The sequence below is a fragment of the Chitinophaga dinghuensis genome, from assembly GCF_003259435.1.
In the GTDB taxonomy this organism is placed as follows: Bacteria; Bacteroidota; Bacteroidia; order Chitinophagales; family Chitinophagaceae; genus Chitinophaga; species Chitinophaga dinghuensis.
In genome coordinates, this window is sequence record NZ_QLMA01000001.1 from 115344 (window position 1) to 230686 (window position 115343).

At 45.2% G+C, this 115343-nt stretch carries 89 protein-coding genes and 1 tRNA gene (2 of these 90 cut by a window edge); 52 read left to right on the plus strand and 38 right to left on the minus strand.

What is annotated here, in order from left to right:
* From CLV59_RS00385 to CLV59_RS00400, 4 genes are all read left to right on the plus strand, one after another.
* Nucleotides 1-877, plus strand: partial view of a carbohydrate binding family 9 domain-containing protein gene (locus tag CLV59_RS00385; RefSeq protein WP_111590030.1) — the 3' portion only. The gene continues 1301 nt to the left of window position 1, outside the view; only the last 877 of its 2178 coding nucleotides appear in the window; its start codon lies off the left edge, out of view; its stop codon occupies nucleotides 875-877.
* A 326-nt stretch (nucleotides 878-1203) separates the two neighbouring features.
* Nucleotides 1204-2550, plus strand: a complete 1347-nt coding sequence (locus tag CLV59_RS00390; RefSeq protein ID WP_146616096.1) for a peroxiredoxin family protein — start codon at nucleotides 1204-1206, stop codon at nucleotides 2548-2550.
* Nucleotides 2551-2788: 238 nt separating this feature from the next.
* Entirely contained in the window at nucleotides 2789-3067 is a 279-nt protein-coding gene (locus CLV59_RS00395; RefSeq protein ID WP_111590032.1) for an HTH domain-containing protein, read from the plus strand.
* 471 nt (nucleotides 3068-3538) lie between these two features.
* Entirely contained in the window at nucleotides 3539-4240 is a 702-nt protein-coding gene (locus CLV59_RS00400; protein ID WP_111590033.1) for a LytR/AlgR family response regulator transcription factor, read from the plus strand.
* Nucleotides 4241-4292: 52 nt separating this feature from the next.
* On the opposite strand, the gene CLV59_RS00405 is transcribed toward CLV59_RS00400, so the two are convergent.
* The 7 genes from CLV59_RS00405 to CLV59_RS00435 all read right to left on the minus strand — a co-directional run bounded on the left by CLV59_RS00405 (nucleotide 4293) and on the right by CLV59_RS00435 (nucleotide 13000).
* Nucleotides 4293-5000 (minus strand): AcvB/VirJ family lysyl-phosphatidylglycerol hydrolase, encoded by a 708-nt coding sequence (locus CLV59_RS00405; protein WP_111590034.1) that lies wholly within the window; start codon nucleotides 4998-5000, stop codon nucleotides 4293-4295.
* Between the two features lie 54 nt (nucleotides 5001-5054).
* On the minus strand, nucleotides 5055-7607 hold the full coding sequence (locus CLV59_RS00410) for a phosphatidylglycerol lysyltransferase domain-containing protein (protein ID WP_245950722.1): 2553 nt from the start codon (nucleotides 7605-7607) through the stop codon (nucleotides 5055-5057).
* 134 nt (nucleotides 7608-7741) lie between these two features.
* Nucleotides 7742-9352, minus strand: a complete 1611-nt coding sequence (locus CLV59_RS00415; RefSeq protein WP_146616097.1) for a T9SS type A sorting domain-containing protein — start codon at nucleotides 9350-9352, stop codon at nucleotides 7742-7744.
* A gap of 40 nt (nucleotides 9353-9392) precedes the next feature.
* The gene (locus CLV59_RS00420; protein WP_146616098.1) at nucleotides 9393-10025 is read right to left on the minus strand and encodes a hypothetical protein; all 633 of its coding nucleotides are present in this window, start codon (nucleotides 10023-10025) and stop codon (nucleotides 9393-9395) included.
* Nucleotides 10026-10067: 42 nt separating this feature from the next.
* Nucleotides 10068-11729, minus strand: a complete 1662-nt coding sequence (locus CLV59_RS00425; protein WP_111590038.1) for a hypothetical protein — start codon at nucleotides 11727-11729, stop codon at nucleotides 10068-10070.
* 213 nt (nucleotides 11730-11942) lie between these two features.
* Entirely contained in the window at nucleotides 11943-12368 is a 426-nt protein-coding gene (locus CLV59_RS00430; RefSeq protein ID WP_111590039.1) for a universal stress protein, read from the minus strand.
* A gap of 59 nt (nucleotides 12369-12427) precedes the next feature.
* The gene (locus tag CLV59_RS00435) at nucleotides 12428-13000 is read right to left on the minus strand and encodes a TetR/AcrR family transcriptional regulator (RefSeq protein ID WP_111590040.1); all 573 of its coding nucleotides are present in this window, start codon (nucleotides 12998-13000) and stop codon (nucleotides 12428-12430) included.
* A gap of 713 nt (nucleotides 13001-13713) precedes the next feature.
* Here CLV59_RS00435 and CLV59_RS00440 point away from each other — a divergent pair.
* The 10 genes from CLV59_RS00440 (at nucleotide 13714) to CLV59_RS00485 (ending at nucleotide 30864) form a co-directional block, all read left to right on the plus strand.
* Nucleotides 13714-15510 (plus strand): alpha-L-fucosidase, encoded by a 1797-nt coding sequence (locus CLV59_RS00440; protein ID WP_245950724.1) that lies wholly within the window; start codon nucleotides 13714-13716, stop codon nucleotides 15508-15510.
* A 19-nt stretch (nucleotides 15511-15529) separates the two neighbouring features.
* On the plus strand, nucleotides 15530-17677 hold the full coding sequence (locus CLV59_RS00445; RefSeq protein ID WP_111590041.1) for an alpha-galactosidase: 2148 nt from the start codon (nucleotides 15530-15532) through the stop codon (nucleotides 17675-17677).
* Between the two features lie 32 nt (nucleotides 17678-17709).
* The gene (locus CLV59_RS00450) at nucleotides 17710-19053 is read left to right on the plus strand and encodes an alpha-L-fucosidase (RefSeq protein ID WP_111590042.1); all 1344 of its coding nucleotides are present in this window, start codon (nucleotides 17710-17712) and stop codon (nucleotides 19051-19053) included.
* A 640-nt stretch (nucleotides 19054-19693) separates the two neighbouring features.
* A complete protein-coding gene (locus tag CLV59_RS00455) occupies nucleotides 19694-20305 on the plus strand; it encodes a response regulator transcription factor (RefSeq protein ID WP_111590043.1) in 612 nt (203 codons plus the stop codon).
* A 290-nt stretch (nucleotides 20306-20595) separates the two neighbouring features.
* The gene (locus tag CLV59_RS00460) at nucleotides 20596-23052 is read left to right on the plus strand and encodes a glycoside hydrolase family 2 TIM barrel-domain containing protein (protein WP_111590044.1); all 2457 of its coding nucleotides are present in this window, start codon (nucleotides 20596-20598) and stop codon (nucleotides 23050-23052) included.
* 18 nt (nucleotides 23053-23070) lie between these two features.
* Entirely contained in the window at nucleotides 23071-25611 is a 2541-nt protein-coding gene (locus CLV59_RS00465; protein ID WP_111590045.1) for a glycoside hydrolase family 95 protein, read from the plus strand.
* 14 nt (nucleotides 25612-25625) lie between these two features.
* Nucleotides 25626-27500: an alpha-L-fucosidase gene (locus tag CLV59_RS00470; protein ID WP_111590046.1), complete on the plus strand. Its 1875-nt coding sequence runs from the start codon at nucleotides 25626-25628 to the stop codon at nucleotides 27498-27500.
* A 23-nt stretch (nucleotides 27501-27523) separates the two neighbouring features.
* Nucleotides 27524-29314 carry a glycoside hydrolase family 36 protein gene (locus CLV59_RS00475; RefSeq protein ID WP_111590047.1) on the plus strand — a complete coding sequence of 597 codons (1791 nt, stop codon included), beginning with the start codon at nucleotides 27524-27526 and terminating at the stop codon, nucleotides 29312-29314.
* 6 nt (nucleotides 29315-29320) lie between these two features.
* The gene (locus CLV59_RS00480) at nucleotides 29321-30481 is read left to right on the plus strand and encodes an alginate lyase family protein (RefSeq protein WP_111590048.1); all 1161 of its coding nucleotides are present in this window, start codon (nucleotides 29321-29323) and stop codon (nucleotides 30479-30481) included.
* Nucleotides 30482-30630: 149 nt separating this feature from the next.
* Nucleotides 30631-30864 (plus strand): hypothetical protein, encoded by a 234-nt coding sequence (locus CLV59_RS00485; RefSeq protein WP_111590049.1) that lies wholly within the window; start codon nucleotides 30631-30633, stop codon nucleotides 30862-30864.
* Here the strand turns inward: CLV59_RS00485 and CLV59_RS00490 are convergent.
* Nucleotides 30861-32162, minus strand: a complete 1302-nt coding sequence (locus CLV59_RS00490; protein ID WP_111590050.1) for a tetratricopeptide repeat protein — start codon at nucleotides 32160-32162, stop codon at nucleotides 30861-30863. The genes CLV59_RS00485 and CLV59_RS00490 overlap by 4 nt on opposite strands.
* Nucleotides 32163-32346: 184 nt before the next feature.
* Between CLV59_RS00490 and CLV59_RS00495 the strand changes: the two genes are divergently transcribed.
* The 3 genes from CLV59_RS00495 to CLV59_RS00505 are packed head-to-tail and all read left to right on the plus strand — an operon-like array spanning nucleotide 32347 to nucleotide 36490.
* Nucleotides 32347-33273 carry a FecR family protein gene (locus CLV59_RS00495; RefSeq protein ID WP_111590051.1) on the plus strand — a complete coding sequence of 309 codons (927 nt, stop codon included), beginning with the start codon at nucleotides 32347-32349 and terminating at the stop codon, nucleotides 33271-33273.
* A gap of 29 nt (nucleotides 33274-33302) precedes the next feature.
* On the plus strand, nucleotides 33303-34397 hold the full coding sequence (locus CLV59_RS00500; RefSeq protein ID WP_170137605.1) for an alkaline phosphatase family protein: 1095 nt from the start codon (nucleotides 33303-33305) through the stop codon (nucleotides 34395-34397).
* Between the two features lie 44 nt (nucleotides 34398-34441).
* Complete coding sequence (locus CLV59_RS00505; protein WP_111590053.1) at nucleotides 34442-36490, plus strand: glycoside hydrolase family 2 protein; 2049 nt, start codon at nucleotides 34442-34444, stop codon at nucleotides 36488-36490.
* A 210-nt stretch (nucleotides 36491-36700) separates the two neighbouring features.
* Here the strand turns inward: CLV59_RS00505 and uxuA are convergent, their stop codons facing one another.
* The 3 genes from uxuA to CLV59_RS00520 form a co-directional block, all read right to left on the minus strand.
* On the minus strand, nucleotides 36701-37876 hold the full coding sequence (gene uxuA, locus CLV59_RS00510; protein ID WP_111590054.1) for a mannonate dehydratase: 1176 nt from the start codon (nucleotides 37874-37876) through the stop codon (nucleotides 36701-36703).
* Between the two features lie 178 nt (nucleotides 37877-38054).
* Nucleotides 38055-39389: a glycerate kinase type-2 family protein gene (locus tag CLV59_RS00515; protein WP_111590055.1), complete on the minus strand. Its 1335-nt coding sequence runs from the start codon at nucleotides 39387-39389 to the stop codon at nucleotides 38055-38057.
* Between the two features lie 56 nt (nucleotides 39390-39445).
* A complete protein-coding gene (locus tag CLV59_RS00520; RefSeq protein WP_111590056.1) occupies nucleotides 39446-39883 on the minus strand; it encodes a hypothetical protein in 438 nt (145 codons plus the stop codon).
* Between the two features lie 204 nt (nucleotides 39884-40087).
* On the opposite strand from CLV59_RS00520, the gene CLV59_RS00525 reads away from it, so the two are divergent.
* Nucleotides 40088-43135, plus strand: a complete 3048-nt coding sequence (locus tag CLV59_RS00525) for an amidohydrolase family protein (protein WP_211323694.1) — start codon at nucleotides 40088-40090, stop codon at nucleotides 43133-43135.
* A gap of 25 nt (nucleotides 43136-43160) precedes the next feature.
* A complete protein-coding gene (locus CLV59_RS00530; protein ID WP_111590057.1) occupies nucleotides 43161-44462 on the plus strand; it encodes an amidohydrolase family protein in 1302 nt (433 codons plus the stop codon).
* A 76-nt stretch (nucleotides 44463-44538) separates the two neighbouring features.
* Here the strand turns inward: CLV59_RS00530 and CLV59_RS00535 are convergent, their stop codons facing one another.
* Both CLV59_RS00535 and tyrS read right to left on the minus strand, forming a co-directional pair.
* A complete protein-coding gene (locus CLV59_RS00535; protein ID WP_111590058.1) occupies nucleotides 44539-46923 on the minus strand; it encodes an ABC transporter permease in 2385 nt (794 codons plus the stop codon).
* 207 nt (nucleotides 46924-47130) lie between these two features.
* On the minus strand, nucleotides 47131-48414 hold the full coding sequence (tyrS, locus tag CLV59_RS00540) for a tyrosine--tRNA ligase (protein WP_111590059.1): 1284 nt from the start codon (nucleotides 48412-48414) through the stop codon (nucleotides 47131-47133).
* Between the two features lie 219 nt (nucleotides 48415-48633).
* Between tyrS and CLV59_RS00545 the strand changes: the two genes are divergently transcribed.
* The gene (locus CLV59_RS00545) at nucleotides 48634-49662 is read left to right on the plus strand and encodes a hypothetical protein (protein WP_146616099.1); all 1029 of its coding nucleotides are present in this window, start codon (nucleotides 48634-48636) and stop codon (nucleotides 49660-49662) included.
* A 49-nt stretch (nucleotides 49663-49711) separates the two neighbouring features.
* Here the strand turns inward: CLV59_RS00545 and rfbD are convergent, their stop codons facing one another.
* The 6 genes from rfbD to CLV59_RS00575 are packed head-to-tail and all read right to left on the minus strand — an operon-like array spanning nucleotide 49712 to nucleotide 55638.
* Nucleotides 49712-50578, minus strand: a complete 867-nt coding sequence (gene rfbD / locus CLV59_RS00550) for a dTDP-4-dehydrorhamnose reductase (RefSeq protein WP_111590061.1) — start codon at nucleotides 50576-50578, stop codon at nucleotides 49712-49714.
* Nucleotides 50579-50586: 8 nt separating this feature from the next.
* On the minus strand, nucleotides 50587-51147 hold the full coding sequence (gene rfbC, locus CLV59_RS00555; RefSeq protein ID WP_111590062.1) for a dTDP-4-dehydrorhamnose 3,5-epimerase: 561 nt from the start codon (nucleotides 51145-51147) through the stop codon (nucleotides 50587-50589).
* Between the two features lie 8 nt (nucleotides 51148-51155).
* Complete coding sequence (gene rfbB, locus CLV59_RS00560; protein ID WP_111590063.1) at nucleotides 51156-52211, minus strand: dTDP-glucose 4,6-dehydratase; 1056 nt, start codon at nucleotides 52209-52211, stop codon at nucleotides 51156-51158.
* Nucleotides 52212-52232: 21 nt separating this feature from the next.
* On the minus strand, nucleotides 52233-53177 hold the full coding sequence (locus tag CLV59_RS00565; RefSeq protein ID WP_111590064.1) for a UDP-glucuronic acid decarboxylase family protein: 945 nt from the start codon (nucleotides 53175-53177) through the stop codon (nucleotides 52233-52235).
* Nucleotides 53178-53188: 11 nt separating this feature from the next.
* Nucleotides 53189-54502, minus strand: coding sequence for a UDP-glucose dehydrogenase family protein (locus CLV59_RS00570; protein WP_111590065.1), 1314 nt, complete (start codon nucleotides 54500-54502; stop codon nucleotides 53189-53191).
* Nucleotides 54499-55638, minus strand: coding sequence for a DegT/DnrJ/EryC1/StrS family aminotransferase (locus CLV59_RS00575; protein WP_111590066.1), 1140 nt, complete (start codon nucleotides 55636-55638; stop codon nucleotides 54499-54501). The genes CLV59_RS00570 and CLV59_RS00575 overlap by 4 nt, the downstream gene beginning before the upstream one ends.
* A gap of 113 nt (nucleotides 55639-55751) precedes the next feature.
* On the opposite strand from CLV59_RS00575, the gene CLV59_RS00580 reads away from it, so the two are divergent.
* Nucleotides 55752-57011: a 3-deoxy-D-manno-octulosonic acid transferase gene (locus CLV59_RS00580; RefSeq protein ID WP_111590067.1), complete on the plus strand. Its 1260-nt coding sequence runs from the start codon at nucleotides 55752-55754 to the stop codon at nucleotides 57009-57011.
* Here CLV59_RS00580 and CLV59_RS00585 read toward each other — a convergent pair.
* The gene (locus CLV59_RS00585) at nucleotides 56981-58018 is read right to left on the minus strand and encodes a hypothetical protein (protein WP_111590068.1); all 1038 of its coding nucleotides are present in this window, start codon (nucleotides 58016-58018) and stop codon (nucleotides 56981-56983) included. The two genes, CLV59_RS00580 and CLV59_RS00585, sit on opposite strands and share 31 nt — an antisense overlap.
* Before the next feature lie 85 nt (nucleotides 58019-58103).
* On the opposite strand from CLV59_RS00585, the gene CLV59_RS00590 reads away from it, so the two are divergent.
* The gene (locus tag CLV59_RS00590; RefSeq protein WP_111590069.1) at nucleotides 58104-58673 is read left to right on the plus strand and encodes a thymidine kinase; all 570 of its coding nucleotides are present in this window, start codon (nucleotides 58104-58106) and stop codon (nucleotides 58671-58673) included.
* A gap of 68 nt (nucleotides 58674-58741) precedes the next feature.
* On the opposite strand, the gene CLV59_RS00595 is transcribed toward CLV59_RS00590, so the two are convergent.
* Together CLV59_RS00595 and accC are read right to left on the minus strand one after the other, a co-directional pair.
* A complete protein-coding gene (locus CLV59_RS00595) occupies nucleotides 58742-59233 on the minus strand; it encodes a GtrA family protein (RefSeq protein ID WP_245950726.1) in 492 nt (163 codons plus the stop codon).
* A 76-nt stretch (nucleotides 59234-59309) separates the two neighbouring features.
* Nucleotides 59310-60800, minus strand: coding sequence for an acetyl-CoA carboxylase biotin carboxylase subunit (accC, locus tag CLV59_RS00600; RefSeq protein ID WP_111590070.1), 1491 nt, complete (start codon nucleotides 60798-60800; stop codon nucleotides 59310-59312).
* A 91-nt stretch (nucleotides 60801-60891) separates the two neighbouring features.
* On the opposite strand from accC, the gene CLV59_RS00605 reads away from it, so the two are divergent.
* From CLV59_RS00605 to CLV59_RS00645, 9 genes are all read left to right on the plus strand, one after another.
* Nucleotides 60892-61560 (plus strand): heme exporter protein CcmB, encoded by a 669-nt coding sequence (locus CLV59_RS00605; protein ID WP_111590071.1) that lies wholly within the window; start codon nucleotides 60892-60894, stop codon nucleotides 61558-61560.
* A 145-nt stretch (nucleotides 61561-61705) separates the two neighbouring features.
* A complete protein-coding gene (gene ccsA, locus CLV59_RS00610) occupies nucleotides 61706-62368 on the plus strand; it encodes a cytochrome c biogenesis protein CcsA (RefSeq protein WP_111590072.1) in 663 nt (220 codons plus the stop codon).
* Nucleotides 62365-62595: a CcmD family protein gene (locus tag CLV59_RS00615; protein WP_111590073.1), complete on the plus strand. Its 231-nt coding sequence runs from the start codon at nucleotides 62365-62367 to the stop codon at nucleotides 62593-62595. The genes ccsA and CLV59_RS00615 overlap by 4 nt, the downstream gene beginning before the upstream one ends.
* A 140-nt stretch (nucleotides 62596-62735) precedes the next feature.
* The gene (locus tag CLV59_RS00620) at nucleotides 62736-64154 is read left to right on the plus strand and encodes a Glu/Leu/Phe/Val family dehydrogenase (RefSeq protein WP_111590074.1); all 1419 of its coding nucleotides are present in this window, start codon (nucleotides 62736-62738) and stop codon (nucleotides 64152-64154) included.
* Between the two features lie 19 nt (nucleotides 64155-64173).
* Complete coding sequence (locus CLV59_RS00625) at nucleotides 64174-64698, plus strand: type I restriction enzyme HsdR N-terminal domain-containing protein (protein ID WP_245950729.1); 525 nt, start codon at nucleotides 64174-64176, stop codon at nucleotides 64696-64698.
* Nucleotides 64699-64772: 74 nt separating this feature from the next.
* Nucleotides 64773-65543: an AMP nucleosidase gene (locus tag CLV59_RS00630; protein ID WP_111590075.1), complete on the plus strand. Its 771-nt coding sequence runs from the start codon at nucleotides 64773-64775 to the stop codon at nucleotides 65541-65543.
* Nucleotides 65544-65564: 21 nt separating this feature from the next.
* A complete protein-coding gene (locus CLV59_RS00635) occupies nucleotides 65565-67298 on the plus strand; it encodes an ABC transporter ATP-binding protein (protein ID WP_111590076.1) in 1734 nt (577 codons plus the stop codon).
* A 99-nt stretch (nucleotides 67299-67397) separates the two neighbouring features.
* Complete coding sequence (queA, locus tag CLV59_RS00640; protein ID WP_111590077.1) at nucleotides 67398-68447, plus strand: tRNA preQ1(34) S-adenosylmethionine ribosyltransferase-isomerase QueA; 1050 nt, start codon at nucleotides 67398-67400, stop codon at nucleotides 68445-68447.
* Nucleotides 68448-68530: 83 nt separating this feature from the next.
* Entirely contained in the window at nucleotides 68531-69208 is a 678-nt protein-coding gene (locus tag CLV59_RS00645) for a 2-C-methyl-D-erythritol 4-phosphate cytidylyltransferase (protein WP_111590078.1), read from the plus strand.
* Here CLV59_RS00645 and CLV59_RS00650 read toward each other — a convergent pair whose 3' ends face one another.
* The 3 genes from CLV59_RS00650 to radC are packed head-to-tail and all read right to left on the minus strand — an operon-like array spanning nucleotide 69209 to nucleotide 71339.
* Nucleotides 69209-69547 carry a hypothetical protein gene (locus tag CLV59_RS00650; RefSeq protein WP_111590079.1) on the minus strand — a complete coding sequence of 113 codons (339 nt, stop codon included), beginning with the start codon at nucleotides 69545-69547 and terminating at the stop codon, nucleotides 69209-69211.
* Between the two features lie 50 nt (nucleotides 69548-69597).
* Nucleotides 69598-70584: a Gfo/Idh/MocA family protein gene (locus CLV59_RS00655; RefSeq protein ID WP_111590939.1), complete on the minus strand. Its 987-nt coding sequence runs from the start codon at nucleotides 70582-70584 to the stop codon at nucleotides 69598-69600.
* A gap of 47 nt (nucleotides 70585-70631) precedes the next feature.
* Nucleotides 70632-71339 carry a RadC family protein gene (gene radC / locus CLV59_RS00660; protein ID WP_111590080.1) on the minus strand — a complete coding sequence of 236 codons (708 nt, stop codon included), beginning with the start codon at nucleotides 71337-71339 and terminating at the stop codon, nucleotides 70632-70634.
* 249 nt (nucleotides 71340-71588) lie between these two features.
* Between radC and CLV59_RS00665 the strand changes: the two genes are divergently transcribed.
* The 4 genes from CLV59_RS00665 to CLV59_RS00680 all read left to right on the plus strand — a co-directional run bounded on the left by CLV59_RS00665 (nucleotide 71589) and on the right by CLV59_RS00680 (nucleotide 74671).
* Nucleotides 71589-72548, plus strand: a complete 960-nt coding sequence (locus CLV59_RS00665; protein ID WP_111590081.1) for a ribose-phosphate pyrophosphokinase — start codon at nucleotides 71589-71591, stop codon at nucleotides 72546-72548.
* Nucleotides 72549-72593: 45 nt separating this feature from the next.
* Nucleotides 72594-73184 (plus strand): 50S ribosomal protein L25, encoded by a 591-nt coding sequence (locus tag CLV59_RS00670; protein ID WP_111590082.1) that lies wholly within the window; start codon nucleotides 72594-72596, stop codon nucleotides 73182-73184.
* 239 nt (nucleotides 73185-73423) lie between these two features.
* Complete coding sequence (gene pth / locus CLV59_RS00675; protein WP_111590083.1) at nucleotides 73424-74005, plus strand: aminoacyl-tRNA hydrolase; 582 nt, start codon at nucleotides 73424-73426, stop codon at nucleotides 74003-74005.
* A gap of 54 nt (nucleotides 74006-74059) precedes the next feature.
* A complete protein-coding gene (locus CLV59_RS00680; RefSeq protein WP_111590084.1) occupies nucleotides 74060-74671 on the plus strand; it encodes a fumarylacetoacetate hydrolase family protein in 612 nt (203 codons plus the stop codon).
* Nucleotides 74672-74725: 54 nt separating this feature from the next.
* Here CLV59_RS00680 and CLV59_RS00685 read toward each other — a convergent pair whose 3' ends face one another.
* The gene (locus CLV59_RS00685; protein ID WP_170137606.1) at nucleotides 74726-75160 is read right to left on the minus strand and encodes a MarR family winged helix-turn-helix transcriptional regulator; all 435 of its coding nucleotides are present in this window, start codon (nucleotides 75158-75160) and stop codon (nucleotides 74726-74728) included.
* A 78-nt stretch (nucleotides 75161-75238) separates the two neighbouring features.
* Between CLV59_RS00685 and CLV59_RS00690 the strand changes: the two genes are divergently transcribed.
* Nucleotides 75239-77365 carry an alpha-ketoacid dehydrogenase subunit alpha/beta gene (locus CLV59_RS00690; protein ID WP_245950731.1) on the plus strand — a complete coding sequence of 709 codons (2127 nt, stop codon included), beginning with the start codon at nucleotides 75239-75241 and terminating at the stop codon, nucleotides 77363-77365.
* 65 nt (nucleotides 77366-77430) lie between these two features.
* On the opposite strand, the gene CLV59_RS00695 is transcribed toward CLV59_RS00690, so the two are convergent.
* Entirely contained in the window at nucleotides 77431-78474 is a 1044-nt protein-coding gene (locus CLV59_RS00695; protein WP_170137607.1) for a serine hydrolase domain-containing protein, read from the minus strand.
* A 319-nt stretch (nucleotides 78475-78793) separates the two neighbouring features.
* Here CLV59_RS00695 and CLV59_RS00700 point away from each other — a divergent pair, with 319 nt between their 5' ends.
* The 5 genes from CLV59_RS00700 (at nucleotide 78794) to CLV59_RS00720 (ending at nucleotide 87349) form a co-directional block, all read left to right on the plus strand.
* A complete protein-coding gene (locus CLV59_RS00700) occupies nucleotides 78794-79816 on the plus strand; it encodes a sensor histidine kinase (protein WP_111590087.1) in 1023 nt (340 codons plus the stop codon).
* On the plus strand, nucleotides 79813-80526 hold the full coding sequence (locus CLV59_RS00705) for a LytR/AlgR family response regulator transcription factor (RefSeq protein WP_111590088.1): 714 nt from the start codon (nucleotides 79813-79815) through the stop codon (nucleotides 80524-80526). Before CLV59_RS00700 ends, CLV59_RS00705 begins: the two co-directional genes overlap by 4 nt.
* A 53-nt stretch (nucleotides 80527-80579) precedes the next feature.
* On the plus strand, nucleotides 80580-81872 hold the full coding sequence (locus tag CLV59_RS00710; protein WP_111590089.1) for a MutS-related protein: 1293 nt from the start codon (nucleotides 80580-80582) through the stop codon (nucleotides 81870-81872).
* A gap of 705 nt (nucleotides 81873-82577) precedes the next feature.
* Entirely contained in the window at nucleotides 82578-85751 is a 3174-nt protein-coding gene (locus tag CLV59_RS00715) for a SusC/RagA family TonB-linked outer membrane protein (protein ID WP_111590090.1), read from the plus strand.
* Between the two features lie 20 nt (nucleotides 85752-85771).
* On the plus strand, nucleotides 85772-87349 hold the full coding sequence (locus tag CLV59_RS00720; protein ID WP_111590091.1) for a RagB/SusD family nutrient uptake outer membrane protein: 1578 nt from the start codon (nucleotides 85772-85774) through the stop codon (nucleotides 87347-87349).
* Nucleotides 87350-87415: 66 nt separating this feature from the next.
* Here CLV59_RS00720 and CLV59_RS00725 read toward each other — a convergent pair whose 3' ends face one another.
* Nucleotides 87416-87952 (minus strand): RNA polymerase sigma-70 factor, encoded by a 537-nt coding sequence (locus CLV59_RS00725; RefSeq protein ID WP_170137608.1) that lies wholly within the window; start codon nucleotides 87950-87952, stop codon nucleotides 87416-87418.
* A gap of 222 nt (nucleotides 87953-88174) precedes the next feature.
* Here CLV59_RS00725 and CLV59_RS00730 point away from each other — a divergent pair, with 222 nt between their 5' ends.
* The 4 genes from CLV59_RS00730 (at nucleotide 88175) to CLV59_RS00745 (ending at nucleotide 97219) form a co-directional block, all read left to right on the plus strand.
* Nucleotides 88175-89227, plus strand: coding sequence for a FecR family protein (locus CLV59_RS00730; protein ID WP_170137609.1), 1053 nt, complete (start codon nucleotides 88175-88177; stop codon nucleotides 89225-89227).
* Between the two features lie 262 nt (nucleotides 89228-89489).
* Nucleotides 89490-92858: a SusC/RagA family TonB-linked outer membrane protein gene (locus CLV59_RS00735; RefSeq protein ID WP_211323695.1), complete on the plus strand. Its 3369-nt coding sequence runs from the start codon at nucleotides 89490-89492 to the stop codon at nucleotides 92856-92858.
* Between the two features lie 10 nt (nucleotides 92859-92868).
* A complete protein-coding gene (locus CLV59_RS00740; RefSeq protein WP_111590094.1) occupies nucleotides 92869-94674 on the plus strand; it encodes a RagB/SusD family nutrient uptake outer membrane protein in 1806 nt (601 codons plus the stop codon).
* Nucleotides 94675-94753: 79 nt separating this feature from the next.
* Nucleotides 94754-97219: an outer membrane protein assembly factor BamB family protein gene (locus tag CLV59_RS00745; protein WP_111590095.1), complete on the plus strand. Its 2466-nt coding sequence runs from the start codon at nucleotides 94754-94756 to the stop codon at nucleotides 97217-97219.
* Between the two features lie 60 nt (nucleotides 97220-97279).
* Here CLV59_RS00745 and yiaA read toward each other — a convergent pair whose 3' ends face one another.
* From yiaA to CLV59_RS00760, 3 genes are all read right to left on the minus strand, one after another.
* Entirely contained in the window at nucleotides 97280-97693 is a 414-nt protein-coding gene (gene yiaA / locus CLV59_RS00750) for an inner membrane protein YiaA (protein ID WP_111590096.1), read from the minus strand.
* 164 nt (nucleotides 97694-97857) lie between these two features.
* Nucleotides 97858-97929 (minus strand) — tRNA-Met (locus CLV59_RS00755).
* A 151-nt stretch (nucleotides 97930-98080) separates the two neighbouring features.
* Nucleotides 98081-98848 (minus strand): NIPSNAP family protein, encoded by a 768-nt coding sequence (locus tag CLV59_RS00760; protein WP_111590097.1) that lies wholly within the window; start codon nucleotides 98846-98848, stop codon nucleotides 98081-98083.
* Between the two features lie 144 nt (nucleotides 98849-98992).
* Between CLV59_RS00760 and CLV59_RS00765 the strand changes: the two genes are divergently transcribed.
* Both CLV59_RS00765 and CLV59_RS00770 read left to right on the plus strand, forming a co-directional pair.
* Entirely contained in the window at nucleotides 98993-100102 is a 1110-nt protein-coding gene (locus CLV59_RS00765) for a suppressor of fused domain protein (protein WP_111590098.1), read from the plus strand.
* Nucleotides 100103-100204: 102 nt separating this feature from the next.
* Nucleotides 100205-102385, plus strand: a complete 2181-nt coding sequence (locus CLV59_RS00770; protein ID WP_111590099.1) for an outer membrane beta-barrel family protein — start codon at nucleotides 100205-100207, stop codon at nucleotides 102383-102385.
* Between the two features lie 75 nt (nucleotides 102386-102460).
* Here the strand turns inward: CLV59_RS00770 and CLV59_RS00775 are convergent, their stop codons facing one another.
* From CLV59_RS00775 to CLV59_RS00805, 7 genes are all read right to left on the minus strand, one after another.
* Nucleotides 102461-105640 (minus strand): lantibiotic dehydratase, encoded by a 3180-nt coding sequence (locus tag CLV59_RS00775; RefSeq protein WP_111590100.1) that lies wholly within the window; start codon nucleotides 105638-105640, stop codon nucleotides 102461-102463.
* Between the two features lie 107 nt (nucleotides 105641-105747).
* Nucleotides 105748-106110: a response regulator gene (locus CLV59_RS00780; RefSeq protein WP_111590101.1), complete on the minus strand. Its 363-nt coding sequence runs from the start codon at nucleotides 106108-106110 to the stop codon at nucleotides 105748-105750.
* A 19-nt stretch (nucleotides 106111-106129) separates the two neighbouring features.
* Nucleotides 106130-106312 carry a hypothetical protein gene (locus tag CLV59_RS00785; protein WP_111590102.1) on the minus strand — a complete coding sequence of 61 codons (183 nt, stop codon included), beginning with the start codon at nucleotides 106310-106312 and terminating at the stop codon, nucleotides 106130-106132.
* A 128-nt stretch (nucleotides 106313-106440) separates the two neighbouring features.
* On the minus strand, nucleotides 106441-107184 hold the full coding sequence (locus tag CLV59_RS00790; protein WP_111590103.1) for a LytR/AlgR family response regulator transcription factor: 744 nt from the start codon (nucleotides 107182-107184) through the stop codon (nucleotides 106441-106443).
* A 9-nt stretch (nucleotides 107185-107193) separates the two neighbouring features.
* Nucleotides 107194-108357 carry a sensor histidine kinase gene (locus CLV59_RS00795; protein ID WP_111590104.1) on the minus strand — a complete coding sequence of 388 codons (1164 nt, stop codon included), beginning with the start codon at nucleotides 108355-108357 and terminating at the stop codon, nucleotides 107194-107196.
* A gap of 316 nt (nucleotides 108358-108673) precedes the next feature.
* Entirely contained in the window at nucleotides 108674-109297 is a 624-nt protein-coding gene (locus CLV59_RS00800; protein WP_111590105.1) for a response regulator transcription factor, read from the minus strand.
* A 1-nt stretch (nucleotide 109298) separates the two neighbouring features.
* Nucleotides 109299-111203 carry a sensor histidine kinase gene (locus tag CLV59_RS00805; RefSeq protein ID WP_111590106.1) on the minus strand — a complete coding sequence of 635 codons (1905 nt, stop codon included), beginning with the start codon at nucleotides 111201-111203 and terminating at the stop codon, nucleotides 109299-109301.
* A 121-nt stretch (nucleotides 111204-111324) separates the two neighbouring features.
* Between CLV59_RS00805 and CLV59_RS00810 the strand changes: the two genes are divergently transcribed.
* From CLV59_RS00810 to CLV59_RS00830, 5 genes are all read left to right on the plus strand, one after another.
* Entirely contained in the window at nucleotides 111325-112026 is a 702-nt protein-coding gene (locus CLV59_RS00810) for a hypothetical protein (RefSeq protein ID WP_111590107.1), read from the plus strand.
* Between the two features lie 18 nt (nucleotides 112027-112044).
* On the plus strand, nucleotides 112045-112533 hold the full coding sequence (locus CLV59_RS00815) for a hypothetical protein (RefSeq protein WP_111590108.1): 489 nt from the start codon (nucleotides 112045-112047) through the stop codon (nucleotides 112531-112533).
* 177 nt (nucleotides 112534-112710) lie between these two features.
* Entirely contained in the window at nucleotides 112711-113322 is a 612-nt protein-coding gene (locus CLV59_RS00820) for an RNA polymerase sigma factor (protein WP_170137610.1), read from the plus strand.
* Nucleotides 113323-113409: 87 nt separating this feature from the next.
* The gene (locus CLV59_RS00825) at nucleotides 113410-114594 is read left to right on the plus strand and encodes a FecR family protein (protein WP_111590110.1); all 1185 of its coding nucleotides are present in this window, start codon (nucleotides 113410-113412) and stop codon (nucleotides 114592-114594) included.
* 237 nt (nucleotides 114595-114831) lie between these two features.
* A protein-coding gene (locus CLV59_RS00830; protein WP_170137611.1) for a TonB-dependent receptor crosses the window boundary here: on the plus strand, nucleotides 114832-115343 show its beginning. Its footprint extends 2830 nt past the window's final position; only the first 512 of its 3342 coding nucleotides appear in the window; it begins with the start codon at nucleotides 114832-114834; its stop codon lies beyond the right edge, outside the window.

Genomic DNA, 115343 nt, shown 5'->3' on the forward strand with positions numbered 1-115343 from the left:
GACGGGTAAAGCGATGCTATTGAAATCGTATAGTCCTGGCCGGGAGGGGAGCGATTACGCCCATGCGGCTAATCTGCAATATACCAGTAAGGTCTGGAATGTGGGTTGGCAGCATGAATACGTAGGGCACAATTTCAATGCGGAAGTGGGATATGTACCGCGACAAGGATACATCAAAATAGCTCCGCAGATCACCCGTTTATTTTTTCCTGTGTCTGGCGCTGTGTTGAGCCATGGACCGCAGGTTACAGGAACGATGTTTATGGATGAACATTTCAATCGTACCGACAATGAAACGATGCTCAATTATGGGATTGTATTCCGTAAGCGCAATACGTTAAATATCTGGGGTTCTAATACGTATATCCGTTTACTGCAGCCGTTTGATCCAACGAATACGGGAAAAGACAGTTTATTGGTGGGTAGTTCTCATAGCTGGAATACGGTGGGAGCGGATTATGTATCGCAGCCTCAGCAATTATTTACGTATGCATTTTCCGCCCGTTATGGAGGCTATTATGCCGGCGGACGCAGATTGATGCTGAATTCCGAGCTGGGATACAGGTTTCAGCCTTATGTGAGTATTGCGTTGAGTGCGAATTATAATCATATCGCTTTGATGCAGCCATGGGGGAATCAATCATTCTGGTTGGTGGGTCCCAGATTGGATGTCACGATGACGAATACACTGTTTTTTACAGGATTCATGCAGTATAACCAACAACAAAAAAACATCAACCTGAATACGAGATTGCAATGGAGATACAGGCCTGCTTCTGATTTATTCATTGTATATACTGACAATTACCTTCCTGAGCCCATGTATATACGCAACCGCGCATTGGTGTTGAAACTTGTATATTGGTTTAATATTTAAATGGTCATTAAATAGGCTATGGTGGCTTATTTTGGTGTGTTTAGTTAGTTATTCTAATCAAATTTATTTTGTTAATCTTGTTAACGTTAACAAGTAATAAACATTCTCGCCACAAGATCAATTTATTATTGCAATACAATACGCGGTTAATTTTCTCCACTGCATTACTACAAGCATTGGGCTACGTAAAGTTTTCATTTACTATCGTTGTGAATACAAGCCCCCTGTGGTGTCTACCATGGGGATTTTTTTTATGATGGCAGATTAACCATTGCTTAACCAATGCATAACAAGCCCAGGCTCTTAATGCGCTTATCATTGCAAGGATGCAGCAACTATATCCTATTCAATACATGTGGCCCCGTTTCATGCTATGGAAGGTAGCGTGTTTGTTCTTCTCTATTTCAGTTTGTGGGCAATCGGCTATTATCAGTGGAAAGGTAGCTGGTGGGCGCAGTGGCCAGCAGGTCTCGCTTTCTTATTGGGAGCAGCCGGGCATATCTCCTGTAATCACGATGGATGCTGTTTTAGCAAAGGATTCTTTTTATTTTTCGCTGCCGACATGGACGGGGCAAGAATTGTTTTTTTATGTAGATGCTGGTGGAGAAGGGTTTTATGGTATTGTTAGTAAGGGAGATAATATTTATCTGGAGTTTCGGGGAGACACGATTTGCTTTTCCGGCCGTGGATCTGCGGCCAACAGGGCTTTATACCTTGGGCGGATAGCTGCAAGGGGTCGGACGAATATGCGCGTGGCAGATCAGCTGGAGTATGATCAGAAGGCCATTCCGCAGGTAGATGCCGTACTACAATCGTATAGAGATAGTTTGTCAGGATCTCTGTATGCCTTGCTGCGCGCGGAGTTGCTGGGGAAGATCGGTTCAAGGATGATAGGCGTTTATTGGGAGCAGGAGCCAGACAAACAGGAAGGTATATATAATAGGTATATAGGTCCCGTATTGGCAAAGCTGCCTGCGGATGATAACAGCGCATTATCCGGGCATTACCTGGATTACCTGTTAGACAAAGCGCAGTTGGATTATCATCGGGCTATGCATCGTCAGTGCACGCATGGCGCAGTATATGAGTGGATTAAAACCCATTACAGTGGGGGATTGCAGGAGAGGTTACTGGCGCATCAGTTATTATTGGCTTTTGCATTGGGCGGTCAGCAGGAAGAGCTGGAGCAATGTGCGGAAGATTATCTGAAGATGGTTCGTTCCGAGAGTTGTAAAGTGGCCGTGGCGGTTCCTTTCAGCAGGATGCGGCGAGGTATCCGGAGAGGCTTGCCAGCGCCGGGTTTCAGTCTGCCTGATAATAAAGGAAACAATATTGCACTGAGTCAGTTTTCCGGGAAGGTAGTGCTACTGCACTTCTGTGCAGATGATGATAATCTGACGCCTACCTTGGATGAGATCAGTAAATGCTTTGATAAAAAGGAAGTCGCCTTTCTTCATATTGGTATGACGCCATTGCCTATCCATGAAAATGGGATTCAATTATTTCCGGGAAATCAATTGCCCGCTATCCAACGTGATTACAATGTTTCTGCCTGTCCTACTCTGATAGTTATCGCACGTAACGGCCGTATTTTCGCAGTAAAGCCACCTAATCCATCCAACGATGAGGGGAACGAATTAACTAATATTATTTACGAGGCACTACAACAATAAAAAATGTGGATTCCTGCCAATAAATCGCAGTGGGCTGCGTTATATTAGCGGACTCAGATAACCGAAAGGACGCGACTGTAGCGCATAAGCGCTATTTATACGCAGCATGGATTATCAGAACTTCAATTAAATCAAGTTACTAATATTTATATTTAAATATATATGATACAGCCTTGGTTTAATCAGTACAAATCCGTAAATTAATTATTATACTCATCGTTAAGCCCCTCTATGCCACATGCCAAAGCGTTATTTTGACCGTTTACAGACCATTGATTACCTGATTAGGATCAAGGGTACCGGAAAGCCCGCTCAGTTAGCCAAGCGGCTTCGTATTTCAGAGAGAACTCTGTATGAATTCCTCAAGATGATGAAGGAGTTAGGAGCTCCCATTGAGTACGACCGGTACAAAGAAAGTTACTATTACTCGGAAAAAGGTGGATTCAACATCCGGTTCACTAAGAACCTGGTCACCGCGAGTGCAGTCTTTCTATTGATCCTTTCTACAGTCTGGTAATTATGACCTGACGCGTCACTCACTTTTGGGTGATGCCATCGTACCTACACCGTTTACCCGGTGTCTCAGATTCTATTGCCTGCCAGGCCCTTAGCCGGCTTCCACAGAATCTTTTGCTAAATCCATCTTATTAGGTGGACAGGGATACGCTTGTGTCTCTGTCTGCCTAATTTTTTTATTTTAATTTATTGTTTTTCTTTTTCTGTTAACATCCAATATACATTTGGCCCATTTTTTACGTCGATCTTTAGAATAGAAAAAAAGTCAATGATGTGTCGGAACAGTAACATAAAATCAGTAGCAGCCCCCACAGGCAACGATATAAGATATTTTTTTTCATAACGCGGTTTAGATTAGATTTTTGAAACTACGCAGGTTTCTATCCAGTCACCTGCCATTTTTTTAAAATTCACCCAGGCATTGCCAAATGAGTGTGCCACTTAATTAAAAACAAATAATACATCAAATTATATGATGTTAAATTGTCTAATTTTAGGAGAGATACCTAACGGATTCCAGAACCTCGAAAGGTTTATAAATGATACCTCCTTCACCTTCCTGGCAGAACATTGCCAGTCTTTCAATGACGCACTTCCCATTCTGGAAACAGAAGCCATTCATCTCCTGTTCGCCGGAAACCCTCCCGCAAATCAACTCGCGCACCACGAAGAACAACATGACCTGAGAATCCTCGTGCTTTCCTATCCAGACAATAACCCTTATCCCTTCTTTGTTTGCCACGAAGAAGTACTCTTCCCATACCTTACCTACGAAGCTTTTTATAACACTGTACACAGACTTTACAACATCATCGACATGGAAGGACAAGAAACAATTCCCCCAAGAACAGCCGACCACTTCATGCTCCGCTGTGATAATCGGTACGAAAAAATAATTTATGACGACCTCCGTTACCTGGAAGTAGTGGATAATCATATCATTCTCCACACCAAAGACAGTCAGATCACCACCACGGAGAAACTCGACTGGATCATGGCCCAGTTACCACTCAACGCATTTATGCACGTCCACAGATGGTATGTAGTTGGATTCCGATACATAGACCACCTCGCAGAAGATCATGTCTATATCGGCACAGCAAGGATTCCACTCTCCAGAAACATAGGACAGGAACTGGAAAGAAGATATAAGAAACGCTGGCAGAAATCTTAGCCATAAAAAAAGAGCAGTGCACCGCACTGCTCTTTTTTGTTTTCTACATATGTTATTGTGCAAACATGGCCATCAGTCGCGCCGCTACACCACCAGCATCTTCATCATAAGTATGCCCCCCTGGTAACAACAACCGCTTGTAATTATGTATGGTCAGCTCGGTCAGATTGAAATCTTTCTCTTCTGCACCAAATACCAGCAATATGGGCTTACTGATTTTATTGATCTCCGCAGGTACACTCATTCCTTTATTATTGCTCTTCCCAAGCATATCTGATAAATGTACTTCCAGATCCGTAAACCTGGAGGGAGATAATAAAATTATCTGCTGCACTGCATTTTCCAAATCCCCGGGTAGATGAGTGTAAATAAAGGGCATCACGTCTGCCCCTAACGAATATCCAATGAGAATAATACCATTATGACTATTCCACTGTGATTGGTAAAACTTGATCAGGTTGGCTACATCCAGGCCCGCCTGTGCAGGCGTTTTCTTGTTCCAGAAATACTTCAGCGCATTCAATGCCACCACCGGATAATTCTTTTTATGGAATTCATCGATTACGTTGGCAGAAAACTTTTTCATGCCGCCATCTCCGGTAATGTAAAAGATCAATGGCAGATTACTGTTGGCATCTGCAGGTTTGGCCTGAACCGGAAGATTACCTGGAGCATTTTGCGCCTGTACGCCCGTATGAACCTGAAATAATGCTGCAATAGCCAAAATCAGTAATGTTATTCGTCTTTTTCCTTTTATCATAGCTTAAATCCCTACCGCAAAAAAACAAAATCCATTCCGTATTGTTCGTAACTATTATGGCTGCATCACTTTACTGAGTGCTACCGGCAGTTGTAACAGATCAAAATCATGCTCGTATACCAGGTATTTGTTCGTCCACTCGGTGGCATATTTATCCTTGAACTCTCTGAGCCCCTGATAATGACGGAATAGCCTCAACTTTTCATAAGCATATTTCACCATTTGCTCTGCTGTATTCTCTGGCTGGCTAATCCCCGACATCGGTACCATACCCAGGTTCAGGAATTCCAGTCCTTTCGCCTGCGCATCCTGAATCAAAGCAATAATCAATGCATCCATTACGCCGCCAGGAGCATCCGAACGTTTACGAATCAAATCGTAGGTACATTCTCCCGGCGTATAATCCGGAATGATATTCAGGAAGGCTACAATTTCCCCGTCTGCATTAGATACTGTGATCACATCCTGGTGACGAATGGCCTCTTCATCAAATAAGCCCTGAGAGAAGGTCATCTCCTTTACTTCATACTGTTTCAGCCATTCATCGCTGACGGCCTTTAATTCTGCCAGTCGCGCATCCGTTTGTGGAGCTACATGCATTTGCGTGATATAGCCTTTATTCGCCAAGCTATTCAATCCATTTCGAAGGGATTTCTTATCCTTTCCACTCAGGCTGAAATGACGAAGGTCCATAATCGCTTCCTGGCCTATCAGCATTCGCTTCTTTTTCAGTTTGTTGAAGTAGTAGGTGCTATCTTCATCCACGCGATAAAAAGCCGGTCTTAAGCCCATTTTATGGCATTGTTGCTCAAACTCTTCCAATATGGCGAGCTTGTCGTCTTCGCTACAAACGGGTTCTTCTAAAACAATCGCGAAGCTACTCGCCACCCGATAAGCAATAAATCCTTCATATTCTTCTGAAACGAATAACAACTTATCGCTACCCACTTTGAAATAATCCATAGGGGAGCTACCATATTGACTCAGATAGAATCTTGCTTTTTCCAGTGCAGTGTTGCTATGTTTGGCCACATGCAGGTAAGGGCGAATAATCGTATAAAACAGGAAGGCCCATGCGCTTACACCCAGTACCCGGATAGCAGACATAAACTCCCGTCCGAACCTTGTTACAGGCACGAGGCCGTCGTCATCCAGGAGCATAAAGCCATGAAAGGCATGACGGAGCGATTGCTGCCAGGTGAAATCAATACCAAAATGTCTGACATTCAGGAAATAAAATCCAATACTGCCAAACACCAGCACCACCATGAAAGTGCCGATGGCCGTCACCACTCCTATATTCACCAGTTGCGGATTACTTTTTACCCGATACTGTTTCGCAGTAATCAACAGAATCACGCTGGTCAATAACGCCAGCGAAGCCTCCTCATAATCCAACGCCTTACTGATATGCCCCAGCACCGACAGCAAAGAGACAGACAGCGCCACTATCCAGGCACTGCGTAATCCACGGAACAGGAAGGTGGCAGTAACCAACAAAATCAATCCCAGAAATACGACCAATAAATTGGAGGCATGAATGGAGGTGCCAGGAATCAGCGCCCTCAGCAAATGCATACGGTAAGCTAACGGTGGCGTAAGTACGGAGAATATATTGACCATTCCCAGCAGGAAGATAAGAATGGGTGGTAACAGTCGTAAAACCAACTCTTTACCCTTCAAAGCAAAGGCAAACATACCAGCTATCAAAGGCAGCCAGAATTCGAACAGGCGGAATAACAAAGTGATTTCCAATGCTTGCAACGTCGTATAGCCGTAACCGGAAAGCAGGTATGCCAGCGACAATTCAATAGCGCCAAGTCCGCGCAGGAATGGCGATATTATCAGGAATATGGTAGCTACAATGTAGCCTACACAGGCTGCCTCCAGGGATGGATGCACGCCTACTGCCAGCATACTGATATACAGATGGGCCACACCTGCTACTTCGATCAGTACAGATGCCAGTACCGTATTCATGAATGCAGGAACCGACAAATGGAAAGTGAAGATCGAGTCTACCTGCTGCGCTGCTCCTGGGAAATATTTTACTAAAAGTCGGTATAATACCCCTTTATGCTGCATGGACCTCACTACGCCCACTACTGCACCCAGTAGCAAACAGATGGTAACCAGCCCCCAGGCGGCATCTCGCATAGATCCTGCGTGCATCATTGAATACAGGACCACCGGTATGCCTACGAGAAAAACAGAAAGGATACCTACAAATCCATAAATGCCCGAAGCCTGATGAATTTGTTGTTTATGCAGATGTTGTTCGCGTCTTAAACTTTGTGGCAGATAGGCCAGAGAGCTGATACCTCCGGCAGGAAGAAACACAGAAAGTAAATTTCTTTTCAGGAAAAGTTCTGTACTTCTGACAATATTCAACCTGGAACCTACAGAGCGAAAACTAAATACATACATCGCTGCCTGCAATAGTATATACGCTCCCGTTATTGCCACTCCAATGATTACCCAAACTCTGTCGGCCTGTTCTATCGCGGGTATCAGGGCTTTTAATTCGTGACGTTGTGAACGGAAAAAATAAATGGCAAGAAGGATGAACAGTACGGCTAACAGTTCCTTCCAGTGTAATTTTCGCAAAAATGCTAATGAAAAAAATTTGCTTCCCCTGGACATAATCAGTAACGCTTCAGTCTATAGATTTAACTAACAAAGTTAGCCTTTGTTATGTTGAAATAGCCGCCTGAGCCCGACTTTAATAAGATTTTAATTTCTTATAATCTGTTGATAATGATGACTTTTTCGGTATGAATTATTTTGTTGTCTTCAATGATGAATTGGAGGAAGTAGGTTCCTGCGCTCAGATTAGTAGGAATATCGAAATCATAATAATTCCGATTATAAGGCGGTTGTGCGGTATTCAAATAACCCACACGTCGGCCGGGTACATCCACGAGCACTATGGCTTTGACTCTTAATGCTTCATTGTAATAAATATGCAGTCGGGTGCCTGTTCTTACTGGATTAGGCCACACATTTACGTCGCCAGTGGCGGTTTTCCCGCGTACCATTCGAACCGGACTATAGAAGAAACTGCCATCGGTCATGGTAACTTTCAGGCGATAAAGCAATGATACAGAGGAATCCTGTATATCGCGGGTTTCATAGCCGGAAGGAATGTAACTGAGGCCGTTAGAGTTCCTGGTTGGCATAAATCCAATGGAATCAAAACCAGGAGCAGTCAGTGTTTTGCGCTCTATGGTAAATCCTTTCAGGAAGTATTCCCGCACGGTGCCCCAACGGAGAATGATAGAGTCGGGGAGCAACGCACTGCGGAATGCATCAAAAAATTGCAGCACCGTTTTACCAGGATTGCTATTTATTTCTGCTACCATGCTGGTAAAGAATGAGTTGGGACCAGCAAGTAGGAAGGATCGGCTGTTGTAGGCTGCTGATGGATTGGGGGGACCGGTGGTATAAATATTGGGAGACACGGGTACGCCGTTACTGCGGGCGGTATCCCAGTTGGCGCCACTGAACCTCGATACATAACTACTGCCGCGGTTTGCTTCATATGCCGGTCCTTCATCCGATAAACGGTGTACCAGGGTGATATTAGCATTGGTATTGGGGGTGAGCGCATCTATTTGCCAGGTTCTGTTGACGGTACTCATTAAGAGATTGGAACCTTGCGTGAGTCCGGATAACACACTATCGCTGACGGCTGCACGAAAAGTACTGGTATTGTCCGCACTGCTGACAACTGCTGGCGTATAGGATGTGGGCCTTGTTCCAATGGGAAAAACTACTTCTCCATCGCTGGGCGAAATATTGGATCTGTAGAGGAATCCATTGCCAAACCGGCCACCGGTAATGATATAGTTGCTATCTGAGTAATTGCGTATAGTCCCTGGCGTTTGGTGACCTACTACCAGATTCCACCCGTTTAGAAAAATAGAACCTCTGCGAAGGTCCAGCTCATGGCTGATTTTCAGGTCATTTAAATCCTCCAGGATTAGTCCTGGTGAATTGACCAGCCGAAGATTAGGAAATACAGTACCGGCATTTTGGGAGACGTTATACCCTCCGCTCACAAACTGATACACGATGGCTGGATTGGATTTTCCGGGCTGAATGAACTGAAACCAGCCGCCAGTGCCGCTTAGTCCGTCACTACTTTCATCCAGGATGGATGCTCCCGGATTGTTTCTCCAATGCAGTCCGTAAAAATTAATCACAGATCCGGGTGTGGATAATAGGAGTCCTTCATGCGTCATGTCTCCGAAAATGGCGATGGTGTCGCCACCATAGACCGCCATTTTCCCGCCAGGATGCAGCCATGCGCCGGATTGTGCCTGCAATAGTAAAGTGCAGTACAACAGCAAAAAGGTCAATATCGTTTTTCGTATATAGATAATCGTTGCTTTAATATCCTGTTATAGTAAAGTAGACTTTATGCGTGACGTCGGTATCCATGACGGTTCCGCTAAGTAGCGCTACCAGCGCGGAGTTACCGACCGTCACTGCAAATTGTATTTTCGTCAGACTAAAAGAAGAAACCGTTACGATAGGTGAATTGGTATTATTGGTTCCTCCTGCACCGGTTGCCTGGATATTGATAATCTTGGTATAAAAGCCTGATGGTATATTCACAACAGGCAAACCGGTGCTGAGATTCTGTACTGAGTCTACTATAATTTTTATTGGATTAGTGATAGGCGTATTGGTGCCGGCGCCTGCCAGCGAGTAATAGGTTTGTGATACCGTTGGTATTACAATCTTCTGCCAGCTGGCGCCTACACGGAGATACAGACTACTGTCTGTAGTGCTGAAAACAATCATTCCTGCCGGCGCAGAACTCAATGGGGCTGCGGCCATTGCAGCCGGCGTGACGCGGGTAAGCAGCAACCCCTGGTTCGTAGAGGCCAACTCCAGTACGGCAGACTTAGTGGTGGCTGTGGTTCCGAGATTACCTAATCGTAGCTGCTGTGCCTGAACAACTCCAAACAACAGCATCAATAGCACTGAAAGCCACATCACCCTTAGGTTTTGTTGCATGCACAAATTTTTAGGTGAACTAATGGACTAACCTGCCCGGTATTATTTGCGGATTACATACCAGTTGCTACCATCTGTTTGTAAGGTTACATAACTGTAATCATTGTAAATAATGTAGGTGCTTGCTCCATCAATTGTGCCGCCGGTAGGGTTGATGGTAAGACTGTTATCAATGCCGCCAGTACCAATCTTTTTGATGGTATAGATTCTTCCGGTTATACCTGAAGGAGAGGGCAGGGTAACGGTGATACCGGCACTGGTGGTATTGGCCAATACGGTATTATCTGTTGCCAGCAGTGTATAGGTGGAGGTGACAGTGACTATATTCAATGCCATGGAACCGGTTACCTGTAAGGTCGAATTGGCATCTGCGGTACTTCCGATATTAGCCGCTTTTCCTACTGAAACGGAGTCGCGGAAGGTTTTGGTACCTGCGAAGCTCTGTGTGCCAGTAGTCACCGCACCACGGGCGGTGAGGGCAGCATCAGGGAGATTGAAAACAATCTTGTTGGCAGTAGTGGTACTGTCAATGTTGAAGTCGGTACCCGTATTCCCTGTAGCCAGCGAAATGGCAGGCCCAGTCTGGCTGTTGATGGATTTCAGTCCAGCAGAGAATGCGGAGGAATCCACCAGTCTTTTTTCTACGGCGCCGGTGGTAGGATTACGGAAAAGCACATACGAAGTGGCTGTGCTAACATTATTGGGTGTGGTACCCAGTGTCAGTGTTCCGGAGATATTAGCGCCGCCAGCGGTAACGGTTAATCCATTTGAAATGGAGGTTCCGCCGGTCACATTCAATCCTGCTCCTGCGGTGAGACTATCCCGGAAGGTTTTTTGTCCTGCAAAGGTTTGGGCCGTAGTAGTAACTGCACCTGGATTGGTTACATCTGCGGGGCCGAGTTGTAGTTCTCCGGTAGGGCTTATTGTCAGGCCATTTGGAGTGGAGGCGGCCAGGAGTGCGCCTACAGTGATAGCTTGTTGTTTGCTGCTGAAGGATACCCAGTCGGCATAAGTGAGTAAGCCTGTTTTTTGGGTAGTACCATTAACAATGGGAATGTTCATCGTTACGGAGCTGTCGGCCGGATTAGCGGTAACGCCAAATGCGGCATTAGCGGTATCTGCTTTGATGGTGACCCCCAGGTTTTTAAGTCCGTTGATACTTTGAATGGCATTGGTAAATGCCGCAGAAGACAGGCTACGTTGGCTGACAGTACCAGTGGTAGGATCGATTACCAGGGTAGTGATCAGTGTGGTGCTCTGTGGTACATTTTTCAGTTGAACGCTTTGGTCGGTATTCACATGGATGGCCTCTGTAGCGTTGGTACGGATAGAGAGGGCTTGTCCGTCGGAAGTTCCTATATAATTATTAGTGGGGTTGGTGCCGGCATTTCCCGCCAGGTTCCAGCTATTGGCGGTGAGGGAAAGGCTGTCGGCCAGTTTAGACCAGTATCCGTTTCTTCTTACGAGTAAGCTTTTATTCTGTGTGAAGAAGATGATCATACCATCCGGGGCGGCGTTTAAGGGCGCCAGGGTGGTATCTACAATGCGGGGCAGGAGCAGACCTTGTCGGAGGCTTTCCAGTTCCAGTACAGAAGCTTTGTTAATGGTGGAGGGGTTGTCGCCAATTTTCAGCTGTGCTATAGCGGCTGGAGACAATGCAATAAAAACCAATAAGAGTAATAAATAGTGGTAGTGTTTTTTCATACACATGGTTGTTTAGGGGAAGACAAAAGAAATTATATCCAGTTTTGGGTTGACTGGGGTGGTTTTGGGGGAATTGTATGGGGAGATTTTGCTGTTTATTCCGTTTTAAAGATAACGGTTTTTCCTGTACGAAAATCGTGGTGCGGGGATAAAAAAAACCGTGGCGAAACCGCCACGGTTCTGTTGTTTTAGTGATTGTTGAGTGTTAGTCCGTTAATGATCTGCTTTGTTGTAAGGTATCACCAGTACGGGTATACGTGCGTGGCGGATAATGGACTCAGCGGTGCTGCCAAGCAACATGTGATCCAGTCCGGTGCGGCCTTGGGTACCTACTACGAGGTAGGCGGCGTTTCTTTCATGCGCTACTTCCAGTGTTACCACTTTAGGATTTCCGGTAGCCACCACGACATTGATATCAGTTCCGGGGTGTTGATTCTTAAAAGCAGCTAATGATTCTTCTGTTTCTCGGATTCTTGCCGGGAGATCGGCCACTGTTTCAGCGAGGGCGATGCCAAGACCTACTTCTACAACGGAGAAGAGGGTAACGCTGGCGTTCATACGTTGGGCAAGGGTTACGCCTTGCCTGATTACTTCCTCGGAAAATGGGCTGAGATCTACCGCAATCATGATATCTGACATACGACAAGCTATTTAAAGATGAGTAAAGTTTCCGTTGGTATGAATAATTATTCAGTTTGTTATGCTTTCAAAGCATCCCAGCATAAATCGAAAGTCAGATCAATTTTTTTCTTGCTTAAAGTTTCGTTGCTGTAATGCGTTTGTTTCACCAGTTCATTGATAGCTCCCATCATAAAGGTCAGTAACAGGCCGGTGTCTGCGGTTTTAATCAACATTTCCTGCTGGCCTCTTTCAATCAGGTCAAAGAAAGGAACTGCCAGTTCTCTGGCTTTTTCCCTGGTTTCTTCCGTGATATAGGGAGAATGATAACATTGTTCCAGGAATACCACCTCTTCAAAATGCTGCAGCTTATACCGGAGGATATTCATCCAAACGGTACGGAACCCCAGCTTGAAGGGAGTGGTCAGTTCATATCCCCTGAAAGCTACCTGTACAGAGTTCGCCCTGCTCGCTGCAAATAGCGCATTGATGAGCTCGTCTTTACCGGTAAAATAAACATATAAAGTACCTGTGGCAATACCCGCTTCCCGGGATATGTCGCCCATGGTAATACCCGACAGGCCCTTCTTAGCTACCAGTTTAAGGGCAGCCTCAAATATCAGTTCCACTTTCCTGTCATCCTTCAATTTCATATTACAAAGATAAGCGAATAAATATTCATTTCTGTATCAAATAAGTTTAAGACAGTGTTAAATAGAAAGGAAACCAACCCGGCCATAAATGAAAAAGCGTGTCTCAGGAATGAGCACGCTTGTTTATAACTTGTGTTATCTTAAATAGTTGTTGCCACGAATGGGGATTCTGACAATCTTAGTTTTGTAAAAGTTTCACCAATGTTCTGATTTGATTTCTTGCTGTGTTTGAGATTAATAATCTTGTTTATGCCCCAGTCAGCCCCGCCATTTAGGATGGCCAACCAGGAACAATACAAAGATATCTTCCCAAAATCCGGCAAGTGTTAACAGGAACATTGTTAATACGTGATTAACAAAAAAAATTAGACAAAAAAATACCCTTGCAATTATTGCAAGGGTAGAAGTTGAGAACATTCACATTACAATGTTCCTCCATGGAACTATAATGAATGATACACTAAGACAATCTAGATCGTATTATGAAAAAGCATTTTAATTTTCGATGGTTATACAGCTCCCTACCATTTTAACTGCAGTTGCTGTTAACAATTCAAAAGTAAATAGAAACTTCCGACTATTTAGTTAATCACTGGTTAACCTATCTAAATACTTCCAGTATGTAGTTTTTTCCCTTTCCCTGATACCATTTTTCTATAGGCTTGCGCATCCCAAGCTGAATGATTATTTTTTCACCTATTTAATAAGCACCTATGTTCCACCACGTGAAAAAACTACTGTTGTTGTCGTCGCTAACCGTCATGTCTATACGAAGCTCTGCCCAGGAGATGCCCGATATGTGGACCACAGGCGCCAACAACAAAGCCAATCCTAACCTGGAATGGTTTAAGTCTGCCAAATTTGGCCTCTTTATCCATTGGGGCCTCTATTCCAAACTCGGTGGAAAATGGAAAGACTCCTCCTATTACGGCTCCGGAGAATGGATCATGAACCGGGCTAAAGCGCCCGCAGCCGAATATGCAAAAGTAGCCCAAACCTTCAACCCTACCGGGTTTAACGCGGAACAATGGGCGGAAATCGCCAAAAATAGCGGCGTGAAATACCTCGTCATCACCGCCAAACACCACGAAGGCTTTAGTATGTACGATTCAAAAGTGACCGACTTCGATATCGTTGATGCTACGCCCTATAAGAAAGATCCCATGAAAGAACTGGCCGCCGCCTGCAGAAAACAGAATATCCAGTTCGGATTCTATTACTCGCAATTCCTCGACTGGCACGAGCCTAACGGAGGCGGTAATAAATGGGATTTCAAAGAAGCAGAAAAAGATTACCAGCAATATTATCGCAGTAAGTCGGTTCCACAACTGAAAGAACTCCTTACTAATTACGGAAAGTTAGGCATCGTTTGGTTTGATATGCCCGGAGGTCTCACCGTGGACCAAACCAAAATCATGATTGATAGTCTGCGTAAACTACAACCCAATTGCCTGTTCAGTAGCCGCGTAGGCCATGATCTGGGCGATTACCGCGATTTCGGCGACTCAGAAGTGCCACCTACGCCCATTGCTGGCGCATGGGAATCTATCTATACGCACAACGATTCCTGGGGCTATATTCAACATGACCTGAATTTCAAATCTCCCCGCGATATTATTCATCTCCTTTCCAACGTGGCTTCCAAAGGCGGAAACCTCATGCTGAACGTAGGCCCGGATGGCAATGGCAGATGGCCGGAGTATAGTATCAAATACCTGCTGGAAACAGGAAAATGGCTGAAAAAATACGGTGAAAGCATCTATGGCACTACGTATGGACTCATCCCGGCCCAGCCCTGGGGTGTCACCACCAGTAAACCAGGAAAATTATACCTCCACATCTGGCAGCAGCCAGATAATAATCAATTGAAAATTGCAGGCATCAACGCCAATATTACCAGCGTGCGCATATTGGGAACAACGCAGCCCCTGGCCTGGAAAAAAATCGGTTCTGAAACCATCATACAACTGCCGGCTACATTACCAGATGCACGCAATACCGTGTTGATAATGGAATACAAAGGCCAGCAACAGGATCTATCACAGTTACATACACAAACTGTCAGTGCCCACTACCCGGAAATTACGATGTCGCCGGTTTGGGCCGTATTTAACGGTGCTGCCTCTACGAAAAGTTTTACCTACTCCCACTATTTCGGCGATTGGAAACACGATAACTGTGCGATCAATATGACACAGCCAACAGATGCGCTCGTATTCCCGCTACAGGTACAGGAAGCAGGCGATTTTAAAGTGGTGCTGGATTATAATTGTGAAGCAGGCGCCGCTACACAACCAGGACTGGTTACATTGGGCGCGCAGCAACTGCCCTTCCTCACATTGCCTACAGGCACATACGACAGTCACCAGCCCATGTTATTCCTGCAACATGCAGTGGGCGTGATCCATATTGATCAGCCAGGCGAATACAACCTGACAGTGAAACCCGCGAAAGCGAATAAGAAAGAACTGTTCAGGTTGCGTAATGTCATCTTGCAACCACTACAATAACGACTAGAATCAGTGAACAATGAAAAAAATAAATATTCTTACAGCCGGACTTTTGCTGCAGATGCAATTGGCGGGCGCACAGTCTGGTACTAAACAACAGCCCGATTGGTTGATCAATAACAAGGGCTACAAAGCGGTAGCAGCCGTTCAGGGAAAAGATATTACGCTCAGTAACGGCTTACTCAGCCGGAGTTTTCGTGTATCCCCGAACGTGATATGTACCGATTACCGGAATCTGACCAGCGGAGAACAATTGCTGCGCGCTATCAAACCAGAAGCCCAGCTTGTGATTGATGGTAAAACTGTGAATATCGGTGGCGCCTATACGCAGCGGCAACAGGCTTACCTGCTTCCGGCCTGGCTAGATGGCATGCAGGCTGGTGCGGCAGATATGCAGTATCAACGGTATGAAATCGCCGATCTGAAACCGTATATGGCGGATAACGGCCATACCAGACAGTCAACCGGAAAGTCGCTCATTTTCACTTACGCGGCGCCGGCCAGTTCAAACCTGAAAGGGCTTAGCGTCAAAGTGCATTATGATTTGTTTGATGGAATTCCCCTGGTGTCTAAATGGTTGGAAATCTCCAATGGCACTGGCAAATCGTTGCAGTTAAACCAGGTGAAAAATGAAATCCTGGCGGTGCCGGAAGAAGAATCAGCCGTAGTGGGAAGTCCGGAACATATGGCCAAACCTCATGGCATATACGTAGAAAGCAATTATGCTTTCAATAACGCGATGAAAGCCAATTTGAGCGACCAGACCACCCATTGGAAAACGGATAGCACCTATACCTCCCAGGTGAATTATGATTTGCAAACCCCTTGCGTATTGGAGATTTATCCGGAAGTACCGGTAGGTATAGTTTTGGGAGACAACAGTCGCTTTGAATCAATTCGCACCTACGAATTGCTGATGGATGGATATGACCGGGAACGGAACGGGCTCGCCAAGAGAGCGATGTATCGTACCGTTGCACCGTGGACAAACAGAAATCCCATCTTCATGCACCTGGTGAGCACAGATCCTGTTAAAGTGAAATCGGTGATAGACCAATGTGCTGCCACTGGTTATGAAGGCGTGATTTTAAGTTTCGGCAGTGGCCTGAATATGGAAGATACTTCTGCTGCTAATATCGCGAAATTCAAATCCCTGGCGGATTATGCGAAAAGTAAAGGTATAATGCTGGGAGGATATTCCCTGTTTTCCAGCAGACGAATCAGTGAAGAGGACGATGTAATCAATCCTGCAACAGGAAAAACCGGCGGCGCCTTCTTTGGCAATGCGCCTTGCCTGGGAAGTAAATGGGGCCTCAGTTACATTGCGAAGCTGGAGTATTTCTTTACAGCTACCGGCTTCAACATCTTTGAAAATGACGGACCCTATCCGGGCGATGTATGCGCGTCTGCCACTCATCCTGGTCATACGGGGAAAGACGACTCCCAATGGAAACAGATGGAGTTACAGAAAGGCCTATATCACTGGATGTATGCGAGGAATATTTATGTCAATGCGCCTGATTGGTATTTCCTGGACGGGACTAACAAAATCGCCTTAGGTTACAGGGAAGTGAATTTCTCACTGCCGCGTGCAGAACAACAAATCTTAAACCGACAGAATATTTACGACGGATTATGGGAGAAAACGGGATCTATGAGCTGGGGTTTTGTACCGCTGACTGAATATCAGGGAGGAGGTGCAGCAGCAACCCTGGAGCCATTGAAAGACCATCTGTCTGACTATGAAAAACTGATGATGCAATACTATGGCGCTGGTGTGCAGGCTTGCTATCGCGGACCCCGTTTATACGACACCGATAGTACCCGTCAGCTGGTAGCGAATGTCATCTCATGGTATAAAAAATACAGACCTATCCTGAATGCGGATATATTACATCTCAGAAGACCTGATGGCAGGGATTGGGATGGTATCCTGCATATCAGCGCTGCACTGCCGCAAAAAGGACTGGCGATGCTGTACAATCCAACACAGGAAGCCATTACCCGGGAAATTGCGCTGCCATTGTATTATAGCGGATTAACCCAAACTGCTCGTATCCGGGAAAAAGAAGGTCCGCTGAAAACGTATACGCTTGACCGTGAGTTTAACGCACACATAAAAATAACGATCCCTGCTGGCGGGTATACCTGGCTGGTAGTGGAATAATTATCTGATCAAACCAAAATTTATAATCCGACATGAAAAAAATTACACTTGGCATTCTCACCTTGTTACTGCTGATGCTAGGGCAGTTAGAGGCACAGCAGAAGCTTTCCACAGAGACGGATGCGCAAAAAGAACAGCGCATGGCCTGGTGGCTGAATGATCGTTTCGGGATGTTTATCCACTGGGGTTTATATTCCCTTCCTGCCCGTCATGAATGGGTGAAAAGTAATGAACGTATTACAGACAGCGCCTATCAGAAGTACTTCGACAACTTTAATCCTGACTTGTATAATCCACGGGAGTGGGCCAGGATGGCTAAGGCCGCAGGTATGAAATATGCGGTGCTGACTACTAAACACCATGAAGGTTTTTGTCTGTTCGATTCAAAATTCACAGAATATAAATCCACTAATACCGCTATTAGAAAGGATCTGGTGAAAGAATGGGTGGAAGCATTTCGTGCAGAAGGGTTGAAAGTAGGATTTTACTACTCGCTGATCGACTGGCATCATCCGGACTATACCATCGATAATAATCACCCGCAGCGTCCGAAGAATCCTGCCGATTATGATAAGTTGAACAAAGGTCGCGATATGGCCAAGTACCGTACCTACTTGCATAATCAGGTGAAGGAATTGATGACCAACTATGGAAAAATCGATATTCTCTGGTTGGATTTCAGCTTCCCGGGAGAACATGGTAAAGATCATAATGACTGGGGATCTGAGGAGTTACTGAAAATGGTGCGTAAACTGCAACCGGGTATTATTGTGGATGATCGTCTGGATCTGAATAATTATGATGATGGATTTGATTTCGTTACACCTGAACAGTATAAAGTATCAGAATGGCCGATGCGTAATGGTAAGAAGGTACATTGGGAAACTTGTCAGACCTTCTCTGGCTCCTGGGGTTATTACCGTGATGAGACCAGCTGGAAAGATAACAAGCAGTTGCTGGTATTGCTGATTGAGTCTGTAAGTAAAGGAGGGAACCTGTTACTGAACGTAGGTCCAACTTCCAGAGGATTGTTTGATTATCGTGCTCAGAAAGCCCTGGCAGGCATGGGCGACTGGATGACTGTGAATAGTCGCGCTATTTACGGTTGTACACAGGCGCCGGCAGATATTCAACGTCCGGAGAATTCATTGCTGACTTATAATCCGGTGACTAAGCGTTTATATGTGCATTTACTGGATTACCCGTTGCAGCGTTTTGAACTACCTGGGATGAAAGGTAAAATTAAATATGCCCAGTTCCTGCATGATGGCTCTGAGATCAAGATGCGGAATACCGACAAGGGGGATGTAGCGCTGGATTTACCGGTATTGAAGCCTAATGTGGAGATTCCTGTGATAGAGCTGGTATTGGAATAACTTTATTAATGGAAAGGTATCCGCCGTCGTATTAAAAAGCGGCGGCGGATTTTTTTGCTTTTATATTTCGTAAAAAGATTTATATTTTTACGAAGGTCAATAAGAATTCCAGATGTCTGGTAAATCCGAGGTTTAATTTGACACGTATATTATGCAGCGGATGTACCGATATAAAGAATGGTAATGGGAGATGTAGAACAGAATATTCTTATCAAGTTACTTGAATTATGAAGTAGCGGATAATGGAAAAGAAGATATTTTTAGATAAAGAAGAACCGCTTTTGAAAGAAAAACCGATATATATTATAAAATTTAATTTGATTGGTTTGATAAGAATGCCCTTTTAGAGTGTATTGATTATTAACCAGTTGTGTTTATTGTTGATCCGGAATATCTTTATTGTCAACCATATTATGATTATATCTTTATTGTAATATGAAATATCTTGTATATTAATATTTATTGAAAAACCATATACCTATCCGATTGACTGCTGCTAGGATTTGTTTCAAATTTGTTATGGTATGGGAACCGTGTAATCTTTCCAGTTATTTGTAATCAGCGCCATACCGGCTTCCAAAACTAGCAGTTTACCTGGAGGAACTTTCATATGAAAATCACATAACCCAAAAGGAATATTATGAAAAAAGTGGGGCCTATTAGTGCTGGTCATTGGGGCGAGTCGAATGTTTTTGAGGTTGGAGAATTGCATCGTGAAACAACTGATACGTTACAACAATTAGCAAAAGATATCTGTAACCTCGTTTTTATGGATGTAGATATACCAGGATTAACATCAATAGAGGCTGCCAGCATTGTAAAGGCTGCGTATCCTGAGATAAATGTTATTCTACTCACGATAAGAGAAGATAGTAAAACTGTATCGCAGGTGCAGGTGCCGGAAGAGGGCATTCATCTGGATAAAATTCCACCGGTTACCTTGTCGGAATTTTTATCGAGGGTGTATGAAACTGCGCTGCATTCTAATCAGCTGGCGGTGGATAAAGTGTTGGCCTTTTTCAGAGAGCGCCCAGCAGTGCAATCCGTACAACAAGATACTTATGGTTTGTCGCCAAGAGAAAAGGAAATCCTTCGCTGCCTGGTAGACGGAGATACCTACAAACAGATTTCGGAACATTGCCATATCAGCGTAGGAACCGTACGCTCACATATTATGAATATCTACAGAAAACTGGAGGTTAACTCCCGCTCCAATGCCATCGTTAAAGCAATGAAAGAACATTTAATCTGATGCGTCCCTCGCTACAGTATTAAGCATTTCCCTCTGGCTTGCCAACGTAGTTTTTAGCGGAATTTTCCTGCATTTCAGCTCCAGACGCGCTTATCCCTGCGATAAGCCGCTTGAAAATGCTATGCAAAAAAGATAAAATTTTACCGTATTTTGTGCAATCGATTGCGTAATTTACATGCCGTAAACAGTGTCAACCAGGCTATTCCATTTTTATATCCTAATTTGAAATGATGCATACGTTTGCATTACAACACTGAAACACTAGTACCACTTAAAGCTGCTGTCCCGTTATGATGAGAAAAGTATTTTCCTTTTGGCTATGTGCCCTCCTTTGTTCCTGCCACGTACTCATGGCCCAGCAAACCATTCGTGTCAACAATCAATGGGATTTCCTGAAAAGTGACCTCGGCGGCGTATGGGAAGCCATGCGCCCAGCCTCCGAAGGAAGCCCGGAATCCGTGCCCCTATGGCAAAAAGTAACCATCCCGCACTGCTTCAACGACCGCGATGGCGTTGACCCAGACGTGAACTTCTACCAGGGCCCCGGATGGTACCGTACCAACATGGATATCAAAAATCCTTATAACAACGGCCGTACCTTCCTGCACTTCCTCGGATCAGGACAGAAAACTAACGTATACGTATACACGCAATTAATTGGCTCACACACCGGCGGATATGACGAGTGGTCTGTAGACATCACCGACGCTGTGAAAAACTTCCTGCAATCGCCAGAAGCCAAACGCTTCAAAGGAAAAGTACCAGTAGCCATCCGCGCAGATAATACCCGCGACCTGGAAATGATTCCTTCCTCCATGTCGGATTTTAATGTATACGGCGGCGTATATCGCCCACTGGAACTGGTTTACACGCCTGCGCTCTCGTTCGATGCTTTCCATATACAAGCGACTACAGATGCTGCCGGAAACGAAGGATCCCTGACCTTCTCTTCCTCTTTTATCAATGCAGCCAATCTGAAAGATGCCAGCCTGGAAATCACCCTCCGCGATCCGCGCAACCAAGTGGTGAAAACTATCACACAACCAGTTGCGCTCTCCTCCGGAGAACAACAACTGGCAACACTCTCCATTAAAAAACCTGTTCGCTGGTCTCCTGATCAGCCTAACTTATATACAGTTACTGCCAAACTCAGCTCTGCTGCCGGTACCGCTGAATGGTCCGGTACCACAGGCTTCCGTCACTTCAAATTCGAAGAACACGGCCCTTTCCTGCTGAATGGGAAACGCCTGCTCCTCCGTGGTACGCATCGTCATGAAGATCATGCCGGCGTAGCCGCTGCCATGGACGACGCTACCATCAGAAAAGAAATGATCCTCATGAAACAAATGGGGACCAACTTCATTCGCCTCGGTCACTATCAGCAACATCCGCTGGTACTGCAACTCTGCGATAGCCTCGGTATCCTCGTATGGGAAGAAATTCCATGGTGCCGCGGTGGCCTCGGTGGTCCAATCTATAAAGAACAAGCCAGAAGAATGCTGACCAATATGATCAGCCAGCATAGCAATCACCCGGCTGTCATTCTCTGGGGCCTCGGTAATGAAAACGACTGGCCTGGCGACTTCCCGGAATTCGATAAGGAAAAGATCCGCCAGTTCATGTCAGAACTGCATCACCTCGCACATCAGTTGGATAGTACCCGACTGACGACCATTCGTCGCTGCGATTTTTGTAAGGATATCGTAGACGTTTATTCCCCTTCTATCTGGGCAGGATGGTACCGCGGTCGCTATACAGAGTATAAACAAGAAACCCTGAAGGAAATTGCTCGTGTAAATCACTTCTTCCATGCAGAATGGGGCGCCGACAGTCACCAAGGCAGATATGCGGAGAATCCTGAGTTCTTTATCCAACAGATAGCCACAGGGAAAGGTGCGGATGAACGTACCGGCGACTTTGCGCTCACCGGCGGAAACGCACGCGCATCCAAAGATGGCGACTGGTCAGAATCTTACGCTGTAAACCTGGTAGACTGGCACCTGAAAGAACAGGAAACCATGCCAATGCTGACTGGTAGCGCATACTGGGTATTCAAGGATTTCTCTACGCCACTTCGTCCGGAAAATCCGGTACCTTATGTAAATCAGAAAGGTATTGTGGCGCGTGATCTCTCTCCCAAAGAAATATATTATGTATTCCAATCCTACTGGCTCACACAGCCAATGGTACATATCTATGGCCATAACTGGCCTATCCGCTGGGGTAATGCCGGCGAAGAGAAAGAAGTAAGAGCCTATTCAAACTGTGCAGAAGCAGAACTCTTTGTAAACGGTAAAAGTGCCGGTGTGAAAAAACGCGACAGTCAGAACTTCCCGGCTGCTGGCCTTCGCTGGAATGTAGTGCTGCAACCTGGTCAGAATAATATCCGTGTAGTAGCCCGCAACGGCAAAACCACGGTGACAGATGAAACCACCTGGACTTACCAAACAGAAAAATGGAGCAAACCAGCGAAGCTGATCGTGGAAAAAGAAAATCAAGGTAATACCACCCTCGTGAAAGTGAAGGCGGTGGATGCAAATGGGGTACTCTGCCTCGATGCGGCCAATTTGATTACCTGGTCTGTTGCCGGAAATGGTACGCTGATCGATGATTTGGGCACTGTGGGCGGCTCCCGCAAAGTGCAGCTGGCCAACGGACAAGCGAGCATCCGCATCGCCAATAATAACGGTAAAAGCGTAGTGGCTGCTACCGCTGATGGATTAACAACCGGTTTGATTGAATTATAATCCTAAATCTGCCAACAGATGACCAGATACTTTTTAAGCATCAGCCTTTGCCTGTCGGCATTGAGCCTGCATGCAGCGCCACCTGATTCTCTACTGAAGCTTTGGTACAAGCAACCCGCCTCTCAATGGGTGGAAGCGCTGCCACTGGGCAATGGCCGCATTGGCGCCATGGTCTTTGGCGGCGTACAAACAGAAGAACTACAACTCAATGAAGCGACCATCTGGTCCGGTACTCCACGTAACGGCAATAATCCGCAAGCAAAAGAGTTGTTGCCACAAGTACGCCAACTTCTGAAAGAAGAAAAGTACATGGAGGCCGATAAGCTCTCCCGGGAGATGCTGGGTAAGTACAGTGCCCGCTATCTCACACTGGGTAGCCTCTTCCTGGATAATAACATTACCGGTAATGCCGATGCCTACCATCGGGAGCTTGATCTGAATACGGGCATTAGCACTGTAAAATTCACGGCTAACGGTGTCGTATATACGCGACAAACATTCATCAGTTATCCGGCGCAATTGCTGGTAATGCGTATTACCGCCAGCAAACCTGGCGCTGTCAGCTTTGATACCCGCTTTGCCAACCAGATGCCGCATGCCAATAAAGTACTGGATAAAGCGAAACACCTGGTAGCAATGAATGGCAACTGTCCTTCTTATGTGGCCGCCCGGGCCTACGAAAAAGAACAGGTTGTCTACGGCAAAGGCGAGGATGGCAGCGACCCTGTGAGCTATGCGGTATATTTACAAGCGAAATCAAAAGATGGAAATATCACAGAAGATACTGCTGGTATCCATGTGAAAAACGCGACAGATGTAGTATTACTGCTCTCCATCGGTACCAGTTATACCCGTGAAGGCGTTCGCGTCGATGCGGCTGCCCGTGCCAAAGCGGCGCTGGACAAGGCTGGCTCTATGCAGTTTGCACAACTATTATCCGGTCACGAGAAAGACTATACGAATCTGTTTAACAGGGTAGCCCTTAACTTAGGAGATGACGGCGCCGGAATTTTACCCACTGATCAGCGTTTGAAAGACTACACCGCTGCCGGAGGTAACCGTGATCCGCAACTGACCACCCTGTTATATCAGTATGGTCGTTATCTGATGATCTCCGGTTCCCGCAACGGAGGACAGGCGATGAATCTCCAGGGCCTCTGGAATAAAGAATTACAGCCACCATGGGGTTCGAACTATACCATTAACATCAATACTGAAATGAACTACTGGCCTTCTGAGTCGGCTAACCTTTCAGAATGTACAGAACCGCTGTTTAGTTTTATCAGCCTCCTGGCGAAGAATGGTCGTACTACCGCTAGCGTTAACTATGGCGCTAAAGGTTGGACAGCCCATCATAATTCAGATCTCTGGGGCATGACGAATCCAGCTGGCGGTATTGATTTTAAAGATCCCAGCGGTAATCCTAAATGGGGGATATGGCCTATGGGCGGCGCATGGCTGACCCGCCATCTCTGGGAACATTATCAATATACCGGCGATAAGAAATTCCTTGCTTCCATTTATCCACAACTGGAAGGAGCCTGCGAATTTATGCTCGACTGGCTGATCAAAGATGAGAATGGCCACTGGGTAACCAATCCGTCTACCACTCCAGAGAATAATTTCCGCGTGGACGGTAAAGCCACTGGTTCCGTGAGCATTGCCACTACCATGGATCTTTCTATTATTCGCGATTTATTTAACAATACCATCCTGGCTTCGAAAGTACTGGGCAAAAATCCGGAACTAGCCAACAGACTGACTAAAACGCTGTCGGAAATTTATCCTTTTCATGCCGGACAGTACGGACAACTGCAGGAATGGTACAAAGACTGGGATGATCCTAAAGACAGCCACAGACACGTGTCTCACCTATATGGCCTTTTCCCTGGTAATTTCATTTCTCCCCGCCATGATGCTACGCTATCGGAAGCGGCTAAACGTAGTTTATTACTGCGCGGAGATGGTGGCACAGGCTGGTCCAAATCCTGGAAGATCAACTGGTGGGCCCGACTGGAAGATGGCAATCATGCTTACACGATGTTGAATAAACAGCTGTTCCTCGCCGGCGGACAAACCGTAAGTGTGGCTGATAACAGTGGTGGTAGCTATGCCAACCTCTTTGACGCACATCCTCCGTTCCAAATAGACGGTAACTTCGGAGTAACTTCCGGTATCACTGAAATGCTCCTCCAAAGCCACGATGGCGCTATCTATCTGTTGCCCGCTTTGCCAGATGCATGGCCAACGGGATCCGTGAAAGGACTGAAAGCCAGAGGCGGATTTGAAGTAGACATGAGCTGGAAAGATGGACAACTAACGAGTGCGACTATACGCTCTACCCTGGGCGGAAACTGCCGTGTAAGAGTACAACAACCTATGAAAATTACCGGCGCTAAACCAGCAACAGGAGAAAATCAGAATCCATTCTACACGCTGGCTATGAAAGGCAAAACAGAAGTGAAAGACGCTTCCAAACTGGCCTCGCTGGATCTGAAACAGGTATATGAATATGATTTGCCTACCGCTGGCGGAAAATCCTATACCATTACCAAATAGTACTTATTCCCGTTATGAAATATCTGAAACAACTAATACTGAGTGTAGGCGTAGGCGTTATCGCTGCGCCTGCCATGGCACAAGTGAAAGGAGATGATGACGGCGTGTTGAGCCAGAAGGCTGCATCCCGCGATCAGCAAGCGATTGATAAAGCGGTGAACGGCTGGTGGAAAACATCCATGAAGGCGCATGACAGTCGCATTGAATGGTGGAGGGAAGCCCGCTTCGGCTGCTTTATTCACTGGGGCGTATACTCAGCAGCAGGCGGAGAATGGAAAGGAAAGAAAGTAGGCGGCTATGCAGAACACCTGATGAGAAAAGAAAAGATCCGCAGAGGCGAATATGATTCCCTGCTGATCCGCACTTTCAATCCAGTGGATTTTAACGCAGATGCCTGGGTGAAAATGATTAAGGCTGCCGGAATGCGTTATCTTGTTATCACTGCCAAACACCATGACGGCGTAGCAATGTATCCTACTGCCATCGGTGAATATAGTATTAAGAACTCCGCTTTTCATCAGGACCCGATGGCAGAATTAGCGGCAGCCTGTAAGAAATATGGTATTCGCTTTGGCTTCTATTATTCCCATGCATTTGACTGGGAACATCCGGATGCGCCGGGTAACGACTGGGATTACGATAACCCTGGCGGAGATAAAGACTTGCATGGAGGCCGCAACTGGTTTGATGTACACCCGGAACTGCTGCCTAAAGCAGTGAAATATGTAGATGAAAAGGCCATTCCACAGATAAAAGAACTCATTGCCAAATATCATCCGGATATTCTCTGGTTTGATACCCCGCATAAACTGCCGCTGAGCGAGAATATCCGCATCCTGGAAGCGATTCGCTCTGTGGATAACAATGTAGTAGTGAATGGCCGACTGGCACGCAGCAATGATTATTCCTTTGGCGATTATATCAATACTTCTGACCGTCCTGCGGAATTCTATCCTGTAACTGGCGATTGGGAAGCAATTCCTACTACCAACGAATCCTATGGCTATTCCAAATTTGATGATAGCCATAAACCAGTTTCATTTTTCATTCGATTACTGGCAAAAGCGGCCGACAGAGGAGGAAACTTATTAATGAATATTGGGCCTGAAGGCAATGGTGTAATAGATCCGAGAGACACGGTTATACTACATGGCATTGGTTCCTGGATGCAACGATATGGAAACAGTATTTATGGCACATCAGCATCACCATTGCCCATTCAGCCCTGGGGAGAAGTCACACAGAAAGACAATAAACTGTTCCTGCATGTTTTCTCCTGGCCTAAAAATGGCGTTCTCACAGTAGGAGGACTTACAGGCAAAGTGAAAAAAGCCTACCTGATGAATACGACCACTGCACTCAAAACAGCTGTGGTGAATCGTACAGACGTTAACGTTATACTGCCTAAATCGCCCCCAGATACTATCAATAGCGTAGTGGTGGTGGAAATGATGCCAGGCGCTGTAAGTACCGCCAATTTGCCGAGAGAGCTGGATGCAGAAGGTATTATGAATCGCTTACTGGCATATGATGCAGATCAGACTGGAAAAGGATTTTCAAGAGGGGATGGGAAGACAGCCAGCTATTGGGTGGCAGGCATCGCTCGCCAGGATCAGGTGCTGAGCTGGAAAGTGAAGGTGGTGAAAAAGACGACTTTCAGCCTTTCTGCAAAATACCTGAGCGATCTTGCTGGGCAACAATACACGGTGAAAGTTGGTGAGCAGCAACTGACAGGTACGGTACCCACTCAGAAGGGTAATATCAATGAATCGCTGGGTAAAGTAACCCTGGCTCCGGGAGAGTATGTTGTCTCCCTACAACCAGCATCCAATAACACAAAAGAACTGATGAAATTATTTGAACTGCAGTTGACAGCAGTATCTAAATAAAATCGTCCTTAATAAATTTCACGATGAAGAAACCATTTTTCTATCTGCTAGGTAGTGCCATGCTGATGGGTCTTTCGGCCATGGCGGGCGTATCAGATCAGTTTATACAATCGCTCAAAAACAGCCAGGGTGTTGTTTACCAGGCGAATGGGGCGGTGGCGCCAGCCTCTGTTAAGTTATTCAGAACCTGGAATAATGAAGTTTGCAATATTCGTATAGTCAATACCGGTAGTACTTCTATCCGACTGAAAGAAGTAGTTCTCGGTAGCGTGGCGAAAGTATTGCCTGGTAGTACGCCTTTCTATGCGGAAGGTTTCCAGATGTTGTCCCAGACAGCCGGCACCTTGGAGAAGCCCGAGAACCTGGGCAACTACACCGATGCGGGGCATTACCGTATTCCTCAGCCAGATGGTTATCTCGCAGTATATAACCTGCTTCGTCTTTATCCATCGGCAGATGCGGAGTTATTACTGGGATACACCAGCAGTAAACGTTGGGTAGGTAAATTTTATATTTCGAAAGATACGATCAAACTAGCCGAAGACCTGGAAAACATGGAATTGGCTCCGGGCAAGGAGTTTCAGCTGGAAGAACTGATGGTCGCTAAAGGAAAAGATGGTAATCAGTTGCTGGATAAATTCGCAGGCAGGATTCAGAAAAATCATCCGCGCTTGGAATTTAAAGCTCCTCCGGATGGATGGTGCTCCTGGTATTGCTTCGGTCCGAAAGTGACAGCAAAAAATGTATACGATAACCTGGATTATATCAAAGCGAACGCGCCGGTGCTGAAATACATTCAGCTGGATGATGGCTACCAGCCTCATATGGGCGACTGGCTGGCCGTAGGGAATTCCTTTGGAGGCAATGTGCAGCAGGTACTGCATACCATCAAAGAGAAAGGCTTTGAGCCAGCTATCTGGGTGGCTCCTTTTATCTGTGATAGTAACTCCGCCGTTTTCAAAGAACATCCTGAGTGGCTGGTGAAAGACAGTACTGGTCAGCCTTTGCGTAGTGATAAAGTTACTTTCGGCGGATGGCGCTGGAAGCCTTGGTATGTACTGGATGGAACAAATCCTGCTGTACAAAAGCATCTGACGGAAGTATTCACTGTTATGCGTCAGCAATGGGGTGTTACCTACTTCAAACTGGATGCGAATTTCTGGGGCGCAATTCACGGCGGTGTGTACTTTGATAAAAATGCTACCCGTGTAGAAGCCTATCGCAGAGGAATGGAAGCCATTATTAAAGGAACGGGCAATGCATTCCTGTTGGGATGTAATCATCCGATCTGGCCTTCACTGGGGCTGGTACATGGTAGTCGCAGTTCCATGGATATCAAGCGTAAATGGGAAGTGTTTGAAAGATCCGGTAGAGAAAACCTTTATCGCTCCTGGCAGAATGGACGTCTGTGGTGGAATGATCCGGATTGCCTGGTGCTGACCGGCGATATGCCTGATAATGAATATCAGTTCCATGCAGCGTTGTTATATGCTACCGGCGGTATGCTCCTCAGTGGTGATGACCTGACCGTTATTTCTCCGGAAAGACTGAATATGCTGCGCAAGGCGGCTCCGCCAACCGGCAAAGCTGCTGCATTTGAGAATACAAAGTTCGAAGTAGGCCGTGTGAAAGCTGGAAATGAACAAAGAGTAATCCTGCTCAACTGGGATGCATCTCCCAAAAAACTTTCTGTAAAACTGGATAAACCAACAGAGGTGTTTGACTACTGGACAGGGAAAAGTCTGGGTAAATTCACCGGTACTTACAGTACAGAACTAACAGGTCATGACGGTAAAGTGCTTACATTCAAATAATTGCAAATGATCCGGAATATTTTCCTTTTACTCCTGATAATGATGACACTGGGAGCCAGCGCACAAAAGCGCTGGCGGGACCAGGTGATAAATGACATGCGGCCGGCTATTCTGGAAAGGGCGGCATGGGCTGCTAAGCAGGAACCTGAAACGATTACTGCGTTTAGGTGTGACCGTAGTGCGGGCGGTATGCACGACTTCTACTCTGAAGGTGATTACTGGTGGCCGAATCCGGTGAGTGTGGATAGTCCTTACATTCAGAAGGATGGACAAAGTAATCCGGATAATTTCGTGGCGCATCGTCAGGCGATGATTCGGTTTAGCCGGATCATGGGTGCGCTGGCAGCGGGATACATGGCCAGTCAGGATAAGACTTACCTGGAAAAAGCATTGTTACATGCGAAAGCCTGGTTTGCAGATCCTGCTACCATGATGCATCCAAATTTACAGTTTGCCCAGGCCATCAAAGGACGTGCAACAGGCAGAGGTATCGGGATTATTGATACTATCCAGTTGATGGAAGTAGTGCAGGCATTGAAAATTATGGAGAAGGCAGGCATTATTCCTGCTGCTGATTTGGTGGCTATCCGTTCCTGGTTTGAGCAATATTTACAATGGCTGACTACCCATCCTTATGGAAAAGAGGAGATGAAGGCAGCGAACAATCACGGTACCTGTTGGGTGATGCAGGTAGCGGTATTTGCTTCTTTTACTCATAATGATAGTCTGCTGACTTTCTGTACGGACAGATATAAGAATGTGTTGCTGCCGTCGCAGATGGCTGTGGATGGGAGTTTCCCGCTGGAGTTGAAGCGTACTAAACCTTACGGCTACTCGTTATTTAATCTGGATGCGATGAGTACTATTTGTCAGGTACTGAGTAAGCCAGGAGATAATCTGTGGGCTTATACTGCAGAAAAGACTAAAATGATCTCCAAGGGTATTTCCTGGATGTATCCTTTTGTGAAGGATAAGAACAACTGGCCTTTTGCGCATGATATTATGTATTGGGAGAACTGGCCGGTAGCGCAGCCTTTCCTGATATTTGGTGCAGCGGCATATAATAAAAAAGAGTATTATCAAACCTGGTTAAGACTGGATCATGATCCGCAGGTAGAAGAGGTGTTGAGGAACCTACCAGTTAGGAATCCTTTAATCTGGCTATAGAAAAGACAAAAAAGCGGGGATTTTTTCAAAAAAACGAAAAAATCCCCGCTTTTTTTTGCCCCAAATTTCCAAAACGTTAAATCTGCCGACTGAAGTATTATCAACAATAATAATGCGTATATTTAAAGTCTATGCAAAAACTTTAGAGTATGAGTTGGATGGATGACCTCTATGTGATTTACCAGAAGCTGGATGCCAACAGCTGTCAGGAGGTAAAAAAAGAAATCATAAAAGCACAGTTAAATGGTTGCAGTGATGGTACCATATATTTTCTGGTATTGCAACAGCTGGTGCGTATTAAGCGCGAGAAAGCGCCTGTATATGAGTTGATCAGTGGGGAAGTGGAGCGTATTATACATGCTGGTAGCAGTTATGTGCACTAGCCTTTTAGTTCCTCAATCAGTTTCTGTACTTTAATATAATTAGGAGCACCTTCCGGGATCTGCACGAGCCAGTCCAGGCATTCCTGTTTATGGCCTTCTTTCAGGTAACTTAATGCGATGTAGAAAGCTGCCTCGTAGCGGATTTTATTGTCGCCATTATAAACCATGAGGAGGTCTTTTCTGGCTGCTTCTATCTGGTTGAGATCTACAAGGCATACGCCCCGGAAGTAGCGGGCATAAATATTTTCCGGATTTTTTTCCAGTACGGCATTGAGGTGTTGCAGGGCATCGCTGAAGTGTCCGCGGTTAAACTCTGCCATGATATCTTGTGGCAGGTCTAGCGAATCGTTGCCGAACGCCTGCATTTCCGTAGAAGAGAACTGGCTGTAGATATTTTTTCGCCATGGGCTGATATACAGCATGGTGGCAAGTCCTATTGCCAGAATGGCTACACCGATGATATAATTACGTATAGGCGTTACCGAAGTATCTTTAGAGGAGAACCAGGCGTTGCGATGTGCATATAACTGATGTTGTAATTCATCGCGGTCGGTATCCGTACAGATGCGTTGTGCCAGCAGTTTCCGAATCAGGTCGAAGCGTTTGACCTGGCTACTGAGGGTGATATTGGTGCGTAGTTTATCGGCGTATGCTTTTTTATCGGCTTCATTCATGAAGTTGCTGAGGTAGGCATCAGCATTACCTATTTCTGTTTCGCTGGGGGCATCAGAAGTTTTCAGTGCCCCGTCTATGTTGCGGAACAGTCGGTGAAAGCAATCGGCTCTTCTGGCGGGCAGTTCTGCTACAGGTATTTTTAGTTCAGCGGCAATATCTGACTGGAGGCAGTCTGTCAGTGCCCATTTGATGACCTCTTTACAACTATCGTCTAGTTGGAGGTATTGATGATAGGCCATTCTTCTTTTTTCTCCTTCCTTGAGCACATCTTCCAGGTCAATCATGTCTTCTCTTCCAAGGGTGGCCGTTTCATCGGCTTCCAGGCCTGGAATACGCTGACCTCTCCTTTCTACTTCTTTTTCCCAGACACGTTTACTGAGCAGGATAAGAAAAGCATCGAAGGAAGATACCTGGAGTGGATGACGTCTGACGTAGAAATAAATATCCAGCAATACTTCTTCAAATATATGAGCGGCATCCCTTACAGAGCCTCCTTTCTGCTGGATAAAACGCTGAGCTTTGACCGCAAATTTCTGGTAGATACTATTGATAACATCCGGGTTATGATGTAATAGTCCGTCGATATAATCCTGTTCATTATCAGACAGTGATTCAGGTGTCATACGCTGGGGGATTTTGCCTGTTCTCTTACTAATTTATTAAACCTTCCACAGCTGACCTAATAATTTTATTCTGTCAGTCACATACGGATTTTTACTATATTTACTGCCGCATTATAATGCAGTTATAGGACAGAGACTTCAGAGAGAGTATTCTCCCTTGTCTTGCACAGGAAGGAATGAAATTATGTACCAGCCGACTACAGACACTACTGATCTGATTGTTCGATTTATCAATGCACCTCATGATCCACAGTTACAGGATCAGATAGCCGAGTTGAGAAACAAGGGTCCGGAACAGGCTGCTTACCTGGAAAATTTACTAAAGCACTGGTTGGAGGACGACCTGCAGCCACTGCCTGTGACCAGGCGACAACCGAATACGCCGCGTCTTCTGAAATGGTGTCTGCTGATTTTGTTATTGATTGCCGTCATTATTGTCGGTTATATTTTTTTTTCCAGGCAGCCACTGGTAATAAATAAAAACCGCACCGGATATATCGATTCCTTGTTACTGAAAGATGGTACCAAGGCCATAATGAATGGGAATGCAGAAATAGCCTATCCGCAACGCTTTGATAAAGGCGGAAGGAAGATCTATATGTACGGGGGAGAAGTATTTTTTGATATCCCCAAGGTATCCGGAGAGGAGATGCAATTGAAAATAGGCAAAGAAGTGACGCTATCAACCGAAATGGCGTCTTTTAACGTGCGTATGGACGGACGCAGTGTAGCCGTATACGTGATAAATGGCAAAGTGAAGATGCGCAGTTCTGGATATGATGATCTGCTCCTTACCCCGGGATTACAGGGAAGTTTAACGGAACAAGAAGGGTTACAGCAAAGCGTGATGCGTAGTGATGGCGCATTGGCCTGGAAAACTGGCCGTCTCCACTTTAATAATGTGCCATTGAAAGAAGTACTGGAAGTAGTCAGAAATTACTATGACATCCAGGTAGAAGTACCGCCATCTGCCAGAGAGGCCTTGAAAAGATCGGTGACCGCCAACTTCGATGCAGAAGGGGCGGAGAAGGTATTGGAAGTAGTCAGTAAAAAAATTGGTGTATTTATTACGAAAGATAAGGAAGGAAGATATTATCTTACGCTGAAGTAAGCGGCCTTGCCGCATTAATGCTGGTGAACATGAAAAAAAATCTTTCTCTGATGGTGGCCATCCTTCTGGCTGCCACTACTGCTTTTGCACAAAAAAGTACAAAAACGCAACATATCGTCTATATCTCCATTGATGGTTATCGTTGGAAAGAGTTATTCCGTGGCCCGGAATGGGAGCTGCTGGTGGATAAAAAGTACAACGCTGCCGATTCCGCCCATCAGGTGAAAGCCTATTGGGCCAATACTGCCCAGGAGAGAAGAGCCAAACTGATGCCTTTCACCTGGAATTATATTGCCAGGAATGGTCAGTTATATGGAAACCGGGATTCCGGTAACCTGGTAAATGTGCGTAACCCATACTGGATATCCTACCCTGGACGTAGTGAAAGCATTACTGGCTTTGCAGATCCGGCAGTAAAATCAAATGGCCATCCAGACAATCAGAATGATAATGTCTTTGAGTTTCTGAACAAACAGAAAGGATTCCAGGGTAAGATAGTCACCTTTGCCTCATGGGATGCAGTAGCACGCATTGTAAACCGCAACCGCAATGGCATGTTGGTGAATATTCCGGGAGAGGATGTTACCGGTAAAAATCTTTCTGCCGCTCAAATACTCGCCAACGAAGTACAACACCTGGCCCCTCCAGTATTTGGCGCCGGAGAGCGACTGGATGTGAATACCTATGAGATAGCTAAAGCCTATATTCAGGCACAGCACCCGAGAGTAGTGTACCTCGACCTGGCCGATACGGATGAATATGGCCATGACGGACAATATGATAAATACCTGAGCGCCATTCATAGTGTAGATGCCATGATTGGTAACCTCTGGAATGATATGCAGAAAGACCCGTTCTACAAAGATAAAACCACCTTCATCATCATTCCGGACCATGGCCGTGGCGATGGCGATCAATGGACAGATCACTACTCCAATGTGCCCAATTGCAACAATACCTGGATGATGGTGCTGGGCCCTGATACCCCGTCTACCGGTGAAGTATCTACGAAAACGCAGATCTGGCACGACCAGTTTGCACAAACCCTCGCGAATCTGCTGGGCTATCAATATAGCAGCCAACAACATTCCGTCGGCAACGCCGTTAAATCTGTATTCAAATAGTCATTCTTTACACGTAATACTAGAAGCAAACCTTTGCTTACACCATGAAAAAATTATTCCTTGCAAGTATCAGCTTACTTGCAGCAACTATTCAACAATCGATTGCACAGGGACGTGCAGAGCTCCCGTTGACAAAGAACTGGCTGTTTACCAAAGCCGATTACAGTCCGAAAGACAGTGCTGCGCCGCATACCTGGGAAACCATTAACCTGCCACATACCTGGAATAACAAGGATATGCAGGCGGGAAAAGATTTCTACGCTGGCAATGGCCTGTATAAGAAATCCCTGTCGATCGACGCCGCCATTAAAGGAAAACAGGTATTCCTTCGTTTTGAAGGCGCCGGTCAGGTGGCTGATGTCTATGTCAACAATAAATTTATAGGCCAGCATAAAGGCGGATACAGCGCCTTCGCGATGGAGATCACCTATGCCCTCAACTATGGCGGAGAGAATACCATCATCGTGAAAGTGAATAACGAACCGCGCAAGGATGTGATTCCCATCAACAACAACCTGTTTGGTATCTATGGGGGTATTTATCGCCCCGTGAGCCTAGTTATCACAGATAAGCTTCATATTGCTACTACCGACTATGCCTCTCCCGGCGTATTTATCCGTCAGCAAAATGTAAGTGCCGAAGGAGCAGATATTACTATCAGTACCAAACTCGATAACCGTTTTGAACAAGCGCAGGCAGCCGCGTTGCGGACCCGCATCTACACACAATCCGGCCAGCTCGCGAAAGAAATCAATACTAATATCAATGTACTTGCACAAGGACGACAAACCTTCACCCAACAAGCGCATATGGATAAACCGCATTTGTGGAATGGCTTGAAAGACCCGCATCTGTATAAGGTTGTCGTATCTCTCATTGGAAAAAATGACGAGGTCATTGATGAAATAACGCAGCCTTTAGGGATTCGTAAGTTCGAAATCAAAGCCGGTAAAGGGTTCTATCTGAACGATCAGCCTTATCGCTTGTATGGCGTTTGCAGACACCAGGATTGGTGGGGCTATGGTAGCGCTCTCGAAAACTGGCAGCATGCGCAGGATCTGGATATGATTAAGGAAATGGGCGCGAACTCGATTCGTTTTGCGCATTATCAGCAAGCGGATTATATCTATGCAAAATGCGATAGTATCGGATTTGTGATCTGGGCGGAAGTACCTTTTGTAAACGCTGTTTCCGGCCAGGAAGGCGACAACGCCAAACAACAGATTACAGAATTAATAAAGCAGCAGTTTAATCATCCATCCATCTACACCTGGGGCATGCATAACGAGGTGTATGAAAAAACGCCGGCAGATTTTGTGAGTACGCAAACAGCTGAAATGGTGGATATCGCCAAAACATTAGATCCGGACAGATATACCGTTAGCGTAAATGGATATGGTACTATGGAACGTCCGGAAAACCGCAATGCGGATATTCAGGGCATGAACCGTTACTATGGCTGGTATGAAGGGAAAACACCGGATCTGGAGAAATGGGTAACAGGACTGGAACAAAAATACCCTGATCACAAAGTCGTACTCAGCGAATACGGTGGCGATGGTAACGTGAACCAACATGCGGAAGTATTGCCGGAAGTGGAATACGGAGGAGCATTTATGCCAGAAGAAAGGGAGACGCGGATTCACGAAATTCAATGGGGTATCATTGCGAAGCATCCCTATCTGGTGTCTTCCTACCTGTGGAATATGTTCGACTTCTGTGCGCCATTGTGGACCAGAGGAGGCGTGCCGGCACGTAACATGAAAGGACTCGTTACATTCGACAGGCAGCTGCGCAAGGATGTGTTCTATTGGTATAAAGCCAACTGGAGTACTGAGCCGGTAGTATATATTTCAGATCGTCGTTTGACAGAGAGAACCCAGGCTACTACTACAGTAACGGTTTATGATAACATTGGTACGCCGGTACTCACGCTGAATGGTAAAACCCTGAGTAATCCAAAGCAGGGAACCACTGCAGTGCATTTTGTATATGAAAATGTGCAGTTGAAAAAAGGAAAGAATGTGCTGGTTTGCACCGGAACAAAAGAGGGTAAGAAATATACGGACAAAGTGGAGTGGACTTTGAAGTAATATAAGCGGGAAAGAAAAAAGCCTGTCTCTTGTGAGGCAGGCTTTTTTTATTGCAGAATATGTTTGAAACAGTCGGGACTGTACTAGTGATGAGCTATCACTGTATTATTCAGTCACGGGAGCTGGTTTCGCGTAGTATCTCAAACCGGCGGTAGTATTGCTGATCCCTACCTTAAATCCTTGCACGGTTCTGATACTGGTGGATTTAAGTCAATCGGCGCTTAAAGCTCCGGCGATACCCATTTCCAGGCCGCGCAGTTCTGCCAGTCCGCGGAGACGGCCGATGGCGCTGTAGCCAGGATTGGTTTTCTTATGCAGATCGTCCAGCATCTGATGGCCATGATCCGGGCGCATAGGGATTACCACATTGCGGCGTTTCATGGTGAGCAGGATGTTCTTGATGACATGGAACATATCCACATCGCCTTCCAGGTGGTTGGCTTCATGGAAATTACCCAGGAAGTCGCGTTGTGTGCTGCGCAGATGGATAAAGTGGATGTGATCTCCCAAACGTTCTACCATACCTGGCAGGTCGTTATCTGCTCTTACGCCGTAGGAGCCGGTGCAGAAGCATAAACCGTTGGATTTATAAGGAGCGGCCACCAGTAATTCTTTGGCATCCTGTTCGGTGCTTACCACGCGGGGCAGACCGAAGATAGGGAACGGAGGATCGTCTGGGTGGATGGCGAGTTTCACGCCTGCTTCTTCTGCTACTGGTGCAATTTGTTGCAGGAAGTAGAAGAGATGCAATTTCAGTTGAGTTGCATCAATGCCTTTGTAAGTATCGAGTGCCTCCTGGAATTGTTGGAGGGAGAAGCTTTCTTCTGAACCCGGCAGACCTGCAATAATATTTTTTTGCAGGAGTGTTTTTTCTTCCACAGTCATGCTGTCGAATTTTTCTTTTGCGCGGGCAATTTCTTCTTCGGTATAGTCTTTTTCAGCGTTGGGTCTTGCCAGTATGAAAAGGTCGAACGCCATGTATGCGGCCTTTTCAAAGCGGAGTGCTTTGGAGCCGTCTTCTACGGTATATGCAAGGTCAGTGCGGGTCCAGTCCAGCACCGGCATAAAATTGTAGGTAACAGTCTTAATGCCGCATGCAGCCAGGTTACGTATTGATTGCTGATAGTTGGTGATGTATTCCCGGAAACGGCCACGTTGCGTTTTGATGTCTTCATGAACGGGAATGCTTTCCACTACAGACCAGGTAAGGCCGGCAGCTTCAATCAGCTGTTTGCGTTGTAATATTTCTTCCTTCGTCCATACCGCTCCGTTAGGCAGATGATGCAAGGCTGTAACGATGCCAGTTGCGCCAGCCTGTCTGATATCAGCCAGACTAACCGGATCATTAGGCCCGAACCATCGCCATGTCTGTTCCATTCTCAGCATAATGCTATTAGGTTTATAAGTCCAAAAGTAAGTAATCCAAACCCCAAAAATAAAATCTCTCTGCACATATACAAACTTTAAGTGTGTGAAAAAGAATAACCTTTTGTGTTACTCCTTTCAAATGTGCTACTGTGGCTTGTTTAGAGAGATGTTAATGCCGTAGTTAACAACTGTGTTTTCAGGTGATCAGTACGATTTGAATGTCCATCACATTTGTATGTGTAGGACCAGTGATAAAAAGACGGTCTGTCTGTTTGAAAAAATGGTATGCATCATTGTTGTCCAGATAGGCTGCTGTATTGAGTTGTAGCGATTGAGTACGTTGTAACGTATATGCATCTGCGATGGCCCCGGCAGCATCGGTGGGTCCGTCTGTGCCATCTGTACCTGCACTCAGTAGTGTGATATGTGCGGCTTTTTCTCCTGCTTGCTCCAGCTCCAGTACCGCTGCCAGCGCCAGTTCCTGGTTACGTCCGCCTTTGCCTTTGCCCCGAATGGTCACGGTGGTTTCGCCTCCTTGCAGTAAACATGCCGGGCGATGCTGATCATATGTCAATGCCTTTTGGATGAGTTGCCGGCCTGTCGTACGTGCTTCCCCGGTAGCGCATTCTTTGCTGAGCATGACTGCATATCCCAGCGTTTTCGCCTTTGCTGCAGCGGCTTCCAGGGCAATGGTATTTGTGCCTGTCAGAAAGTTATGCACATTTATAAATGCTGGATCTCCGGCTTTGGCAGTTTCGGGAACTTCTCCTGAACATCCTTTACGGATATGAGTAAGGATTGTTGCCGGAATTTTATGAGTGAGATGATATTTGTTCAGGATGGCCATGGTATCCTCAAAGGTAGTAGGGTCGGGCACTCCCGGGCCGGAACCAATTACTTCCAACTGGTCGCCGGGCACATCGCTGAGGATGATGGAGCATAAAGTAGCAGGGTAAATATGTTTGGCTAATTGTCCTCCTTTCACCGCGGATAAGTGTTTTCTGATGGTGTTCATCTCCGAAATAGCTGCACCGGAATGCAGGAGTAGCTGGAATAATTCCTGTATTTCTTCCAGGGTACAACCTGCCGGAACATCTGCCAGCAGAGAGGAAGCGCCGCCGGATAGCAAGAAAATAACGAGGTCGTGTGGCTGGAGATTATTCACCGCTGCTAATATTTGTTGCGTTGCAAGCACACTGTTGGCATCCGGAACAGGATGACCGGCTTCTATCAACTGCAGTTGTTGTAAAGGCAGGGAATGGTGGTATTTAGTCACTACCGTCCCTTGAAGGAGTACATGTGGCAATAGTATAGCTTCCAGTTCCTGAGCCATGGCGGCAGCAGCTTTACCTGCTCCGATGACGATTACTTTTCCATGAACAGGGAAGGGAGTGCCGGCAATGTAGATCGTGTCTCCCCGAAACTCGACTGTTTTAGGTATAAATATTCCTGGTTGTACCGCTGCAACTGCTGCCTGGAAGATTTCCTGGATATCGTGAAAGGTGTTCATGGTTTTTAATAAAAATGCCATACAAAGGTACTTGCTTACCTCCTGTATGGCTTATGAAAATTATATCCAGACACGTTTTATTGTTGCTGATGGGCTTCGCGGCGCTGGCGTTTTTTCTCCATCTTAGCCTCCAGTTGTTCTTTTTTGTTGAGGTTCCAGTCGTTCCATTTCTTATACTGCGCGGCGGTGAGTACTGTTTTAAAACGTTGATTTCGTTCGTTGTTCAGGTGATGCAGCCGGCCCATTCTCTCTTTGCTGGTCAATGTTTTATTGACATGGATGCTATCTGTCTGTCTTAAGATATCCAGGTTGATAGCATAGATTTCCCTGCTTTGGTCCTTGGTTAGTCCTAGTTGCCTGGTTAATTTGTCTGTCATTTTATCGGCGCGGCCTTCGGCATTCCACTTGCCGAGATGGGCGGTTGCCGGTTCGTTATTTTGCGCAAATAGGCTGTTGCTGAGGCTCAGTAACAGAAATCCCGCGAGGATTAGGGTATAAGCGGATACTTTTTTCATAGTCAGCCAGATTGTATTATAACAATACTTAACGGATAAAATGCTCCATAAATTATCCCTTTTTCGTGTTAATGCAAAATGTTTATGGGCCTTTCCGGGGACGGTCCTTTGCCATTCATAAAAAAATCGATTTTTTACTTAGTATGGCATTTTGGAATGATTAAATTTATCGTGAAATCTAAATCGTATAAATAAACGTTTTGCATGAAAAAAGCTTTTGAGAAACCGGGGGCACTCCTGTGGTCCCACGGATTAACCTATGCGCTGAAGCGGCATCGCAGTCAGCTGATGTTGCTGGCCCTGCTCCTTGCAGGTACTGGTGCGAGCGCTCAGAGTACTTTCCCTACCAATGGTATTGCCGAACCTAAAGAAGGCTGTTACGCATTTACGCATGCCACCATTGTACGCGATGCACAGAACACTATCGCCAATGCCACCCTGGTGATCAGAGATGGTAAAATCACGGATCTGGGACCTGCTGCGGCTATTCCTAAAGATGCGGTGGTAGTGGATTGTAAAGGGAAATACATTTATCCTTCTTTCGTAGATATCTACAGTGGCTACGGAATGGGAGATGCCAAAAAAGGCGGCTTTGCATGGAATGCAGCTCCACAATTCCTTTCCAATACCAAAGGTGCTTACGGCTGGAACCAAGCCATCAAAAGTGAGACCGATGCTGTCAAACTGTTTAATACAGACCCTTCAAAAGCAGCTCCCCTGCGTGGCGCCGGCTTCGGTACTGTACTGACCCATCAGCAAGATGGTATTGCCAGAGGTACTGCGGCATTGGTGACCCTCGCCGATGAACGCGAGAATACAGTTATCCTTCGCGAGAAAGCCGCTGCGGCCTTCTCTTTCGATAAAGGTACTTCCACCCAGAACTATCCCAGCTCTCTCATGGGCGTGATCGCGCTGTTGCGTCAAAGTTTCCTGGATGGACAATGGTATAAAAACCGTCCTGCAAAAGAAGGAGTGAACCTCAGTCTCCAAGCCTGGAACGATAATCTGCAACTGCCGCAGATCTTCGCTGTCACAGATAAATGGGAAGCGGTTCGTGCAGATAAAATAGGAGATGAGTTTGGCGTACAATACATTATCAAAGGCGCTGGAAATGAATACCAGCGTATGAATGAAATGGCCGCTACCAAAGCGACTTTCATCCTGCCAGTGAATTTCCCTTCTGCGATTGATGTGGAAGATCCGGCAGATGCCCGCTTTGTAGCGCTGGCGGATATGAAGCACTGGGAAATGGCGCCTACAGAACCTGCCGCTTTCGAGAAGGCTAATATTCCTTTCTGCCTGACAGCGGCCGATCTGAAAGATGTGAAACAATTCCTGGCCAATGTGCGTAAAGCCATTGAATATGGTCTTACAGAACAGAAAGCCCTGGAAGCGCTGACAAAAACGCCTGCAACCCTGCTGAAAGCCTACGATAAAGTGGGTAGCCTGGAACCAGGTAAACTGGCGAACTTCCTCATCACCAGCGGCCCTGTTTTCAAGGAAAACAGCGTACTCCTCCAAAACTGGGTACAAGGAAATAAATATGTCATTAAAAACGACGGCTGGAACGACCTCCGTGGTACCTACGCGGTTACGCTCAGTAACGGTAATACCTACACGGTAGAAATCAAAGGTAGTCCCGATAAACCACAACTATCCGTATTGGGTAAAGATACCCTCAGCGGAAAAATTGATATCACGGATAAACTGGTAGTGTTAAATCTGCCGCAGTCCAAAGGAAGCAATGCTGGCCTGCGACTGAATGGCCTGATTGGCCAGAACCAATGGATGGGTACTGGCGTGGACTCCAGCAACAGCAGCCTGAAATGGACAGCTGTACTGTCTAAACCATACCAGGAAAAATCTGATTCGACAAGGAAGAAGCATGCCCCTCAAGTAGGTGAATTATTATATCCTTTCAATGGTTATGGTTGGGATAAACTGCCACAACAACAAGATATCCTGATTAAAAATGCAACTGTCTGGACCAACGAAAAAGATGGTAAACTGGAAAATACCGATGTACTGATACGTGGTGGAAAAATTGCCCAGATTGGTAAAAACCTCGCAGCTGGAAACGCCCGTGTGATCGATGGTACAGGGAAACATTTGTCGGCCGGTATTATCGATGAACACTCTCATATCGCTATCTCCAAAGGTGTAAATGAAGGTTCTCAGTCTGTAACAGCAGAAGTACGTATAGCCGACGTAGTGAATCCGGAAGATGTGAACATCTATCGTCAGTTAAGCGGTGGCGTTACTGCCTCTCATCTGCTGCATGGTAGCGCTAATGCTATCGGCGGACAATCACAGCTGATCAAATTGCGCTGGGGACAGACAGCCGAAGAGCTGAAAGTAGCAGGCGCTGATCAGTTCATCAAATTCGCATTAGGAGAAAACGTGAAGCAATCTAACTGGGGCGACAGAAACACCGTGCGTTTCCCTCAAACACGTATGGGCGTTGAACAAATCTATATGGATGCGTTTACCCGTGCCCGTGATTATGAGAAAGAAGGTCCTGGCAAACGCCGCGATCTGGAACTGGATGCACTGGTGGAAATCCTCCATTCAAAAAGATTTATCACCTGTCACTCCTATGTACAGAGCGAAATCAATATGCTCATGCATGTGGCAGACGCCTTCCAATTCCATGTGAACACCTTCACACATATCCTGGAAGGTTATAAAGTGGCTGATAAAATGAAAGCGCATGGCGCTGGCGCTGGTACGTTCGCCGACTGGTGGGCATACAAAATGGAAGTACAGGATGCAATTCCTCAGAACGCAGGTCTCATGAGCCAGGTAGGCGTAGTTACTGCTATCAACTCTGATGATGCCGAGATGGCCCGTCGTCTGAACCAGGAAGCTGCAAAAAGCATCAAGTATACAGGTATGTCTGAAGAAGATGCCCTGAAAATGGTAACGCTGAATCCAGCCCGACTCCTACATGTGGATAACCGCATGGGTAGTATCAAAGTAGGGAAAGATGCAGACCTCGTATTATGGAGCGATGATCCATTGAGCATCTATGCTAAAGCAGAGAAAACGCTCGTAGACGGTATCGTGGAATTCGACCGGGATTATGATCTGCAGTTGCGTCAACGCATCGCCGCAGAACGTAGCCGCCTTATCAGCAAAATGCTGAATGAAAAGAAAAAAGGCGGACAGGTAGAAAAAGCCGCTTTCCATCCAGATGAAATGTATCACTGTGAAGACTTACAAGGTGGTCACCAGCACGATGTAATCCAATAGCCGTTCATTTTTAATTATCAGCGTAATGAAAAAACAACATATCATATTTACGGCAGCCCTGGCTATGCTGATCTCCAAAGGACAGGCACAGGAAACCGTATCCCCTGCTCCGGCACAGCAAAAGCCGGTATACCTGACCAATGCCACTATTCATGTGGGCAACGGACAAGTAATCACCAATGGAACTATTGGTTTTGAAAAAGGAAAAATTATTGCAGTAGGCGCAAACGTAAACGCAGCTGCAGGAGCCACTGTATACGACCTGAAAGGACAACACGTGTATCCGGGCGTCATTGCACCGGAAACTAACCTGGGGTTGGTGGAATTTGAAAGTGTACGCGCTACCAGAGATGAGCGGGAAGTAGGAGAGATTAATCCTTCCATTCGTTCTCTGATTGCTTATAATACAGATTCTAAAGTGATCAATACCCTGCGCTCCAATGGTATCCTGCTGGCAGGTATCACCCCTCAGGGCGGTATCATCAGCGGAACTTCTTCTGTGGTACAACTGGATGCCTGGAACTGGGAAGACGCCGCTTACAAAGCAGATAATGCCCTGCATTTATTCATTCCGCGCATGATGCCAGCCGGCGCTGGTGGCGGCGGTCGCCGTAACCGTTCTGAAGATGGCGGTAACAATGCGATGGAAATGGTGGAAAATGTACGCGCCTTCTTCCGGGAAGCGAAAGCTTATCTCGGAGAAAGTAAACATACTGCCACCAATCTCAAGTATGAAGCGATGCGCCGACTGTTCAACAAAGAACAGAAGCTCTTCATCCATGCAGAACTGGAAAAGGAAATTATGATAGCTGTGGATTTTGCGAGAGAATTCAATGTAGACGTAGTGATCGTAGGAGGAACAGACTCCTGGCGCGTGACTGATCTGCTGAAAGCAAATAACATCGCAGTAATTCTCAGTCAGCCACATAGCTTGCCTGTTATGCAGGACGACGATGTGGATCAGCCTTACAAAACACCAGCGCTGTTACAAAAAGCAGGCATTTTGTATTGCCTCAGCAACGAGGGCTTCTGGCAACAGCGTAACCTTGGCTTCGAAGCTGGTACTGCCGCTACTTACGGACTTACCAAAGAAGAGGCATTGTCTGCCATTACAATCAATGCCGCCAAAATTCTGGGTGTGGATAAACTGACAGGTACCCTGGAAAACGGTAAGGATGCAAACATTGCAGTGAGTAACGGAGACATGCTGGATATGAAATCCAGCGTTATCACCCAGGCGTTTATCCAGGGCCGTGAAATCGACCTGAATAACAAACAAAAACAGCTGTACGAGAAATATCAGCAGAAATATGGCCTGAAGAAATAACCGCTCTTATTCCCATCAACGGAAAAGAGAGACGACAATAAAGCAAAAAAGAGGGGGCAACCCCTCTTTTTTGCTTTTATTCCGATTTCAATGATTTAACAGGATTCGTCAATGCTGCTTTGATAGACTGATAACTCACTGTCAGTAATGCAATCATCAGCGCCACGCCGCAGGTACCTGCCAGTAGCCACCAAGGTATATCTGTACGATATTCATAATGTAGCAGCCATTTACTCATAAAGTAATATGCCACTGGAACCGCAAGCACAAACGCTATCAGCACCAGTTGTACAAAATCTTTTGTCATTAGTCCCCATAAATGAAGTACAGAAGCGCCCAATACTTTCCTGACACCCACTTCCTTGATTCTTTGTTCTGCCATGAAAGTGGCCATGCCAAACAATCCCAGGCAACTGATAATGATAGCGAGGATAGCAAAGAAACTAGATAGTCGGGCAATACGTTTTTCTGCATCGAATTTATCGGCGTAGTTGTTATCTACAAACCGATAGTTGAAAGGCATACCAGGATTATACTTTTTGAAGATGGTTTCCATTTCGGCCAGCGATTCTTGGGTAGTTTTGGCCGGATTGAGACGTGCAGTGATGAAGTTTTTTTGGTTATAATTAAGTCCGAATATTGTGCGGAAGACATTCTGATACGGAGATTCCATCACCATATCTTTCACTACGCCAATGACGGTGTAGGGCTGGCCATCTACCTTTATTATTTCCCCTACAGCGTTCTTGAACCCCATAAATTTAGCGGCCGTTTCATTCACAATAAGGGCGCTGCTATCAGATGCAAATTCTTTGGAAAAGTCGCGTCCCTCGACGATCTGCCAGTCGATCGTTTTTCCATAATTATCCGTAACAGTAATAGCTGCGAAGTTGCCATTTGTACCTGGTAACATACCTCTCCAGGTATATCCGTTATTCACCGCCATTACTTCTGTAGTGAGAGAATTGGAGCCTGCCATATCCACGATAGCGCCTGAAGAGATCAATTCCTGCCGCATTGGGTCATAGTTGGCTGCCGCTGTAGGGGTATTAATTGCGAAAGAAACCAATCCTTCCCGGTTGTAAGCGGTAGGGCGGCTTTGCGCATAATGGATTTGTTTGATCACTACGAGCGTACCGATAATCAGAATAACGGACACGGTGAATTGTATCACTACCATTGTTTTACGTGGAATGGACGCTAACCGGCCTCCCCGGAAGGTTCCCTTCAGTACTTTCACCGGTTCGAAGGAAGAGAGGTATAAGGCCGGATAACTGCCTGCCAGCAAACCTGTGACCAGGGTAATACCGAGGGCTATCAGCCAGAACATTGGACTGGTAAAGGGAATACTTACTTTTTTATCGGCAATATCATTGAAGAGAGGGAGACTAAATTGTACCATCACGAGGGCCGCTATAAAAGCGATGCCGGCTACCATCATTGATTCGCTAAGGAATTGTACAATCAATTGTTGGCGGATGGAGCCTACTGCTTTTCGTATGCCCACTTCTTTCGCCCGCTTTTCAGAACGGGCGGTACTCAGGTTCATAAAATTGATGCAGGCCAATAGCAATACAAAGCCTCCGATAATGCTGAAGAGCCATACAAACTGGATTCTGCCGCCTATATTGATTCCTTCCGCCCAATCAGAATATAAATGCCACTTGCTCATAGGGTGAAGAAAGATCTCTGGTTTATAGGCTGCTTCATCTGGCCTGACCTTATGCAATTTGACATCTTTTATTTTTGCGGAAACCTTTTCCAGATCGGCATGATCTGCCAGTTGAGCAAAGCATTGTGTAAAATTAGGCCGCCAGGGGTTGTCTAGTTCTCTCACCCATGATTCAATATTCAGTTTTAGTTCCCAGGGCGCCATAAAGGCCAGATTTCGAAAGGAGGAGTTGTAAGGCAGATCTTCATAGACGCCGGTTACTTTTACATCTGTGGATTCATCTAATTTGATGAGCTGGTCCATGGGGTCTGCATCGCCAAACATGGCTTTGGCGGTGGATGCGGAAAGCATAATAGAATGAGGATCTTTCAGGCCGTTGCGGGTACCTTTCAGCATTTTTAAACTGAGCATTTCCGGAAAAACTGGCTCAAAGAAGTTGCCTACTTGGGATATACCATTGTTATTGTGGCTGAGGATATGCGGTGATGGCCAGGCCGCCATGGATATGTATTTGAAGTCGCTTCCATATTTATCCCGTATTTCATCGCCTAAAAGGTAGGGCACTGCAGATTGAGTCCCTTTAACACCGTTGAAGGTTTGATGTTGCATAACTGCCACCAGGCGGTCGTAGTTGTCGTGATTTTTGCTGAAAGTCAGTTCATCCTGCAACCACAGTCCAATCAACATAGTCACGGCCATACCTAATGATAAACCTGCAATGTTGATGAGCGAAAAGGTTTTATTCTTTCGGAGGTTTCTCCATGCTATTTTGGTATGACTTCTCAGCATATCTTTAATATTTTGTCTGCAAAGCAGCAAGAAAATTGCCACTTATATAACCTGTTCTTTGTTAATGCTTTATAGAGATTACTGATTGATTTAAATGTCCGTTTATGAACAACAAATATCGAAAAACGGACGGTTATTGATATAAAAAAAACAGGTTGTCTCTACTTGGTAGAAACAACCTGTTTACTAACGATGATGCATGATCGGTTAGATCGCTTTCAGCAGATAATAGTTTTTCTTTCCTTTTTGAAAGAGAATGTATTTATCGCGCAATAAAGCTTCGGTGTTGATCACCTTATCGATACCTTCAATTTTTGTTTTGTTCATGCTGACACCGCCTCCCTGCACCATTTTGCGGGCTTCGCCTTTGCTGGGGAAAATGCCTGTTTCAGCCAGCAGCGATACGATATCTTTTCCTGCCTGGAGATCAGCTATTGGTACTTCTACCTGCGGTACGCCGGTGAGTACATCCAACAATTGTTCTTCTGTAAGGGATACCAGTAAAGCGGCGGTATCGTTCTTAAAAAGCATTTCTGACGCTTGTACAGCGAAATCATATGCTTCCTGACCGTGAATGAATACGGTTACTTCCTGTGCCAGACGTTTCTGGAGCAGGCGTTGTTCCGGCGTCTGACGGTGCTGTGCAATCAGTTCTTCCACTACTGGTTGTTCCATGAAAGTGAAAATCTTGATGTAGCTTTCTGCATCTACGTCCGTGGTGTTTAACCAGAACTGGTAGAACATGTAGGGAGAGGTGCGGGATGCATCCAGCCATACTGTACCTGCTTCGGTTTTACCGAATTTGGTACCATCGGCTTTTTTGATCAGCGGGCAGGTAAATGCAAACGCTTCTCCAGCCGCTTTACGGCGGATCAGTTCTGTACCCGTAACAATGTTGCCCCATTGATCGGAGCCACCCATCTGCAGTTTACAGTTTTTAGCCGTATACAGATGATAGAAATCGTACCCTTGAATGAGTTGATATGTAAATTCAGTGAACGACATGCCGCTGTCTCCTTCAAGTCTTTTCTTTACGGAGTCTTTGGACATCATATAGTTCACCGTGATGTGTTTACCGGTGTCGCGGATAAAATCGAGGAAACTGATGTTTTTGAACCAGTCAAAGTTATTCACCATTTCCGCCGCATTAGGTTTGGCAGGATCGAAATCCAGGAAGCGTTCCAGCTGGGCTTTAATTCCCGCCACATTGAGGGCGAGGGTGTCCAGATCCAGCATCTTTCTTTCTTCTGCTTTGAATGAGGGGTCGCCCACCATACCGGTAGCACCGCCTACCAGCGCCAGTGGCTTGTGTCCTGCCTTTTGCAGGTGTACCAGCAGCAAGATAGGAACGAGACTGCCGATGTGCAATGATGCTGCAGTAGGATCAAAGCCTATATAGGCTGTGGTCATTTCCTTTTGCAGTTGTTCCTCAGTGCCAGGCATCATATCCTGTAGCATGCCCCGCCAGCGCAGTTCTTCTATCAGATTCATGATTCAATAAAATTTGTCAATTCTGCAAACCTACAGAATTAATGGGAACAGTTGCCTTTAAATTAAGATTGCGTATATCAAATCGCTTTTATAACTAAATGTTATATATGTAAACTTTTCTAGATTATGTAATTTTATATGAATAAATTTTAAGTGCAATAACTTTGCAGGGGAAATCTCCTAAGTACTAATTACCAACATTAGTTAAGTAATATACCTATGAAAAAAATGATGTTAATGGGAGCCGCAGCTACAATGCTTTTTTTCGCGTGCTCCAAAGATAAGGACAAGAACAATGGACCTGTTACTGTTGAATACGACGGCACATCTCTGACAACAGCTGTGAAAGTAAATCATGGAGTGGTAGTAAATGGCAACATTCCTGATGCTTCTACAGATGCTACTGCTCCTAAACTTGCTGCGGAAATGTCCACTGATAGTTATTCAGCCGTTGCTGGACGATACATCATCGTTCCGCTGAAAATGGAGAACACGACAGTGCCAACAGGTGCTTATGTCAAATTTGAAGGGGCTACTTCCTATTTCAAAATTGATTTTTCTAAACCTGTAAATGGCCGTCAAGCTGGAGAAAACCCATCACTTGAACGTGCTACAGTAGCGGATTCAGGTATTGTTATTCAATTACCTAACGATATCCGGGATAAAGTATTCAAACTGATTGTGGCAGCTTATGACGCTACAGGAAAGATCAGTAATCCGGTTACATTATCTGTTTCTGTCCTGAATACTGCGGCAAATATGGATGCACAGGCCTTCGTTGGTAAATGGCATCCCACGCGCCAGAAAGATACCAGCTGGCATCCTCTCTATGCAGATGTAGAAACTTATTCCTGGTTTACTTGCAGAGATGGCAGACCTGCCTACACATACGACAGCCTTTCTACAAGTGATTGGAGAGCCAGAGATTACTTCAGACACTATGATGATGTATATCTGCAACTCCTGAGTGATGGTAGTGGCGTTGATTACAGAAAAAATACAGTCGTTTCAGTGGATATGAGTAAATCGGTCTGCGGAGCGCTTACAAATGTTACCAACACAACTACTTATAACCTTAACATTAGCTGGGGATATAATGCTGCTACTAAGAAGATGATAGTGGTATACGATCTTGGTGGTACTGGAAAAATGAGCGACTTTATGGTGACCGAAGCAGAGGTTTACCTGGAAAATGGTAAGTTATACACTAAGGTGCCAAGTTATGTAAATGAGTATGTTAAACAGTAACGCAATACTGTTATAAAAATCAAAGGCCCCATTTTGGGGCCTTTGATTTTTAAATATGTTTCAGGCATTCCGCCAGGCTGTCGCGCCAATACGGGATGCTGATACCAAAAGTAGACTTGATTTTCTCCTTATTCAATACGCTAAAGGAAGGACGTTTGGCAGGAGTAGGATATTTGTCGGAAGTAATTGGGGAGACGCGGGTCGTCGCACCAGTCATTTCCTTGATCGCTACGGCAAAATCATACCAGCTGGTCACACCTTCGTTGCTGTAGTGGTAAACACCGCCTACAGCCGTTTCCGGATGTTCCATGCGATGACGCAGGATCTGCAGTAATGCAGCTGCCAGGTCTACCGCATAGGTTGGCGTACCTGCCTGATCGAATACTACATTCAGCTCCGGTCTTTCCTGCATCAGTTCTTTCATTCGCTTGGCGAAGTTGACCCCGAATTCAGAATATAACCAGGACGTTCTTACTACAATATGATTTTCATCCGTACCAATAACGGCGGCTTCTCCACGCATTTTGGAGCTGCCATAAACGCTTTCAGGATCTGTATCATCGCTTTCCTGGTAAGGCACGCTGCTTCTGCCATTGAACACATAGTCTGTAGATACGTGCAGCAATGGTATTTGATGTGCAGTACATGCTTCCGCAAGCGCGAGGGCTCCCTGGAAGTTTAACTGGAAAGCCTTTTCCTCTTCTGTTTCTGCCTTGTCAACAGCTGTATAGGCAGCACAGTTGATGCAGGCTTCAGGCGTATTGGTATTGAAATATTCGGAAACCGCTTCAGGGTTAGTGATGTCCAGGACATCATAATCCGTATAAATAAGATTGAACTCAGGGAAAGCGGCGGCGGCTTTTCTTAAAGCATGCCCCAGTTGTCCGTTTCCACCTGTTACCAAAATATTCTTCATGATAACGATTAACGATTGTAAATGAAATTATGGGAGATATCGGCCAGTTTAGGCAGCACCAGATCTTTTTCAGAAACGATGGCATCTTTCAGATCGATGCCCCAGTCAATTTTAAGAGCCGGATCATTGAAGATAATACCTCCTTCACTTGCTTTGTGATAAAAGTTATCACATTTGTACATTACTTCCGCGGTTTCACTGATAACAGCATAACCATGGGCAAAGCCTTTCGGTACCAGTAACTGCAACTTATTGGAAGCGCTCAGTTCAATCGCAAAAGATTGTCCATAAGTAGGAGATCCTTGACGGATATCCACTGCCACATCAATAATGCTACCCTCGAGTACGCGTATCAGTTTGGTCTGTGCATAAGGTTCCAATTGATAATGCAATCCCCGTAATACGCCATAGGTGCTGCGGGCCTGGTTATCCTGAACAAAGTTATAAGTGATGCCTGCTGCATTAAATGTGTTGGCATTGTAACTCTCAAAAAAATAACCCCGATGATCGCCATGGACTACTGGTTCAAAAATCAGCAGATCAGGAATATGTGTTTCTTTAAATGGCATAGTCGCGATTATCTTTTTTGATATTGTTCCTGGTAATATTGTTGATATGCGCCGCTGGTTACATGCTGCAGCCACTCTTCGTTAGACAGGTACCAGTCAACTGTTTTTTCCAGCCCTTCTTCAAACTGAAGAGATGGTTCCCATCCCAGTTCTTTATTCAATTTGGTAGCATCGATCGCATAGCGGAGGTCATGGCCTGCACGATCCTTCACAAAAGTGATCAGTTGCGCAGAAGTGCCCTCCGGACGTCCCAACTTCTTATCCATGATGCGACACAATAGCTGGATCAGGTCAATGTTTTTCCATTCATTGAATCCACCGATATTATAGGTTTCACCAAGTCTTCCATTATGGAAAATAACATCAATTGCACGAGCATGATCTTCCACAAACAGCCAGTCACGTACATTTTCACCCTTTCCGTAAACCGGTACGGGTTTATTGTTTTTAATATTATGAATGGCCAGCGGAATTAATTTCTCCGGGAAGTGATGTGATCCATAGTTATTGGAACAGTTGGAAATAATCGCTGGTAAATGATATGTATGGTAATATGCCATTACAAAGTGATCGGAACTCGCTTTAGAGGCGGAGTACGGAGAACGGGGATCGTAAGAAGTTTCTTCAGTGAAGAACCCTTCTTCACCCAAACTACCATATACCTCATCGGTAGAAACATGGTAAAACAGTTTACCGTTTTCATTACCTTTCCAATGCTTCCGGGCGCTGTTCAACAGTACAGCGGTGCCCATTACATTTGTTCTGATAAATGCAAGCGGATCAAGAATAGACCTGTCTACATGGCTCTCTGCTGCAAGATGAATCACCCCATCGAAATGGTATTTCTGAAAAAGTTCATCAATGAATGTTTCATCAGTAATGTCGCCTTTTTCAAAAGTGTAATTTGCCTTTTCATTTATATCCGTCAGGTTTTCCAGGTTACCAGCATACGTGAGCGCATCCAGATTTACAATCTGGTAATCTGGATATTTGTTGACAAATAATCTGACAACATGGGATCCGATAAACCCTGCTCCACCGGTAATTAAGAGTTTCCGCTTCATTTGGAATAGAATATCAGTTTTTTATTGTGATAAAGCTTTTTTAAAGTATTCATAAGTGATCTTCAGACCTTCCTCTCTGTTTACTTTTGGCTCCCAACCCAGCAGGGTTCTGGCCTTGGTAATATCAGGCTGGCGTTGTTTCGGATCATCTTTTGGCAGCGGAAGATAGGTTATTTTCTGCTTTGAGCCTGTTAATTTAAGGATTTCCGCTGCGAACTGGTTGAGCGTAATCTCTTCCGGATTGCCAATATTTACGGGTAAATGGTAATCCGATAACAGTAATTTGTAAATGCCTTCAATGAGGTCGGCAACATAACAGAAGGACCGTGTCTGACTACCATCTCCAAATACAGTCAGGTCTTCACCGTTCAGGGCCTGACTCATAAATGCCGGTAAAGCCCGGCCATCATTGAGTCGCATACGAGGCCCATAAGTGTTAAAGATCCTTACTATCCTTGTTTCTACGCCATGGAAATTGTGGTACGCCATGGTGATGGATTCCAGGAAGCGTTTGGCTTCATCATACACGCCACGAGGACCTACAGGATTTACATTTCCCCAGTATTCTTCCGGTTGCGGATGAACAGTAGGATCTCCATATACTTCTGAAGTGGAAGCCACCAGGATTCTTGCCTTTTTCTCCTTCGCCAGACCCAATAAATTATGGGTGCCAAGGGAACCAACTTTTAAAGTCTGGATAGGCATTTTGAGGTAATCAATGGGGCTTGCAGGGGAAGCAAAGTGCAGAATGTAATCCAGTTTACCCGGAACATGCACGAATTTGGTAACATCATGATGATAGTACTCAAAATCAGGTAAGGGGAACAAATGTTCAATGTTGCTGATATTCCCTGTCAGCAGGTTATCCATCGCTATTACATGATAGCCTTCCTGAATAAACCGATCACACAGATGTGATCCAAGGAAGCCGGCAGCGCCGGCTATCAGTATTCTTTTTTTCTCCATAAAAGAAAGGGTTAAGATAATACAGGAGTACGGCCTACACTCTCATAATGATATCCCAATTCCTTCATTCGGCTTACTTCAAATAGATTTCTTCCATCAAAGATGGCTTTGTTTTTCAGGGCTGCGCTGATCTTACTAAAATCAGGCGTTCTGAATACGCTCCACTCAGTGGCAATCAAAAGGGCGTCGGCATTGTCCAGGCAGGTATACTGATGATCTGCATAGGTGATTTTGTCGCCAATCTGTTGTTTTACATTATTCATCGCTTCGGGATCAAATACAGTGACAGTCGCGCCCTCATTTAATAACGCTTCTATCATGTATAATGCCGGAGCTTCCCTGATATCATCTGTGTTGGGTTTGAATGCAAGTCCCCAGAGCGCAAAGTGTTTTCCTTTCAGATCGCCATTAAAGTAGGCTTTGATCTTAGGCAGGAGAAACAGCTTTTGGTCCTCATTCACATCCATTACGGCGTTCAGTATTTTAAAGTCGTAGGCAACTTCTTCAGCAGACCTTACCAGGGCCTGTACATCTTTTGGAAAACAACTGCCTCCATACCCGATTCCCGGGAAGAGGAAACGTTTACCAATGCGGTCGTCACTACCAATACCTTTGCGCACCATGTCCACATCCGCGCCTAATTTCTCGCAAAGGATCGCAATTTCATTCATGAATGAAATTTTCGTAGCGAGGAATGAGTTGGCGGCGTATTTGGTCAGCTCTGCGGAATTCTCATCCATATAGATTACCGGGTTCCCCTGACGTACAAAAGGAGCAAACAACTCACCCATAATTTTACGGGCTCGCTCAGATTCCGTTCCAATCACTACGCGGTCAGGCTTCATGAAATCATCTACAGCCACGCCTTCCCGGAGGAATTCCGGATTAGACACCACATCAAATGGAACTTTGGCATTGCGTGCAATCGCGGCCGTTACTTTGGCGGCAGTACCTACCGGCACCGTGCTTTTGTCAACAATAACCTTATAATCTGTAATTAATTTACCGAGTTGGTCTGCTACATTGAGTACAAAGGAGAGATCAGCAGCTCCGTCGGCGCCTGGAGGGGTAGGTAGGGCAAGGAAAATAACAGCTGCATCTTTAATACCTTCTTCCAAACTGGTAGTAAAATGGAGACGGTCTTCTTTCAGGTTCCTTTCAAACAATTTTTCCAGGCCAGGTTCGTAAATGGTAATCTGACCAGAGGAGAGCTTGGCAACTTTGTTGACGTCAATGTCTACGCAGGTAACTTCGTTTCCAGTTTCCGCAAAACAGGTACCGGTTACGAGTCCAACGTAACCGGTACCTACTACTGTAATCTTCATGCAGGGTTCTGATTTAGAAATGATTTTACTGATTGAATAATGTGATCAAGTTGATCAGCGTCCATTTCAGTGTGTATTGGCAAGGAAATCACCTTGTGGGTGAGCGTATCGGTTACAGGTAAATCAAATTCAGCGCCACCAAAGGATGCAAACATCTTCTGACGATGTGCAGGTACCGGATAGTAAATCATCGCAGGCACTTGTCTTTCTGCCAGATATTTCTGCATTTCATCACGGTTAGCGCCTTCCAGTTGCAGGGTATACTGATGGAATACATGGTATCCATTATCTGCACGGAATGGAGTAATAATCTGAGGAATGTCTGCAAAAGCAGCATCATAAGCATCTGCTACTGCGCGTCTTGCACGGATATACTCATCCAGCAAAGGCAGTTTAATACGGAGTACAGCTGCCTGTACACTGTCCAGACGAGAGTTAACGCCTACTACATCGTGGTAGTAGCGGGCCGACTGACCATGGTTGGCTACCATTCTGATTTTTGCTGCAATAGCATCATCATCGGTGAAGATTGCGCCGCCATCGCCATAACAACCCAGGTTTTTGGAAGGGAAGAAGGAAGTACAGCCAATATGACCAATAGTACCAGCTTTCTTCTTGCTGCCATCTTTAAAAGTATAATCAGCGCCAATAGCCTGCGCATTATCTTCAATTACATACAGGTTATGCTTATTCGCCACCTCCATCAATGCTTCCATCTCCGCTACCTGACCATACAGGTGCACCGGCACAATTGCTTTGGTTTTAGAGGTAATCGCCTTTTCTACCTGTGCCACATCCAGACAGTAAGTCTTAGGATCAATATCCACAAATACAGGCTTCAGTTGCAGCAGAGCAATCACTTCTGCGGTAGCAATAAAAGTAAAAGACGCGGTAATTACCTCATCTCCTGGTTCCAGACCCAGCGCCATCATAGCGATCTGCAGTGCATCCGTACCATTCGCACAAGGAATAACATGCTTAATCTGCAAATATTGCTGTAACTCCGCGGAAAACTGCTGCACCGCTCCACCATTGATGAAGGCGGTACTCTCCAAAACTTCCTGGATGGCTGCATCAACCTGTGGCTTAATTTTATTGTACTGGCGTTTCAAATCGACCATCTGAATAGGAACCATATGCGCTGTATATTTTTATTTTGTTTAAAGTGTGCAAATTTACAAAAATTGAGATTGGGAGGGACCTATCTTTGTACCTCCTCAAAAATTGAGTAAAAGTACGCAGACAAAACATGATAGCTTCATCTATATATAATTTATTTATCAGATTATACCGCGCAGGGGTAGGAATAGCCGCTTCAACAGGAAATAAAAAGGCTGGTCTCTGGCTAAAAGGCCGCCAGGACTGGATAACCCGCCTGCAAGCGCAACACTTGACCAATACCCCGGTAGTATGGGTACATGCCGCTTCCCTGGGCGAATTCGAACAAGGAAGACCCGTTCTGGAAGCTATCCGGGCAAATTATCCAGGGCATAAAATTTTGTTAACTTTTTTCTCCCCCTCTGGCTATGAAGTACGCAAAAACTATCCCGGGGCAGATTATATCTGTTATCTGCCACTGGATACAAAGGCCAACGCCCGCAAATTCCTGGACCTGACCCGTCCCGAGCTGGCCATTTTCATTAAATATGAATTCTGGCTGCACTTCCTCACGGAACTGCATACACGAAAAATTCCCACTTTACTCGTTTCTGGCATTTTCCGGGAAAAACAGATCTTCTTCAAAGGATACGGTGGACTTTTCCGCAAACTGCTGGCAGGTTTTACCCATTTGTTCGTGCAGAATAAGGCTTCGCTGGATTTATTACAGCAAATAGACATGCAAAACGCATCTATCAGCGGGGATACCCGATTCGACCGGGTGGCGGCTCTTTTGGAGGAACATCAGCAACTGCCCCTGATAGCGCAGTTTGCGGAAGGGAAACCATTACTGGTAGCCGGAAGTACCTGGCCGGAAGATGAGCAGATATTGGCGGAGTGGTATAAAACCAACCAAGATAGTCCACTGAAACTGGTGATAGCGCCGCATGAAATTCATGATACACATATTCAGTCCATCCTGCATTTATTTCCGCAAGCAGTACGCTATAGCGCTGTTAAGGAGCAATGGCAGGAGGCAAATGTGCTGATCATCGATAATATAGGAATGCTGACCACCCTGTATCGTTACGCCTCCATCGCATATGTAGGGGGCGGTTTTGGCAAAGATGGGATTCATAATATCCTGGAACCGGCTGTTTATGGCATGCCGGTGCTCATAGGCCCCGTTTATGATAAGTATTTTGAAGCGGTAGAACTGGTGGCTGCAGGAGGCGCCATTGTTGTAAATAATGCACAGGAGTTAAATGCGGAAGTAAATTTATTATTGTCAGACACCACTATGTGGGCACGAAAAGCTGCTGTCAGCAAAGACTACGTCTTGTCTAACAAAGGGGCTACGGAAAAAATCATGCATTATATTCAGGAAAATCGTTTCCTGAGCAAAGTGTAGAAGTGTTTTACCAGGGGATCTTCATCCTGCCAACCCTGTAAAATCTTTATTTCACGCTGAATCCATCTGTCGGCCTCCTGTAAGGTGTCGAAATCATTGATGGTTTTGATGGAACGTTCGTAGAGATCTTTATCGTTGTTGAATAATCCTCCAATAAACTGGTACTTATCATTGATACCGATGGCATTGCGCAGATCCTGAATCCTTTGCTGGCCTAACTTCTGCCCCAGCTCCACTTGTTGCTGGGCAAGCCGGTCATTCAGCGAGCTACCATTGGATGGCGCAGGCGCAGGCTGATCAAAAAGGGTAGGAGCTGGCTTGTACTCCTTCGCAACAGGAGCTGCAGCAGCTGCGAAGCCAGGTACTGGCTGCGGTGCTGGCGTTTCCTGCGTATACTGTGGCCTTACCGGTTCAGGAGTGACTGGCTGTACAGACGGAGCAACAATATTCCTGGTTTCTTCCACAAATGGCGAGGTAGAAACAGGCGGTTCATAAATAGGGTGAACCGGCGCAGGAGGAGCAGGCGTATTTTCCTGTACAAATTGCGGCGTAACCGGAGCCGGTACTACTGGCGCCGGAATATTTTCCGGAATACTTACAGGTTCAAAATGATGATTTACCGAAGGCGCTTCTGGCACTGGAGTAACAGTGGCCGCCTGCGGCGAGATGATATTTTCAGGAACGGCAGTTTGTTGCACAGCAACAACAGGCATTTCCTTAAATGGCATGTCTGTTTCCGTTAGTTCCGGTTTATTTGACGGTAAAGTTGTAGTTTGCACCGCTGGTTCAGGAACGGTAACAAAAGGTTCCTGACGAGCAGGCATGATAACAGCAATCTGTCCGGATGTAGACTGCATCTGCTGTTCATGGGATTGCTGATGTTGTCTGTTCCTTGCATGTAAGACCTCAGCCTGCAACATTTGTACATAATACGAAATGGTTTGCAGGTCAGCACCGGAATATCTTAATTCCTGAAGCTTCTCAATTAATGCATATATTTTTTCCATGCCTTAATTGTTAACGGTGAGTAATAGATAATTATTTCACTAAAATTAGAGTATTTTAATTAATTAATAATCAAAATAGTACATTATGTTTATTGAACCTTCTCTTGCAGGAGGACGCAGGGGCTGGATAGAAGTAATTTGCGGCTCAATGTTTTCCGGAAAAACAGAAGAGCTGATCCGCCGACTGAAACGTGCGCGCATTGCCAACCTGAAAGTGGAGATCTTCAAACCCGCAGTGGATACACGTTACGATGAAAGTAATATCGTTTCCCACGACGAAAATATGATTGTTTCTACCCCAATAGATAATTCCCAGCAGATGTTACTGCTGGCCCAGGATGTAGACGTAATAGGTATCGACGAAGCCCAGTTTTTCGACGCTGAACTGCCGGCAGTATGTGATCAGCTGGCATTGAGAGGTATCCGCGTAATTATCGCCGGACTGGATATGGACTATACAGGCAAACCTTTCGGCCCTATGCCGGCACTGCTGGCCAAAGGGGAATATATCACCAAGTTGCACGCCATCTGTATGAAATGTGGACAGATTGCCAACTTCTCTTATCGTAAATCCGCCACCAAAGACACCGTTCTGCTGGGCGAAAAAGATTTATATGAACCCCGCTGCAGGCATTGTTATTACGAACTGCCATAAAATATTATAGGGAGATGACTGGTCCTCGGACTTGTCATCTCCCTATATTTAATTTAACAGCATCGCGGTTACGCCCGCTGCTCCTTTACCTTAAATGTAAATTTCTTCTGGGTCAGGTAACTGAAAATCACCACCAGCGCAGTAGTACAAATCTTCGCTACCGTTGGGAACAAATGCAACTGCTCTACAAAGATCTTCATCAATGCATAGTTCAGCAACACACAAACCCCTACCAGCATAAAATACCGGAATAACTGCGTACGCCCCTGCAAGTTAGATTCGGAGAATACCACATATTTACTCAGCATGAAGCCAGTCGGAAACGTTACAGCCATCGACATGAACATCGCGGCAATATGCGCTCCCATATTAATATTGATCAAAGGCAGATGCACCGCCTGTTTCTCCAGAATGAAGTTGTAGCAAATGAAATACAGAAAGATATCCAGCACAGTATTTCCACCACCACAAGCCAGGTAACGGAAGGTCTGAGCAGGAATAATCCCGCTGAATGGCTTATGGAAGAAATCTATGATGTTGAGTATTAGTCTGCGTATCATATAAAAAATTGTCGCAAAGTTAATTTTTTCCGCGTTTTTCGGAAGCACTTTAACTTATCTTAACATATGTGATAATTTATCGTAACGTATTTCGCTTTTTCCAGTTACTGGTTTCCTGATTCGTGGAAAGCGCTCCCTTTTGTAAAGCTAATTGTTCCTGCTGCCATACCTGTGCAGCCAGGATAGCCGCTACTTTATTTACTCGTTCATCCCCTGTCATCAAGGATTGTGGCGTAAAATATTTCGCAATAAAATTCGTATCAAAATTACCTTCAATGAATGCAGGTTGCTGCAAGGCCCAGTGTCCGAAAGGTAATGTGGTACGGATACCTTTCACCTGGTATTCCTCGATCGCCCGTAGTAGCCTGTATCTGGCTTCTTCCCGGGTACTGCCCCAGGCAATCAGTTTGGCAATCATAGGATCATAATAAATAGGGATATCCATACCCTGCTCGTAACCATCGTCTACCCGAACGCCATATCCCTGCGGACGGATATACGTTTCCAGTTTACCCGTATCCGGTAGGAAGTTGTTTGCAGGATCTTCCGCGCATACGCGCAGCTCAATCGCATGACCATTAATATGCAGACTTTCCTGGTTAAAGGTCAGTTGTTCGCCACGGGCTATCTTAATCTGCTCTTTTACCAGATCCAATCCGGTAATCAGTTCCGTAACCGGATGTTCTACCTGTAAGCGGGTATTCATTTCCAGGAAATAGAAATTCAATTGTTCATCCACCAGGAACTCCACAGTTCCTGCGCCATAATAATTACAAGCCCTGGCTACGTCTACGGCACATTTCCCCATAGCGGAACGAATAGCCGGTGTCAGCACGGAAGAAGGCGCCTCTTCAATCAATTTCTGATGACGACGTTGTATAGAGCATTCACGTTCAAAGAGATATACATAGTTGCCATGTTGGTCGCCCAGAATCTGGATCTCAATATGGCGGGGAGAACCTACATATTTTTCAATAAATACGGCATCATCGCCGAAAGCGCTCTTCGCTTCGCTTTTCGCCATACGGATTTGCTCTTCCAGCTCTTCCGGGTTATTCACCACGCGCATACCTTTACCGCCACCGCCGGCACTGGCTTTGATCAGAATGGGAAATCCTGTTTTCTGCACTACTTCCCGGGCTTCTTCCACACTACGCAGCGGCGTTTCCGTTCCCGGTACCATAGGTACTCCGAATTTCTGAGCGGCTTGCTTCGCCGCCAGTTTACTACCCATCACTTCAATGGATTCAGCAGAAGGACCGATGAAAGTAATGCCTGCTTCCTTCACTTTTTGGGCAAATCCGGCATTTTCACTCAGGAAGCCGTAACCAGGGTGTATGGCATCCGCTCCACGTTCCAGGGCAACGGCAATTATCTTTTCCCCCAGCAGGTAAGACTGACTGGATGGGGCAGGACCAATACATACCGCTTCATCTGCATATTGTACAAATGGCATGGTACGGTCTGCTTCTGAGAACACCGCCACCGTTTTAATACCCATCTCATGGGCTGAACGCATGATGCGTAACGCTATTTCCCCTCTGTTGGCAACCAGAATTTTTTTCATCAGCTCGGAATTTTAATATCTGGCAATATAATGAATAGCTACCAGCTAACAGCAGCTTTTAAACCCTCATTGCCTATCTTTGCCGCTGATCATGAAAAAAAATAGTCCAATTCAACAGACCCTTACCCTTGTGAAAAAGGATCTGCTGCTGGAAATGCGCCAGCAGTATGCTTTTTATGGTGTCTTACTATATATCGTTTCTACGGTTTTTGTTATAAACCTCATGATGGGGAAACCGGAAGATAAACTCTGGAACGCCCTCTTTTGGGTGGTACAACTCTTCGTGGCCGTCAACGCAGTTGCCAAAAGTTTCATGCAGGAAAGTAAGGGCCGGCTACTGTATTTCTATTCACTGGTTCATCCCCGGTACTTTATTGCCGCCAAATTGATATATAATATTATCCTGATGTTGGTCATGAGCCTGATCGCTCTTGGATGTAGTATTATGCTTTTGGGTAATCCCATTGCCAAGCCGGGCTATTTTGTAGGCGTAGTGCTGCTGGGGGGCGTTAGTCTTTCTCTGTTATTCACCATGCTGGCGGCTATTGCAGCTCAGGCTAATCATAGCGCCGCCCTGATGGCTATTATGGGTTTCCCATTGATCCTGCCGGTTTTGATGCTGCTGGCCAATGTTTCTATGCCCGCCTTTCTGACGGTATTTCAACCGGGATTGCCGAAGATGTTTTGGCTACTCGGCGGAATGGACTTCCTCGTAATCGCCCTGTCAATGATACTCTTCCCGTTTTTGTGGAAGGACTAGTTAGTCAAATCGCAAAGAAAAGCCCTACTTATGGTAATGTTGTTTAATGAGTTTTCAGGCATGTTTGATAAACTTAAAATCCTGTAAAATCTTTGTGATTACCGCTAAAACGTGTAGGTTTGCCCCGGAATATAGCTGCGAAAAAATGGCCAAACATTGGTGGAAAGCATTGGCGATACTGCTTCTTTTATACGTAATTATCGCCGGGTTCACTATCGAAATACCAATCATAGGAACGAACGGACAATCATCCCGTGGACTGTTCTTTCATGTACCCATGTGGATGTGCATGTATACGATGTTCACAATCTCCGTTGTCAACTCTCTCCGGTATCTGTCTAAATATGATATGAAAATGGATGTGCTTGCAGGAACTGCCGGCACAGTAGGAATGCTTTTCGGTATTCTGGGTTTTGCAACAGGCTCCCTCTGGGCTACTTATACCTGGGGCGGTACGCTCACCAGCGATCCTAAACAAATGAGTACTGCTATCGCTTTGCTCATTTATATGGCGTACCTGGTATTACGCATGTCGATCCATGACATGGATAAAAGGGCGCGCATCTCTGCCGTTTTCAACATATTTGCGTTTGCCTTACTCATTCCGCTGACTTACATCCTCCCGAAAATGGTGGATTCGCTGCATCCTGGAAGTGCCTCTACTCCTGGCTTCTCCAGTAAGGATACGGATAGTCACATGAGAATGGTGTTTTATCCGGCTATCATCGGATGGATTTTATTGAGTGTGTGGATTTACACCCTCGTTGTTCGTTACAAGAAATTAGAGCTCAAAAATATTTTTAAATGATCTACAGAATATTCTCCCGTTGTCTGACCATTATGTTGTTGCTGATTTCCTTTGTGGCCAGTGCCCAGCAACAGAATACTGAAACGGGACCGGTAAACGAATTGTTCCGTAGTAATGGCAAAATCTATGTGATTGTTGGAATTTTAGTGATCATATTCCTCGGGATTGTGTTATTTCTGGTTAACCTGGACAGGAAAATCAAGAAACTGGAAGACAGAGAAAGATAGTCATCCATCATTGGGTTGTAGGATCATATGCATCGGTGTTATTGTTGATTTCCGCTGACAAGGAAATCAGTAAACTGGAAGATAGAGATAGATAGAAGTCAAAAGATAGAAATCTAATCATTATACCAAAACGATATATTATGCCGCAAGATCAGCATTACAGTTTTTTCCAAAGTGTGGAAAGAAGCTTCGACAAAGCAGCTGCATTTACCAAATGGGACAAAGGTATCCTGGAACAAATCAAAGCGTGTAACGCCGTTTACCAGATCAAATTCCCGGTAAGAATCGGTGAAACAGTGCAAGTGATTGAAGCCTACCGCGTTCAGCACTCGCATCACAAGCTGCCTTGTAAAGGCGGTATCCGTTTCAGTGAAGAAGTAAACCAGGACGAAGTAATGGCGCTGGCATCCCTGATGACCTACAAATGCGCAATTGTAAACGTTCCTTTTGGTGGTGCAAAAGGCGGTATCAAAATTAATCCCCGCAATTACACTCCATTTCAGCTGGAAGCAATCACCCGCCGCTACACTGCCGAACTGGTAAAGAAAAACTTTATCGGCCCAGGTACAGATGTTCCGGCCCCGGATTATGGAACCGGTGAAAGAGAAATGAGCTGGATTCTCGATACTTATATGAGTCTCCGCCCCGGTGAAATTGATGGCTACGGCTGCGTTACCGGTAAGCCAGTATCACAGGGTGGCGTAAGAGGACGTACCGAAGCAACCGGATTAGGCGTTTTCTACGGCCTGCGCGAACTGTGTAATATCAAGGAAGATATGGACAAGCTCGGACTGAGCACTGGTATCGAAGGCAAAAGAGTAGTAGTGCAAGGTATGGGTAACGTAGGCTATCATGCCGCCAAATACTTCCACGAAGCCGGCGCCAAAGTAATCTGCCTGATAGAATGGGATGGCGCTATCTTCAACGAAAACGGTCTTAACCCAGACGAAGTACTCCAACACAAAAAAGCGACCGGCTCCATCAACAACTTCCCAGGCGCTACTAACCTCAACAAAAATACAGATGGCCTCGAATTAGAATGTGAAATCCTCATCCCCGCCGCACTTGAAAATGTAATCGACAAACATAACGCTCCTAATGTTAAAGCTAAGATCATCGGCGAAGCTGCCAACGGTCCTTTAACGCCGGAAGCAGACGAAATCCTCAATAAAAAAGGAGTAATCGTTGTGCCAGATATGTTCCTCAATGCAGGCGGTGTAACCGTTTCCTATTTCGAATGGCTCAAAAACCTCAGCCACGTTCGTTACGGACGTCTGGGCAAACGCTTCGATGAAAATATGAACTTCCATATTCTCCAAACCATCGAAGACCTCACCGGTAAAAAAGTATCCGAGAAAGAAAGAAAATTCATCGCACATGGCGCGGATGAAGTAGATCTGGTTTATTCCGGCCTGGAAGAAACGATGCATGCTGCCCTCCATGAAGTACGCGATGTAATGATCAGCAATCCGCAAATCCATGATATGCGTACTGCTGCTTATGTTTGTGCCATCAATAAAGTAGGCGCCGCATACGAACAACTCGGTATCTTCCCATGATATATACGAAAGCAGTTATATGAAAGAAGGTCCTGCCAACTGGCAGGACTTTCTTTTTTACCAACTTTTCTATCTTCGCGACATAAATACAACACGATTGATCCAGATTCAATTTCCGGAACCAGACTTTAAAGTGATGAAAGAAGGGGATAAAACCCTGATTTTCGACCGGTTTAGAAAGAAATATGTAGTACTGACGCCAGAGGAATGGGTGAGACAAAACTTCTTGCAATACCTGGTGCAGGTGAAGCAATATCCTGCCTCTCTCATTGCCGTAGAGAAAGAAATTTATCTGGGGGAGATGAAGAAAAGGTTTGATATAGTAGTGTATAGCCGTGATGCAAAACCTTGGATGTTGATAGAATGTAAGGAGATGAATGTTCCCCTGGGGCCTCAGACCCTCGAACAGGCGGTGCGTTATAAAATGGTCATTCCAGCTGATTACCTGGTAATCACTAATGGCAGTCATACTTATTGTTGTACTTACCGTGCAGAAACGGCAGGATGGCATTTCCTGGAGGAGCTTCCTGGGTATGGAAGCTAGCAGTTTAACAAGCCGTTAATAGCATCCTCCACCGAAATTGGGAAAAATGCTTTATATTTGCTTGTCAAAAGGCTATGAAGACAAAAGAAGAAATTGTAGCTAATTGGCTGCCCCGCTACACTGGTGAAAAGTTAGAAAACTTCGGAACACACATCCTCCTCACCAATTTCAGTAATTACCTTACTATGTTTGCCGAATGGAACAACGTGGAAGTTGTTGGCATTGGTAAACCCATGCAATGCGCTACCGCAGGTAACATTACCATTATCAACTTTGGTATGGGTAGTCCTGGCGCCGCTACTATCATGGATTTGCTCACTGCTATCAATCCTAAAGCGGTATTGTTCTTAGGAAAATGTGGTGGACTGAAAAAGAAAAATCAATTGGGTGATCTGATCCTGCCGATTGCGGCTATTCGAGGAGAAGGTACTTCCACAGACTACTTCCCGCCAGAAGTTCCTGCATTACCGGCATTTGCCCTGCAGAAAGCTATTTCCACCACCATTCGTGATGCTGGACATGATTACTGGACAGGTACCTGCTATACCACTAACCGTCGTATCTGGGAACATGATTCAGAATTCAAGCAATACCTGGAGAAAATCCGCGCTATGGCTGTAGATATGGAAACTGCCACTATCTTCTCCGTAGGCTTCTTCAACAAAATCCCTACAGGCGCACTGTTGCTGGTGTCCGATCAGCCAATGGTTCCGGAAGGTGTGAAAACAGAAGAAAGCGATAAGAAAGTAACCGGTAAGTTTGTGGAAAGACACCTGAAAATCGGTATCGAATCGCTGCAGAAATTAATCGATAGTCACCAGACTGTGAAGCACCTGCGCTTCTAAGATTTGTTGTATCTTCCCGCTATGCAATCCACGCGGGCAGAGATTAAAGACCTGAAAGTTACATTCAGGTCTAACCAAAAAGAAATAACAGCCGTAAAGAGTATCTCCTTTACCATCGGGAAAGGAGAGCTGATCGGCGTAGTAGGAGAATCCGGTTCCGGAAAATCCGTTACAGCACTCTCCCTCATGCAACTGGTACAGGAGCCCGGCAGGATTGAAAGCGGACAGATATTATATTATACTGATTCCGAGCCAGTCAATCTTCTCCGGCTTTCTCCTGATGCCGTGCGTGCTTACCGCGGGAACGAAGTGGCCATGATTTTCCAGGAGCCGATGACTTCCCTGAACCCGCTGCTAACCTGCGGATTCCAGGTTTCAGAAGCTATTCGTCTCCATAAAAATATCTCCCAACAGGAAGCTGCGGCCAAAACAGTTGCCCTGTTCAGGAAAGTAAAGCTTCCCGATCCGGAAGCGATGTTACATCGATACCCTCACGAATTATCCGGTGGCCAGAAACAACGTGTCATGATCGCAATGGCCATTTCCTGCGAACCTAAACTGCTCATCGCAGATGAGCCTACTACCGCCCTGGATGTTACCGTACAAAAAGCTATCCTGGAGTTGCTGAAAGAATTGCAACAACAGATGGATATGAGTGTGCTGTTTATTACCCATGATCTGGGTGTGGTAGCTGAGATTGCCTCCCGGGTAATGGTCATGTACAAAGGCGAAATTGTAGAAGAAGGTCCTGTAGCACAGGTTTTCCATCATCCCGTACACGCCTATACGAAAGGGCTACTGGCTTGCCGGCCACCGTTAGATAAACGATTGGTAAGGCTCCCTGTTATCCGGGATTTTATGGAAAACAGCGACGGCACAACAACAGCTTCTGTGAAATCCTTTGTAGATACTTTGGTGATGAGTCCTGCCCAGCAGGAAGCACGCCGTCAGCAGCTGGCGGCTGAAGCACCTTTGCTGGAAGTAAAAGGACTTTGTACCTGGTTCCCTGTCAAACGTTCCATAACAGGGAAAGTATTGGAATGGCGGAAAGCCGTTGATGAAGTAAGCTTTGACTTGCGGAAAGGAGAAACATTGGGATTGGTAGGCGAGTCTGGTTGTGGAAAAACTACGCTTGGCAGGAGTTTATTAAGGTTGATAGAACCAACTGGAGGAAGTATTGTTTATAAAGGACAGGACTTGAGAAGTTTGTCGGCCCCGGCCATGCGTGCCATGCGAAAAGACATACAGCTTATCTTCCAGGATCCTTACTCTTCGCTGAACCCCAGAATTCCCGTTGGGAAGGCGCTGCTGGAGCCAATGGAAGTGCATGGCTTGTATGGCAATGCGCAGGGCAGGATGCAGAAGGCGATGGAGTTGTTGGAAAAGGTAAACCTGCTGCCAGAGCATTTTAACAGGTATCCGCATGAGTTCTCCGGTGGGCAACGGCAGCGGATTGTTATTGCGAGAGCATTGGCAATGAATCCATCTTTTATTATTTGTGATGAGTCGGTGGCTGCGCTGGATGTAAGCATACAGGCGCAGGTATTGAATCTGCTGATCAGTTTACGGGAAGAATTCGGCTTCAGCTGTATTTTTATTTCTCATGATTTGTCGGTGGTAAGGTTTATCAGTGATCGTATGTTGGTCATGCAGAAGGGTCGGATTGTAGAAAGTGGGGATGCCGATGCGATTTATCATCATCCGCAGCATGTATATACTCAACAGCTTATTGCTGCCATACCTAAAGGTATTTAATGTATAATTTATTGATTCATAGCAAACAATACCATTTTTTGACGATGTGGATAAAATTTGGTACTTTCGCGCACTTTAAAAATCTATTCATACCGTAATATGAAACTATCACAGTTTAAATTCGACCTGCCTTTAAATCTCATTGCACAGCATCCTTCCAAAACAAGAGATGAATCACGTTTGATGGTGGTACATCGTGCAACCGGAAAAATTGAGCACAAAGTATTCAAAGACATCCTGGGTTATTTCAACGACAAGGATGTAATGATTGTGAACAATACGAAGGTATTCCCTGCAAGGTTGTATGGTCGCAAGGAGAAGACAGGTGCGAAAATCGAAGTATTTCTGCTGCGTGAGCTGAACAAGCAAAATCGTCTGTGGGATGTTATTGTGGATCCGGCGCGTAAAATCCGTGTTGGTAATAAACTTTATTTTGGTGATGATGAGTCACTGGTAGCTGAAGTAATTGATAACACTACTTCCAGAGGCCGTACCATCCGCTTCCTCTTCGAAGGCAACGACGATGAGTTCAAGCAGGTATTGGATACCCTGGGAGAAACGCCGTTACCAAAGTATATCAAGCGTAAGCCAGAAGAAGAAGATAAAGAGCGTTATCAGACAGTTTATGCGAAGTATGAAGGCGCTGTTGCGGCTCCTACTGCGGGTCTGCACTTCAGCCGTGAGCTGATCAAACGCCTGGAAATCAAAGGTGTTAAATTTGCAGAAGTAACCCTCCACACTGGTCTGGGTACTTTCCGTCCTATTGAAGTGGAAGATCTGAGCAAACACAAAATGGATGCTGAGTATTTCCACATCGATGAGCATGCAGTGAAAATTGTAAACAAGGCTAAAGAAGAAAACCGCAAAATCTGTGCTATCGGTACTACTTCCGTACGTGCAGTGGAATCTTCTGTAACTGCTCAAAATCATCTGAAAGCGGCTGAAGGCTGGACTAACACCTTCATCCATCCTCCTTATGATTTCGCAATTCCGAATGCCCTGGTAACCAACTTCCACCTGCCTAAAACCAGTCTGTTGATCATGACTTGTGCATTTGCCGGTTATGACCTCGTGATGGAAGCTTATCAGCAAGCTATCAAAGAGAAATATCGTTTCTTCAGTTATGGTGATGCCATGCTGATTCTCTAATGATAATCATCTTTTCAAATTCCCACCCGCCTCCAGCCGGTGGGAATTTTTTTTGTTAATATCTTACTGTACTTTTCAATTTCATGGAACAGCGAAAAAAAGTAGCCATCATTGTTGCCGGAGGTTCCGGTTCCCGCATGCAGAGCGCCATTCCCAAACAATTCCTGGAACTGGCGGGCAAACCTGTATTATACCATACAATAGCTGCTTTTGCTGACGCGTTCCCTGATATGAAGATCGTCCTGGTATTGCCGGAGGCGCATTTTGCAACCGCGGAGCAAGTGTTGTCGCATTTTGCGGTACGGCCGGATATCACCCTGGTAAAAGGGGGCGAAACCCGTTTCCATTCCGTGCGGAATGGCTTGCAGCTCGCAGGAAACCAGGCGGTGGTATTTGTACATGATGGCGTAAGGCCATTAGTATCTACTGCGTTGATTCGTCGCTGTTATGAAGCGGCATTAACGCATGGTAGCGCTATTCCGGTGACAGATATGAAAGACAGTATCCGGGAAATCACTATTGCCGGCAATCGTGCGGTAGACAGAGACAAGTATAAGATTATTCAGACCCCTCAAACCTTTCTCTCAGAAATCATTTTACCTGCCTTTGATCTGCCATATGATCCGCTTTTCACCGATGAAGCTACCGTAGCAGAGCATATGGGACATTTCGTTCACCTGGTGGAAGGGGACGAGGCGAATATTAAAATTACCCGTCCGCTGGACCTGGTGATAGCAGCGGCTTTACTGGCAGAACGATAATTATTTTGCCGGTTTTACACCATCTTCAATTGCTTTTTGCACATCTTTTCCATAAATAGATAGTACATAACGACGACCTGTCAGTTTGCTGCAATCGGTAGATTGTAGTAGGGAATCTGCTGTAGATCCTTCAACGGAAGTAGGATAGGCAGGATTTATACCTTTTTCTGTCAGCCATTTATCTACGAGGGCGGGCGTTGTATTGGCCGCTTTTCCCCAGGGATCATTACAGGCGGTCTCGTAATGAATCACTTGTTGGAAAGAAGGGCCTGGAGGTGGATCGGTAATACAGGAGGAGAGAAATAAAATAGCTGTCAGCCAGTAGCAGGTACGTTTCATGGGAAATCTTTTGTGTATCTGAAACGGACTGACAGCGGAAATAGTTACAATTATTTAGTCGCCTGTTCTTCAGCCAGGGTCTTATGGATTTTGTGGAGGATTTGGTGTGCAACATCTACTGCCATGAGGCCATCTACTGCAGTTACGGCAACTGGCTTATTGTGCAGGATGCTGTCGCGGAACATTTCCAGTTCCATGCGGATCGCGTTAGTTTGTTTTACTTCCGGGTTATCGATGGCGATTGTTTTCTTACCGCTGTTGGTTTCGATATCCAGGGTGAATTTACCTTCATCAGCAGGTGATTTCAGTTTGATGATTTCGGATTTCTTGTCCAGGAAATCAATACCGATGTAGGCATCTTTCTGAAAGAGGCGCATTTTGCGCATTTTCTTGAGGGAGATGCGGCTGGAGGTGAGGTTGGCTACGCAACCGTTATGGAATTCGATACGTACGTTGGCAATATCGGGGGTATCGCTCATTACAGCCACGCCGCTGGCGGAGATACGGCTGATAGAGGATTTCACGATACTGAGTACGATATCGATATCATGAATCATGAGATCGAGGATTACGCTGACATCTGTACCGCGCGGGTTGAATTCAGCGAGGCGATGTACCTCAATAAACATGGGATTGAGGTCATAACCTTTGAGGCTCAGGAATGCAGGGTTGAATCTTTCCACATGACCTACCTGGAATTTGATATTTGCTTCTTCCACCAGTTTTACCAGGGTTTTAGCTTCATCGATGGTGTTGGTCATCGGCTTTTCCACAAAAATGTGTTTGCCGTTGCGGATGGCCATTTCACAGAGGTTGAAATGGAGGGTGGTAGGAGCGACAATATCGATGGCATCTACAGCGAGAATCAGTTCTTCTGCTGATTTGAAGCGTGGAATATTGTATAAATCCGCGATACTGGCAGCGTTAGCGTCGCTGGGATCGAAGAAGCCTACTACTTCCACGTCTTTCATGGTTACTAACTGAGAAAGGTGGATTTTCCCTAGATGTCCTACCCCGAAGATTCCTATTTTGAGCATATTGGATTTGAATAAATAAATGCGAAAGTAAACACATTTATGCATTTTTAAATCACGCCTTCTTCCACCAGACTTAAATATCCTGTTTCAGCTACAATGATGTGATCCAGCACTTCGATATCGAATAGTGCGGCTGCACTTTTGATTTTTTTTGTAACGGAGATATCCGCCTGGCTGGGCCGCAGGCTGCCACTTGGATGGTTGTGACAGAGTATTATTTTGGTGGCATGCAGTTCGAGGGCTTCCCGGAAGATAATCCTGGGATCGGCTACTGTGCTGGACATGCCGCCACTACTGATGCATTTACACTGTAATACTTTGTTGGCGTGATTGAGAAACATGACGTAGAATGTTTCGTAGTGCTGGTCTGCGAGGAGGGGCTTAAAGAAAAGTGCGGCGTCGGAGCTGGTCTGAATAACGCTTTTCTGTAGTACCCTGGAGGCCTGGCGCCGGCGGGACAGTTCCAGCGCGGCTACTATGGTTACGGCTTTGGCGATGCCCATGCCTCTCAGTTTGCGCAGATCACTCACATTGAGCCTGCCTAGTTCTGACAGGTTGTCTTTGGCTAGCCGGAGTATTTCCCGGGCCAGATCTACGGCAGATTTCTGCTGATGGCCAGTATGCAGGAGAATGGCTAATAACTCTGCATCACTGAGGGCTGTAGCGCCTTTTTCGATGAGTTTTTCACGGGGTTTATCCCCATCGGACCATTTACTAATGGCCACATAACTGGTTGGGTTAACATTCACAAACATACCTCTCGGCTTTACTTAAAGATACGATCTCATCCCTGAACGATTATCATCTCACGAAACATATTTCTTTATTTACTACATTAGAATAGTTTTTCTGATAGTATAAAAAAGCATTTCTATTTGAAGCTATTATCTATCTGTTTATGAAGTTAATGTGAATAGAATATTTCGCTAATATTAATTTTATGCGAAAAAATTGCTGCTGGAACTCCCAAAAAATCATAGTTTTGCAACCTCTTTTCCACTAGTATGCAACCTTCAGTAAAAATCTTCTCAGGCAACAGTAATCCGGCATTGGCAGAGAAAATCGCCAAGCGATACGGAAACGGACTTAATGGCCTTGGTAAAGTAAAAATCCAGAAATTCAGTGACGGCGAATTTCAGCCTGTTTTCCTGGAAAGTATTCGCGGTGACTATGTTTTCCTGATTCAGGGAACAAATGCTCCTTCTGACAATCTGATGGAGCTGCTGTTGATGATTGACGCGGCTAAGCGTGCATCTGCAGGGTACATTACCGCGGTAATTCCATATTTCGGCTTCGCCCGTCAGGACAGAAAAGACAAGCCACGCGTGGCTATTGGTTCCAAACTGGTAGCAAATCTGCTGACTTCGGCAGGCGCTAACAGGGTGATTACCATGGATTTACATGCTCCTCAGATCCAGGGATTCTTCGATATTCCTGTGGATCACCTGGATAGTTCTGCGATTTTTATCCCTTACATTGAGCAATTAAAGCTGGAAAATCTTACCTTTGCGTCCCCTGACGTAGGTAGCACCAGTCGTGTACGCGAAATAGCCTCCTATTTCGGCGCCGAAATGGTGATATGTGATAAACACCGTAAACGTGCCAATGAGATTGCCTCTATGGTCGTGATCGGAGATGTGAAAGACAGGGACATTGTGCTCATTGACGATATCTGCGATACTGCCGGCACCCTTTCAAAAGCCGCTAACCTCCTGAAGGAGAAAGGCGCCAGAAGTGTTCGTGCTTTCTGTACTCACCCGGTATTCAGCGGGAAAGCGTACGAAAACATTGAAAATTCTGTGCTGGAAGAAATGGTAGTATGCGATACCATTCCATTGACACAGCAAAGCCCTAAGATCAAAGTGATCTCTGTGGCAGAACTTTTTGCTGTGGCTATCCGCAATATGCACGAGAATAAATCTATCACCAGCCTGTTTATTCACAGCCAGCGCAGAGGTGATTGATAATTGAACCAGGATTTTTTATTCATTATATAAATTGTTTAAACAATGAGAACAATAACCATCGAAGGACAACTCAGGAGCGAATTCGGTAAAAAAGCCACCCGCGCGATCCGTTCTGAGGAAAAAGTGCCTTGTGTTATTTACGGGGGTGCAGAAACTGTAAACTTTTCAGCTCCTGCAAAAGATTTCAAAACCCTGATTTACACTCCTGATTTCCAAATCGCTGAAGTGAAACTGGGCGCTAAAACTTACAAGTGCGTAGTAAAAGATCTGCAGTTTGACGTTGTTACAGACGAACTGGCTCACATCGACTTCATGGAACTGGTAGAAGATAAACCAGTTAGCGTGACCCTGCCAATTAAACTGGTTGGTCAGTCAGTAGGTGTTAAAGCTGGTGGTAAACTGGTTAGCAAACTGAAAGCACTGAAAGTTAAAGCACTGCCTAAGCACCTGGTTGAATCTATCGAAGTAAACATCGAGAACCTGGAACTGAATGCTAACATCCGCGTTGAAGACGTGAAAGTGGAAGGTATCGAAATTACCAACTCTCCACGTATTCCTATCGCGTCTGTAGTAATGACTCGTCAGCTGCGTCAGGAAGAAGCAACTGCTGAAAAAGATGCTAAAAAGAAATAATCTTTTAGATATATTTTTCAAAGAGCCCACGCGCCCGCGTGGGCTCTTTAATTTTGAGACCACCCCGGCTATTACATAGTCTGCGGCCGTAAGCCACGCCAGACACGTGTCTCCGCAGGATAATCAGGATATTATCAACCGCAGCAACCAACTAATGGTCAGCAGAAATCAATAATAGGTAAATCGATTAGCTGACTTTTAAGTTCTTCTTCTTTAATTTTATACCTGTTAAACGCATTATGAAGTACTTAATAGCAGGATTGGGAAATATCGGAGCTGAATACCAGCATACCCGTCATAATATCGGATTTGACGTGGCAGATGCCTTTGTGGCCAAGCATAATGGCTCCTTTCACAACGACCGACTGGCGGATGTTGCCGAGATTAAATGGAAAGGCAAAGTATTTATCGTGATTAAGCCTACCACTTATATGAATCTCAGTGGTAAAGCCATCAAATACTGGATGGACAAAGAAAAAATTCCCGTAGAAAATCTCTTGGTTTTAGTGGATGAACTCGCTTTGCCCCTGGATGTAATGCGATTGAGAGGAAGTGGTAGCGATGCTGGGCATAATGGCCTGAAAAGCATCCAGGATTCCCTGACCACCAGTCAATATCCAAGGCTCCGTTTCGGCATTGGTAATAACTATCCAAAAGGCCGCCAGGTGGAGTTTGTACTGGGTAAATGGAAGCATGATGAAATCGCTATCGTACAGGAAAAAATCGATAAATCCGTAGAAATCATCGAAAGCTTTGCCACCACCGGCATTGCCCGTACCATGAATACTTTTAATAATCTTACTTACCCTTCTGTAAAGTAAATTTGTAAATATGGCAGCTATCTGCTTTATTTAACCTTTAAAAACAAGCGCATTATGAAAATTATTTGCGTAGGTAGAAACTATGCCGACCATGCCAAAGAATTGAAAAATGAAGTGCCAACCGAACCGGTCCTCTTCATGAAACCGAAAAATGCCTTGCTACAGAATAATCACCCATTCTATTACCCGGAGTTTACCAGCAACCTCCATTATGAATGCGAGCTGGTACTCAGAGTAAGCAAGAACGGTAAACATGTTCAGGAGAAGTTCGCTGATAAGTACTATGACCAGATTTCAGTAGGCATCGACTTTACGGCCCGTGATATCCAGGAAAAACAAAAAGCCAAAGGGCTGCCCTGGGAAATTGCCAAAGCCTTCGATAACTCTGCTATCGTTGGAAAATTCATGCCTATCACGCCGGAATTGGATAAAAAAGATATCAATTTCTGCCTGTATAAAAACAAAACACTGGCACAGCAAGGGAATACGAAAGATCTGCTTTTCTCTTTCGATTTTCTCGTTGCCTATATCTCTAAATATTTTACCCTGAATATCGGAGACCTCATCTTCACCGGTACTCCTGCGGGCGTAGGCCCGACTGAAATTGGGGATAGCTTCGAAGCATTTATTGAGAATGAAAGCCTGCTGGAATTCTCTGTGAAATAATATTGGTCGGGAGGGTAGGCTGTCTGCCTATACCTCCCGGTTTATACTACCTGTTTATGGGACATTCTCATAAATAGTATCCAGAATACGGGTCAGTTCGTTATAATCTTGCTCTGAAAGGCCTTTCCAGCCCACTTTACGCATGTCATGCACCATGGGCTTCACATCTTTGTACTTTTCCACGCCAGCAGGCGTCAGTTGCAGATATACTTTACGTCTGTCCACACTATCAGCCTCCCGCTGTACCAATCCCTTCCTGACCAATAACTCTATAATCCGGGAAATCGTAGTGATGTCCTTGGAGGTATTACGGGCGAGCTCGTTATGCGTCGTTTTCTTATGCTTGTACAGATTTTCCACTAACAACCATTGGTCCACCGTTATGTCTTTTTGCTTGGCATCAAACTGTTTCTGCCAATAATTGCGCAATTTTTTCAGCGTAGCATCCAACTTAAAAAAAGAGGGATTACTGACGAAAGTATCAGTCATATTCATTAATTTGCATTAGCAACAGTTGTTATAGCAACTATTTTGCTTCTTCCATTTACATCACCAAAACAGTCTTACGTGTTTAAAGATAGTACAAGCGTTTCAACTTTAAAAGCGCCGGCTGCAGGGATCGGGGAGACGGTTACCAGGGAAGACCTGCTGACTGCCTATCGCCTGATGTGTGAAGCCGCTGCCATGGCTGCCGTTTACGAAGCCAATCGCCCCATCTGCAAGTATGTACATTCCACCTCCAGAGGTCATGAAGCCATTCAGATTGCTACCGGTTTACAACTACACCCATGGGATTATGTAAGTCCTTACTATCGCGACGACAGCATGTTGCTGGCCATGGGATTTGCTCCCTATGAGCTGATGTTACAGTTACTGGCCAAGGCGGAAGATCCTTTCTCCGGCGGTCGTTCCTATTATTCGCATCCCAACAGTAATCGTCCGGACAGGCCTCAGATCCCTCATCAGAGCAGTGCCACCGGTATGCAGGTCATTCCTGCAACAGGTATGGCACAAGGCCTTCAATACCTGGCACAGATACAGTCGGACTTGCTGAAAACAGGCCCTGATGGCGAAATGCCGGTAGTGGTTTGTTCCCTCGGCGACAGCAGCGTGACGGAAGGAGAAGTGAGTGAAGCTTTACAATTTGCCGTACTGAAAGAATTACCAATTATTTACCTGGTACAGGATAATGAATGGGGGATTTCTGTTACTGCGCCGGAAGCCCGTGCGATGGATGCTTACGAGTATGCCGCCGGTTTCAAAGGACTGGAACGCATGCGGGTGGATGGTAGCGACTATGACGCTGCCTGGCATGGTATGGCTGCAGCCATCAGTTATGTACGTCATGAACGCAAACCTATACTGGTGCAAGCTTCTGTGCCTTTGCTCGGTCATCATACTTCTGGTGTACGCAAAGAATGGTACCGTGATGCAGCAGATCTGGAGAAACATGCCAAGAATGATCCGATGCCTAAACTGAAAAGTTTACTCCTTCGTAAAGGTGTAAGCGAAGAGGCATTGCATGAAATAGAAACTAACGCTAACGCATATATTATTAAGTCCTTCCAGGAAGCTACTGCCGCTGCAGAGCCCTCTCCGGAAACCGTGGCTCAGCATGTATTTGCACCTACTCCTGTAACAGAAGAAAAAGGAGAACGTACGCCTGCTGGCGGTGCAAAAGTGGTGATGGTGGATGCGGCATTGCATGCTATTGAAGAGATCATGCAACAATATCCGGAAGCCATCCTCTTTGGCCAGGATGTGGGACGCCGCTTAGGAGGCGTTTTCCGCGAAGCCGCTACCCTCGGGGATAAATTCGGCGATCACCGGGTATACAATACCGCTATTCAGGAAGCATATATTATCGGATCTACGGCAGGATTATCTGCTGTAGGCGTAAAACCTATTGTGGAAGTACAGTTTGCAGATTATATCTATCCCGGCTTTAACCAGCTGGTGACAGAAATATCAAAGTCATGCTACCTGACACAAGGGAAATATCCGGTGCAAACATTGGTACGTGTACCTATCGGCGCTTACGGTGGCGGTGGCCCTTATCATAGTGGCAGCGTGGAATCAACCCTATTATCTATCAAAGGTATTAAGGTGGTTTATCCGTCTAATGCGGCTGATATGAAAGGATTATTGAAAGCTGCATTTCTGGACCCTAATCCGGTAGTGATGCTGGAGCATAAAGGGCTTTACTGGAGCAAGGTTCCGGGAACACAGGATGCCATGACTATTGAACCTGGAGCGGACTACGTATTGCCATTAGGCAAAGCGGCCGTGGTACAACAGGCACATCCAAAAGATGTAGCCATGGGGAATTCCATCTGTGTAATTACTTATGGCATGGGCGTTTACTGGGCGAAAGCTGCTGCTAAAGCATTCCCTGGCAATGTGGAAATCATTGATCTGCGTACGCTGTTTCCATTGGATGAAGCCTTGATATTCGAAACGGTGAAGAAACATGGCAAATGCATGGTATTGACAGAAGAGCAACTGAATAATTCCTTTACGCAATCGCTCGCAGGACGCATTCAGAAGGCTTGTTTCCGCGAACTGGATGCACCGGTATATATGCTGGGTGCAATGGATCTGCCGGCAGTTCCTTTGAATATGGGATTGGAAGCGGCTATGCTGCCTAATCCTGATAAGGTAGCCGCCATGATGCAGGAATTATTGAATTACTAACAGATTGACTGTTATAGATATTGACCGGTGTTTCCTTCAAAGGAAACACCGGTTTCTTTTTGTGACTACAGTCTGAACAGATCTCCCAGTAGCTGATTTACTGCGATGTGTAAATCGTCTTCTTCGATTTTTCTGTTCAAAATAATGACCACCGCTCTTTTGGTATCCGGACAGAAATATAATAACGAACTGCCTCCTATCACATCTCCACTATGCCCATAAATATCGCTGGTACCTAGTTTAAAGTGCTCCAGGAATAGCCCCTGAGAAGGTTTTACGTCAGGAAACGGGACTTTTTTCATAGCGTCCAGGGATTGGGGACTAATCAACTGCTTTCCTGACGCCATGCCGTTGTTTATGAGCATTCTCGCGAAAGTAGCCAGGTCTGTCAGATTACTGTGTAATCCGCCACTGCAATAATCTACGGTACTGTATTTACCAGTAGGCGTCAGCTTATTGGTAACGTAATAGGGCATTGCGAAGGGTTGTGCCGTGAAATCCCGCAGATGCCAGACCAGTGTGCGGGTATTGAGTGGCGTGATAAACGATTTGTAAGAGTAAGTGTCAAAATTTTCTCCCGCTACCTGTTCTACAATGCAGGCTGCCAGAGCCGCTCCTATATTGCTGTAGCTGTAAATGGCTCCTTTACTGTCGTCCATAAAGGTGATGGGATTATAATACTGTCCCCCTGGCGTTAGTATACCTTTTATATAATCCCGTAGTATCATTGGATTATCCTGCTCCATGGTTAGAAAGCCTGCTGTGAGAAGATCTCTGTTGTAGATAGTGTCCTGGATGCCGGAAGTATGTGTCAGTAAGTGTTTTAAGGTAATTTTTTTGCCTGGATGATGTGGATTGACCACTTTGAAAGGAAGATAGTCATTGATATCGGCATCGATATTTAGTTTACCTGCTTCCTGCAGTTTTAATACGCTGAATCCCACCATTGTTTTTGCAATAGACCCGATTTTAAAAACTGTTTTTTCAGTTACAGGTTCCTTCTTCTCCATATCTGCCAGTCCTTTGGCTTTGCTCCAGAGGATGCCATCCGCGCCTACTAAGGCCACCGCCATACCTGGAACTTCCAGGTCTTTTACAATCTTGTCCATTTGATTTTCAACTGTTGCGGTGTGGAAGGGATTTGCTTCTTTTTTGTTTTTTCTGCAAGCGCTGCAAATCAGGAGTAGCGAGAGCATTGCGATAAAATAGTACTTCATGCTTTTTTTCATAAAAGAAGCGGGAATTCCGCTTGGTACATGGACTTTTATACCAACAGGGGGAGAGTGGCATATCAACTCAAATAGAAGGCGTATAAACAGGACGTAGGGGTAGTGATGATGCAGACGCGTGATATTGGTAGCAAAGAAAATAAGTTTGGTGACGTTGTTGTAAAGGTTCGTAGGCTGATTATTCTATAAAAGGTGGTGAATGGCGGAAATTTTAACCATAGGATCGTATGTCCGGCATAAATACCGGCGTGTAGCAGTAAAGGCATGCTGGCATATATTGCCGGTGCTCTTCTTTTACCTGATTATTGATATGCAGGAATATCAACCCATCTGGCAGCCCCTGATGCGGGCAATAGCCCTGTTGTTTCTGTTGGTGGTACCATATACGAACATCTACTACCTTATTCCGTCATTCTTGGTGAAGGCCAGGTATAAGACGTATATCGTGTCTTCCTGTATTCTTATCACCTGGCTTTTTCTGTTAACTATTTGGACACGACCCTGGTTTACGCCACTATTGAGACCCGAGAATAGTTTTCTGTTGTATACGGTAAAAGATGTCCTGGTATTTTATGTGCTCATGATATTTTTACTGGCGGCTTCCACTGTTGTCAGTTTATTGGGGCAGTGGCTTGAAAATCGCTACTACAAGGCAGAATGCTTGAAAAAAGAGTTGGAAAATTTGAAGAAGCAATTGTCACCACATTTCCTATTTAACACCCTTAATAACCTGGATGTTTTGATTTATAAAGATCAGGATCAGGCATCTGAAGTGGTACATCGTTTATCCGGACTGCTGGGTTATCAGTTATACCTGGCCAGCAATAAAAACGTATCGCTGCAACAAGAAATTACCATGGTAGAGGATTTCCTTTTTCTTGAAAAGCTACGCCACGACAGACTGGAAGTCAAACTCGATGTGAATGGCGCCATTGCAAATATACAGGTACCGCCTTTGTTGCTGATGCCTTTTGTGGAGAATGCGGTGAAACATAATGATTATGACGGGCAGGCCTACATTCATTTGCAGATCAGTGGGAACGAAGGACAGCTAATTTTTAGATGTATAAACGCCGTAGGAGCAGTACATAGCAATGAGGTGGGAGGAAGCGGGCTGAAAAATATTTGTCGGCGCCTGGAGATATTATATCCAGCGCATCATACTATCACTATTGAGAATAAAAATAAGGTGTTTGCAGCCGAAATAATCTTGGACATATGAATTGTATTGTAATAGATGATGAGCCATTAGCACGGGAAAAAATTCGGATGCTCATTGAAAAAGATGTGACGTTGCAATTGCTGGGAAGTTTTGATAGTCCCGCTAAGGCCACTGGTTTCCTGGAATTGAACCAGGTAGATTTGATCTTCCTGGATATCCGGATGCATGGGATAAGCGGATTGGATTTTGCGCGGGAATATCAGGGAGAGGCGATGGTGATTTTTACTTCTGCCCATGCGGGATATGCGTTGGAGAGTTATGATGTACGTGCAGTTGATTTTCTGGTAAAGCCCGTTCATCCGTTGCGTTTTACACAAGCTATTCAGAAGGCTTTGGAATATGCGGATTTGAAACGTCAGGATAAGAGAACGCTTCCTGAGAAACAGGATTATTTCTTTGTTCGTGCCGACAGACGCTTGCATCGTGTTCCTTATGAAGATTGTTTATATATAGAGGGCATAAAAGATTATTGCGCGCTACATCTGCACGACAGGAAAATCATGACTGCATTGCATTTGAAAACAATACAGAAGTATCTTCCTTCAGATATGTTTTTGAGGATTAGTAAGTCGGTGGTAGTGAATATCAAACATGTAAAGAGTTTAACGCATCATGATTTGCATATTGGCGACATGGAGCTTAGCATTGGCAATGCTTACAGAGAGCAGGTGTTTGCGAATTTTGTGACACACTATATGGTGGGAAAATAAGGGCTGCTTAGTTCGGCATAATTCCTGCTGCTAACCGGCAAATCAACCGCCTCATGCCTAATGTCAAGGATCTGGAAATTAAACAGTTACTTCCTTTTTTTGATGAAACCCGTAACCCTGATGCCCGTGAACAGCTCACATTTTTAATCCTGGATGCGCCTCCCACAGTGCAACAGGTCTATGCCAAGCAGCAGGTTATTCAAACGATTATTCATAACGGTTATCACCATATGAAAATGGAATATATCGGTGCGGATTACGGAGAGGTATCCTCTTTTCTGCGTCGGTTTATGGAGATGGATGACAGTGGGGGAACGGATTGGCTGGAGAGGATTGCCCATTACTGGGTTAATAAAAATGAGCGCTATTTGCTGGCGGGAGGGTTGCGGCAAACAGTGAGTTTGCTGGGATATATCGAAGATTATTTCAGTAAAATACAACCGGAGACATTTGTGGGGGAGATGGCCGATTCGCTAAAACAGCTGAAGGCTTTGTTGGCGAGGATTCAGCCAGCGCATTGGGTGGGGCTTTCCCGTGGGGAGGGTTTTTCGTCTGCGGAGCAACGTAAGTTGATGAAGTTATTGCGGAAGGAAACAACTAGTGGCGACTGGCTTCAGTTCTGGCAGACCTTTAATACCTATGAAGCCTGGTTATCTGTTGCCAGGAGTATGGTAAAGTATCAACTGGTTTTTCCGGAGTTTGTGGAGGAGGGGATCATATTGGAAGACGCGTATCATTTGTTGCTGAAAAATCCTGTCAAGAATACGTTGGTGAGTAAGGGGAGGGTATTATTGCTGACTGGTCCGAATATGTCCGGGAAATCCACGTTGCTGAAGACGTTGGGAGGATGTGTTTTTCTGGCGCATGCTGGTATGCCGGTTCCGGCATCGCGTTGCCAGTTGCCATTTTTTGATGAGATGAATGTGGTGATACAGTTGACGGATGATTTAAAGAATGGTTACAGTCATTTTATGATGGAGGTGCAGCAGTTGAAACATACGCTGGCGCGGGCGGTAGAGGGGGCAAATTGTTTTGCGATTTTCGATGAGCTGTTTCGGGGAACGAATGTAGATGATGCAACGGATATCTCCAGACAGACGATAGAAGGGTTGTTAACTTATCCGAAGGGGTTCTTTATTATATCTACGCATTTACATCAATTGGAGGAGCTATTGCCAGAGAGTGTTTATCTGACGCCTTGTTACATGGATTCATCATTGGAAGAGGGGCGGCCGCATTTTTTATATAAATTAAGAGAAGGGTGGGGGACGTTAAAGTTGGGGAGAATAATTTTCGAGCAGGAGGGTTTACCTGCGTTATTACACCAGTGGAAAAGTTTAACTTAATTCTGTGTAGAAATCGGGTTTATCCGTGAATATATCACCATCTGAAAAAAAAGTTGCAAAAACGTTTTAGTTATTGGGAAATATTGCTATTTTTATCAAGAATAAAGTTGCAATGTGAAGCCCGGTTTCTGTATTGTTCACCACAACCATCATCAGAAAATTTAATAAAAACCTACTGCATAACGGAAAGTAGAATCAGAATAGATAAGCGAAGCGAACATAATTCCACGACATGCTGTAAAAACTGAAAACTTTAAATCTTTCTAACTTATGTAAAATTATTTTCACTGACGTTTCCTGGTATATCATTTATGCTAAATCGATTTTGTAAAGGCATGTAGCACCTTCTGCAAAAATCGGAAGAACAACCTATGCCGGAAAAACAGCAAATATTTTTGCAGCGTAATGCTTAATAAAAATTGGGGGAAGCTCAGGTTATTTTTTCCACGTAAGGCGCCAGGTCCTTTCTCCAAGAGTGATTCATGTCCATTATCAATCAGTAAAATCTCATGTAAACAAAAAACGCTTGTTATGTCTAACTAAGATGGCTATACGAAAATTATAGTAGTCATCTCCTTTTGTACACATTCTGTACAGAACGACTTCCCTTTTTCCAAATTTCATCACCACTATGCAGGGATGACTGGGCGTCGTTTGCTTAATCGATTTAGCAATTGCTGTAACAAAACCAAAAAAATCAAATGTATGAAGAAGAGACTGACACTTCGGCTGCGGACAGCGCTGCTCAGCACCATTTTGCTGTTGGCAGCCCTGGTTGCAACTTCGCAGTCAAAAAAAATCACCGGGCACGTCTTCGACGGCAGGGATAACACCCCACTCCCCGGCGTAACCGTACAAGTGAAAGGAACTAGCATCGGCACACAAACAGCTGCAGATGGTAGTTATTCCATCGATGCCAAACCAGGCGCCACATTGGTATTCTCTTTCGTTGGCTATACGCAACAGGAAAAACCTGTACCCAACGCCAATGGCAACACGAATTCCAATGTAATGAACATGTCCCTAACTACCGATACCAAATCCCTCCAGGATGTGGTGGTAGTAGGATATGGTACTACCAGAAGATCTGACCTGACAGGCTCCGTTGCTTCTGTACGTGCGGCCCAATTACAGGAAAGACCTGCTCCTTCCCTCAACCAGGCTCTCAGCGGTCGTATACCCGGCGTTCAGGTAAACACCAACTCCGGTCGCCCAGGTGGACAAACCCGCGTACGTATCCGCGGTTTCAGCTCCATCAATTCATCCAATAACCCATTATATGTAGTGGATGGCGTTGTATTACCTATGGGTACGCAAACCCAGAGCAGCAATGCGATCGACTTCATTAACCCAAGCGATATTGAATCTGTGGAAGTAATGAAAGACGCTTCCGCTACGGCCATCTATGGCGCCCGTGGTGCGAATGGCGTTATCCTCATCACTACCAAAAAAGGTACTGCCACCGGAGGCCGCGTCACCTATGACGCATATGCAGGCATGAACACGCCAGGTCCGCACCGCGTAAAAATGCTGAACAGCAAGGAATATATGCAGGTGGAAGACCTCGCATGGAAAAACTCCCAAATATATGATCCTGTTGGCTGGGCCAGAGGCGATTATATTTCTAAAAATCCTGCGCTCAAAAGAACAGATCCTAACCTGTTCGATAAAGATGGTAATCCTTACTATGATACCGATTGGTTCAAAGAATCCGTGCAGCAAAAACTTTCCCAAAACCATCAGCTGGGTTTTACCGGCGGTAACGCGGAATCACAGTACGGGCTCTTCCTCGGCTACCTGGATGATGAAGGCTTACTCCTGAATTCTTATATGAAACGTTATTCCGCCAGGTTTACCGTTGATTCAAAAATCAAAGATTGGTTGCGTGTAGGCGGTACAATGTCGTATAACAACCAGGAAGAAAATCTCGTAGATATTGGTACTGGCGGATTGAACTCTGTTCGTATGATTACAGAAGCACTGCCTTTCCTACCTATTAAACTGAAAGATGGCACCTGGACCAATAACAAAATGTATCCTGGCGCTGAAGGTGGCTCCAATCCTGTACAAATCCTGACAGACAGAAAATACGTACTGAATACACAGAACCTACTGGGCGATGTTTATGCAGAACTGCAGCTGGCGAAAGGACTTACATTCAAAAGCGTACTCGGTACCAACATCGTTACCCGTGGCCGTAACGAGTGGAATGGTCGCTCCCTGCTGGATATCTCTGCTTCTCAAAAAGGTATTGCCATCAATGCCAATGACCGCGAAACTTATTGGTCGTTCGAAAACTATATGACCTATAACAAGCGTTTCAAAGAGGTACACAGCTTTACAGGAATGGTGGGGCTCTCCTGGCAGGAAACAAATACTTTCGGTTTCAACGCCAGAGCAGAAAACTTCTCTACCGATTATTTTGAGAACAATAACCTGGGCGCGGGCTCCAATATCCCCGCCAGTGGCGTAGGTTCTTCCCGCTCTAAATTTGCTTTCAACTCCTATTTCGCAAGGTTGAACTACGGTTATAAAGACAGATATCTCATTACGTTTACAGGTCGCGCCGATGGTTCTTCCAAATTTGGAGAGAATAAGAAATATTCCATCTTCCCATCTGCAGCCCTTGCCTGGAGAGCTTCTGAGGAGCCTTTCCTGAAAGGTAACAAGGTATTGTCTAATCTGAAACTCCGTACGAGCTATGGTATTACCGGTAACTCTGAAATAGCGTCTTATTCTTCTCTCGCATCGCTGGCTGCCAGTGGCACCTATGCGGCAGTGATCAATGGCGCCAAGGTGCAGGGCGTAGGTACTAACCGACTGGCGAACGAAGACCTGCATTGGGAAAGAACAAACCAATATGATGCGGGCGCTGAAATCGGGTTCCTGAAAAACAGGATTAATCTGGAGGTAGACTACTATTATCGCCGTACAAACGACATGCTCCTGGATGCGCCTGTACCAACCAGTTCTGGCTATCTGACGATTAAAAAGAATATCGGTAGTATGGAGAACAAAGGGTTTGAAATTGGCGTGAATGCAACAGCGGTAGATAGTAAGAACTTTACCTGGAACAGTGCCTTCAACATTTCTTTCAACAGAAATAAGGTGCTGTCGCTCGCTACACCAGCGGATATATTCGGTGTGGGCGGACCAAACTTCACCAACCAGACCAACATTATTCGTATAGGCGAGCCAGTAGGTTCCTTCTGGGGACTGGTGCGTCTGGGTACCTGGAGTACAGCGGAAGCAGCGGAAGCCGCCAAATTCACGGATTATCGTGGTGGTAAGCCAATTTTACCGGGAGATATCAAGTATCTGGATGTAAACGGCGACCATGCCATCAATGATGCGGACCGTCAGATCATTGGTAACGGTAACCCTAAAGGATGGGGCGCTTTCATCAATAACTTCAGATATAAAAACTGGGAACTGGCTATCGACATACAGTTCATGTATGGCAATGATGTGCTCAACATGACGCATCACTCTGGCGAAGACCGTACGGGACTGGCCAACAGCTTCAAATCCGTGCTCGATTACTGGACGCCAACCCATCAGAATACTATGATCGCTGCGCCACGTAACCCTGCTGCTGGTTATGTAACGAATGTGGATACACGCTGGGTGGAAGATGGTTCCTTCCTCCGTGGTAAAAACCTGCTGCTGGGATATTCTTTCCCTGCGGAAACCGTGCAGAAAATGCACCTGTCCAGATTGCGCGTATATGGCTCTGTACAGAATTTCTTCCTGAAAACTAAGTTTAGCGGCAATGATCCGGAAGTAACAACCTATGGCGATGTATTTGCCCAGGGCCAGACTTTCTTCGATTATCCAAAGCCAACCACTTACACCTTCGGCGTAAATGTGGCATTCTAAACCAGTAAAAGTAAACCGTCATGAAACGCAAGATATTTAACAGAACCATACTGCTGGCCTTTACAGGAGCGCTGTTACTGGGCTCCGGCACTGGTTGCAAGAAATTCCTGCACGAACAGGACCCGGGAAACCTGTCGCCAGATAACTATTTCACACTCCCTGAACATGCGGATGCTGCCGTATTTGCAGCGTATGCCCGTACCCGTATTGTAGGAGAGGGCGCCGGTATATTCTCCAATAACTTCCAGATGCTGGATGCCGTTACTGGTACTGCTACTACCGGAACTGCCCAGAACTCTGACCTGAATAACCTGCTGGGATTGGTATATAACGGGGATAACCTGCATATCGGTAACTGGTGGAAAGGTTTGTACAAAGAGATCGCTCAGTGTAACCTGACCCTGGATAATGTGCCGAAAATCAATCCCATGGATGATGCGCAGAAAAAGAGAGTATTGGGAGAAGCAAGCTTCCTCCGTGCATGGGCCTATTTTTACGCTGTAAGATTATGGGGAGATGTGCCCCTGATCCTTAAATCACAGACGGCCAGCTCTTCAGACTTCTCTCCATCCCGTGCTAAAACAGAAGATGTCTATAATCAAATTGTGAAGGACTTGCAGGTAGCGGAAGCTTCCGGCCTGCCATGGACGGATAATACCGGGCGTGCAGGCATGGCTGCTGTAAAAACGCAGCTGGCTAAAGTGTACCTGACGATGGCGGGGAAACCCCTGAATAAAGGAGCCGCTTATTACAAGCTGGCGGCCGACAAAGCGAAGGAAGTGATTGATTATGCTGCTGCTCACCCGAACGATATCAATCTGTTCCCTACTTACAGTCAGCTGCATACGGTATCTACCAACAACAGACTGGAACACCTGTTTGAAGTACAGTACCTGGCCGGAGTAGAAGAGAACCCGCTCCAATCTATCATGTTACCGAATAACTCCCTTCCAAAGAACATCTCTGCGAAAGGTAGCGGCGTAGGTAGTTCCATGCCTACGCAGTCTTTCTACGACTCCTACAAGAAATATGAGCCGGGAGATAAACGTACAGATGAACAGCAGTTCTTCTTTACGGCTTACTATGTGGATGGATACAAAGAAGACTTCGCACTGGGAGCGCCATACATCTTCAAACACTTCGATGTAGTGGCCCATGGTACGAAAGGTACTGCCGGAACGGGGCTGAGCAACCTGAATCTCCCGCAGATCCGTTATGCAGAAACATTACTGATCTATGCGGAAGCGCAAAACAGGGCAGATGGAGCGCCTAACACTGCCGCCTATACGGCGTTGAACGCAGTACGCGGAAGAGCGGGTATACCTGCCTTATCCGGACTGGATGTTAACGGCTTTGAAAAGGCTGTTTGGCGCGAGCGCTGGCATGAGTTCTGTTATGAAGGCATTATCTGGTTTGATATGGTACGCCTGCAAAAGGTGTATAATGAAGATACAAACGACTTTGATGATTTCATTGGGCATGTCAATAAGAACTCCGGACAGCCATTACAGAAAAAACATTTATTGTTCCCGCTTCCAACATTCGAAATGAAAAACAACCCGAATCTGAAGCCACAAAACGATGGTTACGGTAACTAAGTGATGAGGTTACTGGTTTAAGGGGCAATGGCTTTCCGTGGCATAGCGCGGGAAGCCTTGCTTTTTTTATTTATAGATATCCTCTTTCTCCAGGGTGAAGCGTACGGCGGAGGTCAGCCTTTTTATGGCAATAGACAACTGGTTTTCCACAGTTTTTATAGACAAGTTCAAGATATCAGCCACTTCTTTATACTTCAGACCATGTTGCTTGATCATCAGGTATATGGTCTTACACTTGGGTGGGAGTTGTTCAATACTGATCTCCATCTTCCTAACCATCTCCGCAGAAATCATTAGCTCCTCAGGATTGCTGTCAAATGCAATTTGGATACGCTCCTCCTCTGAAATATCTATCTCCCGGAAATTGGCCTGTTTACGGCGAAAATCAACCGCTTTGTTGCGCGCCACTACAAAAAGATATACTTCCGGATTTTGAATATGGCGGAGAGTCTCTCTTTTTTGCCAGCAATGCATAAACACATCATTGGTAATTTCCTCTGCGACTTCACGGGAACGGGTGAGAGAATAGGAGTAACGGAGGAGCCTGACGAAACATTGATTGTAAAAAAGCTTAAAAGCTTCTTCATCATTGTTCGCTGTCATATCAGTAAATAGCTGATTTAATTTACACTGATCCATCCCTTTGACCGCTAGATAATGGTTGCAAGTTATATAACGCAGATTAAGCTAAAGTTAACAAAATAATCTATCCGTAAAAGTTGAAAATTTTTTTTCGGCGTTTGGGGGTTTTTGAATTTCCTTGCGACCTACTTACATAACGCATCGATTTAATTAATGACTGAGCAAAGTCGCATATATATACTAATGGCAAGAAAGGCAGCGGGAGAAGCTTCTCCTGCTGAGCTGGAAGAACTGGATCAGTTGCTGATGCAACATCCTGAACTACAGTACTCTTTTAATATAGTGGTAGATATCAATCACGTTTTCGACGGCAGTACCTTCACAGATGAAGAAGCTGATGCGTTGAAAATGAGAGGTATGGGCAAAATTTCCCAGTGGCTGGAAGAACAACCGACGGCCATCATCCGTCCGCGCTTCCCCTGGAAGACAGTATCTGCAGCTGCTGCCAGCATTGCGCTCCTGGTAGGCGTATTCCTCTTCTGGCCTAAATCTGCCGCCACTACCTATGCTAATCAGGTAATTACCAAAAGCGGCTCCAAAACAACGCTGATGTTGCCGGACGGCAGCAGTGTGGTATTAAATGCCTGTAGCAAACTGCAATATGATGCTAATAAGTTTCTGAAAGGAGACAGAGAGGTGACCCTCACTGGAGAAGCTTTCTTTGATGTGAAACATGATCCTGCACATCCTTTTCTAGTGCACTCAGGAGCTGTGAATATCAGGGTACTGGGCACTGCGTTTAACGTGAAAGCCTATGCGGAAGATGCCGCGATCGAAACAACGCTCATCAGCGGTAAAGTAGCCGTCGATTTCTCTGCCGGCGCCCATAGTAATGAAAGTAAAGAGATCATTCTGCTACCGTCACAGAAACTGGTCATCAATAAACTGGATATCGTCAATACTAATACTTCCGGCAACAGTAAACTGTCTGCCAATTTCTCCATTGCTCCCACTAAATCCGTTGCCAACACTATTTCTGCCGAAAGTTCAGGTTCACCAACCGCCTGGATGGACGACCGTTTCGAATTTGATAATCTGACACTGGAACAATTGTCACATGACCTGGAAAGATGGTATAATGTATCCATCTCTTTTAAAAATGAAAAGTATAAAAGGGAAATCTTTACAGGCGTATTTAAAAAACAAACAATTGAAGAGGTATTGAATGCCCTCCAACTAACACTGGGCTTTCAGTATAACATGGACAATGAAAAAAGAACAGTAACAATTTGGTAGCACCTGTTTCCATAATGGTTTCTTAATCACATAAAATCCATGATCAATGGACATGTAAAAAAATATCTATCATAACTGCTTTAGAATCATGAAAAAAGGGAAATGCGGCAACATTCCCCTTTAACAAAGGCTAAACAACTGAACCGATCGGCAAGATCCGGTAATGGCCTATTATTTAACCTAATGAAACAAATGTATGAAAAAAAGCTATTGGTGGCCTTCGCATATTCCTGACCGGAATATGAGGAAACTCATTATGCGTATGAAATTAACATCCGTATTGCTCTGCGCCGGTTTTTTACAGCTGAGTGCACACGGATTCTCTCAGGAGAAAATCAGTGTGGATTACAGCAATATCCCTATCGGCAAATTGCTGAATGTCATAGGAAAGAAGAGTGATTATACCTTCCTCTATAAGAATGATGCCATCCCCGATAAAAAGGTGACCATCAAGATGGATAATGCTCCTGTTCCGGAAATCCTGGAGAAAGCCCTCAGCGGCACTCACCTGGATTATCGTATCATGCCTAATAACCTGGTGGTAATTGTAAAATCCGGGGAAACGGTTAAAACGATCCAGATAAAAGGTATCGTGAAAGATGTAGACGGTACGCCCCTCATCGGTGTAACCGTGAAAGTGCAGGGTACGTCCAAAGGCGCTACTACCAATGTTAAAGGGGAGTACGAAATGGAAGTGCCTGAAAATGCAGTGCTGGAATTCAGCTACATCGGCTACGAAACCAAACAGTTCTCCATCAAAGGCGTACAGAACTTCAATGTTACGCTGACTGCCAACTCCAGCGGCCTGAACGAAGTAGTGGTAGTAGGTTATGGTACCCAGAAAAGAGTGAACCTCAGCGGCGCTGTGGATAACATCTCCGGCAAAGCCCTGGAAAACCGTCCCATCACCAACGTAGGTACTGGTTTGCAAGGGTTAATCCCCAACCTGAACATCGGAATTAACAACGGCCGTTCATCCAGTGCACCCACCTTCAATCTGCGTGGTTATACCTCTCTCTCCGGCGGCGAACCTTTCATTCTGGTGGACAATATTCCATTTACAGCAGATGAAGTTTCCCGACTCAATCCTGCCGATGTGGAAAGCGTTTCTGTTCTCAAAGATGCGGCATCCGCTGCCATCTATGGTGCACGCGCTGCCTTCGGCGTGGTATTGATTACCACCAAATCAGCTAAGGACGGTCGTCTCGCCGTATCAGCAAATGCAAACTATGCGGTACGCACACTGGGTAAAGTACCTAAAATTATTACTGATCCGCTGATCACCATGCAAATGAAGCATGATGCAGCCACTCCATTGTATAACCTGTATCCGGATGCTGTGAGAGCTTATGCAGCACAACGTTCGAAAGATCCTTCCCTCCCGGCTGTTATTGTGGATCCTAATAACCCTAACGCCTATGCGTATTTCGGTACTACAGACTGGCTCCACGAAGTATATAATAAAACAGCGCCTGCTTTCAGCGGTAACTTCAGCATTGCCCGTGGCGATGATAAACTGAACTATTACCTCTCCGGCGAATACTATAAACAAGATGGTATGCTGCGCAGTAATCCGGATATCTATAACCGTTATAACCTGCGTGCTAAAGCTACCTATACCTTTAATGATCGCCTGAAACTGGGTACCAACACCACCTATACCAATTCCGAATATGATGCGCCTTCTGCTGCAATGGATTATCTCTTCTTCCATAATGCCAATAGAACGCCTTCTCTGTCTGTACCCCGTAACCCGGATGGTACCTGGACTTCCGACGGCGCCGCACTGTTAGGAAGACTTCAAAGTGGTGGCCGGAATAATAGCGCCATGAATGAGTTCCTCACCAGCTTTAATGGTTCATTCAATCTGATCAAAGATGTATGGGGACTGAAAGGAGACGCTACTTTCAGACGTACCAACGGTAACTACAAATCATTCACTGTTCCGGTAGCCTACCGTACAGGCCCTGGCCAACCGTTACAATATACAGACGGAAACCAATCCAGTGCCGCTTTCAGTGCAATGACCGTGAAATACAATGTTTACAATATCTATTCTGATTTCCATAAGGCATTTAATAAACATGATCTGACGGCATTAGTAGGCTTTAACCAGGAATACTATCAGTGGGATAATCCAGGTGCAAACCGCAATGGACTGATCTCTACCAGTTATCCAACCGTACAGCTGGCAACAGGCGTGGCTAATGTGAATGAATCTTTTGAAGACTGGGCTGTACGTGGCTTATTCTACCGTGTGGCATACGCTTACGATTCCAAATACCTGGTAGAAGTAAATGGCCGCCGTGATGGATCTTCCCGTTTCCCAAGCTATAACCGCTGGGGCATGTTCCCTTCTGCTTCTGCTGCATGGGTAGTATCCAAAGAGAAATTCTTCAAGCCAATTGCAGATGCGATTAAAATGGACTTCCTGAAATTCCGTGGCTCCTATGGTGCATTGGGCGACCAGACCTTTGACTCCTACGGATATTTTGAGAAGATGCAAGCCAGTCCTATCGGTACCATCCTCGATGGTAAAATTCCAGTAGGCGTATTTCCACCAACACCTGTTACGGCCGACTATTCCTGGCAGACAGTACGCTCCATTAACTTCGGTGCGGACGCGACTTTCCTGAAAGAACGCCTGTACTTTAGCTTTGATCACTATACCCGCTATACAGATGGTATGTTTGTGAAAGGTAAAACGCTGCCTTCGGTATTCGGTGCCCCTTCTCCTAAAACCAATGGCGCTAACCTGAAAACCAGAGGTATGGAGCTGAGCATCATGTGGAGAGATCAGTTCAATATAGGTAAAGATCCTTTCCAATACAGCATCAAACTGGCAGTGGCCGACAGCCGTACCTTCATCACTAAATACGATAACCCACAAGGTAACCTGAATGATTATTATGCAGGACAAGAGTTGGGGGAGATATGGGGTCTCGAAACAGAAGGCTTCTTCCAGAACGAGGCAGAACTGAAAAACCACGCAGATCAAACAGCAGTAGGTTCCGATGATCAGGGATATAAATGGTATGTAGGAGATCTGAAATTCAAAGATCTCAATGGCGACGGCTTTATCAATTATGGTAAGAACACCGTTTCTGACCATGGGGATAAACGTATCATCGGTAACAATATGCCAAGATTGCCTTACAGCGTGGATATCAACTCCAGCTTCAAAAACTTTGACCTCCGTATCTTCTTACAAGGTATCGGCAAACGCGATTGGTATCCAGGTCCAAGCAACCACTATTTCTGGGGTATCTATGCACAGCCATGGGCCAACGTACAGGAAAAGAATATGGACCACTGGACGCCGGAAAATCCAAACGCTTATTTCCCTCGCGTGAAATCATATATCGCAGAAGATGCAACAGAACTGGGTGCGCCACAAACCCGCTACCTCCAGAATGCAGCATACCTGCGCCTGAAGAACGTTACCCTGGCATATACACTGCCTAAGAGCGTTACCGAGAAAATGAAAATAGCCCGTCTTCGTGTATACTTCAGTGCGGAAAACATCTTTACGATTTCCCACCTGAAAGTGAATCTCGATCCGGAAGGCCTGGATGGTAGCATTTATCCTTTCCAGAAAACCTATTCTGCGGGTGTGAACCTGAACTTCTAAAATGTGAATCATGAAAAAACAGACGCTCTATATAACTTTAGTAACGGCAGGACTCTTCACCGCGGCCTGTAACAAGGATTTCCTGCAAAGAAATCCCCAGACGGAAATTTCTCCGGATGTATATTTCAATTCTGCAAAAGACCTGGAAACCTATTCCAACGCTTTCTATATTGGTACGCCCTATTCTACGGATGATATCAACAGCGATAACGTCTCCTATTATAGCTCTGCCGGCGAAGTAGACCTGATGATGGAAGGCGGCCTTAATCCAAATACCGTAAGTCAGGATGGCTGGAACAACTGGTCGGATCTCCGTAAATACAACTATCTGCTAGACAACGCGCATAGAGCTTCCGGAGATACCGCTGCTATCAAGCATTTCATTGGTATTGCCCGTTTCTTCCGCGCTAAATTTTATTTCGCGAAACTGGCGCGTTACTCTGATGTGCCCTGGTATAGTCATGTACTGAAGAACACAGACTCCGCACTGTATGCGCCTCGTAGCCCTCGCGCCGTGATCGCCGATTCCATCATGGCTGATCTGAACTACGCAATCGCAAATATTAAACCGGATGAAGGTAACAGAACCCGTGTTAGTAAATGGACAGCCCTGGCTTTGATGAGCCGTTTCGGTCTGTTTGAAGGTACTTTCCGTAAATATCATACTGAACTGGGACTGAGCGACAAAGCAACTCCTTTCCTTACTGCGGCGGTGGATGCGGCACAACAAATCATGGCCAATACGCGCTTTCAAATCTCCAACACTGGTAAAGGAGGCGCCGATTATCGCGCACTGTTTGTAAGCACTTCTCTGGCAAGTAATCCGGAAATTATCCAGTGGTACGACTGTCAGCAATCTCTCGGTGTGGGCAATAACTCACATACTGTACTGGGCTGGGAGTGGTCTGTCAGCAATAGTCTGGTCGAGTCTTACCTGATGGCCGATGGTACGCCTTTCACAGCTCAACCTAATTACAAACAGAAAACCTATTTGCAGGTATTCGCCAATCGCGATCCTCGCCTGGCGGAAACCGTTGCCTATCCTGGTTATTCTACTACTAACGACAATCGTTATTATATTCCAAAACCTAACCTCGGCGGTTACGATCAGCTGAAATTCTATCCGCGTGATCCGGCTATCCGCCAGGGCTGGAATGCCAACTATACTGCATTGCCTATCTATCGCCTGGCAGAAGTACTGTTAAACTTCGCAGAAGCGAAGGCAGAATTAGGTACGCTCACAGATGCAGACCTCACAGCAAGTGTGAATAAACTCAGAGCCCGCGTACAAATGCCAGATCTGTCAATGTCAGCAGCTAACGGTAATCCGGACGCAGTACAGGCCGGACTCTATCCGGAAGTAAGCGGTGCAAACAAAGGCGTGTTGCTCGAAATCAGAAGGGAGAGACGCGTGGAACTCGCATGCGAAGGCCTCCGTCTGAACGACCTGAACAGATGGGCAGCAGCCGCCAGACTGGAGCAAGCCCAACAAGGTATGTATGTGCCTGCCCTCGGCCCAATAGATATGACTGGAGATGGTATTCCTGATATCGCTATCCTGGCAAACCCTGGAGACACAGCCTCCCTGGCCGGCCTGGCTCCCGATGTAAAACAGAATGTCAGCCGTTTCTATCTCAAAGATGCCAACGGAAAAGACAATAACTTCTACCTGGATAACAATACTTCCGGTCATATTTCGTTTACTCGTTACCGTGATAATCCACGCAAATTCATAGGACCTAAGTATTTTTATCGTCCGATACAATTAAGCGAAACCGTACTTAACCCGAATCTGAAACAGAATTTCGGATGGTAACAATGAAAATATAAATGGGTGGGAGCAAGTCGGAAGTCTTGCTCCCATTCGATTTTTTAGAAGTGAACAATAAACAATTATGAAGAATTTAGCACTGACAGCGCTGGGCATTTTACTGGCAGGAGGAATACAGGCACAATCCTTCTCCGGCCAGGTTTTCAACGATGTGAACAAAAATGGCGTCCTGGATGCAGGAGAAAAAGGTATTAGCGGTATCAGCGTTTCAGATGGACTGCATGTAGTGAAAACCGGTGAAGACGGCCGATACAACCTGCCTGGCCACGCCCGTCAGAAATTTGTTTTCATTACGCCAGCTCATGGCTACAACTTTGTTAAGAACTATTTCATTAAAATAGACAGCACGGTACAATCGTACGACTTTCCCATGTATGCCGCCGCTGTTCCTGCACACCGCAGAAAAGATATTTCCCGCTTCGTACGCATCACCGATACAGAAACCTATCAGTATGGCGACTGGATCAACGAAACAAGGAATTATACCAAAAATGAAGAAGCCGATTTCGTAGTTCATACCGGCGATATCTGCTATGAGAAAGGATTGCAGTTCCACGCGCAACAGGTAAATACCAAAACTATGGGGCTGCCGGTTTACTATTGCGTGGGCAACCACGACCTGGTAAAAGGCCCTTATGGCGAAGCCTTATTTGAATCCCTCTTTGGTCCGGTATTCTATTCATTTGAGTATGGCAACACCCACTTTGTAGTAACGCCAATGCCTTATGGAGACTACAAACCATCTTATACCTACGATGACCTGTATTACTGGCTGAAAAGTGATCTCGCTAATACAGACCCGCAAAAATCAATCGTTATTTTTAACCATGATCTACTGACCTATGACGATAATTTTGTAATCAAAAATTCAAAAGGCGACAGCCTGGTCTTAAATGATCACAACCTGAAGGCCTGGATTTATGGCCACTGGCATATCAATTTCGCTCGTAAACATGGAAATACCGGTATTCGTTCTCTATGCTCCGCACCTGCGGCAGACGGTGGTATCGATAACTCTATGTCTAATTTTGACGTGATCGAAGTGGCAAAAGAAGGCATTGTTTCCGTTAACAGAAGATATACCTATGTGACCAATCAACTTGTCTTGATATCTCCAACGAAGAACGGAGCCGCCGTGAAGAACCAGCAATTAACAGTGAGTGCGAATGTGTATCAGACAGATGAACCTGTAAAATCAGTAGTGTTCCGACTGTATGATAACAACGGCAAATTGTTACAACAATCACAATTGATGGCCTCCAGCGACTGGACCTGGAACGGTACCTTGAAAACTGCTGGTCTTGCCCCGCAAACCCTTTATAACAGCACGTTGGAGGCTACTTTAAATACAGGTCGCGTTTTATTCAGAAGGGATACCTTCCGGATTAATCCGGCTACTGCGCCTCTGGCAAATAACAACTGGGAACAAGTATTGCAGAACCCTCAACGCGTTCCCACTATTGCAGCGAATAAGCTGAAACCGCGATTGGTATGGACATCCAATACCGGCGCTAATATCTGGAAATCGTCTCCCATCATCGTCAACGGGAAATTATATCTCGCCACCATTGATGATGAAAATAATACTAAGTCGGCTATCATAGCCATGGACGCTACTTCTGGAAAAGTGTTGTGGAAGTTTCCTACTGCGAATTCCATCAAACATAGTCTGTCATTTGCAAACGGTAAAATTCTGGGAACAGATGCAGAAGGATTTACCTATGCCCTGGATGCCAATACCGGCAAGCTTTTATGGCAGCATGACGGAGGAATGAGACACCTCGCTACCTATAACAGTGCAGGCGTAGTGTATAAAAATACCTATATCACCGGCGCCGGCAATTATATGCAGGCATTGGATATTAATAGGGGTAACCCGCTCTGGACAAACACTGCATGGTCAGGAGGAGAGGGGACGCCCGCAGCCATGACCATTTTTGGCAATGCTGTCATTACCTCTTCCAACTGGAATGCCTTGTTTGCACATGATCTGAATACAGGGAAATTACTGTGGAAACGCAGTGATGGCGGTATCAGATTCCGCAGCGGAACAGCAGTTAACTACGATAATAAACTCTATGTACATGGCATTAATATGTTGCACATGTTGAATGAAACGGGAGCAACTGTAGATAGTATTCCACTGAAATACAACCTGAAAACGATGACTGCACCTACGATTGCAGGGAATAAAATTTTACTCTGCACAGCAGAAGATGGACTGGTGATATATGATAAACAAACCAAACAGGAACTGGGCATATTCCGTCCAAAACAGTCGCTTTCTTTCTCTGCGCCATATACTTTACCTCCTGCAGCCGGAATAGAAAGCACGCCGCTGGTGACAGGTAATACTGCTTATGTAGCTGCATCAGATGGACATTTATATGTGTTAAATATAGCGGGCAAGCCGGAAGTTATTCAAGATATTGATTTGGGAGCGCCTGTGCTGGCGGATATGACGCTGGTGAATGGAATGCTCTATGTAGCGGACTTTTCGGGGAACGTGAATGCGTTTGTACTCGAATAGTAGGTTGATAAATGCAAATAGAAAAACGCCCTCCTGTTTTCAGGAAGGCGTTTTTTTGTATTAGAATTCTGTTTTACCTGGTTCTGCACTTTTGGAAGCCTGTGCATCACGTGTATTTTTCTGTACCGTAATAGCGCCGAAAACGCTGAGCAGGAAAGCAAATGCATAAAATCCTTTTTCGCTGGGAAGTAAGGTGGCATTAAACAATCCGATGGTCAACAGTACAATTGTCAGTAACATAGACACCCAGCTGATGCCATAATAGATGTCAGTTACAGGGATACCTTCGAGTCGGTCGCGTACGCACTTCTGTACAGATACTGCTGCAAACAGGCCATACATAAGGATCGTGAAGTAATAACCTTTCTCGTTCAGTTGCATATTGGAGTTCCACAGCCCGATTAGAAACCCGGTCATACCTGCTCCCAGGGCTAACCAAGAGGCCATGACAAATGCATTGGATGGTTTTTTCATTGTGTATATGGATTTAAAACAGGGGTAATAATACTAATTAATTTGAATTAACTAACGGTAACGGCTATCTTATAATGTTAGGGAAATGCAAAAAGTACCAAAGAAGAAGAAGGGGATATAATTGAAAAAGCCGTTTCTACAGAGTAGAAACGGCTTTCGATTTGTAGCGAGGAGCGGATTCGAACCACTGACCTTCGGGTTATGAGCCCGACGAGCTACCTCTGCTCTACCTCGCAATGTGTTGCAAATGTAGGCAATAAATATTAACTACAAAATTTTGTGTTAAGTTTTTTTTATCAATGAGTTATGAAGGTTAGTTGAATAATTGCTGTAATCCTTTGCTGCAAAGGATTTACAGCATGATGATTTATTTTTTATTTTTTTTCATCAGATATCAGAATACTCCGTAGGACGTACAAATATTACATCCTGATGCGATACATTGTGTGCATATTCAGGCATAGCAGATAACTTTTTCCACTCAGGATCAGCGCCAAATGATTTCCAGTGCGCGTCGCGGTCTGCTTTATTGTTGAAAGTTGTCATGTACATCAGGTTAGGTGTTTTGCTGCCAGCGATCACGCTGCCATAAAATACGGCATTGAATCCAAGTCGCTTGAATATTTGTACTTCTCCACCTGCATTGAACATCCGGACTTTACTGATATGATAAGCCTCTGTTGCACTTTCATAGCTCCGCAGCTCATATACTCTTTCATTCTTTGGCGTCTGGAGCGCAGGCAATGCCATTGCCGGCATCTGATCAAATGCAGTAAGCAGTATTGTTTCAATTCTGTTGTAAGGGGCAGACTCGTTGTAGCCTTGCATGAAAGTGCCTGCGCTGGCCTGGTACGAGGCATCTTTCTCTAATTTGGCCGGCAATGCTGCATATTGTTCCAGGTTGTTGAAGGCTGTGAAGACATACACCTTCACATCGGCAGTGTCCTGGGTGATAGGCTTGAAAACGCCCACCTGTGCAATGCCTGCACGATGTGCAGCTGGAAGATATGCCTCTTGCAGATAATTATCCAGGCCGGATTCCTGGGCTGGCTTGATATGATATACTTTGATCTGGAAGTACTGGTGACCGCGTTTATCTTTCGCCATAACGCTCAACGATAATCCAAGTCCCAACAGAAGGAATAATGTTTTCATACGTGAAATATTGATTGCGGGAGACAAAATACAAAAGATCTGGTTTACTTACACCTGGCTACAAGCCACCCGCGTACTCGAATGAGCGCGGGTCCTTGTTGTCGGCAGATAACCGTATCTTAGCTTACCTAAAAGTGTAGAGATATGTACAGCGCACCAGAAATGTTAATTGAAGAACCAAATGACCGTGGTACCATGTACGCCATGGTAGAACAGGATAACCGCACCGCCTACTTCTATTTATACCCGTCCGAAATAATGGGAAATCGGTTCAAACCCCGCCCATGCTGGCTGAGAAACCTGCAGCCTGCCCCAGAGAACATGGATACTGCCGCTATGGAAAATGGCGTAGCTCCCATGTTAGAAGCCCGTTTCTGTAGTCACCCATTGGGTAAAGAACCGCTGCAGAAAGAAAAAATTTCCTTTATCTGGAATGTAGAAGGCGACGGTGCAGCATTAGTGTACGACGACGAAATCATTGGGATAATCCCTGGATGGGGCCTCTATATGGATCAGCCGCCGGCATATGCAGCCGACTGTATCAGCAGCGGGGACAACAGCATTACCTTCCCATTAGGTACTCCTGAAACAAATGAGACCTATCGCAAATTTATAGCGGCAAATGATTTCTGGAATTCCTGGGCAGATGAGAATAAAGGCCCATGGCATAAGATTCAGCAAGAATTCATGATTGCTTATGAAGATGTATTCGGTCCAGAGAAATCTTACTTCGCTATTGACGATAATAAATGGCCGCCAATGGCAATGGCCAAATATGAAAAAGACGATATCGTTTATTTCATCACACTGGGAATGAGTATCAGACCGATGCCATGGGTCGATATCCTTTACAACGATAATGCAAACGCCTATCATCGTGCAGAACTGGCGATTGCACTAGATAAGAAAGTATACACAGAAGAACAGATGATGGCGATGGCACAGGTAGTAGCGGGACTGGCAGACAGGCCCTGGAAAATTGTTACCTGGCTGGGAGAAGGTCATACCGTTTCTTCCGGAGCGCTACCACCGCCTTATGAGAGCCTGATTCTTTCCTCTGCATTGTATAATGGTCAAGATATCAACATCCCTCAGATGTATGGGGATAAAGTAAATCTCTACTGGGCAGTGCCAATCACTTTTGAAGAAAGGTCCTTTGCTCATAGCAAGGATAATGGCGGTTATGATCTGCTGGAAAAGATGATTGGGGCAGGTCTTAATCATATCGTTGGTAACCGCGATGCCGTAATTTAATTGATGATACAGATGGGCCGCAGCTTTCCGCTGGTGTAATAATTATGTCCCTCTTTTGGAGGCTGTTGTATATTAGGCGCCTTCATTGGCAACCTATATTACATGCGACGACTATTATTACCTGTACTGTTAACTATGGCAGGGAATGCTGTGGCCCAAACAGATTCCACACCCGTACGAAAACTGAAAGAATTCTCAGTTACTTCCCGACGAAACACTATTGAAATTAAAAACGACAAGATTGTCTTTAATGTCAGCAATAGTGTGAATGCCCTTGGCAGCAATGCCCTCGACCTGCTGAAACGCTCTCCAGGCGTAATGGTAGATCCTTCCAATGCCATTTCCCTGAATGGAAAAGCCGGTGTCACAGTATACATTGATGGCAAACCCACTTACATGCAGGGCGACGCCCTCGCTGCATTATTGAAATCCTTACAGTCGGCCAATATCCAGGCAATTGAACTGATGCCTAATCCCAGCGGTAAATACGATGCTGCGGGCAGTGGAGGTATCATCAATATTCGACTGAAAAAAATGACGGCAGCAGGTTACAATGGCGATGTCTCCGCAGGGCTGCATTTTGGCGAAACTCCTAAAACAGAAGCAGCGATAAATATGAACTATCGCACCGGGAAGATGAATCTCTTCGGGAATTATAACCATTATTTCGGCTACAGAAATATGCAATATGATTTCTACCGGGTACAGGAAGGGCAGATAATGGATAACCGTACCCGTGATACAGATAAACGCAATCCTGTGAATTTCAAGCTGGGCATGGATTATAACCTCAGTAAAAATAGTACGCTCGGGTTTATGATGAATGCCAATCTGTACATGGGTCCAGGGATTACCTATACTACCACTTATATTTCCGATAGCGCCACGGGCAAGCTGCAATCTATGCTCAATGCTAATAACGACTACTATTCCCAGCGTCAGAACTGGAAAAATTATAACCTGAATTATCAATACAAAGATACCAGTGGCCGTATATTCACTACAGACCTGGATTACGGCGCTTACAAAGCCAGGATTAAAAACATTCTTTATAATCAGTTTGTAGCTGCGGATAGCGTTACTGAAACGGGGAAATATTATCTGCGTACGCTTAACAACAGTGATATCAATATATATGGACTGAAAGCGGATTATGAACAACCCTTGGGCGCCGGAAAGGTATATGGTGGCGTGAAAGCCAATACAGTAGAGAGTTCCAATCAAGTACTGATTTATGATGTGCTGCCACAGGAGGAGGTCTTAAATACGCTTCGCAGCAACCGGTTCAAATACCGGGAAAGCATATACGCCGCTTACCTAATGGCTGATCAGCAATGGGGAAAATGGAAATTCTCTGCCAGTGTACGTGGGGAGAATACAAATACAGACGGAAATCTGCTGTCTAAAAGTCAACTTACAGGAAAGGATACCACCACTACCATTCAGAATCACTACTTTGACCTATTCCCGGCAGTGCAGCTCTCCTGGCGACTTTCAGAGACCCATAGTTTTTCTTTGTTCTACAATCGGAAGATTGACAGACCAAACTATGCGGACCTGAATCCATTTGAATACCAGATGGATGAATTGTCTTATTGGAAAGGGAATTCCTTCCTTCGCCCACAATATGTGAACAGTGCTACCGTGGGTTATAATGCAGCGGGTATTATTGCCGCTACTTTTTCGTACTCCCATACCCGTGATATCTCTGTTCAAATTACAGACAGCATTGCGGGAAATAAAATGGTGATTACGCCGGAGAATATTGGGTCTCAGAATTTGTGGTCCCTGAATCTCTCCTCTGGCTTTAAGCCCTTTACATGGTGGCAGGTAACGGCCAATGCGAATTTCTTCTACAAGGAAAATAAGATCAACTTTGATCCGCAACGAATTGCCACTATTGCGCGTACAACAGTCGCGTTTAATCTGCAGCAGGTCTTTGACCTGGATGCTAAAACGCAGGTTGAAGTGAGCGGATTTTATAATTCTCCGGGCATTGGCGGCGGCTTTTTGCGGACAGGAGATGTATGGCAGGTGAATATTGGCGTGCAGCGGAAAGTATTAAAGGACAAAGGGATGGTGCGTGTCGGCATAACAGATTTATTCCAGACTTATCGTTGGTATAGTATCCGGGACTTTGACGGGATGTATTACCGGAACAAGGGATATGAAGATTCCCGGCAACTGAAACTGGGCTTTAGTTATCGCTTTGGTAACCTAAGGCTGGGAGCGGGCAGAGAACGGGCATCCGGATTGGAAAACGAGGCCAAAAGAGTGAAGTAGGAAGCTACAATAAAAAAAAATGGGTGTATCAAGAATGATGCACCCTTTTTTAATTACCAACTATTCTATTTTATCCTAAATCAGTATGTTTCGCAAATGGAAACTTGTTTTTTCTTTAGCTAGCACCCCTGTGTAATGCTTCACCAGGCAATGATAAACTACCAGTTCGTGTAGCCGTTGATTGGCGACAAAGAATCGGTTCATCATCATATGGATAAGATCCGAAGTCAGTTGCTGCAGACGTTTTTGCTGTTGTGAAACGGCATCGCTGCAGGCTATACGTAATTCAGTACAGCTATCCTGACTGTTGTGCTGATATTGACCAAAGAGATCATATATCACATCGGCGAGGGGGAAGGACCGTGCAGATGCAGACAATATTCCATTGATGGCATCCTGGTATTCACGGTACTTATTGTTTAACTGAAACTGCAGGTTATTGTTACCATGGAATTCCTGGAAGAGACCATCTCTTACGGCGGAAAGGGTATCAATTTTTTGTTGCAGTGTCAGTCCGAAGTTCGTGAGCAGTATATCTGTGGCTTTTACAGCAAATATCCAGCGATAGAATTCCTGGTTTCCACTTTGAATATGTGGGAGCAATTCCAGTATCAGCTCACTGTCCAGGTGGAAGAGGTTTTCGCAGTGGAGGATGTTTTCCGGGCCATAGCGTTCCAGTTCCCTGGAATAAGTATCGAACTGTATTTTGTATACAATTTCGTTGGTGGTGTAGTCGTGCAGGGCCTGATTGATTTCCTGTATCACTGCCTGGGTCTGATCCGGGTCGGTGAGATGGAGTCTCAGGCGAAGGTGGTTTTCGGGGTCTTGGTAGCGCACGAAGAACCAACTATCTGCCAGACCTTCCATTTTCAAATGGTTGACAATGGGGAAAACGGCGGTGGTCAGCAGTTTATCCATCGATTTAGGGCCACAATAGATTTTAGCGTATAGCCATTCACTGCCCAGGTTAAAGGTTCTTTCTACCTGTTTTTCCTTTTTGGGGATGATAGCGCTGGGGCGTGGCTTAAACTGTGTATTGTATAATGGGAAGATGACTTCATTGCAGAAATACCCTTTGTTGTTGCGGATGAACAGTTGTTCATCTTCCATGAGGGACTCATACAGGATAACATCTCCTTTTTTTAGGTGTTGCAGTAATAGTTCCTGTGCCATGGAACAGGTGAGGTCCAGGAAAAGCTCATTGTCTGTTTCTACCATCAGTACCTGATTAGGCACTTGATATTGGTGGAGCATTTCCTGTAGTGCAACCGTGTCTCCCTGACTTTCTCTGCGTTGGAAATCAGTGGCAGATAAATTCCAGCGGGCGCGACTCAGGATGATTTCCTTGAATCGTACTCTAGGCAGGAAATGTTGTTCCTGCAGGATGTTCCAGTCCCACATCAGGGCCATATCATAATCCTGATGTTGCAGGTCGCCGAGGAATTTATATATAGGCAGACTATTATTATAATTATGTGCGCTGGTCAGTCGTGGTTTGACCTCTTTGTTTAATGACTGAGAGAAGAGGACGACCCGGTTGTTGACCACTTTTACATAAAGATCGCTGACAGGTATTTGGAATTCCTTGTCTACAGAAGCGTTTCCGAGGAAAGGAATTTCATAATCAAAGAGTTTGGGGCGGAGTAAAACATTTCCTGTTCTGCCTTCGGGGAGGTGAATAATTTCCGCGAAGATGGCGTCGGGGAAGAGGTTTTTTTCCAGTGCTGCTACTTTTTCCATTTCTGCGGCGAGGGCAGGGTTGGAGGCGCCGAATCGGGCGAGTAATGGTAGTGCAGATGATCCTCCGCAGGATTTGAGTACGAAGCGGAAGTCGCCTTCATCCAGTTTTTCTGCAGAGGGGGTGAGTAAGGTACCTAGGACGGTAGTGGTGGGAGGAAGTTCCGGGAGGGAAACGGTTTGAATCGCCTCGAGGTCTTCTGTCGTAAGTACAATTTCTTTGGCATGCAGTTGTTGGGCTGCAATGAATTTTTTCAATACCAGTTTATGGTAACTGGACCAGGTATTCGGGGAAATAGAAGGAGCAGACGGCAATTGGAGGTCGTCTACGATGGGTGTATAACTGCTTTTGTCGCCGGTGATGAGGCCATAGCCGATGCCGTTTTCGCTGTCCAGGGCTGTCAGCAGAGGGATGGCTCTGTTTTCGTAGCGTTGCTGGAATTTTTGTTGGAATTCGGTCAGCTCGACAGAAGGGGCGCCGATATTGAGAACAGACAGCTGGCTGATGGCTGCTGTAATTCGGTCGACTACCCGCCTGTTGAGTTGATTGGCCGTGGTAGCGTGGAACAGGTCTGTGAGGACGAGGTCTTTGCTGAGCATACCGGGGCAAACTTTCTGCAGTAGTTCTCCTATAACATTGAACGATTTGCCATTATTCTCATAAGCAACTAAATGATGGTGTGCATCGCTTAACAATTGGCGCAATGGGGATTTAATGTCGCGTTCATTCAGTTTGGCTACCAGCGTACTCAGGTAATCGGGGCCTGATAACGTAGGATGAAAGGCCGAAACGAGTATTTGGTTTTCCATCAGCATGCTGATGAAGCTTTTTGCCTCATCAGCAGTGATGGACAGGTCCATTAGAACAGCTGTTAGCTGCTGAATGGTAGCGCCATTGCGGGCAATTGATAGGATTTTCTCGAGATAGATGTTATGGGAGAAACTACTGAGAAAATAGTGTCTTTTATTTTCTTTTATTTGATATTCATAGTATCTGTAGGTGTTTCCTGCGCGATAGATACTGCTATTGGGCAGGAAAGTCAGCATATTGGCGATTTCTTCATCTCTGATGAGTTCATCGGCGATGGCTGATAGGCACTGGATATCCAGTCTGGCTTTTCTCTGGTAAGCATCTTCAGACATAACGATCTCCGTGGCATTATCTGTAATGCTACCGGCAGCGCAACCTGCAAAGAGACCATATGGAGTGCTTCTGGCACACATTCTTAGAAGATACTTATAGAGGGTGATTACTAGTTTATGTTGTTTGGCGGGGCGTAAATCGTTTGCCCCATTGAGCCAATCCATTAAAGCATGATGCAATTCAGGGCTGGCGAGGTATATTGCTTCCTGTAGCGTTGGCTGCAGGTATAATGATTTAATTGTTGCTGTTAAAGAGGCTACATCACGATTATTTCCGGCATGGAGGAATTTAACAGTGTTGTAGGGCAGAAGCGGCAACCGTAATAGATAAAAATCGAAAGACTTAACCTGCGGCATCAAAAAGCGATCGTGCATGTCTTTTATTTGTGGTACAAGGTGCTAACACTTTACACTATACGGATATTATTTCGACGAAAATCATGTTTTGCGCGACCAAATGCATAAGATTTTCAATATGAACTTCAAGCCAATTTCAGCATTTTCGTAACCTTTTCTTTAAACCGTGGGAAACTAACCGGCTTGGGCAGATATCCATGGCGTCCTCCCAGTGGGATATCACCAAGGCTAGCCAATGGATATGCTGTAACTACGATAAAGCGACAATCCGCATTTTTCATCAGCTGATTTAAACCTGAGGTCTGACGGCCGTAAATGTTCACGTCCAGCAGAATCAGATCAATCTGCCTGCTTTTAATTAATTCTGATACATCCTGCAGCTTGTCAGTAGCGATGACTAGCTCCATATGATCCATCCTTTCCAGATAGTTGCTAAGGAGCTCGATCGCAAGTGGCTCGTCATCAACTATAGCACAACGGTACTGCATCTCTCGGATTTGTACTGAATTAAAGAAGAGTGCGAACAGAACTTACTGTCAGGGTTTCATTAGTGAGCGTAAGGGATTTACCTTTTGCATTAATTCCCCGACCAGAAAGGTTACTTACAGCCAGGTAGTCAGCCTTGGCAATAACTTCCTTGTGTAGTTCCAGTTTTGGTTTAGCTCCTGTTGCGTTAGTCTGATGTTTCATGAGGGTAAGGACATTTAGTTGTAAACAAAAATGTCGATGTTGTGTTACAGTGCCATATTTTTTAGACAAAATGCACGTTCTACACGACAAACATAACTTTATCCCGAATTTGGAAAGGTGCTATTGGGTTACTCTTCTTCCTGATGGTCCGTTGCTATACCTAGTCTGCGGTTGAGTTCGGCTTTGTACTGTTTCGAAATGATAATAGTGTGATTATTTAGTAATTCTGCAGTGTTGCCCAGTATGTTTTTAATTGCGTTTAGTCGTACTATGTAGGATTTATGTACCCGGATAAATTGTTTATCAGGTAGGATTTCCTCCATATGTTTCATGCGTTGGTAAACAATGTGGGTTTCATGGAGGGTAACAATTTTGATATAATCTTTCATGCCTTCTACGTAATAGATGTCTTCAAACACTACTTTACTGAGTTTCTGTCCATCCTTTACGAACATGAAGGTATTGGTAGGCTTTTCCTTTGAAGGAGGCGCTTGTGACTGACGTCGTTGTTGCAAGATAATTTTAGCCTTGTTGATTGCTTTCAACAGGCGGTCAAAACCAAATGGTTTCATCAGATAATCCACTACATCCAGTTCAAAGCCTTCTACGGCATAATCAGGACTGGCAGTAGTGAAGATGACCATTGGAATATTGGGTAATGAGCGAATCATTTCCACACCATTGATATTCGGCATCCGGATATCGGAAAATAACAGGTCAATGGGTTGCTCTTGCAGAATAGCGATAGCTTCAAATGCGTTTTCGCATACCCCAACCACCTCCAATTGCGGTACTTTGGCAATGTAAGTTGTCATTAATTCCCTGGCAAATGGCTCGTCGTCTACTATCAGGCATCTGATCTGCTGCTCCATTATTCGATTTTAATTAAGATTTATTGAAAGTGTTACGGAATAAATATCTCCCTCATCCCTGATATCAAGGGTATATTTTCCCGGATAAAGCAGCTCCAGTCGCTTCCTGGAATTGGCCTGACCAATGCCGCCCAGTTCTTTGGGCTGGTTGGATGTTTCATTCTTACTATTACTAACGCTCATCGTCACCTGTTGGCCGTTGGCATAAATATTAATAATTACATGACATTTACCGTCCTGGGCTATATGGCCGTATTTAAATGCATTTTCAAGAAATGGGAACATCAATAACGGACTTATTTGCTGATCCGTAATTTCTTCCTCATTGTAATCAAAAACAATATTCGCCTTGGCGCCATAACGCACCCGTTCCAACTCTGTATAATTCTGCATAAATGCTACTTCATGCTGCAAATCCACCTTTGCTGTATCTGATTCATATAACGTATACCGCATCATTTCAGAGAGATGCAGAATCAAATCCGGCGCCTGCTCTGCCCCTTTTAAGGATAACATATATATGTTGTTCAATGTATTGAATAGAAAATGCGGGTTTAGCTGTGCTTTTAAAAAATTTAGTTCCATATCTAACTGGTCCTTCTCCAGACGCAGAATACGGGTAATATTCCGTAGGAAATCCAAGCCCAACTTTGCTACAATACAAGGTAAAATCGCAGTCAGTACTGCCCAGCTGCTTCTAATCATATGAAGCATAGCAGCCTGGGTAAAGGCTCCTTCGCTGACAATCTGCCTACTCTGATAACTAACATATGGATTATGAATGGTAAGATACTTCAAAACTATCACATTTACGTAGTAACTACTCAATGAATACACTACCAATGGCATAAACAGCCCGATTATCCCCAATATAAACTGCCCCTTTAAAATCCACCTGGGAATAACCAGATACATCAGGAAATAAAAACTGAATGCTATAAACAGCACATTCCTGAAGGCAAATAATAGGCAGACTGGCAAAGACTCTCCATAGTTACTCTTCACCAATAGAACATGCAATATATATAGTATTATCCATATACATGCGTGGGCGACTATACGAACCTTCGGCGTATAGAACTTTTCAAATGCTCCTGATGCCATCCATTGCGTCAGGCTATTCCTCTTTTTCACTTCTGTAGTAGCAACGTTATGTCTAGCGGATACTGACATTGGTCGAATAATATTTCACGGGTCCTAAATTCTTTCGTGCTTTGTAACCAAAATAAGAAAAAGTAACAATTCAGAAATTTTTTATTTGTCGAGAGCACTCTGTATGTTAGCCGCTGGATTTGATAGCCTGGTCAGAATGTTCAAACAACAGATAATAAATAGGTTAGAGCAAGGAGTAGCACACAAGAAAAGATTTTTATAATTCAACCAGGAATTACATCCACTGACGTTTTATCCCTCAAAACAACCTGCCGGAAAACCCTTCCCAAGCCGCAAATTCCCAGAAATGGATTTGCGGCTGTGCAGGTCAATGCCGTTAGATCTCATTGTCTTCCGCAAATTTTACCAAAGCCAGCGTGTTTTTTATCCCCAGTTTCAAATTAATGTTCCGACGATGGGTTTCTACCGTATACACACTCAGAAATAACCTGTCTGCAATATCCTGGGCGGTATAGTTCTCCTTTACCAAACGGATAATCTCCAATTCTCTTTTCGTCAGATTATATCGCCTGATAAAATCATCCTGTTGGTGGATATTTACCTTTTCTCCCAACCCTGCCGCATAATATGGCCGCCCTTCCATCACCGTCCATATCCCATTTACCAACTCCTCCCGGGAAGCATTTTTTAACATATAACCGTGAACGTTATACTTTTTGCATTCCTGGACGAATCGTTTGTCGTCATACATAGATAATATCATGATCCTGATCCCGGGGTAACAGTCCCTGATTGCGCCGGCAACCTCGATACCTGTCATACCCGGCATCTTGATATCAAGCAAAATTAAATCCGGCTCTTCTCTCTTCACTGCTGCCAATACCTTTTCTCCGGAAAATACCTGACCAACCACCTCTATGCCTTGCTCCTGCTCCAACATCGTCTTGATGGCATCATTAAACAGTACATGATCATCTGCAATTATTAATCTGCATATCATCTCACCGATCTTTATTGTAAGGAATATCACAGATAATGGTCGTCCCATTTCTGCCTGAATCAATATGTATTTTTGAATTAATGTATTCTGCTCTGGAATACAGATTTTTCAATCCAATGCCCTGTTCTTCGATCACCGTTGATGCGATGCCACAACCATTGTCTTCCACCAGTAACTGCACTGATTGTGGAAAATAGGTTAGCTGTACAATAGCCTGTGTGGCGCGTGCATGCTTTCGTATATTATGCAACATTTCCAGTAACATACGGTAAATACATAACGCTGTTTTCTGATCCAGGGTAAAAGCCGTTCCACTCTGTATATACGTAAACTGGATTTCAGCAGATACTAAATCGGCCTTATGTACCGCTTCTTCCAGGGCTTTACCTAAACTGGTAGCATGAAAGGCAGCCGGCATCAGGTCATGTGCTATAAACCGAAGATCCATACAGGCCTGATCCAGTAGTTGAGCTGCATCCGCTGCCAATGCGCCTGGAGCCCGCGCTGGTGAACTATCCATACCAGTAACCATACCCTTTATCACTGCCAGGGTGCCTCCCAATCCATCATGCAGATCTTCTGCTATACGCCGTTTTTCCTCCTCGACTGCTTCTACCACCCTTTGCAGCAAAGCATTCTGTTGGTTAGCCAAGGCCAGTTCCAGTTTGTTTTTTTCCTTCTTGTAATAATTATAACGGAAGGTTAATCCCAGTGTCAAAAGAATGATTTCTGCCAATACGCAACATGCCATCGTCGCAGAAGTATCAATTGTCATATCCAACAAATGCCAGCGGATCATCATCACAATGACCACCTGCACCAGGATCATCATCACTGCCGCAAGGTAAATCAGGGCTACCCGGTTGCCTTGCCTGATCTTTTCCGCCAAACTTAAGAATACCAGCAAAATTCCCGTGACATACGCTACGTAGAAGCATATACGGAAAAACATCATAGCCGGTACAGGTAATACCCAGGCCCGCCAGATCATGATGAGAAATCCCACTATCAGGAACATAAACAAGGCCTTATTCAGGCGAATTAACTTAAAGAGTAGGCTGCCTTTTTGCTGGGAGATAAACAGTTGCATAAACTGCAATTGTACTGGAAAAGCCACCATGCCAAGCAGGGTTTTGGCATGTTTATTTAAGATAGGGAACTGCCCCCATAAAAACTCATAACCCAGACCTGTATCTGCCAACACAAACATCAGCATCAACAAGATATACAACGTGTACCACAGGTGAATTTTTGCATGCAATGTAATGGAGAGAAAGACACTGAACAGTATGATAAACAGGACAATTCCGGTGAAACAACCGTATTGCCAGTAATGACGATTGTATTGCTGCATAAAATACTGACGCTCATAGATGTTCAGCGTGAATTTCAGAATTTCCTGCCGCCGGTCCAGCAGTACAAAATAATCCGTTTTTTCTCCAGCCTTTACATGCAACGGAAACACAAAATTCCCATACAAAAAGGGCCTTTGAGCAAAAGGAAAATCACTGCCGGTATTATATAGCATAGACAAGCTGTCTTTTTCTCCTACGTATAGCTGTAACCGGTATAATTGTGGATTATTGAATTCCAGCATCAGTTGTTGGTCTGTATCACTTCCTGTTAAGGAAAAATGCATCCAGTAACGATGATAGGTGCTTCCAAAATTGACATAATTCCGATCTGTTTCCTGGAATTGGCCAGTATGAAACAGTGCAGGAACGGTGGAAAGAGGGAGAGATTGTTCTTCCTTTAAAAAACTCATATTACTTACACTGATCCCGGAACCAGATGGGCACACGTCCAGGACCTGTGCCCACAGCGGCATAGGCGGAAAAACTACCGCAATGAATATTAGGATAATGATAGTAAGATGACGATCTCTCCGGAAAAACCAGGCTCCCATCTTTGGTTGTAGGTTGATAAAAGTTACAAAATACAGGTATCGCTCTATATAGAAATACCGACTTGTCGGTATTTCCCCTGAATCAGGGCCGCTTTAGTTTTGTTTGAACAAAATTAAATATATGAAGAAACCTGGAGCACTTACACTGTTATTATTGTTATTCTCGGCATTTACTTCAGCCGCTATAGCTCAATCCAAAGATGAAATCATTAACAGTAGCTATTTCATTGCATTTGGCCGCTTTGCAGATAACCGCGAACTGAATGAATGGCGCAGAGGAGGTAGCTATACCATTCAACAAATGGTTGAAATGCACAGAGGGCATCTGAGCAGAGATAACAATGAAAAAGTGAGTACCATCAACAGAGCTTATATGGATGCTTTTGGCTGGGGCCCCTCCGGCGAAGATATCAGCTACTGGACTAAACAATCCAAAACATATGCTGAAATCTTCAATACTCAGATCAACAACCTGAATAGCAGCGGCAAATCAAAATCATTGGTCATCCAGCAATCCTATTACAGGGTATTTAACCGTGCTCCCGATGCTGCTGAATTACAATACTGGATGAATCAGCGAACCTACTCTTTTGCGCAACTGGTGGCCTTCCATACCACCTGGAAGAATAAAGGAAAGAATACGGCTACGGTGGCTGGTATCCAGGACCGTATAAATCAAAATGGTATCAGTACCTATACTTTCAGTCCACAGGCTACAGCGGCCGTTATTGCGGCAGGTGGCGCCAATGTAATTGCTGCGGGAGGAGGAAATGTGATCGCCGCAGGTGGAGGGAATGTGATCGCTGCCGGAGGAGCTAATTAAACGAATAAAATTATTTACATGAAAATATTACAACAGGATAATAACACCCTGATACTGCACAATAACAATTTGACCGCCAGAGTGGTCCTCCTGACATTAATTGTTACGGGAATTGGAATGCTCTTACTTTTCCTGATAAAAGGTATTGAACCACTTCTCTGGTTGGGTGGCATTATTTCTCTGGGAGCAGGAATAGGCTACCTGTTTATAGATACCACTGTGCTGAGTATGGATAAACAGCAACAACAGGCAGGGTTGGTGAAAAGTAGTCTCCTGAAGAAAGTAAACAAAGAATTTTCTTTCGGGGAAATTGACAGTTTCATACTTAAAGTAGTAGCCACGCGGGCTGGTTTGGATGAAGATGACCAACCTTACGGTAGTAATGAATCCGTTTATATCCGTTTAGTGGAGAAAAACGGTAAGCAAATCAACCTTTTTGTAGGTGATAACCGGGAAATCATGCAGCGAAACCTGGACCTGATCAAGCGCTATTTCGCGAGAGCATAAAACCACATCAAAGGCTGGCTATATCCGCCAGCCTTTCTCTTTTCTTTTCCGATTTTTATTTCTCTATGAACCTTCTGAATTACGCTAAATTTTATACCTTGGCTGATAATACAACCAGAATAAACAATCGCTTTGCCAGGAGTAACCTGTGCGGATACTAAAATCTACGGGTCTAAATTGCCAACTGTCCTAATATACAATGAAGCAGAAGTGCTGAAAAGAGTAGCGGAGGGAGATGAATCTGCCTTCAGGCAAATCTTTGATGGCTATTGGGATACTGTTTATGGGGTAGCGATGGCCCTCACCAAATCGCCGGATCTGGCCGAAGAAATGGCCCAGGATATATTTGTAAGAATTTGGGTCAAACGGGAGAAGCTGGCAGCAGTGGAAAAATTTGAAGGTTACCTGTTTACCATCGCCCGTAATCATATCTACAACGAATTCCGACGCAACATAAAAGTAGAATCCTTCACTGACCATCTCCTGGATTATGTAGAAGCAACTACATTGGCTACGGATACACCCGACAAACGACTCCTATGCTCAGAACTGGAAAAGCTCGTCGATAAAGCCGTAGAACAACTACCTCCCCAACAACGCACTATCTATAGGTTAAGTCGCCACCAGGGCCTTAGCCAGGAAGAAATTGCCCATTCCCTTCATATATCCGTTCATACGGTGAAAAGTCATATGAATAAGGCCCTGCATGTTATCCGAGGGTATCTCCGTCATCACGCCACCCTGGAACTTTTACTCCTCTTCTATTTTTGCATGGTGCACGGCCGTTAAAAAAAAATTTGTCTCCCCACTCATACCTCCCCATTTTTTAAGTGTCTTTATTATTGTAAACATATAAACGTCTTTTTTACACTTATAATGGATCATACACAACTGAAGGATTTATGGCAACAATACCTGGAGGACAAACTGCCTCCATCGGAATTGTCTGAACTACTGGAAATGCTGCGTAAAGAAGACCATCCGGAAGTATTGTTACAGTCGCTCGACCAGGCGCTTTACGGAAATGCCTATACGCAGATGACCGATCCGGAAGACAAAAACCGGATTTTCCAGTCTATCCTGCAACAGGCCGCCCTGCAAGAGGAAAAGACGAAAGTGGTGCCTATGCGGAAGAGCTTCACTAACTGGAAAGCGGTGGCCGCTGCAGCTGTATTGCTGTTGACCATCACGGCATCCTATCGGTTCCTTTTTAACAGACATACAGCGGAGTTAATCACGTCAACGGATACACGACTCCGCTACGATCATCCGCCAGGAGGCAACAAAGCTATCCTGACACTGGCAGATGGCAGTAAAGTAGAACTGGATAGTGCTACGCAAGGAATACTTGCCCAACAAAATGGCGTGAATGTCCTCAAACAAAAGAATGGCGAAATCGCCTATGACCCACAATTGCAGAATTCCACAGCCACCGTATTCAATACGGTGGCAACTCCACGTGGTGGCCAGTTTCAGGTGATGCTACCGGATGGGAGTCATGTATGGCTCAATGCGGCGTCTTCCATCCGCTTTCCTACCAGTTTTACAGGCGCCGAACGCAAAGTGGAACTGACAGGAGAAGCCTATTTCGAAGTGACACAAAATCCTGCGAAGCCTTTCCTCGTAACTGTATCAGGCGTAGTGGTAAAAGTACTGGGAACGCATTTTAATATCAACGCCTATAACGACGAACCTGCAGTGAATACCACCTTGCTGGAAGGAAGCGTACTGGTAGCGCATAAGGGTAAAGAAGCCATTATTAAACCTGGTCAGCAGGCGAGTGTAAAAGAGCACATCGCCATCAGAGATCATGTGGATATAGAGGCGCTCATGGCCTGGAAAAATGGCCGCTTCTCCTATAATGAAATGGATATTCAGGGTATCATGCGCCAGATCAGCAGATGGTACGATGTAGAAGTCGTTTTTGAGGATAATATCAAAGATTCCTATACCATGGAAATTTCCAGGAACGTACCGTTGTCAAAACTGTTGAAATTCATGGAAATCAGCGGTGGCGCTCATTTTGAAATGAAAGAAAAGAAAATTATAGTCAGAAAATAATACCATACATACTTAGGACAACCTTGATGCAACAAAAAACCGGAAAGTGTTCGCGGCACTTCCCGGTGAAAAGTTGGATCAATACAGTTATACAATCGATTCAGGACTGCCAATTGTTTACATCCAAACCTTAACAAAAATATGCAAAATGTTTTTTGTGATTCCACTTTTATGAAAAGAGGTGGCGATCAGCGCCCGCTAGCACCATCGGGACTTTTCGCCCAAATTAAATTAACCATGAAGCTGGTAACCATTCTGCTTTTAGTATTCGTGATCCAGGGAAGCGCCGCCACGAATGCCCAAACCATTACGCTCTCTCTGAAAAATGTACCGCTTAAAACTGTTTTCAAAGAAATCAGCAGACAAGGCGGATACAACTTCGTTTACAACGATCATCTCCTGCAAAACGCAGATAAAGTAGATATTGAAGTAAACAACGTACAGGTGGAAGAAGTACTGAAACTATGTTTCCGTCATCAACCTGTTACCTATGAAATTATAGACAAAACCATCATTGTCAGGAAACCGGAAAACCATACGAATATGGTGTCCGAGAAACCGATACAGCCCACCGTGACTATACGCGGTAGAGTTACCGATGAAAAAGGCGACCCCTTAATCGGCGTCACCATTCAAGTAAAAGGAACCGCTACTGGCACGGTCTCCAAGGACAACGGCGAGTTCCAGATCAGCGCTCCAGACAACGCTTCCGGCGTACTGGTACTGTCATTCATGGGTATGGAAAAACA

What these genes read in the sequence shown, in the direction of transcription:
- rfbB (WP_111590063.1), bottom strand. Translation starts at nt 52,211, where the DNA reads ATGAAGCGGAAACTCTTAATTACCGGTGGAGCAGGGTTTATCGGATCC.
- CLV59_RS00430 (WP_111590039.1), bottom strand. Translation starts at nt 12,368, where the DNA reads ATGTCAGATATCATGATTGCGGTAGATCTCAGCCCATTTTCCGAGGAA.
- CLV59_RS00515 (WP_111590055.1), bottom strand. Translation starts at nt 39,389, where the DNA reads ATGGCATTTTTATTAAAAACCATGAACACCTTTCACGATATCCAGGAA.
- CLV59_RS00580 (WP_111590067.1), top strand. Translation starts at nt 55,752, where the DNA reads ATGATAGCTTCATCTATATATAATTTATTTATCAGATTATACCGCGCA.
- CLV59_RS00780 (WP_111590101.1), bottom strand. Translation starts at nt 106,110, where the DNA reads ATGCAGTACCGTTGTGCTATAGTTGATGACGAGCCACTTGCGATCGAG.
- rfbC (WP_111590062.1), bottom strand. Translation starts at nt 51,147, where the DNA reads ATGCCATTTAAAGAAACACATATTCCTGATCTGCTGATTTTTGAACCA.
- CLV59_RS00800 (WP_111590105.1), bottom strand. Translation starts at nt 109,297, where the DNA reads ATGATATGCAGATTAATAATTGCAGATGATCATGTACTGTTTAATGAT.
- CLV59_RS00585 (WP_111590068.1), bottom strand. Translation starts at nt 58,018, where the DNA reads ATGGAAAAAATATATGCATTAATTGAGAAGCTTCAGGAATTAAGATAT.
- CLV59_RS00570 (WP_111590065.1), bottom strand. Translation starts at nt 54,502, where the DNA reads ATGAAGATTACAGTAGTAGGTACCGGTTACGTTGGACTCGTAACCGGT.
- CLV59_RS00590 (WP_111590069.1), top strand. Translation starts at nt 58,104, where the DNA reads ATGTTTATTGAACCTTCTCTTGCAGGAGGACGCAGGGGCTGGATAGAA.
- CLV59_RS00400 (WP_111590033.1), top strand. Translation starts at nt 3,539, where the DNA reads ATGATGTTAAATTGTCTAATTTTAGGAGAGATACCTAACGGATTCCAG.
- CLV59_RS00565 (WP_111590064.1), bottom strand. Translation starts at nt 53,177, where the DNA reads ATGGAGAAAAAAAGAATACTGATAGCCGGCGCTGCCGGCTTCCTTGGA.
- CLV59_RS00670 (WP_111590082.1), top strand. Translation starts at nt 72,594, where the DNA reads ATGAGAACAATAACCATCGAAGGACAACTCAGGAGCGAATTCGGTAAA.
- yiaA (WP_111590096.1), bottom strand. Translation starts at nt 97,693, where the DNA reads ATGAAAAAACCATCCAATGCATTTGTCATGGCCTCTTGGTTAGCCCTG.
- CLV59_RS00715 (WP_111590090.1), top strand. Translation starts at nt 82,578, where the DNA reads ATGAAGAAGAGACTGACACTTCGGCTGCGGACAGCGCTGCTCAGCACC.
- CLV59_RS00595 (WP_245950726.1), bottom strand. Translation starts at nt 59,233, where the DNA reads ATGATACGCAGACTAATACTCAACATCATAGATTTCTTCCATAAGCCA.
- CLV59_RS00505 (WP_111590053.1), top strand. Translation starts at nt 34,442, where the DNA reads ATGAAAAAATTATTCCTTGCAAGTATCAGCTTACTTGCAGCAACTATT.
- CLV59_RS00620 (WP_111590074.1), top strand. Translation starts at nt 62,736, where the DNA reads ATGCCGCAAGATCAGCATTACAGTTTTTTCCAAAGTGTGGAAAGAAGC.
- queA (WP_111590077.1), top strand. Translation starts at nt 67,398, where the DNA reads ATGAAACTATCACAGTTTAAATTCGACCTGCCTTTAAATCTCATTGCA.
- tyrS (WP_111590059.1), bottom strand. Translation starts at nt 48,414, where the DNA reads ATGAATCTGATAGAAGAACTGCGCTGGCGGGGCATGCTACAGGATATG.
- CLV59_RS00740 (WP_111590094.1), top strand. Translation starts at nt 92,869, where the DNA reads ATGAAAAAACAGACGCTCTATATAACTTTAGTAACGGCAGGACTCTTC.
- CLV59_RS00485 (WP_111590049.1), top strand. Translation starts at nt 30,631, where the DNA reads ATGAGTTGGATGGATGACCTCTATGTGATTTACCAGAAGCTGGATGCC.
- CLV59_RS00395 (WP_111590032.1), top strand. Translation starts at nt 2,789, where the DNA reads ATGCCAAAGCGTTATTTTGACCGTTTACAGACCATTGATTACCTGATT.
- CLV59_RS00390 (WP_146616096.1), top strand. Translation starts at nt 1,204, where the DNA reads ATGCAGCAACTATATCCTATTCAATACATGTGGCCCCGTTTCATGCTA.
- CLV59_RS00525 (WP_211323694.1), top strand. Translation starts at nt 40,088, where the DNA reads ATGAAAAAAGCTTTTGAGAAACCGGGGGCACTCCTGTGGTCCCACGGA.
- CLV59_RS00630 (WP_111590075.1), top strand. Translation starts at nt 64,773, where the DNA reads ATGAAGACAAAAGAAGAAATTGTAGCTAATTGGCTGCCCCGCTACACT.
- CLV59_RS00720 (WP_111590091.1), top strand. Translation starts at nt 85,772, where the DNA reads ATGAAACGCAAGATATTTAACAGAACCATACTGCTGGCCTTTACAGGA.
- CLV59_RS00575 (WP_111590066.1), bottom strand. Translation starts at nt 55,638, where the DNA reads ATGGTTCCTATTCAGATGGTCGATTTGAAACGCCAGTACAATAAAATT.
- CLV59_RS00460 (WP_111590044.1), top strand. Translation starts at nt 20,596, where the DNA reads ATGATGAGAAAAGTATTTTCCTTTTGGCTATGTGCCCTCCTTTGTTCC.
- CLV59_RS00615 (WP_111590073.1), top strand. Translation starts at nt 62,365, where the DNA reads ATGATCTACAGAATATTCTCCCGTTGTCTGACCATTATGTTGTTGCTG.
- rfbD (WP_111590061.1), bottom strand. Translation starts at nt 50,578, where the DNA reads ATGAAGAATATTTTGGTAACAGGTGGAAACGGACAACTGGGGCATGCT.
- CLV59_RS00770 (WP_111590099.1), top strand. Translation starts at nt 100,205, where the DNA reads ATGCGACGACTATTATTACCTGTACTGTTAACTATGGCAGGGAATGCT.
- CLV59_RS00735 (WP_211323695.1), top strand. Translation starts at nt 89,490, where the DNA reads ATGAAATTAACATCCGTATTGCTCTGCGCCGGTTTTTTACAGCTGAGT.
- CLV59_RS00625 (WP_245950729.1), top strand. Translation starts at nt 64,174, where the DNA reads ATGAAAGAAGGTCCTGCCAACTGGCAGGACTTTCTTTTTTACCAACTT.
- CLV59_RS00815 (WP_111590108.1), top strand. Translation starts at nt 112,045, where the DNA reads ATGAAAATATTACAACAGGATAATAACACCCTGATACTGCACAATAAC.
- CLV59_RS00665 (WP_111590081.1), top strand. Translation starts at nt 71,589, where the DNA reads ATGCAACCTTCAGTAAAAATCTTCTCAGGCAACAGTAATCCGGCATTG.
- CLV59_RS00760 (WP_111590097.1), bottom strand. Translation starts at nt 98,848, where the DNA reads ATGAAAACATTATTCCTTCTGTTGGGACTTGGATTATCGTTGAGCGTT.
- CLV59_RS00765 (WP_111590098.1), top strand. Translation starts at nt 98,993, where the DNA reads ATGTACAGCGCACCAGAAATGTTAATTGAAGAACCAAATGACCGTGGT.
- ccsA (WP_111590072.1), top strand. Translation starts at nt 61,706, where the DNA reads ATGGCCAAACATTGGTGGAAAGCATTGGCGATACTGCTTCTTTTATAC.
- uxuA (WP_111590054.1), bottom strand. Translation starts at nt 37,876, where the DNA reads ATGCTGAGAATGGAACAGACATGGCGATGGTTCGGGCCTAATGATCCG.
- CLV59_RS00500 (WP_170137605.1), top strand. Translation starts at nt 33,303, where the DNA reads ATGAAAAAAAATCTTTCTCTGATGGTGGCCATCCTTCTGGCTGCCACT.
- CLV59_RS00705 (WP_111590088.1), top strand. Translation starts at nt 79,813, where the DNA reads ATGAATTGTATTGTAATAGATGATGAGCCATTAGCACGGGAAAAAATT.
- CLV59_RS00475 (WP_111590047.1), top strand. Translation starts at nt 27,524, where the DNA reads ATGAAGAAACCATTTTTCTATCTGCTAGGTAGTGCCATGCTGATGGGT.
- CLV59_RS00425 (WP_111590038.1), bottom strand. Translation starts at nt 11,729, where the DNA reads ATGAAAAAACACTACCACTATTTATTACTCTTATTGGTTTTTATTGCA.
- CLV59_RS00700 (WP_111590087.1), top strand. Translation starts at nt 78,794, where the DNA reads ATGGCGGAAATTTTAACCATAGGATCGTATGTCCGGCATAAATACCGG.
- CLV59_RS00545 (WP_146616099.1), top strand. Translation starts at nt 48,634, where the DNA reads ATGAAAAAAATGATGTTAATGGGAGCCGCAGCTACAATGCTTTTTTTC.
- radC (WP_111590080.1), bottom strand. Translation starts at nt 71,339, where the DNA reads ATGTTTGTGAATGTTAACCCAACCAGTTATGTGGCCATTAGTAAATGG.
- CLV59_RS00790 (WP_111590103.1), bottom strand. Translation starts at nt 107,184, where the DNA reads ATGGAGCAGCAGATCAGATGCCTGATAGTAGACGACGAGCCATTTGCC.
- CLV59_RS00455 (WP_111590043.1), top strand. Translation starts at nt 19,694, where the DNA reads ATGAAAAAAGTGGGGCCTATTAGTGCTGGTCATTGGGGCGAGTCGAAT.
- pth (WP_111590083.1), top strand. Translation starts at nt 73,424, where the DNA reads ATGAAGTACTTAATAGCAGGATTGGGAAATATCGGAGCTGAATACCAG.
- CLV59_RS00825 (WP_111590110.1), top strand. Translation starts at nt 113,410, where the DNA reads ATGGATCATACACAACTGAAGGATTTATGGCAACAATACCTGGAGGAC.
- CLV59_RS00785 (WP_111590102.1), bottom strand. Translation starts at nt 106,312, where the DNA reads ATGAAACATCAGACTAACGCAACAGGAGCTAAACCAAAACTGGAACTA.
- CLV59_RS00650 (WP_111590079.1), bottom strand. Translation starts at nt 69,547, where the DNA reads ATGAAACGTACCTGCTACTGGCTGACAGCTATTTTATTTCTCTCCTCC.
- CLV59_RS00420 (WP_146616098.1), bottom strand. Translation starts at nt 10,025, where the DNA reads ATGCAACAAAACCTAAGGGTGATGTGGCTTTCAGTGCTATTGATGCTG.
- CLV59_RS00405 (WP_111590034.1), bottom strand. Translation starts at nt 5,000, where the DNA reads ATGATAAAAGGAAAAAGACGAATAACATTACTGATTTTGGCTATTGCA.
- CLV59_RS00805 (WP_111590106.1), bottom strand. Translation starts at nt 111,203, where the DNA reads ATGGGAGCCTGGTTTTTCCGGAGAGATCGTCATCTTACTATCATTATC.
- CLV59_RS00490 (WP_111590050.1), bottom strand. Translation starts at nt 32,162, where the DNA reads ATGACACCTGAATCACTGTCTGATAATGAACAGGATTATATCGACGGA.
- CLV59_RS00520 (WP_111590056.1), bottom strand. Translation starts at nt 39,883, where the DNA reads ATGAAAAAAGTATCCGCTTATACCCTAATCCTCGCGGGATTTCTGTTA.
- CLV59_RS00470 (WP_111590046.1), top strand. Translation starts at nt 25,626, where the DNA reads ATGAAATATCTGAAACAACTAATACTGAGTGTAGGCGTAGGCGTTATC.
- CLV59_RS00745 (WP_111590095.1), top strand. Translation starts at nt 94,754, where the DNA reads ATGAAGAATTTAGCACTGACAGCGCTGGGCATTTTACTGGCAGGAGGA.
- CLV59_RS00480 (WP_111590048.1), top strand. Translation starts at nt 29,321, where the DNA reads ATGATCCGGAATATTTTCCTTTTACTCCTGATAATGATGACACTGGGA.
- CLV59_RS00445 (WP_111590041.1), top strand. Translation starts at nt 15,530, where the DNA reads ATGAAAAAAATAAATATTCTTACAGCCGGACTTTTGCTGCAGATGCAA.
- CLV59_RS00535 (WP_111590058.1), bottom strand. Translation starts at nt 46,923, where the DNA reads ATGCTGAGAAGTCATACCAAAATAGCATGGAGAAACCTCCGAAAGAAT.
- CLV59_RS00530 (WP_111590057.1), top strand. Translation starts at nt 43,161, where the DNA reads ATGAAAAAACAACATATCATATTTACGGCAGCCCTGGCTATGCTGATC.
- CLV59_RS00795 (WP_111590104.1), bottom strand. Translation starts at nt 108,357, where the DNA reads ATGTCAGTATCCGCTAGACATAACGTTGCTACTACAGAAGTGAAAAAG.
- CLV59_RS00710 (WP_111590089.1), top strand. Translation starts at nt 80,580, where the DNA reads ATGCCTAATGTCAAGGATCTGGAAATTAAACAGTTACTTCCTTTTTTT.
- CLV59_RS00435 (WP_111590040.1), bottom strand. Translation starts at nt 13,000, where the DNA reads ATGAAATTGAAGGATGACAGGAAAGTGGAACTGATATTTGAGGCTGCC.
- CLV59_RS00495 (WP_111590051.1), top strand. Translation starts at nt 32,347, where the DNA reads ATGTACCAGCCGACTACAGACACTACTGATCTGATTGTTCGATTTATC.
- CLV59_RS00725 (WP_170137608.1), bottom strand. Translation starts at nt 87,952, where the DNA reads ATGACAGCGAACAATGATGAAGAAGCTTTTAAGCTTTTTTACAATCAA.
- CLV59_RS00680 (WP_111590084.1), top strand. Translation starts at nt 74,060, where the DNA reads ATGAAAATTATTTGCGTAGGTAGAAACTATGCCGACCATGCCAAAGAA.
- CLV59_RS00635 (WP_111590076.1), top strand. Translation starts at nt 65,565, where the DNA reads ATGCAATCCACGCGGGCAGAGATTAAAGACCTGAAAGTTACATTCAGG.
- CLV59_RS00645 (WP_111590078.1), top strand. Translation starts at nt 68,531, where the DNA reads ATGGAACAGCGAAAAAAAGTAGCCATCATTGTTGCCGGAGGTTCCGGT.
- CLV59_RS00730 (WP_170137609.1), top strand. Translation starts at nt 88,175, where the DNA reads ATGGCAAGAAAGGCAGCGGGAGAAGCTTCTCCTGCTGAGCTGGAAGAA.
- CLV59_RS00655 (WP_111590939.1), bottom strand. Translation starts at nt 70,584, where the DNA reads ATGCTCAAAATAGGAATCTTCGGGGTAGGACATCTAGGGAAAATCCAC.
- CLV59_RS00605 (WP_111590071.1), top strand. Translation starts at nt 60,892, where the DNA reads ATGAAAAAAAATAGTCCAATTCAACAGACCCTTACCCTTGTGAAAAAG.
- CLV59_RS00440 (WP_245950724.1), top strand. Translation starts at nt 13,714, where the DNA reads ATGTTCCACCACGTGAAAAAACTACTGTTGTTGTCGTCGCTAACCGTC.
- CLV59_RS00465 (WP_111590045.1), top strand. Translation starts at nt 23,071, where the DNA reads ATGACCAGATACTTTTTAAGCATCAGCCTTTGCCTGTCGGCATTGAGC.
- CLV59_RS00810 (WP_111590107.1), top strand. Translation starts at nt 111,325, where the DNA reads ATGAAGAAACCTGGAGCACTTACACTGTTATTATTGTTATTCTCGGCA.
- CLV59_RS00450 (WP_111590042.1), top strand. Translation starts at nt 17,710, where the DNA reads ATGAAAAAAATTACACTTGGCATTCTCACCTTGTTACTGCTGATGCTA.
- CLV59_RS00695 (WP_170137607.1), bottom strand. Translation starts at nt 78,474, where the DNA reads ATGGACAAGATTGTAAAAGACCTGGAAGTTCCAGGTATGGCGGTGGCC.
- CLV59_RS00775 (WP_111590100.1), bottom strand. Translation starts at nt 105,640, where the DNA reads ATGCACGATCGCTTTTTGATGCCGCAGGTTAAGTCTTTCGATTTTTAT.
- CLV59_RS00685 (WP_170137606.1), bottom strand. Translation starts at nt 75,160, where the DNA reads ATGACTGATACTTTCGTCAGTAATCCCTCTTTTTTTAAGTTGGATGCT.
- accC (WP_111590070.1), bottom strand. Translation starts at nt 60,800, where the DNA reads ATGAAAAAAATTCTGGTTGCCAACAGAGGGGAAATAGCGTTACGCATC.